Source organism: Paracoccus xiamenensis (assembly GCF_011308835.1).
In the GTDB taxonomy this organism is placed as follows: Bacteria; Pseudomonadota; Alphaproteobacteria; order Rhodobacterales; family Rhodobacteraceae; genus Paracoccus; species Paracoccus xiamenensis.
Genome location: NZ_JAAOHY010000001.1, coordinates 1294791 through 1391989, shown reverse-complemented (window position 1 = coordinate 1391989; position 97199 = coordinate 1294791). Strand labels below are relative to the sequence as shown.

Genomic DNA, 97199 nt, shown 5'->3' with positions numbered 1-97199 from the left:
GCGCAAACTCGATGGCCAGAACCGTCTGCCGGAGATCATCCAGGGGGTTGAGTTCCGCGACGGCCTCCGCCAACTTCAAGTCGCCGCCTGATCAAGCGTCACCAACTTTCGCCCATATCTCCACTCGAGCCTCGACGGGCTCACCCCGCGGGAGTATCACAAACGGTCAAAAGAGGACCAAAACATGAACAGAGCTTACTTATAAACGCGGACTCCAAGGGGAGCAGGTCAACACCTAAACTCGTCAAAGCACAATCGGCTAGACCACGGTATCGATATGGCAGTTGACCTGAGCCCCGTTTCTTCCTCCGTTTTGAAGTAGAGTCCACTTCAACCAGGAGACGGACAATGAATCGATCAAGGTTCACGGAAGAGCAGATCATAGGGATGCTGAAGGAGCAGGAGGCCGGCAGGGCGACGGCCGATGTCTGCCGCAAGCACGGTGTCAGCACGGCGACGTTCTACAAATACAAGGCTCGGTTCGGCGGGCTTGAGGTGTCTGATGCTCGACGTCTCAGAGCGCTCGAGGACGAGAATTCCAAGCTGAAGAAGCTGCTGGCCGAAGCCATGCTGGACAACGCGATCCTGAAGGATGTCGCATCGCGAAAGTGGTAACGCCCGGCGTGAAGCGGGAAGCGGTGGCACATGTCGTGGCGGTCCACGGGGTGAGCCAGCGACGGGCGTGCCAGGCGCTGGCGGTGGACCGGTCGAGGGTGCGCTATCGCAGCGTGCGGCCGGACGACGCCGAAGCGAGGGCTGCGATGAAGGCCATCGCGTCCGAGCGGCGGCGGTTCGGCTATCGCCGCATCCACGTAATGCTGGAGCGGCAGGGGATCATGATGAACCTGAAGAAGCTCAGGCGGCTCTATCGCGAGGAGAAGCTCCAGGTGCGCCGCCGGGGCGGCCGGAAGCGGGCCCTGGGAACGCGCAGGCCGATGCTGGTGCCGGATGCGCCCAACCGGCGCTGGAGCCTGGACTTCGTCAGCGACGCGCTCACGGATGGCCGGCGTTTCCGGGTTCTCGCCGTGGTCGACGACTACAGCCGGGAGTGCCTGGCGCTGGTGGCGGACACGTCGCTCTCAGGCCTTCGTGTCGTGCGCGAGCTCGATGCGCTGATCGCTCGACGCGGCCGACCGGCGATGGTGGTCTCGGACTACGGGACGGAACTGACCTCGATGGCAGTCCTGAACTGGTGCCAGCGCACGGGTATCGACTGGCATTACATCGCTCCCGGCAAGCCTATGCAGAATGGCTTCGTCGAGAGCTTCAACGGACGCTTCCGGGACGAGTTTCTCAACGAGACGCTGTTCTCCTCGCTGGCCGATGCCCGAGAACAGATCCAGGCATGGCGGCACGACTACAATCACCACCGACCTCACTCGGGCCTGGGGAACATCCCGCCCGTCGAGTTCGCGGCGCAGAAGGGGCTCGCAATGCGCGCCGCGTAGCCTCAGAAATCAACCTGCGGACTCTCCGGAAATCCGGAGGAGAGTCGGGTCTCAGATCAATGACGGTGAAGGTTGCCTCGGCCTCGGAGCGGGTCTGCGTGCGTTCGGAGTCCTGTGTGAAGATCTCATCCCAGTAGGGCGTCAGGAAGACGCGGGCGTTGTAGCGGGCTGCCTTGGCTGCCGCAGTGACGTGGGGCGGCGCGGGGAGGCCGCAGAGCTTAAGGTGGCCCAGAGTGTCGGGAATGCCGCGGTCGAAGATGACGGGGCCTGAGAGTGCCTGAGCGTCCTCGTAGGCGCGGAGGTCGCGCTCGAGCATGCGTTCGGCATAGGCCATGCGGTCCGCCCAAGGGAGGGCGTCTCCGCCGCTGGCCAGCTCCTCGCGAATGATCGCGCGGCCGGATTCGGGAATGTTATGAAAGCCACGGCGGGCAAGCTCGGTGATCAGGCTGGTTTTGCCCGCACCGGGACCGCCCGTCACGACGAAGAAATGGTCGCTCATGGGCCATCCTCGGATTTGACAGGGGAAAGCGCTGCGAAGCGATCGACACGCTAGGAGCGGCGATCAAGGCAGCATGGATTTTCGTAGGGAAAGCAGCACCGGTCTGCGCGGCAGAGGCAAATTCTCTGACGATAAAGGCAGAACTATCTGGTGCTCTTCACTGATTTTATTGGTGGAGCCAAGGGGAGTCGAACCCCTGACCTCTTGAATGCCATTCAAGCGCTCTACCAACTGAGCTATGGCCCCACCGGAGGTCTGACAGAGCGTGTTGCGCCGCTGCCGTGGGGGGTCGTATAGGGGCAGCCGCCGGGGCCTGCAAGCGGAAAGTTTCACTTTTCTCGATCTTTCTGGGCGACGAAAAAAGCGGGACCGATAGATCCCGCTTTTTTCGTTTTTTCCCAGAGCCTTAGGCTACTTGTCGCGGCCTAAAATGCGATCGAGGCTGATCGGGCCGGGGCCGGCGAACACGATGTACAGGAAGATGAAGCAGTACAGAATCGCCGCATCTCCGCCGTTCAGTGCCGGAACCCAATGCTGTGGCGCATGTGCCAGCCAATAGGCGCAGGCCATCAGCCCAGACAGAAGGAACGCGACGGGGCGCGAAAACAGGCCGACGATCAGCAGCGCGCCGCCCACAAGCTCCAGCATGCCGGCGATCCAGAACCGCGACATAACCTCGGGGAAGGCGCGATCGCTGGCCGGAAAGCCCAGGATCTTCTGCGTGCCATGTGCGAAAAAAACCAGCGCCGAGACGATACGCAGGACGCTGCGCATCTCGGGGGCGAAGGCATTAAGTTTCTGATAGTTCAAGGTAGTCTCCCTGTTCCGAAGCGTGTCGGAACAGGGTTAGGTATAGCTGGTTGCGATTGCAATCAGTCTTCGTCGTCGCCGGCAACGTCTGCGATATCGTCCAGCGACACGTCGCCGTCGTCATCGTCGTCTTCCAGCAGGTCGTCGTCCAGATCGCCGCTGTCATCGTCGTCCAGATCGTCATCGATCAGATCATCGTCCTGATCGTCATCTTTCGAGGCGGTCTTTTCCGAGACCAGCGAACGGCCGCGACCCTGGGTCAGACTTTCAATCGTAAACTCCGACCCGCAGGCGGGGCAGGTCATCGGGTCATTTTGCAGGTCGTAGAAACGGGTCCCGCAATGCGGGCAAAGGCGCTTCGTGCCCCATTCCTCTTTGGGCATGGTAATCTCCTTACGCAGCGGATAGGTGAATCCCGGACGCCCTGCCACAAGCCCAAGTGGCTGTAAAGGCCTATCCCGACAGCAATGCACGAACAGTTTCAGATCGACAATATCCCGGTAACGGTGCGGCGCAATGCGCGAGCGCGTCGAATGACGCTGCGCGTGGCCCGCGCGGGCGGTGCGGTTGTGCTGACGCTGCCGATGCGCGCGACGCTTCAGGCGGGCCGCGAATTCGCCGCCTCGAAGGCGGATTGGCTGCGGCGTACGGTCTCGGCCATGCCCGAACCGAAGCTGGTGGTCGAAGGTGCGCGCCTGCCTATCGCTGGGCAAGAGGTGCTGTTGCGCGCCATGCCGCTGAAATCGGTGCGGCTGGAAGACGGCGTGCTTTATGTGCCGTCGCGGGGTGCTGTCGCGGTGACAGTTCAGGCCTGGCTGAAGCATCGCGCCCATATCGCCCTGCGCGAGGCGGTCGACCGCTTCGCCACCCGACTGGGCCGGCAACCAAGCGCGCTGAGCCTGCGTGACACCCGCTCGCGTTGGGGCAGCTGCACCCATGATGGCCGGCTGATGTTTTCCTGGCGTCTGGCCATGGCCCCGCCCAAGGTGCTGGAATATGTCGCCGCCCATGAGGTCGCGCATCTGGCCCATATGGATCATTCCGAACGCTTCTGGGCGCAGGTCGAGGTGCTGATGCCGGGCCATGCGCCCTATCGCAACTGGCTGCGGACGCATGGCGCGGACCTGCAGGCCTGGCGCTTCAAATCCGCATCGGCTCCGGTCGGGTCTTGACGATCTCGGCGCTTGTGATCACAAAGTCGGCATGAGTGCCGCTCGCCCCTCTGACCCCGCCGCGCATGAGCGTCTTTACCGCAATTTGCGCGGGCGCATTCTGGTCGGCGAACTGCCGCCCGGCCAGCCGCTGACGCTGCGCGGGATCGCTGCCGAATACAATGTCTCGATGACCCCTGCGCGCGAGGCTGTGCGCCGCCTGGCGGCCGAGGGGGCGTTGACGCTGTCGACTTCGGGGCGGGTGACGACGCCCGAACTTTCAGTCGAGCGGATCGAGGAACTTGCCGCCCTGCGGGCGCTGATCGAACCCGAACTGGCCTCGCGTGCGCTGCCGCGCGCCCATTTCGCGCTGATCGACCGGCTGAGCGCGATCAATGGCGGCATTGCCGATGCGGTGATGCGCCATGACGCGGTCGGCTATATCCGCAGCAACCTGGAATTTCACCGAACGCTGTATCTGCGCGCGCAGGCCCCGGCGATGCTGGCGATTCTGGAAACGGTCTGGCTGCAACTGGGGCCGACGATGCGCGCATTATACGGTCGCGTGCAGCGCAACGAACCCCCGCGCCATCACCGGCTGATCATTGCCGCGCTGAAGGCCGGGGACGAACCCGGCCTGCGGCTGGCGGTGCGCGCCGATGTGACGCATGGCCTGCGCCACCTTGCGGCAGAGGCCACGCCCCGTTGACCTTCGGGGTCGGGCGGGGCTATCGCAGAACTGAACAAGCGGAAGATGAAGATGAACCTCTTTGCCGATATCCACGGCGTCGTGCTGGACGCACTGAATGCGATGGTCGATGCGGGCGAACTGCCGGCCGGGCTGGACCTGAAAAACGTCACGGTCGAGCCGCCACGCGACGCGGCCCATGGCGACATGGCGACCAATGCCGCGATGGTGCTGGCCAAGCCTGCGGCCATGAAGCCGCGCGACATCGCAGAAAAGCTGGCGGCCAGACTGACCGCGGACAGCCGCATCCGCAGCGCCGAGGTGGCGGGACCGGGCTTCATCAACCTGCGGCTTGACCCCGTGGTCTGGCAGGGCGTGGTGCTGGCGGCGCTGAACACGCCTGACGCTTACGGCCGCTCGACGCTGGGGCAGGGGACCAAGGTCAACGTCGAATTCGTCAGCGCCAACCCGACCGGTCCGATGCATGTGGGCCACACCCGCGGTGCGGTCTTCGGTGATGCGCTGTCCAGCCTGCTGGCCTTTGCCGGCTATGACGTGACGCGCGAATATTACATCAATGACGGCGGCGCACAGGTCGATGTGCTGGCGCGCTCGGCCTATGAGCGTTACCGCGAGGCCAACGGCCTGGAGCCGGAAATCCGGGAGGGGCTGTACCCCGGCGATTACCTGATCCCGGTCGGCGAGGCGCTGAAAGAAAAATACGGCGACAGCCTGATCGACAAGCCAGAGGAAGACTGGCTGGAGGAGATCCGCGAATTCGCCACCGATGCCATGCTGGCGATGATCCGCGATGATCTGGCGCTGTTGAATGTGACGATGGATGTCTATTCGTCCGAAAAGGCGCTGTACGGCTCGGGCCGGATCGAGGCGGCGATTGACCGGCTGCGCTCGGCCGGGCTGATCTATGAAGGCACGCTGGAGCCGCCCAAGGGCAAGCTGCCCGACGATTGGGAAGCGCGTGAACAGACGCTGTTCCGGTCGACGTCCTACGGTGACGATCAGGACCGTGCGGTGCAGAAATCTGATGGTTCATGGACCTATTTCGCGCCCGACATTGCCTATCACTGGGACAAGATCGACCGTGGTTTCGACCAGCTGATCGACATTTTCGGGGCCGACCATGGCGGTTACGTCAAGCGGATGAACGCCGCCGTGGGCGCGCTGTCCAACGGTCGGGTGCCGCTGGATGTAAAGCTGATCCAGCTAGTCAAGCTGTTCAAGAATGGCGAGCCCTTCAAGATGTCCAAGCGGGCAGGGACGTTTGTCACCCTGCGCGATGTGGTGGAACAGGCGGGCCGCGATGTGACCCGCTTCCACATGCTGACGCGCAAGAACGACGCGCCGCTGGATTTCGACTTTGACAAGGTGCTGGAACAGTCCAAGGACAACCCGGTCTGGTATGTGCAATATGCCAGCGCGCGGGTGAACTCTGTCATGAAGAAGGCCGCCGAAATGGGCGTCGATACCTCGGACGCGGCACTGGCGCAGGCGGATCTGTCGCGGCTGAGCCACCCGGCCGAGGTCGAGCTGATCCAGAAGCTGTCCGAATATCCGCGACTGATCGAAGCTGCGGCCACCGCACACGAGCCGCACCGGGTGGCTTTCTACCTGTACGATCTGGCCGGCGCGCTGCATTCGCTGTGGAACCGCGGCAATGACGACCTGTCGCTGCGCTTCATTCAGGACGGTGATGCAAAGGCCACAGCGGCAAAAATCGCGCTATTGCGTGCCGTTGGCGTTGTCATTTCGTCTGGGCTTGCTATTCTTGGGGTGACTCCGGCCAAGGAAATGCGCTGACATAAGGTGCCCTGGCCGGTATCGGGCAGTAATCAACAGCCGGTCAACCGGCAGGCAGGCATCGTATGGCAGTCACCGATTTCGGCGCGCGCCGATTCGCGGATTCCGAGCCCCGCAGGGCCCGGAACTATCCCTATCAGCATCACGCGCAGGACGATTATGACGAGGAATATGGCTGGTACGACGACGGCCAGGCCGATCTGATGGACCAGCCCGAGGGGCTGAGCGCGCGGCTGGGCCGGCTGACCCATTATCTGGGTGCCGTGCTTTCGGTCATGCTGCTGATCGGGCTGGTGGTCTGGGGCTACAAGCTGGTGGCGCGCGACGTGTCGGGCGTGCCGGTGATCCGGGCCACGATGGGCGAATCGCGCACCGCGCCCGAAGAACCGGGCGGTGAGCTGGCCCGGAACGGCGGCCTGACCGTGAACGAGGTCGCCGCCGGCGTCGCCATGCCACCCAATGCCGAAATCGCCATCGCCCCCGCGCCGACCGGCCTGTCCGATGACGACGTCGCCATGGGCGAGTTGGCCGACAGCGCGGCGCTCAGCGCCGCTGCCGATGCCGTCATGCCGGCCGCCGCAATTGACCCGGTGGTTGCCCTGACCGATGCCGAGACCGCAGCCGGCATCAGCGCCGAGGAGCCGACCGATCTGGCCGCCATGGGCATCGTCAGCGCCGAAGACCTGACCGCGACCACCGCCGAAGAACCCTTGGCCGCGACGCCGACCGCGGCGATTGCCGCCTCCCGTCCGGCGCCGCGCCCGGCCAGCATCGCTGCACGCCGTCAGGCCGCTGCGGCTGAAACGCCGGCCGCGCGTCCCGCGATCGAGGAAGCCGTCGCTCAGGCCGTGGCCGAGGAAGCCCCGGCACCTGCACCGGTCAACGTCGCCTCGGGCGCGCCGGTCGTGCAGCTTGGCGCCTTCGATTCCGATTCCATCGCCAACAGCGAATGGGGCCGGATCTCTGGCCGGTTCTCGTCGCTGTTCTCGGGCAAGTCGCAGGTGGTGCAGACGACCAACAAGAACGGCCGCACCTTCTATCGCCTGCGGGTTGCCGGTTTCGACTCGCGGGATGATGCGCGCCGCTTCTGCGCCGCGCTGCTGGCCGAAGGCGCCGACTGTATCGCGACCCAGCAATGACCGCTGCGATCTTCGGCCTTCTGGGCCCCGAACTGACCCCGGCCGAGCGGGATTTCTTTCGCGCGGCCGACCCTTGGGGCTTTATCCTTTTTGCCCGCAATGTCGAAAGCCCTGACCAGCTGCGCCGGCTGACGGGCGATCTACGCGAGGCGGTTGGGCGCGATGCCATCATTACCATCGACCAGGAAGGCGGGCGGGTGCAGCGGATGCGCGCGCCGCATTGGGCCGAATGGCAGCCGCCGCTGGAAGATGCCGAACGCGGGGCAGAGGCCATGCGCCTGCGTTACCGCCTGATCGGGCAGGAATTGCGGGCCGTGGGCTTGGTCAGCAATTGCGCGCCGACGCTGGATATCGCCAACGACCAGACGCATCCCTTCCTGCAGAACCGCTGCCTTGGCCGCAATGTGAACGACATTGCCGCGCGCGGCCGTGCCGTGGCCGAGGGCCTGCTGGAAGCCGGCGTGGTCCCGATCATGAAGCATATGCCGGGCCATGGCCGCGCCATCGCCGACAGCCACCATGAGACTCCAGTCGTGACCACGCCGCATGCGGAACTGTCGCAGACCGATTTCGCCGCCTTCCGGGCGCTGAACGACCTGCCCATGGGGATGAGCGCACATATCCGTTTCGCCGATCTGGACGAGGCGCCGGCAACGTCCTCGGCCCGGATGATCGGCATCATTCGCGACGAGATCGGATTTGACGGATTGCTGATGACCGACGACATCTCGATGAACGGGCTGCAAGGCACCATCGGCGAACGCAGCGCGGCCTCGATTGCGGCGGGGGTCGACCTGGTCCTGCACTGCCATGGCCACATGTCCGAGATGGAGGAGGTCGTCGCCAATGCCGGCGCCATGACGCCCGACGCCCGCCGCCGCGCCGACCGCGCGCTAAGCTTCCGGCGCGGTCCCGACAGCGTCGCCGCGGCCGAGCTTCTGGCCCAGTACCGTGCGCTTGGCGGCAAGGTTGACTGGGCGCAAGCTTGACAGCAGGGCCGCACGCGCGGATTCTGCGCGCCTGAACCTTTGAGGCCCGTTTGCCCGACAACGTCACCCCCCTGCGCCCCAAGCGCCCGGAGCAACTGCCGCTGGACATCGCCCGCGCGGTCGATGCCCAGTCGGTCGAACAGCGCCGCGCCGACGAAGCGCTGATCGTCGATGTGGACGGTTACGAAGGCCCGCTTGATCTGCTGCTGACGCTTGCGCGGGTGCAGAAGGTCGACCTGATGCAGGTCTCGATCCTGCAACTGGCCGAACAATATCTGGCCTTCGTCGAACAGGCGCGCGCGCTACGGATCGAACTGGCGGCCGACTATCTGGTCATGGCCGCCTGGCTGGCCTTTCTGAAATCTCGCCTGCTGCTGCCGCCCGACCCCGAGGAAGATGGCCCCTCGGCCGAGGATCTGGCGGCACATCTGGCGTTCCAGCTGGAACGCCTGAACGCGATGCGCGATGTCTCGGCGCGGCTGATGGGGCGCGACCGGCTGGGGCAGTCGCGATTCGTGCGCGGCCAGCCCGAACAGATCGCGCGCAAGCGCAACGTCACCTATGAGGTCGGGCTAATCGACCTGATGCGCGCCTATGCCCGGATCAAGACCCGCGACGAATTCCGCCCCTATGCCTTCGACCGCAAGGATGTATTCACCATGGAGCAGGCGCTGGAACGGCTGCGCCACATGATCGGCTTTGCGGGCGAATGGACCTCGCTTCTCAGCTTCCTGCCCGAAGGCTGGACGGGCGAACAGCGCGGGCGTTCGGCCACGGCGGCGACCTTTGCCGCCTCGTTGGAGCTGGCCAAGCAGGGGCGTCTGGACATCCGTCAGGCTGAAACCTTCGCCCCGATCACCATCCGCCGCAGACCGGAAAAAGAATGAGCGACGATCTGGAATTCCCGCCCCCGCCCCTGGAAGAGCAGGAGCGGATGGTCGAAGCGATGCTGTTCGCCTCGGCGCAGCCGGTCACACTGCGCGATCTGGCGGACCGCCTGCCGCAGGGTGCCGATGCGGCCGAGGCCGTCGCCCGCCTGCGCCGCCGCTACGAAGGCCGCGGGATCGAACTGGCCCGCGTGGGTGAGGCCTTTGCCTTCCGCACCGCGCCCGATCTGTCTTTTCTGATGCAGACTGAAACGCTGGAAACCCGACGCCTGTCGCGCGCCGCGACCGAGACGCTGGCCATCATCGCCTATCACCAGCCCGTCACCCGCACCGAGATCGAGGAGATTCGCGGTGTCGCCACCTCGCGCGGGACGCTGGACCAGCTGATTGAACTGGCCTGGGTGCGGATCGGCCGACGGCGGATGACGCCAGGGCGGCCAGTCACCTTTGTCGTGACGGAGGCGTTTCTGGATCATTTCGGGCTGGAAACCGCCCGCGACCTGCCCGGACTGGCGGAATTGCGCGCGGCAGGGCTGCTGGACAGTCGCCCGCCGGGCGATCTGGCCGTGCCTATTGTCCGCGCGGCTGATGATGACGATATTGGGGATGAAAGCCGTCCGGGTGACCTGTTCGGCGAGGAGGAAGACTGATGGCCGGTAACCAGTTCATCAACATTTTCGCGCGTGAGGTCATGCGCAACATGACCCGTCTGGCAATGGCGTTCGGCATCAAGAAGGGCATTGACGTGCTGGCCACGCGCGGCAAGGACCCGGCCCGCATGACGCCCGAGGAACGCGCCGCGGCCGCGAAAACCCAGCGCAGCGCCCGCGAGGCGGTCAAGCGCGCCCGTCAGGCCGCCCGCATTACCCGCAGAATTCGCTGAACTGCTTGGCCAGCTTCAGCCCCTGGCCTTGATAGTTCGACGCGATGTCCTGCCCGTACAGCCGGGCCGGGCGCTGCGCCATTTTCTCATAGACTAGCCGGCCGACGACCTGCCCGTGCTCCAACGCGAAGGGGGCCTCGTGGCAGCGCACCTCCAGCACGCCGCGCGCACCGGTGCCAAGGGCTCCGATGCCGAAGCCGGGATCGAAGAAACCCGCGTAATGGACGCGGAACTCGCCCACCATGGCCAGATAGGGCGCCATTTCGGCGGCGAAATCGGGCGGGATCGCAACCGATTCGCGGCTGACGAGGATATAGAAGGCACCGGGGTCCAGGATCAGCCGCCCATCCGTGCTGTGCAGCGTGTCCCAGAACTCGCGGGGGTCGTAAGCGCCGATCCGGTCAAGGTCGATGACCCCGCTATGCGGCTTGGCGCGGTAACCGACCAGATCGCCCGCCTCGGGGCGCAGATCGACGGAAAAGCCAAGGCCCTGATCGATCAGCGCCGGCCCGCCAACCAGCGGCGTGGCGTCGTGCAGCGCGCGCAGGGCCGCGTCGTCCAGAACCGCCTGACCACGCCGCAGTCGCAACTGGTTCAGCCGCATTCCGGGACGAACCAGCACTGAAAAACTGCGCGGGCAGATCTCGGCGTACAGAGGGCCATCATAGCCGTCGGGCAGGCGGTCGAATTCAGTACCGTCATCGGTAATCAGCCGCGTCAGTAGATCCAGCCGTCCGGTCGAGCTTTTCGCGTTCGCAACTGCGGTGATCCCAGCGGGCAGGGCAAGCCGTTCCATCAGCGGCACCAGATAGACGCAGCCCTTTTCCAGCACCGCACCTTGCGAAAGGTCCATCCGGTGCATCTCGAAGTCGGGCAGGCGGTCTTCGATCCGGTGTCCCTTGCCGGGCAGGAAGGATGCCCGCAGCCGCCAGGCTTGCGTGCCCAGACGCAGGTCAAGACTGGCCGGCTGGATCTGCGCGTCGGTGATCGCTTGGGTCGCGGAAATCGCGCCTGAATCGATCAGCTGGCGCAACTCACTGTCAGGAAGAACACCGCTCATTCAGACCCCCCGGATATGCGAACACCCACCCCGGAAAGGAGTGGGTGTTTCGGTCATGGTCGGGCCGGAGAGATTCGAACTCTCGGCCTTCCGCCCCCCAGACGGACGCGCTAACCAGGCTGCGCCACGGCCCGACGAGAGCCGTATAGGGCGAAGCAGAGGGGGGACACAAGGGCCTGAACAAGAAAAAAATGATCCGCGCCAGATCAGGTCGAAATTGCCTGCCGGGCCTCGCGCAGATCGGCCAGAATGGCAGCGGCCCCGGCCAGCGTCGCAGGTTCCGGCGGCAGATCACGCAGGGCGGCATTCAGGTTTTGTAGACGAATCAGCCAATTCGCTGCAGGGGTGGGTTTGGCTTGTTCCGGCGTCGATGCGGGCGGCGCATCCAGATGCGCGAAAAGCGGCAGCGTACCGCGGTCCGCCGGCTGCTTGCGCCGACGCGGCCGGTCTGCGGGTTCGGCACTAGCGGGGGCTTCTGCGGCGACACTTTCGATCTCGGCAGGCTCATCGCCGAACAGCTGCGACAGCCGCGCCGCGCCGCGCATGCGAAGTGCCGCGCCGCGATCTGCAGCCATCAACTTTTTTGCGCCCCTGATCGAGACGCCGTCCTCGCGCAGAACCTCGCACAGGCCGGCTGCCAGCTTCACGTCATCTGGCCGGTAATAGCGCCGCCCGTCGCGGCGCTTGACCGGCGAGAACAGGGGGAATTGCGCTTCCCAATAGCGCAGCACATGCGGCGCGACCCCGACCAGTTGCGATACCTCGCCGATGGAGCGGAATGCGTCGACGGCCTTTTTCATGTCAGGACTTGTTACCGTCCGCGACACGATCCTTCATCAGGTGCGAAGGCCGAAAGCTGAGCACGCGTCGCGGCGTGATCGGCACTTCCTCACCGGTTTTGGGATTTCGGCCAATCCGTTCGTTCTTGTCGCGGACCGAGAAGGTGCCGAAGGACGAGATCTTGACTTGCTCGCCCCGAACCAGCGCGTCGGAAATATGGGTCAATACGCTTTCGACAAGCTGGCCTGATTCGTGTCGGGACAGGCCCACCTCGCGGAATACGGCCTCGGCCAAATCCATGCGCGTCAGGGTTTTTTCGCTCATCTGTTAACCTCGTGCGAATGGCGATCAGGATGCTGTGTTCAGATTGCCGAGTCAACCAGCCAGCCGCCAATCTGTTCCCGGAAATTTTCGAAAAAGCCTTGTTTTTCAGGGGGCGTCAAAACCGTTTGGTGCAGATTTGACGGCCTTGCGCGATGTAATCGCCTTTCGGTTGACCTGTTTTGTGAACCTGCCGTTTTCCGCGGGCTGGTGCTGCGGCTATCAGGGTTTTTCCCTTTGCGGGCGCGGCGCGGGCAGGCTAGACGGCGCTGGCAGGAAAGGAAGCCCCATGACCAACCGCGCCCCCATGCCGCCCGAGATCGCCCGCCGCCGCACCTTCGCCATCATCAGCCACCCTGATGCCGGCAAGACGACATTGACGGAAAAATTCCTGCTGTTCGGCGGCGCGATCCAGATGGCCGGCCAGGTCCGTGCAAAGGGTGAGGCACGGCGCACCCGGTCGGACTTCATGAAGATGGAACAGGATCGCGGCATCTCGGTCAGTGCCTCGGCAATGTCTTTTGAATACAATGACTTTCGGTTCAATCTTGTCGACACGCCCGGCCATAGCGACTTTTCCGAGGACACCTATCGCACCCTGACGGCGGTGGATGCGGCAATCATGGTCATCGACGGTGCAAAGGGTGTAGAAAGCCAGACGCGGAAGCTGTTCGAGGTCTGCCGCCTGCGTGACCTGCCGATCCTGACCTTCTGTAACAAGATGGACCGCGAAAGCCGCGACACGTTCGAGATCATCGACGAAATTCAGGAAAATCTGGCCATTGACGTGGCCCCTGCAAGCTGGCCCATCGGTGTGGGTCGCGATTTCATCGGCGCATATGACCTGCTGAATGACCGGCTGGAAATCATGGATCGGGCCGACCGCAACAAGGTCGCGGAAACGGTGAAGATCTCGGGTGTCGACGATCCGAAACTGGCCGAGCACATCCCCGCAGATCAGTTGAGCAAGTTGCGTGAAGAAATTGAAATGGCACGCGAATTGCTTCCGACCTTTGATCGGAAATCGTTCCTTGAAGGGCATATGACGCCGATCTGGTTCGGCAGCGCGATCAACAGTTTTGGCGTGCGCGAGTTGATGGACGGTATCGGCAATTATGGTCCAGAGCCGCAGCCGCAAAATTCGGCAGACCGTGAAATTGACCCGGAAGAAAAGCCGGTTACCGGCTTTGTCTTCAAGGTTCAGGCGAACATGGACCCCAAGCACCGCGACCGTGTGGCCTTCGTGCGGCTGGCCTCGGGGCATTTCGAACGCGGCATGAAGCTGCTGCATGTGCGGTCAAAAAAGCCGATGGCCATCAGCAACCCCGTCCTGTTTCTGGCCGCCGACCGCGAACTGGCAGAGGAAGCCTGGGCCGGCGATATCATCGGCATTCCGAACCACGGCCAGCTGCGCATCGGCGATGCTCTGACCGAAGGCGAGGCGCTTCGCTTTACCGGCATCCCCTCGTTCGCGCCGGAATTGCTGCAATCGGTGCGCGCCACCGACCCGATGAAGGCCAAGCATTTGGAAAAGGCCCTGATGCAATTCGCCGAGGAAGGCGCCGCGAAGGTCTTCAAACCCGCCATCGGCTCGGGCTTCATCGTCGGCGTTGTCGGAGCCCTGCAATTCGAGGTGCTGGCCAGCCGGATCGAGCTGGAATACGGCATTCCCGTCCGGTTCGAGGGCTCGCAGTTTACCAGCGCACGCTGGTTGTCGGGGCCGAAGGACAAGGTCGAGGCCTTTGCCAATACCAACAAGCAGCACATGGCGACGGACCATGATGGCGATCTGGTCTATTTGACCCGCCTGCAATGGGACATCGACCGGGTAACGCGCGATCAGCCCGAATTGAAGCTGACAGCCACCAAGGAAATGATGGTCTGAGTGTCAGCTTGAAGCGCAGGCCACCGCGTCCCATGTATCAAAAGGGCGCGGCAATGCGTTCATGTAAAGGAGATCAGGCGGGAATGCGGACTGCGGCGATGTTGCTTGGGGTGATCGGCGGGCTTTTCGCCATGATGATCGGCTTTTTCAGCTATGGCTATACCGAGCTTGCCAGCAGCCACGCCGCCTTTGCCGATACTTTTGGGGCGGTCGACAACGCCCAGCTGATCCGCACCGCCAGCTTCCTCGCGCCCCTTCTGGCCATCGCAGGCGGCGCCATGGCGATTTCGCGGGCGTTGTGGGGCGGTGTTCTGCTGCTGATCGCGGCCGGGTTAATCTATTACGCTTTTGGCTTCGGCGTCTTCACGATGTTCCCAATCGGCTTTTGCGCCACCGCTGGCGGTCTCGCAATTGCCGCAGGCAAGCCGGATGAACCGAGGGCGCATTTCTGAGGCTTCGGCCGAATTCGCCTGAACGATCGCAGCGTGGCACGCATCTTTTCATAGCTACACAGCGTTAACCGCCTGAAACATAACAAGGCGGCTGGCATGGCGGACAAGGACAGCATCACCGGACAAGCGGCAGAGACGGACCCGGACGCCGCGATCATCGACGGCGACGCGGGCGAGGCCGTCATTGACCGCAGGCGTCGCGAGAGGGCGAAGATGCGCGCCTCCATGCGCGCCGCCTCAATCCTGACGCCCGGCTTTCTGTTCATGAATGGGCTGTCGGCGGTGATCGCCAGTTACGGCCTTCTGGCCGACAGTCCCGCCGTAGTGATCGGCGCGATGATCGTCGCAATGCTGCTTGGGCCGATCATGGGGGTGGCGCTTGGGCTTTCGTCCGGTGCACGCGATGTTTTCATCCGCGCGATCATATCGCTGACAAGCGGGATTGCTGTGGTCTATGCCGTTGCCGCCTTCATCGGCTGGTTGCATGGCGAGGCGCCGCTGACGGAAGAGATCCTGTCGCGGACCTCGCCCACCATTTACGACCTGATGATCGCGCTTGCGGGGGGGGCGGCGGGCGCCTATGCCACCGTCGCGCGGCGGATGAGCGCGGGTTTCGTCGGCGTGGCCATCGCGACGGCGCTTGTGCCGCCGCTGGCCGCCTCCGGGATTCTGCTGACGCGGGGCGCGTATAATGATGCGCTCGGCGCGGGGATGTTGGCGCTGACCAATATCGCGGCGATCCAGTTTTCGGCGGCTGTGGTGCTGTGGCTGCACGGCTTTGCCCGTGACGATGACGGCGATTTGACGACGGTATGGGAATTCATCCGCCGCCACACCGTCAGTGCCGCAGTGATCCTCGCGCTTGGTATATGGTCAGCGGCCAATCTGGAACGCACCTCATCCGCGCAACGGTTTGAGGCACAGTCGATCGAGGCGCTTGAGGCCTATCTGCTGCGTCTGGACGGCGCGAGCCTTGCCGGGGTCAAGATCGCAGAACGTGGCGGGACGCTGGTCAGCGCGGTGATGCAAGGCCCGGTCGCGCCGAGCGTTGAGGATCTGCGCCAGATGGAAGCCGCCTTGCCCGACACACCCGCAGGCGCGCGGCCCTCGCTGCGTGTGGCATTCGTTCCGGTGCGTATTCTGACGCCTGAGGGCGAGACCTATGAACAGGTCACGCCGCTGTCAGAGGATGCGGTCGAGACTTCGCAATAGCCCATGAAAAAAGGGCGGGATCAACCCGCCCTTCATTCGATTGCTCGCCGGTCAGGCCAGCATCCCCATCGGATTTTCCAGATGGGCGACGATTTTTTCCAGCAGCTGCGCGCCAAGCGCGCCGTCGATGACCCGGTGGTCCACCGACAGCGTCATCGACATGACGTTGCGGATGACAACCTCGCCATTCTCGACGACGGGCGTCTGGATGCCCGAACCGACGGCGAGGATCGCGCCGTGGGGCGGGTTGATGACGGCGTCGAAGTTCTCGATCCCGAACATCCCGAGGTTCGAAATCGCGAAGCTGCCGCCCTGATATTCATGCGGGGCAAGCTTCTTCGTCTTCGCGCGGCCCGCCAGATCCTTCATCTCGGCCGACAGGGTCGACAGGGTTTTCTGATGCGCGTCCTTCAGAACCGGGGTGAACAGCCCGCCTTCGATGGCGACGGCCACCGCCACATCCGAAGGCTTCAGCTTCAGGATGCGGTCGCCGGCCCAGACGGCGTTTGCGTCCGGCACCTCTTGCAGCGCCAAAGCACAGGCCTTGATGATGAAGTCGTTGACCGACAGCTTCACGCCGCGCCCTTCAAGCTGCTTGTTCAGCGTGGCGCGGAACTTCATCAGCTCGTCCAGCTTGGCCGACCGACGCAGATAGAAATGCGGGATGGTCTGCTTGGCCTCGCCCAGGCGTGCGGCGATGGTGCGGCGCATGCTGTCGAGCGCGACTTCTTCCGTCTCGCGGTCGGCATACATCTTGAGGATGGTTTCCGCCGAAGGACCGGCAGGTGCGGCCGCGGCAGCAGGTGCAGCAGCTTTCGGCGCATCGCCCGCGGCGGCAGCGGCTGGTTTCGCACCGGGCTTGGCGTCTTCCACATCGGCCTTCACGATCCGGCCATGCGGGCCCGATCCTTTCAGCGATGCCAGATCCAGCCCCTTTTCCGCCGCGATCCGGCGGGCGAGGGGGGATGCGAACACGCGGCTGCCATCGCCCGATTTCGGGGCGGGTGCAGCTTTCGCAGGGGCCGCGTCCTTGCCGGCATCGGCTTTCGGCGCTTCGGCCTTGGCGTCGTCCTTGGGTGCCTCGGCCTTGGCCGCGCCACCACCCGATGATGCGCCGATATCGTCGGCGCTTTCGCCTTCTTCCAGCAGCACGGCGATGGGCGTGTTGACCTTCACCCCCTGCGCGCCTTCCTCGATCAGGATCTTGCCGATGGTGCCTTCATCTACGGCTTCGAATTCCATCGTCGCCTTGTCCGTCTCGATCTCGGCGATGATGTCGCCTGACGAAACGGTATCGCCTTCCTTCACCAGCCACTTGGCCAGCGTGCCTTCCTCCATCGTCGGAGAAAGCGCGGGCATCAGGATTTCCGTGGGCATCTCGCTTGCTCCTTACTTGTAGGTGACTTTCTTGACCGCCTCGATCACCTCGGCGGCAGAGGTCAGCGCGTGCTTTTCAAGGTTGGCGGCATAGGGCATGGGCACATCCTTGCCGGTGCAGTTGATGACCGGCGCGTCCAGATAGTCGAATGCGTTTTCCATCACATAGGCCGAGATGTGATTGCCGATGGAACCCACCGGGAAGCCTTCCTCGACCGTGACCAGACGGTTGGTCTTCTGCACCGATTCGATGATCGAATCGTAATCCAGCGGACGCAGGGTGCGCAGGTCGATGACTTCGGCGTCGATCCCTTCCTCGGCCAGCTTGTCGGCGGCTTCAAGCGCGTGGGACATGCCGATGCCGAAGCTGACGATGGTCACGTCCTTGCCCTGCCGCGCGATCCGGGCCTTGCCGAAGGGGATGGTGAAGTCTTCGACATCCGGGACCTCGAAGCTGCGGCCGTAAAGAACCTCGTTTTCCAGGAAGATAACCGGGTTCGGATCGCGGATCGCGGTCTTCATCAGGCCTTTCGCGTCAGCTGCCGAGTAGGGCATCACCACCTTCAGGCCGGGGATGGCAGAATACCATGCCGCGTAATCCTGGCTGTGCTGCGCGCCCACGCGGGCGGCGGCACCGTTCGGGCCGCGGAAAACCATTGGCGCACCCATCTGGCCGCCCGACATATACAGCGTCTTGGCGGCAGAGTTGATGATGTGGTCGATGGCCTGCATGGCGAAGTTGAAGGTCATGAACTCGACGATGGGACGCAGGCCGCCAAAGGCCGCACCCGTGCCGATCCCGGCAAAGCCGATTTCCGAAATCGGGGTGTCGACCACCCGCTTCGGTCCGTATTTGTCCAGCAAGCCCTGGCTGATCTTGTAGGCGCCCTGATACTCGCCCACTTCCTCGCCCATCAGGAAGACGGTGTCATCGCGGGCCATTTCTTCGTCCATGGCTTCGCGCAGCGCTTCGCGCACGGTCATGGTCTTCATCTTGGTGCCTTCCGGCCAGTCGGGAGAGCGGTCGGGCTGTGGCGTTTTCACATTGGCAACGGCAGAGGTGGTTTCGCCGACCTCGTCCTTGGAATTCTCGCCTTTGCCCTTCTGGGCAGGCGGTTCATCCGACGACGCGGCCGGGGCTGCGGATGAGGTGCCGATGTCATCGGCGCTTTCGCCTTCTTCGATCATCACCGCGATGGGGGTGTTGACCTTCACGCCTTGCGTGCCTTCCGCGATCAGGATCTTGCCGAGGATGCCTTCATCCACGGCTTCGAACTCCATCGTCGCCTTGTCGGTTTCGATCTCGGCGATGATGTCACCGGCAGACACGGTGTCGCCTTCTTTCTTCAGCCATTTGGCCAGCGTCCCTTCCTCCATCGTCGGGGACAGGGCGGGCATCAGGATTTCGGTTGCCATATCTTGTCCCTCCCTCAGGCGTTCTGGGTTGCCGGATCGTCGGCGTAGATGTCGGTCCAAAGCTCATCCAGCGACGGCTCGGGGCTTTCTTTCGAGAATTCTGCGGCCTGGTTCACGATCTCCTTGATCTCCTTGTCGATCGCTTTCAGGTCGTCTTCCGAGGCGTGCTTGCCCTGCAGCAGCAGCTCGCGCACGCTTTCGATGGCGTCGCGTTCGTCGCGCATCTTCTGCACTTCTTCGCGGGTGCGGTATTTCGCCGGGTCCGACATCGAGTGGCCGCGATAACGGTAGGTCATCACTTCCAGAATATAGGGGCCCTTGCCCGCGCGGCAGTGCGCCACGGCCTTTTCGCCGGCGGCCTTCACGGCCAGCACGTCCATGCCGTCGACCTGTTCACCGGGAATGCCGAAGGCTTCGCCGCGACCGAAGAAGGTCGTCGACTTTGTCGAGCGCTTGACCGACATGCCCATCGCATATTGGTTGTTTTCAATGACAAAAACGACCGGAAGATCCCAAAGCTCGGCCATGTTGTAGGTTTCATAGACCTGGCCCTGGTTGGCCGCACCGTCGCCGAAATAGGTGAAGGTCACGCGGCCATTTTCCAGATACTTGTCGGCAAAGGCCAGCCCGGCACCCAGCGGCACCTGCGCCGCGACGATCCCGTGACCGCCATAGAAATGCTTCTCCTTGGAGAACATGTGCATCGAGCCGCCTTTCCCCTTGGAATAGCCGCCCTCGCGCCCGGTCAGTTCGGCCATCACGCCGCCCGGATCCATGCCGCAGGCCAGCATATGCCCGTGGTCGCGATAAGAGGTGATGCGCTTGTCGCCTTCTTCGGCGGCCGCTTCCAGGCCGACAACCACGGCTTCCTGACCGATATACAGGTGGCAGAAGCCCCCGATCAGGCCCATGCCATAAAGCTGGCCGGCCTTTTCCTCGAATCGCCGGATCAGCAGCATGTCGCGGTAGAATTTAAGCAGTTCGTCCTTAGAGACGTTCGGCGCGGCGCGTTTTTCTGCCGCGTCTTTGCTGGCAGCGGGTTTCCTGGCCATGCGGGCTCCTCCTGCGAAATAACGGGATAGTTCAGCGTTAAACTATCCGTAGCGCATCGCGAAAGGGGCTGCAATCGGCGAAAGTTGCCTAGCGGATGATGACCTCGTCGGGGCGCATCAGGCCCAGAACTTCGCGCGCGCGTTCGTCCAGAAGGTCGAGGTCAAGATAGTCGTCGGACAGCCGGTGCGTCAGGTTCTTCATCCGGTCAACCTCGGCCTGCAGCGTGTCGCGATCTGCGCGCAGCTGTTCGGTTTCAGCCTGCAGCTGGATGCGCCGCATCAGGCCGGATGGCCCCTGGACCGCGGCAAAGGCGAAATACAGGCTGGCCAGCACGGCCAGCAAGACAATGATGATCGCCGAAAGCGACAGGCGCTGTGACATGGGCTGCCCCGGTTGCGGTCTTCTGAGGACCATTTGCGCCATATTTGCACGATTGGCGGCGCGGGGAAAGCGGCCCCGAAGGCTGTTGGCGGGGGCTGCATCGGCGGGAAATTGCTCAATTTGTTGCTTCAGCGTGGCGCGCACGTCAAGATTGTTGCGGTGTGGCCCCGGCTTTGCTTCCATATCTAAGCTAGATGATGGGAGTGGGGGCCCATGGACATCCATATCGCTGCTGCCGCGCTGATGCGGCCCGATGGCGCAACATTGCTGGTGCGCAAACGTGGCACGCATGCCTTCATGCAGCCCGGCGGCAAGATTGATGCGGGCGAGGCGCCACTGGTGGCACTGTATCGCGAACTGGACGAGGAGCTGGGCCTGCGTCCGGGCGACAAGGGTGCTGTCTATATCGGCCGCTTCGAATCGCCCGCCGCGCATGAGGAAGGTGCCCGTGTCATCGCCGAGCTTTATCGCCTCGATACCGATGCCGAAGTCTGCGCGCAGGCCGAGATCGAGGAAGCCCGCTGGATCCTGCCGGATGAGCGCGATGGCTTCATCTTCGCCCCGCTGACGCGCGATCATGTCCTGCCCGCAATCTGGGGTGCCGAGACGGTCGAGGTCTGAGCGGCGCATGATCCCGACTTGACCGTGCCGCCTGACTGCAATTCTTTCCGCGCGCCTTTGCGGGCTGCTGTCCTTGTCACCTGCCGCGCGGTCGGCAGTTAAATGAAAATCGGGCGGCATTCGTAACGTGAATGTCACGAAAACATGCTTTCATGTATCTGGCCGGAAACTTTCGGCGGCGGATGGCGCATTAACATCTGAAAGCTTGATCCAAGCTCCCGCCGATGGGACAATTCCGGTATTGATAGACGCGTTGGAGACACTGCCATGTCTACGAAACGGCCCGCGATTGCGGGTGATCATCTGTTTTCCCAAAGCGGCGAATTCGATGGCCTGATCGGCGGGGACGTGACCGTCGCCAAAGGGGTCGAGCTGGTGCTGAACGGTCTGGTCAATGGTGACTTGCGCATCGAATCCGGTGCCATCGTCCGCTTGGGGGCGATGGTTGGCGGGCGTGTTTACAACAATGGCGGCACGCTGCTTGCGGCATAAGATAAATCCTTGGCCGCCGGTTGCGGCGGCCATCACTGGCTGATCGGCTCGTCAGGCGAGGCGTCGCGGCCTGCACGCGCAGCCATGCCGATCATCGGATCGACCTGCCGCGCCCTAGTTGTTCACCAGCAACAGATCGGCCAGAACCAGCCCCATGACCCGGGCGGAATCCAGCATGTCATCCACGCCGACCCATTCGTCGGGCTGATGGGCCATTTCCAGCACGCCGGGGCCGTAGGCGATGCAGTTTTTCAGCTTGCCGATCCGGTCGATATGCTTCTGGTCGTAAGTGCCGGGGCTGACGACATAACCGGCCTGCAAGCCCAGCACGCGTTCGATCGCGGCGGCAGTGGTGCGCACGACGGGAGCGTCGCGGTCGGTCATTGAGGGCACCACCTCGAACAGGTCTCGGATCTGGTAACGGAAGGTCGGGCGACGGGCGCGGACGCGTTCCATCAGGGCAGTGATCTCTGCCTTGACCTGATCGAGGTCTTCTTCGATCAGAAAGCGGCGGTCGATGGTGATGCGGCAGCTGTCGGCGACGCAAGGGGCGGGCAGGCCGGTGAATTCGGCGCCCAGATCCGGCGCGCCGCCATGGATCGCGTTGATGTTCAGCGTCGAGGACCGCGCGCCTTCAGGGATCACCGGCATCTCCGTCCGCTTGCCGGCGAGCAGGGGATAAAGCGTGGCCTCCATCTCCTCCAGCACGGCGCCCATGTGCCGGATGGCGCTGTCGCCAAGGAAAGGCATCGAGCCGTGGGCGATGCGGCCTTGGGTCTCGATCTCGGCCCACCAGACGCCGCGATGGCCAAGGCAGATGCGATCCTTGTGCAGGGGTTCGGGGATGATGACGTGGTCGACATGGGCAAATGCACCCTGTTCGGCCAGGAATGCCACGCCGCCATAACCGCCCGATTCCTCATCCGCGGTGGCTGAAATCTCGACCCGGCCAGCATGATCGGGGAAGCTGTCGACAAAGGCCTCTGCCGCGATGATGGATGCCGCAAGCCCGCCTTTCATGTCGCAGGCTCCGCGGCCATAGATGCGGTCTTCCTCGGCCACATATTCGCCCCCGAAGGGGTCGCGGGTCCAGCCCCGCCCGACCTCGACCACATCGTGATGGCTGTTGAAATGCACGCAGTCACCGGGACGCCCGCCCTGCCGGTGGGCCACGATGTTCCAACGCGGATAAGCGGTGCTGTCGCCGGGCGCACCGGTGGCGCGTACCAGTTCGCAGCTGAAGCCCTTGGGTGCCAGCCGCGCCTCCAGATATTCGCAGATGTCGCGGTAATACTGGCCCGGCGGGTTCAGGGTCGGGATACGGATCAGATCCTGCGTCAGGCGGATCAGGTCATCGCGGCGGGACAGAATGGCTTGGTTCAGGGCATCCATGCGGTCCAGATTGACCTGCGAAAATCGCCCTGTCCAGCCACCTGAATTCGAGGAACAGGGCTTGTGCTTGGGGCGTTAGCGCATAGAGTCCTTTGGAATTTCAGTATCAGGGGGTAGATGGATGGCATCGCTCGACCAGCAAATGACCGACACGCAGAAGCAGATCGTTTTGACCCAGCAAAAGATGGCGGAAGTGACCAGCAAGCTGGATCAGGCGACCGCGCGCGCCGGCGTCGAACAGCCCTCGATCGACATCGCCAACGCGACGCTGGCGGATGTGAACGCCCATACCGAGGTGATGAACGCCAATATCGCCGAGCTGATCATGGGGCTGGACGATGTGACCGCCGGCTTCTCGAAGGATTTCGAGGAGATGCGGTCCAAGACCGGCTGGGAAAAATTCGTCGGCATCTTCGCCGGCGGCAAGTCCGAGGCGATGCGGCAGGAACGCCTGCGCACGGCGTCCATCGACGACAAGCTGCAGGATCTAATTTCCAAATCCGATGTGATTACCCGGCTGTTGCAGGACCAGTTGACCCAGCTGAACGAACAGAAGGCCAAGGTCGAGGCGAACCTGACCGGGACGCTGGACGAGCGCGAAGCGACCGTTGACACCCTGGAATCGCTGCGCGAGCGCATCAAGGCCATGGACCCGCAACTGATCGAGTTGGAAAACAAGGTTGCCACCACCACCGATCCCAGCGACCGCACCCGGCTGGAAACGGAACTGGCAAACGCCAACAAGGAACATAACGCGCTGGTTCAGGACGAACAGGTTGCGCTGGCGAAATCGCAGACGCTGGAACGCTATATCGAGGCCGGCAAGACCTGGGTCGATTCACTGCAGAACCAGGCCGCGACCCAGATGGTGCTGATCAACAAGTTGCAGACGGACACCAAGCAGCGCGTGGTTCTGTATGATGCGCTGACCAAATCGCTGAAAACTGCCCAGCAGCAGGACGTGGCCCACCGCATCAACGAAATCGGGGTGAAGACCGACCAGCAGGCGCAGGCGCAGATGGCCGCCATCGGAACCGCGACCAATGACCGCATGGCCGACATGCTGGAAGCCCACGGCGACCACATGGTCTTCGCCCGCAAGGTGCTGGAGGAAAAGGCCAAGGCGGATGAACGCTTTGCCCGCCGCTTCAGCGAGATCGTCGAGAAGCACGACAAGAACCTGTATGGCGGCTGAGCCGAAGGGAACGCTTCGGCGTTCCCGGCGAGATCTGGGGACGTGACCTTAAGCAGGCTCCAAGGCCGTCTGGTGATGAGTTGGGCGATGCCTGGCGGTTCGCGGATGTCGATCAAGATGAGAGGTGATAGGCGGTAGACTCATGGCTGAAACAGGCACACTGGACGCGGATCACCGGCAACTTGACGACGATCTGATAGCACGGCGCTATTTTCGAAAGCTGCGGCTGATCTATGCGACGCTGCCCTCGGCGCTGGCGGAGACGGTGCGTGACCGCCTGTTCACCCAGACCGAAACCGAGGTGATCCAGTCCTATCTGCATGCGATGCTGGAATCGGTGCAGGCGCTGTCGATGAAATATCTGGTCTCGGGCCGGGTCGATGGGCCGTTGCGGAAGTTCCTGACCATCGACATTCACGAATCGGGCTATCCGGTCTGGTCCGAGATCGCGCAGATGGCCGCGGACGCGGCGCAGGCCTCGGCCGAGCTTGGGCGTACGCCAGACGCCGATCAGATCAAGGATGACATGATCCGCCAGATCGTCGGCGACCTGACCATTCCGACGCGGCTGCAATATGCGCTGTCCCAACGCTTCTATTACGAGGCATTGGCCAAGGGCGGACTGTTCTGGCCACAGATGCATCCGCAGGCCTATTGGTTGTCGGATGCCGGCAATCGCCGCCGCTGGCTGATCCATTGGGCGGTCTATGACAGCCAGCTGAATGTGCCGGTGCTGTATCTGATGGATTGCGATGACAGCGGGCGGCGCCCGCTGGTCGAAGACAGCAAGCGCTGGCCCGAGGTGCGTGCGCATCTGCTGGCCCAGTCGGTGACTGGCCTGCAACTGCTGACCATCGCGCAGGGCTTTGACCGCGATTTCAGCAATCTGCACCCGCACCGTCTGCGCCGGATCCTGCTGGGGCCGATCTATTCGCAGCAATTTACCACCCAGGAAGGTCCGATCCGCGAGGTGCTGGAAAACGCTCGCGCGCCCTCGGGCGAGGACTGGGCCATGGCGCTGACCATCGAGGATTTGCAGGCCGAACGCGCGATCATGGAATCCACGGGTTTCTTCGGGGTGACGGAACGCCAGATATTCAAGCTGGATCCGCTGGATGCGGGCGGAGTGGGGCAGGGTGCCTCGGGCGTTGAACGCGCGCTGATCCTGCCCGCGCGCCCCTATCAGGCGCTGGCGGAACTGGACCCGGCGGGCTTCCGGCGGATGCGCAAATACGTGCCGCTGCCGGGTGGCGGCGCGCGGGGCTATCGCTGAATGTCGGGCCAAGCGCAGATCCTGTGGCGCAGGCTGGATCTGCCCGGCCATGACGCCTGCCGGATCTGGCAGGATGGCGATTTGCGGCTGTTGGAGGGTGTTGCTGTCTGGCAAGACCCGCAGGGGCCTGCGCATCTGGCCTATCATGTCGCGGCAGACAGTGACTGGATCACCCGCTCCGTGCGGCTGCAGGGGCGCGTCGGGGCCCGCGACCTGACCATGTCGATTCATCGCAACGAAAGCGGCGAGTGGCGGCTGAATGGCGAGGCGCTGCCCGATTTCACCGGCTTGCAGGACATTGACCTCGGCTTCACGCCCGCAACCAACACCCTGCCGATCCGCCGTCTGCGCCAGACGCGGCAGGACGAGGCTTCGATTGCGGCAGTCTGGCTTGATACCTCGGACTGGGCGTTGAAACGCCTGCCGCAGACCTATCGCCGCACGGATGCGGGCTGGCACTACGCCTCGCCCGGATTTGCAGCGGATCTGACCGTCGATGCCGACGGCTTTGTCACCCATTATCCGGACCTGTGGACTAAAGAGGACTGAATGGACGTTCGCAACGAAATGGAATTGCCCGAGGCCGAGATTCGCGCCCATTACCCGCAGGCCTTGTCGCTGCTGAACGGCTTTGACCACGCGCCGCGTCTGGGCAAGGCGGCGGCACCAGCCGCGCAGCCCGAACGCTCGCCCGGTATTCCGCGTACGACACGCTTCCGGTCCACCACGCCCGGACTGGCTGGGCGTTCGGTCGCCACGGCGCGTCCCGAAGGCACCCAGCTGATTGACCGCATCGAAGGGGTGGGGGGCGACGACCTGGCCTCTCCCGCCGCTGCAACGGTGGCGCGTGCGCTGCGCCGGGCGTTGGCGATTTCGCTGGCGGTGGTGGATGAGGTCGCGGCGCGTTCCGGCGCGGCGGAACTGAAGCGCGCCAATCTGGAAGGCCGTCTTCCCGCCGAAAAGCGGGGCGAATTCGGCGAATTGCTGGCAGCGGAATCGCTGGCGGCGCTGTCGGTCTTTGCCAACGCGACCGCCTTTCTGCTGGCCGAACATGCCGGCCCCGAAACGGTAGAAGGCATCACGGCGGATGAGCTGCTGACCGACAACCCCCTGACCGCCCTGCAAGGCGCACTGTGGGAGTTGGATCAGAACCTGTCGCGCACTGCCCATGACGACAAGACCCTGATCGCCACCGTCATCGCGTATGCCGAGGCGCTGTCGGCCGCCGTTCAGGCTCGCGCCGAAAGCACGCCCCGCACCGGCGCCTTCACCGGCGCAAGCTGGCGTGTTGCGGCGGATGATTTCCCCATCGCAGGCTATGCCCCCGCCACCAAGGCGCGCGGCAAGCCCGTGCAACTGGCCTTCAAAAAGCCCGAGGAGGTCGTCGGCAACGCCATCGCCAAACACCAGATGATGCGGCTGGCGCGGATGCTGGTTGCTTACGATTTCGACAAGCGGATGAACCCCTTCGTCGAACTCGGCGGGTTCATCTATACCTTCCTTGGCGACGGCAAGCCCGGCACCGGCAAGACGACGCTGATCCAGATGATGGCCGGTCTGCTGAACGATTACTGCACCGTCGCGGGCTATCCCTTCCGCTATGCGAACCTGTCCATCGACAATGTCGACAGCTATCAGGGCAAGTCGGGCCAGAACGCCCGCGCCTTTATCAATAATGTCATCGACCCCGGCGTGATCGGTTTTGGCACCATTGACGATATCGACCAGATCGCCGGCAAGCGCGGCGACAAGCAGTCCTCATCCGGCCAGCAGGAGATCACCGCCGTGCTGATGGAGGCGTTTGCCGGTGCCAGCACCATCGTGCGCGGCAATGCGACCTTCGGGATGTTTTCGAACTATGCCGAATCCATCGACGACGCGCTGCGACAGCGGGCCGGCGCGCGCTTCCTGATCGACGGGCCGAAGACGCAGGCCGATTATATCGACATCCTGTCCCTGCTTCTGGGCAAGCGCCACGACATCCCCGTGGGCGAGCATGAACTGATGAAAGCGCAGGCCATCAAGACCGCCGTGGCCGACAGCCTTGAAAAGCACAATCAGCCGCAGGAGGCCGGGCTTGCAAAGGTCTGGTCCGAGGTCACCGCCCAGACCGGCCCGCTGGATACGCTTGCCGAGTTCGGCACCTATCTGCACGCAATTTCGGTGGCGGATGAACGCTTCACCGGCCGCGCCATCAAGAACATCACCGACGCGATCAAGGCGCGCAGCATGGATTTCGACATGCCCGACGAATGGTTCACCTCGCCCGAGCCGTTCATGCACCAGCCCTATGCCCGCAAGCTGGAAATGATCGAGGCCCTGCGCCAGCCCATCACCCGCGAGATGATCGCGCAGGAAATCAACCGCTACGCCGACAGCGAATGGCGCTATGCCGATAGCAGCGACGAGACAGCGATTGAGGAGGCGGTTCGCGGGATGGAGCGCATGGCCGAGGCGCAGAAGCGGTTCAAGGAGGGGTGATGTGAAAGAGATCGAGTGGTCAATTTTCATTCCCGTTGCCGTCGCATGCATTGCAGCTGGAGCTGCTCTGTGGGGGGCTTGGACAGCCAACCAAGCGCACGCTGCCAACCGAAGATTAGCGCAGGAAATGAAGATCGCTGAGTTTCGACAGGCGTGGCTTGATCGACTCAGGACAAGATTGGCCGACTTTCTGGCTCTGATGACTATTTTATATCAGGATACTGATGCACCGACGGATGAGCAAAAACGTCAGCGTGCCCAACAGCTGTCACTATGTTTGCATGAGATCATGATGATGTTGAATATGGACGACCCAAATTCAGTAGATCTCCTTCGCGAAATACGATCATTTAGGAGGGAACTTCTCGACGGCAGCGACGAAGCAAGTTCAGCAAAAATCGTGGAGCTATCACAGGCAATTCTCAACCGCGGCTGGGACCGGATCAAAGAAGACATCCGAACGAAAGGTGGGGGATCGCGATGAAACGCCTCATCGAAAAAGGCCTGATGTTCGGCAACATGATCCGGGTGGACAGCCCGGCATGGGTGGCGCGCTATAATCGGGCGTTGAAGCTGATTACCGGCAAGGAAACGCAGCTGCCGGAATTTCATATCGACCTTGCGGGATACTCGCCCGAGGTGGGGGACGAGATCGGCGATCTCGATTACCTCAACCCCGAAGGCGCGCATCGGCAGTTCATCCTGCTGACTACGGAACAGAAGACCGCGCCGCTGCTGAATGCGGATCTCTCGGTCCTGCGGGATCTGTTGCAGAAGTTCATTCAGGATAACGAAAACCAGCTGTTCAGCCTGACCGCCCGCGACGCCGTGGTGGGCGAGATGGACGATATGGTCTGGCAGGTGAAGACGCCCGCCGATCTGTTGCAGATCAATCGCATCCGCATCAGCGCCGACACCACCGGCAACCATGTCGCCGGCGCCGACAAGCTGACCGCGCTGATCCAGCGTTTCCGGGCAGAGCCGGGGGGCTGGTATGACGATGTGCTGATCGCGCGGATGATCGAACAGGCCAAGGAAACCGGCGACGTGATCCGCAACCCGGTCCATCTGGAGGTCGGCGAATACGAGGTGCCGGATTTCTGGACCTCGCTTTTCGGCGGTGTCTATGTTTTCCGGTCCCCGCGCGAAAAGGCGATGATCTTCACCGATCCTTCGGCCTTCACCGACCCGCAATTCGACACCGAACTGCCGGGCGTGAAGGTGATCGCGCTTCAGGACACCAATGCGGTGGCGATGTGGCTGGCGCGCAATGCGCTTGCCGAACCGATCATCACCGCCAAGGGTGCGGACGGCGCGGCGATCCTGCGCCAGAAGATCGATTTCGTGCTGGTCGATGCGGCGGTCAAGCTGGGGATCGATACCGGCGACGGCACGCGCTCGGCCCTGCGCCGGGCGGCGGCGCGGATGGGCTCGGGGCTGCCGGGTGAGATCCGCGGGCTGTCGGCGCTGCTGCGCTATGCCGAGGAAGGCGGGGACTGGCCGGTGATCGACAGCGCCGATCCGGCCTATTTCTATGCCATCCGCGCCAGTGCCGGGCCGACCCGCGATCTGGTCAACCAGATGCTGACGGAACTGGCCCCGCATGACGTGCGTGCGTTGTTCATCATGCACAAGCCCCTGTTCTACAAGCGCTACCAGACCTGGGACGAGGCGAAAAAGGAATATGTCGCGAACCAGCTGGCCCGCGAATACCAGATCGACAAGCAGGGCACCCGCGAGGCGCTTTTCGGACCAGAGCCGGGCATGGCAGAGCCGGTCGCCTCTGCCATGCCGGCCAGCGGTCCATGGGGGCCGGTGAAGGCGGCATCCGGCACGCGTCTGACCGAACAGGGCGGTGGCGGCTGGCGCAGCGGCGCGGAGGGATTGCGCTGGAACGCGGATGCCGTGCAGCCATCCAAACCCGCGCTACGCGGCCCATGGGGGAAGTAATTCATGGCGATTATCCGGCTAGCCGTCATCCTGTTCGTGATCGAAGCGATCTTCTATGCCCTGCTGACGGTCTATCTGCGCTCCACCAAGGCGGAAGCGCTGGAAAAGGAATGGGACCGCCGCCATCCCGACCGCGCCGGCGATAGCGAGGAACGAAGGGCCTTCGTGCGGCGTTCGATGGTAGGGTTTCAGAAGACGCTGAAAGCGCGGCTGCTTGCGCTTGTTTTCGTGATCCCGACGATCGTCATCGCGGTGATCGCGTGGTACGTGAACGTGCAATAAGGAGGCGTCGCCCATAATGCATTACATCAAGGTTACACTGGGCGTTCTGCTGGGCGTCACCGTTTTTTTGTTTCTGGATTACGCACTGCCCAGCAAGAACACGGTGCGCATCACCAACACCTATAACCGGCTGACCGATGTCGGGGCCAACGCGATCTTCTATGCCTCGGCCGACACCGGCACAGTTGAAAATGCCGCCGGTCAGCGCGACATCCGCTTTATCGAAACGGTGCGTCCGAACGGCAAGGTCTTCGTCTATCGCAATGAGGATACCGGTTGGATCTGGCCGCCCTATTTCAAGTATGACAGTTCGAACCTGCATGCCGAGGCGACGAATTTCCGTTCCGACTCGGCCAATCCGCAATGGGTCAGTGTCACCGCCTATGGCTGGCGTATCCCGTTCTTCTCGGTCTATCCGAACGCGATTTCGATCAAGCAGGTCGCCGGCCCGAATGAATCGCCGCTGAACTGGCCCGCGATGCTGATCCTGGTCGTGCTGGGCGCGTTCCTGGCGCTGATCTGGCGGATGTGGAACCAGTTCCGCGAACGCACCATTGATCCGGCAGCCAAGCGCGTCGGTGCCGCCGTCGACAATGTCGATGCCCGCGCCGATGCCGCGATGGACCGCGTTTCGACCGAATTCAACGAGGCGCGCGAAGGCTTTACCGGCTGGCTGGATACCTGGAAGGGCAAGCCGCGCGATCCGAAGTAGAGCGATCCCGCCTCTTACTGCCCTGCCATCACCGAAGTTGAGGCATGTCAGTCACTTGATGCGATGATTGTCATCTAATCAGAATCAATCGAGGAAAACGTATCATGCTTTTCAACAAGGCAGCTGGGCCGGTTGCTGCTGCACTTCTTGGCGGAATGTCGCTTCCCGCCTCGGGTCAAGAGTTCGAACAACTGACGGATCAGTATATGACGGCCTGCCTGTCATTCGTACTGAAGGGTGATCAAAGCCAGTTGCAGGACGAATTTACCATTCCCGAAGACGTTCAGCGTGTGATTGACGCGTATGGGAGCATACCCGGCCTGGCGATGCACAAGATAACATACCTCCATCCGACGCATAATCTGAGCGTACTTGCTGACGCGGGGGGGCATGCAAATTGGGAATGCACGGTGGGGGCGTATCTCGATGATGCAATGATCGCGATGTTTGGCGAAAAACATCGCGCACAGGTCCTCGGTGACAGGTTGCCAACGCCCTCGGCAGCAATGGCCGATGCTGCGCAGAACTGGATCGACGAACATGCCGCGGCTTATGACTTTGAACCCTGGCCCGAGGCGATTGCGCTTGGTCGTATGGGGGCGCATGTTAGCAACACTCTTTCCGTGCATCGCAGATGTGTCGATGAGCTTGCGACCGCCCTCGTTGTTAAGGAAGGGCGCTCGCCGTTGGATGAGCTCGCGACCGACCTCCCGGTTAAGGAAGGGCGCTCGCCTGTGGATGTCGAGACCCGCTTCTGGAACGTGGCGCTAATGACCTATCGTTTTGACGCAGACGAGGAGCAGGCGGAATTTGCCGCGCTTATCTGTGATCCTGGCACCTCCTAAACTGCGCCCCCTGGAGACCTCAAATTTTTGAACGTCGCCCGTTACCCACAGGCCAGTGCGCAAGGTGGTGAAGGTGGTATAGCGACGCCGCTTGTCGCGTGCTAAATCGCCCGCTACCGTGACCGTCTAAATCGACGCGAGAACAGTATGTCCCATACGAAACCCAATCCCGGCACCGATCTGACGCCGGAATGGTTCGATCAGATCCGCATCAACACCCCGGCGGTCGAACGCCGGGCGGCGACGCTGCCGGTGCGGCGCAGTTTGAAGAAGGAATGGCAGGCAGCCTGGATCCTGAATGCGATCCGCTGCATCGACCTGACCACATTGGCGGGCGACGATACCGAGGACCGCGTGGCGCGCCTGTGCGCCAAGGCGATGCAACCGATCGCGCCGGACCAGCTGGCCGCGATGGGGGTGGACAGCCTGACCACGGGCGCTGTCTGCGTCTACCCGACGATGGTGGGCGCGGCCAAGCGCGCGCTTGGGAATTCGGGGGTGCCGGTCGCTAGCGTGGCGACGGGTTTCCCGGCCGGGCTGATGCCGCTTGATCTGCGGCTTGCGGAAATCCGCTATGCCATCGACCAGGGCGCGGACGAAATCGACATCGTCATCACCCGCGCCCATGTCCTGCAAGGCAACTGGACCGCGCTATATGACGAGATGCGCGCCATGCGCGAGGCCTGCGGGCCTGCCCGGATGAAAGCGATCCTTGCGACCGGTGACCTGAAATCGCTGGAAAATGTCGCCAAGGCCAGCCATGTCGCCATGCAGGCGGGCAGCGACTACATCAAGACCTCGACTGGCAAGGAAGGCGTCAATGCCACGCTGCCGGTGTCGCTGGTGATGTGCAGGGCGATCCGTGATTATCAGGACCAGACCGGCTTCAAGGTCGGCTTCAAGCCTGCGGGCGGCCTCAAGACCTCGAAGGACGCGATTGCCTGGCAGGTTCTGATGAAGGAAGAACTCGGCGACGATTGGACGCGCCCGGAGCTGTTCCGCATCGGCGCAAGCTCGCTTCTGGGCGATCTGGAACGCCAGATCAGCCATTACGTGACCGGCCGCTATGCCGCGTCGCACCGCCTGACCATGGCCTGAGGGATAACATGCCGACTGTGAGCGAGATCATGCAAACGATGGAATATGGCCCCTCGGTCGAGGACAGCAGCGCCGTGCGCGACTGGCTCAAGGCTCACCCGAAATTCGGCCATTTCATCAATGGCAGCTTTACCAAGCCGGGCGACGGCTTCGATACGACCGATCCGGCGACCGGGACCGTGCTGGCCCAGATCAGCCAGGGCACGGCGGAAGACGTGGATACCGCCGTCAAGGCCGCGCGCCGCGCGCAGCCGAAATGGGCCGGCCTGCCGGGGCACGAACGCGCGAAATATCTTTATGCAATCGCACGCACGATTCAAAAGCGTGAACGCTTCCTGTCGGTGCTGGAAAGCATGGATAACGGCAAGCCGATCCGCGAAAGCCGCGATGCCGACATCCCGCTGGTGGTGCGCCACTTCTATCATCACGCAGGCTGGGCCGAGCTGATGGCCGATGAATTCCCCGACCACTCAGCCATCGGCGTGGCGGGCCAGATCATCCCGTGGAACTTCCCGCTGCTGATGCTGGCATGGAAGATCGCGCCGGCGATTGCGGCGGGCAATACGGTGGTGCTGAAACCTGCCGAATATACCTCGCTGACGGCGCTTGCCTTTGCCGAGATCTGTCAGGAGGTCGGGCTGCCCAAGGGCGTCGTCAATATCGTCACCGGCGATGGAGAGACCGGGGCGGCGATTGTGGCGTCCGAGGTGGACAAGATCGCCTTCACCGGCTCGACCGAGGTGGGGCGTGCGATCCGTGCCGCGACTGCTGGGACGGGCAAGCGTCTGACGCTGGAACTGGGCGGCAAGTCGCCCTTCATCGTGATGGAGGATGCCGATCTGGACGCAGCCGTCGAAGGCGTCGTGGATTCCATCTGGTTCAATCAGGGCCAGGTCTGCTGTGCGGGTTCGCGCATTCTGGTGGCCGAAGCCGTGGCAGAGCGGTTCGAGACCTTGTTGCAACGCCGTCTGGCGACGCTGCGCGTTGGCCCTCCGCTGGACAAATCCACCGATGTCGGCGCGATTGTCCACCCGGTGCAGAAGAACCGCATTCTGGGCCTGACCGCGCAGGCCATTGCAGCCGGTGCCGATCTGATCGGCGGTGCGCCGGGCGATGCCTGCTTCATCGCGCCCGGCTATCTGCGTCAGGTCTCGCCCGCCAACCCGGCATGGAGCGAAGAGATCTTTGGCCCCATCGCCACCCTGACCACCTTCCGCACCGCGGATGAGGCGATCAGTCTGGCCAACAACACGCGCTACGGTCTGGCCGCGCAGATCTGGTCCGAAAGCGCCACGGTCGCGACCGACCTGGCGGCCTCGGTCAAGGCGGGGGTGGTCTGGATCAACGGCGCGAACATGTTCGACGCCGCCGCCCCATTCGGCGGCATGCGCGAATCCGGTTACGGTCGCGAAGGCGGGCGGGTTGGCCTGCTGGACTATCTCAGCGGTCCCAAGATTGCCGAGGCGAAGGAAAAGGCCGCTCCCGCGCCCAAGGCGGTGCTGGATGGCGCTAGTGCGGCGGGCGGCATCGACCGCACCGAAAAGCTGTATATCGGTGGTGCGCAGAAGCGGCCCGATGGTGGGGCCAGCTATCGCGCGGCATCCGGCGATCTGGTGCCGCTTGGCAATCGCAAGGACATCCGCAATGCAGTCGAGGCAGCGAAGAAGGCCACCAAATGGGCGGCGATGGGCGGCCATGCCCGTGCGCAGGTGCTGTATTTCATTGCTGAAAACCTGTCCCAGCGCCGCGATGATCTGGCGAAGAAACATGGCGCAAAACCCGTGGATGCGGCGATTCAGCGGCTGTTCTTCTATGCCGCATGGGCCGACAAATATGACGGGATGAACGTCCAGACCAAGCCGAACTATCTGGTCAACGTGATCCCGGAATCTTTTGGGACCATTGGCATCGTTTGCCCGAACGACGCGCCCCTGCTGGGGTTCATCAGCCTCGTCGCGCCCGCCATTGCCATGGGCAACAGCGTCGTGGTGATCCCGGCGCAGGATGATCCGGTCGCGGCTTTCGATCTGGCGCAGGTCTTCGATACCTCGGACCTGCCGGGCGGCGTGGTCAATATCGTGTCGGGTCCGAAAGACGAACTGGCGCAGGTACTGGCCCAGCATGACGATGTGGCCGCGCTGTGGTTCTGCGGCGCGGAAGGTGCGGCGGCGGTCGAGAAGGCTTCGACCGGCAACCTGAAGCCGGTCTGGTCTTTCGCCAATCGCGATTGGTCGAAGCCCGTCGGGCAGGGGCGCGCCTATCTGGATCACGCGGTCCAGTGGAAGACCGTCTGGCTGCCCTATGGCGCGCTGCCAGCGGGGACGGGCAGCATCGTTTACTGATAGGGGGCGGTGGCGGTTACTCCGCCGCCGCCTTTTTCATCGGAGGGATGATGTTGCCCTCTGCATCCACCTCATCTGTGATGACGGTGAAATTCACCAAACGGTGCTGGCCAAAGCTGGAAATCAACGCCACGTCGGTCGCATCGCGCCCGTATCCAACCGGCAGCCGTCCGATCCGGCGGATATTGTTGCGCGGATCGAAATCCCACCACCGACCAGACAGATAAACCTGCACCGAGGCCGCGAAGTCCATTGGATCCGGCGGCGCCGGGATGCCGAAATCGCCCAGATATCCGTTGACATAGCGCGCCGGGATATTCATCGCGCGGCAGAAGGCGATGGCCAGATGGGCGAAATCGCGGCAAACGCCCTTGCCCTGTTCGAACGCGTCCTTGGCCGTGCGGGTCGCGTCGGCATCCTGATAGTTGAATTTGATGTGGTCATGGGTCCAGTCCATGATCGCCTGTACCCGGTCCCAACCCGGCGGGATCTGTCCGAACAAATCCCATGCCGGCTGCATCAGCAGATCGGAATCGCAGTAGCGTGATGGCAGCAGGAAGTGCAGCACATCATCGGGCAACGCCTGAATGGGCATTTCCTGCGCGTCAGGGAAATCCGGCTCTGGCAGGCCGCTATCGGTGATCAGCGCCGTCTTCTGCATGCGGAACAGACCGCCGGGCGCGGACAGTCTTCGACAGTGATTCCCGAACTCGTCTACAAAGGTCGAATAGGGCACGCCGGGGTTCGTGGAAAACTCCTCGATCCCCAGCAGGTCAAGCTGCCGTTCGGGCCTGACCGACATCTGCAACAGCATCGAGATCGGTGCGTCGCTTTCGATGGTGATGTCAAAACCGTAGCGGATGTACATCATGTGATGGTCAGATCCAGTGTGATCTCTGTGTTCAGCAGCTTGGAGATCGGGCAATTGTCCTTGGCACCCTGCGCTGCCTGTTCGATGGCCGCCCGGTCGCCATTGCCCGACACGGTCGAGGTCAGAGCCGCCTTCTTCACCGCAAACCCTTCGCCCTCCTTGTCCAGCGACACGGCCGAGGTCGTTTCGATCGTCACATCAGTCACGCCCGCATCGCCAAGCGCCTTGGACAGCGCCATCGAAAAGCAGGATGCGTGCGCCGCGCCGATCAGTTCTTCGGGGTTGGTGCCGGGCTGATCTTCGAAGCGGGTGGCAAAGCCGTAGGGCTGTGCCGACAGCGCGCCCGATTGGGTCGAAACCTCGCCCTTTCCGGTCTTCAGATCACCTTGCCATTTAGCAGAACCAGTCTTGGTAATCATGTTGTCCTCCTGTATCTGCCAGATAAACGCGCCCGAGGGGTGCGGGTTCACCGACTTGCGAAATGATGGACGCGGTAGACATGGTTTTGCCGATATACGAGCTTGCGGCGATTGGCGCGGCGATTTGCTGGGCGCTGACCGGGCTGATGGTCGCCCCGCCGTTGCAGCGTCTGGGCACCTTCGCCTTCAATTGTTATCGGCAGGTCTTCACGACGCTGGTGCTGGTGCTGATCGTCTGGCTGGGCGGCATGTGGCATGGCGTGACCGTGGCGCATGTCTGGCCGCTGATTCTGTCGGGTATCGTCGGGATATTCGTGGGTGACACGCTGCTGTTTGGCAGTGTCAGCCGGTTGGGGCCGCGCCGTGCCGGGGCACTGTTCGCGCTGAATGCGCCGATTGCGGCTATTCTGGGCTGGGCGGTGTTGGGCGAAAGCCTCAGCGCTGCGGCATGGATGGGGGTGTTCCTGTGCGCGTCGGGGGTCGGTCTGGCCGTGCTGGGGCGGCCCGGCCGCAGCGGCAGCCACAGTTTCGAGGCCGTGCGCGGCTCTGTCAGTATCGGTATCCTGCTGGGGCTGATCGCGGCATTGGCGCAGGCCGCCGGTTCGCTGATCGCGCGCCCGGTGATGGAACAGGGCGTCGATCCCTTCGCGGCCAGCCTGATCCGGGTGGCGACGGCGGCCGTCTGCCTGTCGGTGCTGGTGGCGCTGCCGATCCGCCAGGTCAAACCGCAGGGCAAGCTTGATCTGCGGCTGTTCGCGCTGCTGGCCGGGTCGGGGATACTGGCCATGGCGATCGGCATGTCGCTGCTGCTGTTTGCCTTGCAGGGCGGCAAGGTCGGGATCGTGTCGACGCTGTCGGCGCTGTCGCCCGTGTTCATCCTGCCGGGGCTGTGGATCGTTACCGGCGCGCGGCCAAGCGCCACAAGCTGGCTGGGTGCGGCGATTGCCGTGGCCGGCATGGCGTTGATCTTCCTGCGCTGACGACCGCAAACGGTGCTTGGGGCGGTGATTTCACGGATCCGGTGAACCGGCGATGGCCGGGTCGCGTTGGGGCCGATGCAATTGCCGTGAAAGGAAACAGCATGGACCGTACCGGCCTGACCTCGACCACACTGGCCGCAGCGCTGACGGCTGTCGCGGGGATGGGAATCGCCCAGACTGCAAGTGATGCACCAGCCGAAGCCCCGGCCGCGCCGATGCAGATGCAGGGGGAACCGGAAGGTGCCACGCCCTCGACCGTCGCCTATGTCGAGGCGATGAATGCCATGCACCACGATATGGCGATCCCCTATTCGGGCGATGCTGATATCGACTTCATCCGCGGCATGATCCCGCATCATCAGGGCGCGGTGGCCATGGCGCGGATCGCGCTGGAACAGGGCGACGATCCCGAGGTGAAGAAGCTGGCCGAGGAAGTCATTGCCGCGCAAGAGGCAGAGATTGCCTTCATGCAGGGCTGGCTGGAGAAGAACGATCCCGAATACAAGCCGACCCCGCGCGAAGGCATGGACGCGCCCGAAGGCGCCGTCCCCGCCGAGGGCGAGGCCGACCCTCATGCCGGGCACTAATCTGCGCGCGTGAAAACTGGCTTTGCGCGGGGGCCTCAGCCCTGGGCGCAAAGCCTTTCCCATTCCGCCATGGCATAGCGGTCGGTCATGCCGGCGACATAATCCAGCACGATCCGCGCGCGTTCGGTTTCCGAGGCCGCGAACGCGCCGGGACGCCAATGTTCGGGCAACATTTCCGGGTTCGACATGAACAGCGGAAACAGATCATTCAGCATCCCCGTGACCAGCTTGCGTTCATCCACGACGGAGGGCGCGCGATACATGCGGGTGAACAGGAAGGACTTGATCGCCTTCAGGTTCTGATACAGCGGCTTGGAGAAGCGAATGATCGGCCCCTCCATCGCGCGGATCTCGTCCACGGATTTGGGTTGCAGCGCGGTCAGGCGGTTCTGCGCCACGGCGATGACGTCTTCGACCATGACGCCGAAGACGCGGCGCAGCGCTTCGTGCCGGCGGCGGTCGGGGTCAAGGCCGGGATGTTTTTCGTCGACCTCGGCGAAGGCGGGGCCGACGACGGGCAGTTCGGCCAGATCGGCCTCGGTGAACAGATCGGCGCGCAGCCCGTCATGCAGGTCATGGTGGTTATAGGCGATGTCATCGGCCACTGCCGCGACCTGCGCCTCGGCGCTGGCATTGGTCTGCAGCTCCAGATCCCACTGGGCGTTGACCTCGGCCAATGCGTAGGGGTAGGGCGCCTCGACCGGGCCGTTATGCTTGGCGATGCCCTCTAACGCTTCCCATGTCAGGTTCAGCCCGTCGAAGCCCGCGTAATGGCGTTCCAGCCGGGTGACGATCCGCAACGCCTGCGCGTTATGGTCAAAGCCGCCATAGGGGGCCATCAGAAGCGCCAGCGCGTCCTCGCCCGTATGGCCAAAGGGCGGATGGCCAAGATCGTGGGCCAGGGCGACGGTCTCGGCCAGATCGGTGTTCAGGCCAAGCGTACCAGCGATGGTGCGGGCGACCTGGGCCACCTCGATCGTGTGGGTCAGGCGGGTGCGGAAATAATCGCCGCGATAGGCGTCGCCTTCCTGTTCGACGAAAACCTGGGTCTTGTGCTTCAAGCGGCGAAAGGCCGAGGAATGGATGATCCGGTCACGGTCGCGCTGCCATGGCGAGCGAAAGCTGGACAGGCTTTCGGGATACAGCCTTCCGCGGCTGTCTTGGGGCTGGCAGGCATAGGGCGCGGTCATGCGGGTTCCTTGCAGGGTGTCGGTCGCGACCCTATATTCGCCGAAGGACAAGCGAAACGGGAACGCCCCATGAACCTCCCCCCCATGGTGACCGAACGCGCCTTTGCGCGGCTGGCCGAAATCAATGACGGCGCCGATGCCCCGCAGGCTTTGCGGGTCGCGGTCGAAGGCGGCGGCTGTTCCGGCTTTCAATACGACATCCGCATGGATGCGCCCGCCGATGACGACCTGATCCTTGAAGGTCAGGGCCAGCGGGTGTTGGTCGATCCGATCTCACTGCCGTTTCTGGCCGGGGCCACGATCGACTTCGCGGATGAACTGATCGGCGCCCGCTTTACCATCGAAAATCCCAATGCCGCGTCTTCCTGCGGCTGCGGGACCTCCTTCTCGATCTAGTCGCAGATCACCGAGCGCAGGCGCAACCGCCGGTCAGGATAGCTGAGCGGCGGCTGGTGAATATTCGGCCGTGACGGTTCGGCATAGCGTGGCCGGGGTTGTGTTTGCGCGGGCGGTGGCTCTGGCGGGCGCAGGGGCTGCAGCTTGCGCGGATGCGGGGATTGCGGGGCGCGCAGTTCCAGCTGCTTCGGCTCGCGCGGTTGCTGCGATTGCGTTTCGCGCGGTTCAAGCGGCTGAGGTTCGCGTGGCTGGCGGCCGACCGGGTCGTCTTCATCGAAAACGCCCCTGTGCCAGCTGGGCAGACGGCAGATCGCCTGTGGGGCGGCTTGGATGTTGCTGTCATCCAGCCTGAGGATATGGCCGTTCAGCCGGGAACTTCCGGCGGCAAAGCGCAGCGGTTCGGGCAGTTCCTGCCATTCGGTCTTAGGACCGAACAGCGCCTCGTCACCCTGCCAGTCCGTGCCCGAAGCCAGCCGGATCCGCCATTCGCCCGGTGGTACCAGCAGCCGAAAGAACGCGCCGCCTTGAACGTAACCCGCCATGATCGCGTCGCCGCCATCCGCGGGGTGCAGAAACACCACGTGATCCTGCCCGGGCGGGGCTTGCACTTGCAGCGGCAGGGTCGCCGGCAGGTCGGTCCGCTTCCACATCAGCCCGACGCGCGGCGGTTCCTCGGCCGCAGCCGGGGCCGCGGTCAGAAGCAGCGCAAGAAGTATGACTGCGTGGCGCATGAAACCCCTTCCTCGCAACACAGTAACGAGCGCAGGAGGGGCTGTCGCCGCAAATTGCCGTTATCCCGACCATCTCGATTTGAGACGCAGCCATTCGCGCAGGATCGGATCAGTTGCTGGTCTTGGCGATCATTGCCCAAATTGCCCCCTTTATCGTGATGGGCAAGCGCCTGCTGCGATGCCCTTGCCTTGCCAAACTGACCCGTCCAGCACATGATGCGGCCATGAAAATCGCAAGCTTTAACATCAATGGCGTCAAGGCTCGGATCGAGGCGCTGCAAGCATGGTTGCAGGAGGCCCAGCCCGATCTGGCCGTGCTGCAGGAAATCAAAACCGTGGACGAGGGCTTTCCCGTCCAGCTGATCGAGGATCTCGGCTATAATGTCGAAACCCACGGCCAGAAGGGGTTCAACGGCGTGGCCATCCTGTCGAAACTGCCGCTGGAGGACGTGACGCGCGGCCTTCCCGGCGACGACGAGGACGAACAGGCCCGCTATATCGAGGCGACCGTGGTGGGGGACCGCGCCGTCCGTATCGCCGGGCTGTACCTGCCCAATGGCAACCCGGCACCGGGGCCCAAATACGACTATAAGCTCGCCTGGATGGAACGCCTGCGGATCCGTGCAGCCGAATTGCTGGCCAGCGAAATGCCGGTGGTCATGCTGGGGGATTATAACATCATCCCCGAACCGCGCGATGCGGCCAGCCCCGGCCAATGGGTCGATGACGCGCTGTTCCTGCCAGCCAGCCGGGCAGCGTTTCGCCGCATTGCAGCGCAGGGCTGGACCGATGCCCTGCGCGATTCGGATCCGTTCGGCCAACGCGGGCCCTTCACTTTCTGGGACTATCAGGCTGGTGCCTGGCAGCGCGACAACGGGATCCGCATTGATCACCTGATGTTATCCCCTCAGGCTGCTGATCTTGTTTGCGAAACCGGTGTGGATCGCGAGGCACGCGCCGGCGAAAAGCCTTCGGATCACGTGCCGGTCTGGGTGGAGCTGGCGGCATAGGGCTGGCCTATGGCGGCGCCGTCTGTGTCATCACGCGTTTACAAGTCTTTTGCGATGGGTAATGTTCTTCGCAGCTGCAGAAACTTTGGGGGACGCCATGCGCGACATCCGCAAGATCCTGATCGCCAATCGTGGTGAAATCGCAATCCGCGTCATGCGTGCTGCCAACGAACTCGGCAAGAAGACCGTTGCCGTCTATGCCGAAGAAGACAAGCTGGGCCTGCATCGTTTCAAGGCGGATGAGGCCTACCGGATCGGCGAAGGCCTCGGGCCCGTGGCCGCCTATCTCTCCATCCCCGAAATTATCCGTGTGGCCAAGGAGTCGGGCGCCGACGCGATCCATCCAGGCTATGGTCTGCTGTCGGAAAACCCGGAACTGGTCGACGCCTGCGCGCGCGAAGGCATCATCTTCATCGGTCCCAAGGCCGAAACCATGCGGGCACTTGGCGACAAGGCCAGTGCGCGGCGCGTTGCCATCGAGGCCGGCGTCCCCGTCATTCCCGCGACCGAGGTTCTGGGCGACGATTTCGACGCCATCCGCGCCGAGGCCGCCGAGATCGGCTATCCCCTGATGCTGAAAGCCAGCTGGGGCGGCGGCGGGCGCGGGATGCGCCCGATCAACAGCCCGGACGAGCTGGCCGAAAAGGTCCGCGAAGGCCGGCGCGAGGCCGAGGCCGCTTTCGGCAATGGCGAGGGCTATCTGGAAAAGATGATCCTGCGCGCCCGCCATGTCGAGGTGCAGCTGCTGGGTGACCTGCACGGCGATCTCTATCACCTGTATGAACGCGACTGCACCGTGCAGCGCCGCAACCAGAAGGTCGTCGAACGTGCGCCCGCGCCTTACCTTGATGACGAACAGCGCAACGAGGTCTGCGAACTGGCGCTGAAGATCGGCCGCGCTGTCGGCTATCAGAACGCCGGCACGGTCGAGTTCCTGATGGATATGGACAGCGGCAATTTCTACTTCATCGAGGTGAATCCGCGCATTCAGGTCGAACATACCGTCACCGAGGAAGTGACCGGCATCGACATCGTGCAGGCCCAGATCCGCATCGCCGAAGGCGCGACGCTGGCCGAGGCCACCGGCACCCCCGACCAGGCCCATGTCACGCTGTCCGGCCATGCCGTTCAGTGCCGGGTCACGACCGAAGACCCGCAGAACAACTTCATCCCCGATTACGGCCGCATCACCGCCTATCGCAGCGCGACGGGCATGGGGATCCGCCTGGACGGCGGCACCGCCTATTCCGGCGGGGTCATCACGCGCTATTACGATTCGCTGTTGGTGAAGGTGACCGCCTGGGCGCAGACGCCTGAACAGGCGATCCGGCGGATGGACCGGGCCCTGCGCGAATTCCGCGTGCGCGGCGTCAGCACCAATATCGATTTCGTCATCAACCTGCTGAAGCACCCGACCTTCCTCGACAACACCTATACGACGAAGTTCATCGACACGACGCCGGACCTGTTCGAGTTCCGCGCGCGTCAGGACCGGGCGACGAAGATCCTGACCTATCTGGCTGATATCTCCGTCAACGGGCATCCTGAAACCGCCGGCCGCGCCGCCCCCCCGGCGGAAGCGCGCCCGCCGGTCGCGCCGCAAGCGCACGTATCGCCGCCGCCCGCCGGAACCCGCCAGCTGCTGGAGGAAAAAGGCGCGCAGGCGGTGGCCGATTGGGTCGGCGCGCAGCAGCGGCTGCTGCTGACCGATACGGCGATGCGCGACGGCCATCAGTCGCTGCTGGCGACGCGGATGCGGTCCATCGACATGATCCGCGTGGCGCCGGCCTATGCCGCCAACCTGCCGCAACTGTTCAGCGTCGAATGCTGGGGTGGCGCGACCTTTGACGTGGCCTATCGCTTCTTGCAGGAATGCCCGTGGCAGCGGCTGCGTAACATCCGCGAGGCGATGCCGAACCTGCTGACGCAGATGCTGCTGCGCGCCTCGAACGGGGTGGGTTATACCAACTATCCCGACAACGTGGTGCAGGCCTTTGTGAAGCAGGCGGCAGAAACCGGCATCGACGTCTTCCGCGTCTTTGACAGCCTGAACTGGGTCGAGAATATGCGCGTCGCCATGGACGCGGTGGTCGACAGCGGCAAGATCTGCGAGGCGGCGATCTGCTATACCGGCGATATCCTCGATCCGGATCGTGCGAAGTATGACCTGCAATACTATGTTTCTATGGGGAAAGATCTGCGGGATGCGGGCGCGCATATCATCGGGCTGAAGGATATGGCGGGTCTGCTGAAACCTGCTGCCGCCAGCGTGCTGGTCAAGGCGCTGAAGGACGAGGTCGGGCTGCCGATCCATTTCCACACGCATGACACGTCCGGCATGGGCGGCGCGACCTATCTGGCGGCCGCTGCAGCCGGCGTCGACATTGTCGATGGCGCGATGGATGCGCTGTCGGGCAATACCTCGCAGCCGACGCTGGGCTCGATCGTCGAGGCGCTGGCGCGGACCGACCGCGACACCGGCCTGGATGTTGGCGCGATCCGCGAGATTTCCAATTATTGGGAGCAGGTCCGCGAAGACTACGCGGCCTTCGAATCCGGGCTTCAGGCACCGGCTTCCGAGGTCTATCTGCACGAAATGCCGGGCGGACAGTTCACCAACCTCAAGGCGCAAGCGCGCAGCCTCGGGCTGGAGGATCGCTGGCACGAGGTGGCGCAGGCTTATGCCGACGCCAACCAGATGTTCGGCGATATCGTAAAGGTCACGCCGTCCTCCAAGGTCGTGGGCGACATGGCGCTGATGATGGTCAGCCAAGGGCTGACCCGCGCACAGGTCGAGGACCCGGCCGTCGAGGTTGCCTTCCCCGACAGCGTCGTCGACATGATGCGCGGCAATCTGGGGCAGCCCCCCGGCGGCTGGCCGGAGGCCCTGCAAAAGAAGGTGCTGAAGGGAGAGGCCGCGATGCTGACCCGTCCCGGTGCCACGATGGCGCCGGTCGATCTTGAGGCGACGCGCGCCGATCTGTCGAAGCAGCTGGATGGCAAATCGGTCGATGACGAGGATCTGAATGGGTATCTGATGTATCCGAAGGTCTTCCTGGATTACATGGGACGGCACAGGATCTACGGTCCGGTGCGAACGCTGCCGACGCGGAACTTCTTTTATGGGATGCAGGCCGGCGACCAGATCAGCGTCGAGATCGACCCCGGAAAGACATTGGAAATCCGCCTGCAGGCACTGGGCGAGACCGATGAAAAGGGCGAGGTGAAGGCCTTTTTCGAGCTGAACGGCCAACCGCGCAATATCCGGGTGCCAAACCGTGCGGAGGGTGCGCAGGCGATGGCGCGTCCGAAGGCCGACCCTGCGAATGCGAGCCATGTCGGCGCACCGATGCCGGGCGTGGTGGCCACGGTGGCTGCCCAGCAGGGGCAGAAGGTCAATCCGGGCGATTTGCTGCTGACGATCGAGGCGATGAAGATGGAAACCGCAATTCACGCTGACCGCGAAGGCGTCGTGAAGGCGGTTCATGTCGCGCCGGGGCAGCAGATCGACGCCAAGGATCTGCTGATCGAGCTGGAATGAAGGCGGGCAGGGGCGCTGCCCCTCTTGGCCTTGCGGCCAATTCACCCCGGGATACTGGGGCCAGAATGAAAAAAGGCGTCGCGAGAGCGGCGCCTTTCTTTTGCTGTCAGGGGGCTTACTCGGCTTCGTCGGCCGGCTTGGCGTTCAGCAGGCCATAGTTCTGCGCGCCGATGGTGTCGTAAAGCTCGATCTGGGTTTCGAGGAAATCGATATGGCCTTCCTCGTCCGAGATCAGGTCTTCGAACAGCATCTTGCTGACATAGTCGCCGACTTTTTCACAATGGTCGCGCGCCTCGATGTAAAGCGTGCGGGCGTCATGTTCGCCGGCGAGGTCGGATTCCAGCGTTTCCTTGATATCCTGCCCGATCCGCAGCGGGTCGAGCTTTTGCAGGTTCGGGTGGCCTTCAAGGAAGATGATCCGCTGGATCAGCCGGTCGGCGTGGTTCATTTCCTCGATCGATTCGGCGCGGGACTTGTCGGCGATGCGACCGTAGCCCCAGTCTTCCTGCAAACGATAATGCAGCCAGTATTGGCTGACTGCGGTCAGTTCTGAACGTAATGCTGCGTTGAGGTATTCAATGACCTTCGCGTCGCCCTTCATTCTTCTTCCTTTCCTGTCTCCCTATGCCTTGTTGCGCAGCCCGGTCAGGATCGGCGGCAATTTCTGCCCGTCGCTGACCGCAAAGCCGTCGGCGGCCCGCATTTCAGAGACGAACAGCTTCATGCAGCCGCCACAATCGGCGCGCTTGCCCAGAGCATGGTAAACCTTGCCCGGCGTGACAATGGTATCAGGGTCCGAGGCGCGCATCCAGCCAACAGCGGCACGAATGTCGCGATCAGTGATTTGATTGCAGTGGCAGACGATCATGGCTGCTGCATCCTCGGGGACAGGAAGTGTTTTAGTAGGGCATTCCTGTTTCATCAGATCGCGACGGGGTAGTCAAACTTTTTCTGTCGGATTTGAGGTTTTCACGGGGATTTGACGGGTTCACGGCAGGATCATGCGCAGACGGGCGCGCCGGGTGGTGCCGGCGGCGTCGGTGACCGACAGTTCGGACATGCCGGGGCTGCTGGTCAGCCGCGTCACTGGGTCGCGGGTGGCGATCACCGCCGGGGCGCCGTTCAGCAACCAGGTATAAGGCGGCACGCCGCCGCGCAGCCGTACGGGGATGGTGGAGCCGGCGAGTTCCAGTTCGGCACCGTCGGGGGGGAAGACGATGACCAGCGGATCCTCGGGCGCGGTGATGGGGGCTCCGGGTCGCGCGGGGGCAGGGCTGGCGCTGCCCTTCGGGGTAAATCGGCGCAGTGGTGGCGGCAACTGCGGGTTGGCGGCGATCACGGTTTCGGGCGGTGGCGGGGGCAGCGGTCGGTCACGAGGTCCGAGCGCGTCGAACAGGTCGAACAGCAAGGGGGCGGCGACCTGGCCGCCGAATGCACCCGGTACCGGCGTGCCGTCTGGTCTGCCCAGCCAGACGCCGGCCACGAATTGCCCGTCGAAGCCCACCGACAACGCGTCGCGATGGCCATAGCTGGTGCCGGTCTTATAGGCGATACGGCCGGGACTGCGCCCCTCGGGCGCAGGGATCTGCGCCAAGATGTCTGCCACCTGCCAGGCGGAGGCTGCGCTGATCAGGCGGGCGGGCTGCGGGGGCTGCACCTGCAGTGGCGTGTCGTGCAGCAGCACCGCGCGGCCGCCTTGCGCCAGCGCCGCATAGCCTGCGACCAGATCGTGCAAGGACACGCCCGCCCCGCCCAGCACCACTGCGAGGCCGGGCGTCGCGCCCTGGGCTTCGACGCGCATTCCGGCCCGGCGCAGCCCGGCCATGACGCGGGCCGGGCCAAGTGCCTCGGCCACGCGGACGACGGGGACGTTCAGCGATTGGCGCAGCGCCTCTCGGATGGTGACGGTGCCGCGGAACCGGCGGTCGAAGTTTTCCGGCTGCCAGCGACCGAAGACGGCGGGGCGGTCCTCGATCAGGGTGTCGGGATGGATCAGCCCGTCATCGAAGCCCAATGCATAGACGAAGGGTTTCAGCGTCGACCCGGGCGAGCGCAGCGCGCGGGTCATGTCGACGAAGCCGGCCCGCGGAGTGGCGCCGAAATCAGCCGTCCCGACCGAGGCGAGGATTTCGCCGGTGGTATGGTCTGCCAGCAGGGCGGCGGTCGAGACGCGTTCGGACTGGCCGGCGGTGGCGCGGGCGACCAGTGTTTCGGCGGCGCGTTGCAGATGTGGGTCGATGGTGGTTTCGATCCGGGCCGCACCGGGATGTTCCCGCCGCAGCCGTTCGGCCAGCAGGGCCGCATGGGCCGGGAAAGCGCGGCGTGCGGTGGGCAGCGGCGTGGCGCGGGCCAGATCGGCGGCCTGAGCGTCAAGGATGCCCACCGCCTGCGCACGGTCGATGACGCGGTCGCGGGCGACGCGGGCGGCTTCGCGCCGGGCCGGGATGTCCGGGCGGCGCAGCTCGGGCGCCTGAGGCAGGGCCACCAGCAGCGCCGATTCCGCCGGGGTCAGGCGGGTCGGTTCCTTGCCGAACCACATCAGCGCAGCCGCCCGCACCCCTTCGGTGTTGCCGCCGTAAGGGGCCAGACGCAGATACAGCGTCATGATCCCGTCCTTGCCGATGCGCCGTTCCAGCGCCATGGCCAGCCGGGCCTGGCGCAGCTTGGCGCCCCAGTCGGCGGTGGGCCCGCGTTCCAAAAGCCGCGCCGTTTGCATCGACAGGGTCGAGGCCCCCGACACGATCCGCCGGTTCCAGACTGCCTGAGCGGCGGCGCGGATCACGGCGCGGCGGTCCACCCCGTCGTGATCGGAAAATCGGCGGTCCTCCCAAGCGACCAGCATCTGCAGAAAGCGCGGATCGACGCCATCGGCAGGCGGCGAAAGACGCCATAACCCGTCGCCCACCTGAAAGGCACGCAGCAGGCTGCCATCGCGGGCCAGAACCTCGGTTCCGGTCGGCACCGCCAAAGGCGGCAACGGTGTCGCGTCCAGCCAGAGCCCAAAGGCGTCGCGGCCCAGATCCGCCGCGGCCGCCAGCAGGCCAAGTGCCGCGGCAAGCGCGATCAGCCGGCGGCCTGCCTTGCGGGCAGGATCAGGGCGCGACGATGACGACACCGCTCTCGGTCCAGCCGCGCCGTTCGGCACGGTAGAAGTCGGCGACCGAAGCTGCCGGGTGGTGGAAGCTGCCCGGCGTCACCGCCCGCAACCGGTAAGCCAGTTGCAGCGTGCCCTCGCCGCCGAATTCGACCGAGGCCGCGAAGCGGTCGCTGCGGAACTCGGTCATTTCGGTCTGGGTGTCGCCTTGCAGCCAGTCGAGGCCCGACAGTTCGCCCGCAGCGATCAGGTTCGGGTTGTCGATCTCGAACCCCGCGGGCAGCGGATCGGTGATGATCAGGCGGCCATCCTGCCCCTCGTTGAAGGCCGTCACCTCCAGCACTGCGACCATGCGCTGCCCTTGCGCGACCAGCGACGGATCGACCGGTTGGCCTTCCGGCGTGAAATAGCGCCGGGTGATCTGATAGGCGGTGCCGCCGGCCGCGACGGGATCAGTCGGGATGGCCGTGACGGACAGAGTGACATCGACAGGACTGCCGCTGGAATTTCCAAGCGGCTGCGCGATGGGCGTGGCGGCGTCGCCCAGATCGGCGACCGGTCCGGGCAGCGGCGCGCCGCCCAAGGTCACGCCTTGAGCCGGATCGCTGCCCGATACCAGCGCCTGACCGGCCATGACCGTCCACAGCGCTTCCTGAGTGGACAGGCCATAGCTGCGGCTGGCGATGTCGCGGGCGATGGCGGCGGCGAGGGTGTCGCGGTCGACCCGCTGCGATCCGGCCTCGGCCGCCAGCGCCAGCACGGCGGCGCGGTCGCGCAAGGAGGTGCCGAAGTCGCGGCGGAGGCCCTGCGGATCGGCCTGGGCGACAATCAGCGTGACAGCGCGGCCGAACATGCGGTCGGCGCGGGGCTGATCACCCAGGAAGGCAAGGGCGGCACCCAGCTGCGCCGCCGCCATCGGGGTGGCAAAGCTTTCGCTGCCCATATCGGCGTAATAGCGCAGGTCGCTGACCACCGCCGAACGTTCGCGCGCCAGCACATAGGCCGAATAGGCCATGGCCGCGGCCTCATCCGCCGAGGCGTATTGCGGATCCGACGACGCGTTGAGGTAGTTTTGCAGGCTGGTCAGCGCGCGGCGGAAATTCGTCTCTGGCACCGCATGGCCGGACTGGCGCGCCCGCGACAGGAAGTCGGTGACATAGGCGTTCAGCCAGGGCTCGGCGCCCTGCGCGCTCCACAATCCGAAACCGCCTTCGGGGGTCTGGCGGGTCAGGATCTGGGTGATCGCGGACTCGATGGTGCGGGGCGGATCGCCGGGCAAAGTCGGTGCGTCCTCGGGCATCAGCCCGGCGGCGTAAAGCTGCGGCATGGCGGCCGAGGTGATCTGTTCGGTGCAGCCATAGTCGAAATCGCGCAGCAGCGTCAGCGCGGCGGGAATATCCAGCAGCGCATAGGCGCCCACCGACATTGTCAGCCGCCCCGACCCCGGCGCGAAGGCGCCAAGGGCAGCAAGATCCGGCGTGACCGAGGCACCCGGTTCCAGCGTCATCCGCAGCGCGCGGGTGACCGGCTGATCCAGCCGCAGCACCGGGATTTGCAGATCCTTTGTGACCGTGCGGCCATCGGGCAGGGTGGCCGCGACCCGCAGCCCCGCCGCGCCTTCGGTCTGGGGCGCAGTCACCAGCAGCGTCAGCGGCTTGCGCTCTCCCTCGGCCAGCGGAACCGAGGCGGGCAGGTCCGCCGTGGCCAGCGTCACCGTACCACCTTCGGGCGCCACGCTGAGGCCGACATCTCCGGCGGGGCCGGAGACATGGGTCAGCGCGATTTCCGCCCGCGCCTGATCGCCGGGCGCGAGGAAGGGCGGCGCGGTGACGGTCATCACCACCGGGTCGCGCACAAGCATGGTCATATCGGCCTGACCGACCCCGGTTTTCGACCAGGCAAGCGCGATCAGCCGCACCTCGCCGTTGAAATCGGGCAGCGGCACGGCGACCGTGGCGGTCCCATCCGCCCCCAGCGTGACCGGACCCGAGAACCAGGCCATCAGCTTTTCGGTCGGCGGTGGCGCGGTCGTGCCAGGCCCCGAAGCATCCCCGCCCGAGCGGATCGCCCCGTCGGCTGCGCCCGAGGCGAGGATCAGCCGTCCATACAAATCGCGCAGCCCAACGCCCAGCCGACGCTGGCCGAAATAATGGTCGCTGGCTGAAGGTGGCTCATAGCCGGTCAGGTTCAGGATGCCCTGATCGACGGCCCAGATGGTGGCGTGAACCGTCTCGCCCGGCTCGGCCCCCGCAACGCGCAAGGTAACCTGCGCGTCCTGTCGGGGATCGGTTTCGGCCGGGGCTTCAAGCGAGGCTTGCAGCAGTTTGGCGCCGGGATCGACGGCGGCGGGTACAAGGCCAAGGCCGCGCACCGGCGCATGGCCGGCGTCGGTGCCTACCGGGCGGATGGCGCTGACCGCGACATAGACGCCGGCACCCCAGTCGTCGGTGACCGGCAGCTCGACGCTATTGGTGCCCGCCGAGGTGGCAACGGTTTCCAGCGCGATCAGCCGGTTCGATATGACCGAAATCAGCGCCGCGCCATCGGCGGGTGCCTCAAAGGTGACGGTTGCGGTCTCGCCAGGACGATAGGCGGGCTTATCCAGCGTGACGCGCAGCCGGTCGGGCGTGTCTTGCGAGGCCGAAACTGCGCCCCAGCCGGCATCGAACAGGACCGAGCTTTCGGAACCGTCGGCGCCCCTCAGCACCAGCTCGAACTCGCCCCAGGTGACCGGGACCGACAGCGTGGTGGGCTGGCCTGCGGCAAGCTCGATGCTGCCGGAGCCGGCGCTGCTGCGGTTTGTCACCGGTTCCCACTGCCAGTCGCCGTCGATGGCATACCACTGATAATCGGTGTCGATCTTGTTCAGTTCCCAGGTGAAGCTGCCCGCCTGCGGGGTCAGGTCGGGGCCAAGGGCGACGATCTGGAAAGGGGCGTCGCTGCCTTCGGGTACGGTGCCGCCATCGAATCCTGGCCGGATGCCAAGCGCCAGCTTTGCGGGCAGGACCAGCGCATCGTCGCGACGCTCGACCGGGCGACCTGCGCCTTCCAGCACGTTCAGCCGCAATTCGGCAGTCCATGGTCGGGTGGCGGTGGCCATCGTGGCGGGCAGGTCGACATTGGCGGTGAAATTGCCGTCCGCGTCGGTGCGCCCGGCCAGCATCTCGGCGCTTTGCGACTGGGTGTCGTCATGGCGGCCGAACTGATAGCCGTCCCAGCCCGGCAGGCTGCGCGCCGGGCTGAGGATCATCTGGCCCTCGACCGGCAGATCGGCCGCCGGCGCACCGAACAGCCAGCGGGCGGCGATCTCGGTCGTTACCCGGCCCGAGGGGGGCAGGGGCGCGTCGCCCAGTTCCAGCGCAAAGTCGATACGCTCGGGCAGGAAATCCTCGACCAGCATCCGGGCAGAGGCGAGCGCAGGGCCGTCCTCCTCGACCCGCAGGTCAATGCGCCAGGCGCCGCGGGTGGCGGTGGCGGGGATGGCGAAGTCCAGCACATAGCCGCCATCGCCGGCGGGCGCGGGCATGACACGGGAAAACTCTGCGCCGTCGGGGCGAATGATGCGGGCCTGCATCGGCAGCCCGTCAATGGCACCGGCAAGCCCGTCGCGGGCCAGAATGGTGGCATGTGCCGTTTCGCCGGCCCGGTAAGCACCGCGATCAAGTGCCATGAAGACATCGACCGGCGGGGCGGGCGGGTTGCCCTCGACCCCGCGATCCGAAAGGTCAAATTCCGGGTCGGTCAGCGACAGGAAGCTGAGATCGGCGACGTCCTCGCCCTCCATCCGGGTGGCTGTCACCAGCGCAGGCGCTGCGGCATCGCGTCCGCGCGTCAGCCCGGCATCGAAACGCGCGATGCCCTGATCGTCGGTCAGCGCCGTGCCCAGCACCGCGTTCCCGCGCGAAATCAGCGCCACCTCGATCCCCGGACGTGCGCCGGCATCGGACAGGCCGCGCACGGCGACCGTCAGCCCGTCCGTGCCCGAAAAGCTGGACAGGCCCAGATCCGAGACCATGAACCATTGCGTTGCCGCCGGGCTGACATCCGGATCGGCATTCGGGACCGCGGCGCTGAGCGCATAGATGCCGGGCAGCAGCGGGCCTGCCTGATCGCGCAGGTCCAGCCGGGTCGCGACCTCGGCATTCACCGGATGATCGCCGCCGCCTGCAGGCGGGGCGATGGTGGCAAAACCGGTCCAGACCGCTTCGCCCAGCTGGCCGGTAAAGCTGCTTTGCCGCCAGCCATCCAGCGGCATTCCGAACATGTCGTCACGCAGCGCGCCAACCAGATTGCGGTCGGACATGCGGTAAAGGGTCAGCGCCACCTCGGCGGTGTTGACCGTCGACATGGTCAGCCCCAGATCGCCCGAGGCCGGCAGCACATAGGCCCGGCCGGGAAAGCGCACGAGAGGGCTGCGGTCGGGGATATAGGCCGTGGTCGCCACGTCGCGACGCAGCTTTTCGCCCGTAGCAGAAGGCAGGCCCGCGCGCATGGTCACGGTAATGTCCTGACCGCGCGCCATGCCGGTAATGCACAGGTCCGAGCCCTGCGTCTCGATCCCCAGCGCCGGGTCGGGCAGGCCGACGAAGGGGCGCAGGTCGACGTTGCGGGCCACGTTTTCGGAAAAGAAGATGCAAAGCCGCGGCTCGGGTCCGTCGCTGGCAACCATGTGATCCGAGACGCGGAAGCCATAGCGGCCTTCGAATTCGTCAATGATCGCGGCGATGGCGGGGGCATCCTCGGGTCCGGCGCGCAGCGCCTGCAGGCCGTTGCGGCCCCGGCCGAGCTCCTCTGCCGCTTGCGCCCACAGCGCCAGATTGCCGGCCCCGTTGCCGGGATCGCGCAGCCAGGCATTGGTGGCGGCATCCAGCGCGGCCTGCCGCAGGGCGCTAGAGTTGTTGGCGTCCTTGGCGGCGGCAGTCATCAGTGCCGAAAGGGTCGCCCAATCGGCGGCAAGATCGGTCAGCGCCGTGACTGCGCCCTGCGCACGCAACGCGCCCTGCGGGTCAGCGCCGCGCCAGGCGTCGACCGAGCTGCGCAGATCCTCGACCGGCATGCCATAGCCCGGATAGGTCTGTCCCAGTTCCGTGGCTTGCGACAGTGCCCGGTTGCGGTCGCCTTCGTACAGCCAGTCCTTCGCGGCCTCGGCACGGTCGCGGGCGCGGGCGGCGGTGATCGGGTCGGTGCGAATCACCTCGCCCGACAGCGCGCCGCCGAAGGGGATGGGATCGCCCGGGTTTGCCTTGGGGAAGCAGGCCCTGCTGGCGGCGTTGTAGGTCAGCGCCGTGCAGGATTCGTTGGTCAGACAGGCCTGGACGCAAGCGGATTGATTGATGTTGAAGATCGGCCCCAGATCGCCACCGGGCAGGTCAAACCCGTCTTGCAAGGGAAGCCGCGCCTGCGGGGTGACAGTTTGCGCGCCGGCCATCGTGGCCAGCCCCATCAACATCGTGGCGATTGCCGCCGAAACCACGTTGCGCATCGCGCCCCCCTTTAACAGACAGGCCAACCCTGCCAGAGCCCCGCCCGTTCGGCAACGGCGAACCACAGGGCCGGAGATGGGTTGACCCGCGCGCCCTGCTGTCCAAAACATGATTCAAAGCAAAGGAGATGCCGATGAGAACCCGCGCCGCAGTCGCCCTTGAAGCCGGAAAGCCGCTGGAAGTGATGGAGGTCAACCTGGACGGCCCGAAAGCCGGCGAGGTTCTGGTCGAGATCAAGGCCACCGGCATCTGCCACACCGACGAATTCACCCTGTCGGGTGCCGACCCCGAAGGTCTGTTCCCCGCGATCCTTGGCCACGAAGGCGCAGGCGTGGTGCTGGAAGTGGGCGAGGGCGTGACGACGCTGAAGCCGGGCGATCACGTCATCCCGCTGTATACGCCGGAATGTCGGCAATGCGCGTCCTGCCTGTCGGGCAAGACGAACCTCTGCACGGCGATCCGGGCCACGCAGGGGCAGGGGCTGATGCCCGACGGCACGACGCGGTTCAGCATGCTGGATGGCACGCCGATCCACCACTACATGGGCTGCTCGACCTTCGCGAACCATACGGTGCTGCCGGAAATCGCGCTGGCGAAGGTGCGCGAGGACGCGCCTTTCGACAAGATCTGTTACATCGGCTGCGGGGTGACGACGGGCATTGGTGCCGTCATCAACACCGCCAAGGTCGAGATTGGCGCAAAGGCGGTGGTTTTTGGCCTTGGCGGGATCGGGCTGAACGTCATTCAGGGCCTGCGGCTGGCCGGTGCCGACATGATCATCGGGGTCGATCTTAACGACGACAAGAAACCGATGGCCGAACATTTCGGCATGACCCATTTCATCAATCCGAAGAATGTCGACAATGTCGTGCAGGAGATCGTCAACCTGACGAAAACCCCCTTCGACCAGATCGGCGGGGCCGATTACAGCTTTGACTGTACCGGCAATGTGAAGGTGATGCGCGACGCGCTGGAATGCACGCATCGCGGCTGGGGCGTTTCGGTCGTGATCGGGGTTGCGCCTGCGGGGGCCGAAATCAGCACCCGGCCTTTCCAGCTTGTGACCGGAAGGATCTGGAAAGGAACGGCTTTTGGCGGTGCTCGCGGCCGGACGGATGTGCCGAAGATCGTCGATTGGTACATGGACGGCAAGATCGAGATCGACCCGATGATTACCCATACGCTCAGCCTCGACGACATCAACAAGGGCTTTGATCTGATGCATTCGGGCGAATCCATTCGCTCGGTCGTGGTGTATTGATGACAGTCGAGTTGCGTCCCGCGACGGCTGACGATCAGGGTGCCATCTGGGCCATCCTTGAACCCGTTTACCGCGCGGGCGAGACCTATTGCATCGACCGCGACATCAGCCGCGAGGATGCGCTGGCGGATTGGTTTGCGTCGCCCTTCACCGTGTTCGTGGCCGAACGCGACGGCGTGGTGCTCGGCACCAGCCATGTGGGGCGAAACCGTCCCGGCGGGGCGTCGCATGTGGCCAATGCCAGTTTTGCGACGGCAACGGCAGCGCGCGGGCAAGGCGTTGCGGCGGCGCTGGTCGCCCATGCGAAGGACTGGGCGCGCGGGCAGGGCTTTCGCGCCATGCAGTTCAACTTCGTCGTCGCCAGCAATGACGATGCCGTGCATTCCTGGAAGAAAGCGGGCTTTGATGTCGTTGGTCGCCTGCCGGGGGCATTTCTGCATCCCAGCCTTGGCTATGTCGATGCGCTGGTGATGTATCACGACCTGACCGAAGGGGCTGCCGATGCCGCTTGAAACCGTTTCCGAAAACCGCAGCTTCGGCGGCACGCAAGGCGTGTACCGCCACGCGTCAGAAGCCACGGGCACCGACATGACTTTCGCGGTCTATCTGCCGCCCGCAGCCAAAGCCGGGCCGGTGCCGGTCCTGTGGTACCTGTCGGGGCTGACCTGCACCCATGAAAACGCCATGACCAAGGCCGGCGCGCAAGAACACGCCGCGCGCGAAGGGATGGCGCTGATCTTCCCGGACACCTCGCCGCGGGGCGATGGAGTCGCGGATGATGACGCCTATGATCTGGGGCAGGGCGCGGGCTTTTATGTCGATGCGACGCAAAAGCCTTGGGCGCCGCATTTTCGCATGTGGGACTATGTCACCCGCGATCTGCCTCGCGTGGTCTTCGACGCCTTCCCGTTGCGGCGCGATGCGCAGGGCATCACCGGGCATTCGATGGGCGGTCATGGCGCGCTGACCATGGCGATGACCATGCCCGACACCTATCGCAGCGTGTCGGCCTTTGCGCCCATCGCCAACCCGACCGAGTCGGAATGGGGCCGCAAACAGTTGACCGCCTATCTGGGCGAGGACCGGACGAAATGGGCCGCCCATGATACGACGCTGCTGATGGCGGAGCGCGGCTTTCCGGGCGATATCCTGATAGACCAGGGCAGCAGTGACCAGTTCTATGACCTGCTGCGCCCGCAGGCGCTTGCGGATGCGATGGCGGCGCGGCGTCAGGCTTCGGTGATGCGACTGCAGGACGGCTATGACCACAGCTATTTCTTCGTGCAGAGTTTCATGGGCGATCACATCCGCTGGCATGCCGAGCGGCTGCGGGGCAACTAAGGCGGAATTGCGAAAATACGCCTTGTATGCAGCCCGGCCTTCGGGCCATGGTTCCGCGTGACCTGAAGGCCGGGCGCAGATCCCGGCCGCTTGAACGGATCAAGGGAGGAAGACATGACCATCACCCGCATCAGCTTTGCCGCACTTGCTGCCTCGGCGATCATGGCGATCTCGGCACAGGCCGAAACGCTGCGCCTGTCGCACAATGTCGGCGACACCACCACATGGCAGCAGGGTGCCGAAAAGTTCGGCGAGCTTCTGTCGGAAAAGACCGAAGGCGCCTATGACGTCCGCGTCTTCCCGAACGCGCAGCTGTCGGGCGGCGACCAGATGAAGCAGGCCGAGATGGTCGGGCGTGGCGCGCTGGATCTGGTCGTGACCTCGGCCATCAACGTAACGCCGCTGGTGCCGGAAATGGCCGTTTTCTCATTGCCTTACATGTATGAAAACTATGCGCAGGTCGATGCGACAACGCAGGGCGATGCGGTCAAGCCGCTGGAAGCGATCCTTGATGAAAAGGGCATCAAGGTGCTGGCCTGGGGCGAGAACGGCTTTCGCGAGCTGACCAATAACAAGCAGGCGGTCAAATCCCCCGACGATATGAAGGGCCTGAATGTCCGCGTGGCCGGGCCGATGTATATCGACGTGATGAATGCGCTTGGCGCAAACCCGCAGCAGATGCAGTGGTCGGAAACCCTGACAGCGTTGCAGCAGGGCGTGGTCGACGGACAGGAAAACCCGATCGGCGCGGTCATCATCCCGCAGCAGGTCTATGAGATGCAGAAATACATCACGACCTGGCACTATTCCTATGACCCGCTGTTCCTGGGGATTTCCAAGGCCAAGTGGGAAGGTCTGGACGCCGACACCCAGGCCAAGTTTCAGGAAGCCGCGACCGAAGCCATGGCCTTCCAGCGCCAGATCAGCCGCGAAGGCACCGACAAGGGCGTGGCCTTCCTGAAAGAGCAGGGGATGGAGGTTCACGAGCCCTCGCCCGAAGAACTCGCGGCCTTCCGCGAGGCGACCAAGCCCGCATTTGATACCTGGGCCGAAAAGGTCGGCCCCGATCTGGTGAAATCCTTCCAGGACGCGGTGGCTTCCGCACAGTGACCGGCAAGGCGGGCCTTCGGGTCCGCCATCACGGGGGGACGCCATGCGCTTCATCTTCGACGAGGCCGAAAAGATCATCTGCGCGGTGATCTTTCTGGGCATGACAGCAATCGGGTTCGCGAATGTCTGCGTGCGTTACCTGACCAATCTCTCGCTGGCCTCGACCGAGGAATTGCTGACAAACGGCTTTCTGCTGTTGACCGTCTTTGGCGCCGCCATCGCCGCGCGCCGGGGCGAACATCTGGCGGTCACGCTGCTGGTCGACAAGCTGCCGCACAGGCTGCGCCGCGCGGTCTTTCTGCTGGCGGTGACGCTGTCGGTTCTGCTGCTGGCGATGTCGGCGTGGTTTTCGTGGCAGGCGCTGGTGAACCTGTGGAACAACGGCATGAAGTCCTATGCCCTGCAAATCCCGGCCTGGTATTATCAGGCCGCCGTGCCCTTCGGTTTCGCGCTGATCATTCTGCGCTATCTGCAACATGCTCGCGACGTGCTGATGGGCCGCGCCCGGACCGAGGTCCCCGATGTCTGAGCTGATCGCGATCCCCGCCGGGACCCAGATGGTCATCGCCTTCTTCTTGCTGATGGCCATCGGCGTGCCGGTGGCGTTTTCGCTGGGGCTGTCGGCGCTGTACGCGATGTGGGTGATCGGCTTTGGTTTCGATCTGGCGGGTGACCTGATCGCCGCCGGTATCGCCAAATACTCGCTGCTGGCCATCCCGTTCTTCATCCTCGCCGGGTCACTGATGGGGTCGCTTGGCATAGCTGAACGCATGATCCGTTTTTTCCGGGTGCTGATCGGCAATCTGCCGGGTGGGATGGGTGTCGTCGGCACCGTCGTCTGCCTGTTCTGGGGTGCGGTTTCCGGGTCAGGCCCCGCATCGGTCGCGGCCATCGGCCCGATGCTGATCCGCGCGATGGAGGAAGACGGGTACAGCCGCGCTTTCGCCGCCGGACTGGTCGCGACGGGTGCGGCCTTTTCCATCGTCATCCCGCCCTCGATCGGGCTGGTGATCTATGGCGTGATCGCGGAAACCTCGATCTCGCAGCTTTTCATTGCCGCCGTCATCCCCGGCATGTTCATGGGGCTGATGATGCTGGCCGTATTGCCTTTTGCGAAACGCGGGCAGGGGCGCGCGGCGCTGGATCGGCTTAGCCCCGACCCGTATGTGGGCCTGCCTTACGGCGCGCGGCTGTGGCAATCCTTCCGGGACAGCTTTTGGGGGCTGATGACGCCGGTCGTCATCCTTGGCGGCATCTATTCCGGCGTTTTCACACCCACCGAGGCGGCACTTGTGGCCACCGTCTATGCGCTTGCCGTCGGCGGGCTGATCTATCGCACGCTGACCGTCCGGGGCCTGTATGATTCACTGGCCGATGCCGCCGCGTCATCTGCGGTGGTGATGCTGGTTGTGGCCTATGCCAGCCTGTTCGGCTGGGTCGTCACGGTCGAGGATCTGGTCGGCAGCTATTCAACCGCGCTGCTTGGCATTTCTGACAATCAGACGGTAATCCTGATCGTCATCATGGTGATCCTGCTGATCGCGGGGATGTTCATGGATGCGGTCACAGTCATGTTCATCTCGCTGCCGATCTTCATGCCGGTGGTCCACGAAATGGGCTGGTCGCCGGTCTGGTTCGGCGTGCTGCTGATGGTCAATCTGGCCATCGGGCTGATTACCCCGCCCGTGGGCATCAACCTGTATGTCGCCGCCAACGTGACGCGCCTGTCGATCGAGAACGTGGCGAAAGGCGCGCTGCCCTTTCTGCTGGCCAGCCTTGTCGGGCTGGCCGTCGTTGCGGGCTTTCCTGAAATGTCGCTATGGCTGGTGCGGTTTCTGGCCGGGTAAGACTGGGAACCGGAAACCGGACCTGCATCACAGGCCGGTCTGGCAGCTTCCTTCTTCCGGCAGCTCCTGCCCGCCTTCCTCGGGCGGAAAGCGGCGGATGAAGCCCTGTTCCGCCGCCAGCTGCAGCGTCGCCGGATCAAGGCAGAACATCCTTTCATAGATCGGCTGCAAGCCTGCTTCGCCATCCGCCGCATAGGCGCGCTGGATCAGCTTAGCGATCTGGCGCCGCTCGTTGCCCATCCGGGGCGTCCGGACTGTGCCGTCAATACGTTCGACATGTTTTTTGCGCCAACTGTCCAGAATGCGGCAATCGTAATGGCGCAGCCAAAGCCCCGGCAGCCTGGCCGGTGCGAAGGGGGTGCGGCCGGCATGATTGTGCAGCGGCATTTCCGCCAGCGGGGGGGTGCCCCGGACGCGGGTGAACGATTTGCCATGCGTGTGTCCCCAATAGCCGGCAGTGCTTAGACCGGCCAGATCGCCCAGCTTTTCGGTCCAGAACGTACCGCGCGCTGCGGCGTCGCGTTCCTGGACTTTGAACCACGGGGTGGAAACGATGTCATCTTCACTTTCCGGGGCGGCAGTATAGACAGCCTCGACCGGCGGGACCGAGACCGACAGCACATGTTCGGGCACCGCGTCCAGCAATTTGCTGACCTGCTGCTCGCTCCACAGGTGTTCGTCGACATCACAGCTGAATATCCAATCCGCACCCGAGCGGGCGCGGGCCAGCGTTGCGTTGTGTTTCTGGCGCCGCTCCAGCCCGTCCGGCCTGGCACCGGCCCAATAATCTGCATCGCAGACGGTGATTTCGATCCGTTCGTCATCGAAAAGGTGAACATGGTCAGGATCATCGTAATGGATGAATATCCGCGACGCCCCCATCCGCTTGTAGCGGCTGATGAACAGTCCGATTGCCTCGCGGGTATCCTTGGCGGTTACCACCACATCCCAGGTCATGTTGGCTGTCCCTTTCCAGTCATTGTCTGCGATCCCGGCGTGCCTTCCATCTGCACGTCGACCGCTGATCTGTGCCGCGAATCCATTTGGGGATCAACCGCATATACGGTCCACGTAGGCAGGTGCAGCGAAGGCCAAGCGTGTTGACCGAATCGCGCCGCCCATCTACTCGCTTGGAGCTGTTCAGGATGACGTTCTCGGAGGGACAGGGATGAAGCAGCAACTGATCGGAACCGGCAATATTGCAGGTGTTGGCGCGACCATTACCCGCCGCGCGGCGCTTGCAGCGGCCGCAGCGTTTGCCCTGACGACCCCTGCATTCGCGCAGGAATGGCCGACCGGGCCGGTCCATGTCTACGTCGGCTTCCCCGCCGGCTCCTCGCCCGATCTGCTGGCGCGGATCATCACCGAGCCGCTGGCCGAAAAGCTGGGTCAGCCGGTCGTCGTGGAAAACAAGCCCGGTGCGGGCGGGGTGATCGGGGTGCAGCAGATGTTGGCCGCGGCCGATGACGGGCACAGCTTCGGCACCACCATTAACGGGCCGCTGACGACTGCCGGGCGGATGATGCCGGATTTGGGCTATGATGTGGCCACGGACATCCAGCCGGTGGCGCTGATCGCCACCTCGCCCTTGGTGCTGGCGGTGTCGGGCACATCCGAAGTCGCTGATCTGGCCAGCTTCATCGACCTTGCGAAGGCCGAACCCGGTGCACTGGCCTATGGTTCGGTCGGGCAGGGGTCGGGCGCGCATCTGACGGCCGAGCTGTTCAACAACGCCGCCGGGATCGAGATGCTGCACGTCCCCTTCACCGCCTATGCCGAGGTCACGACCTCGATCATCGGGGGTGAGATCGATGCAGGCTTCATGGCTCCGTCTGCCGCGCTGCCGCATGTCGCGGGCGGCAAGATGAAGATGCTGGGTGTGACCTCGGCCGAGCCCTTCGCGCAGATCCCCGACGTGCCGGTGATCGCCGGAAACGCGGGCCTTCCCGCCGACTTCAAGGCCGAGCTGTGGAACGCCTTCATCGCCCCCGCTGGCACCGATCCCGCCATTGTCGAACGCCTGAATACCGAAGTGAACGCCATTCTGTCTGATGCCGAGGTGCAAAAGAAGCTGCTGGATATGGGCTGGCAGGCAGCGGGCGGTTCGGCCGAGGATCTGGCGGCGCGCATCACCGAGGACACCGAAATGTGGGGCGCGGTGATCGACAAGGTCGGTGCTGCGCAGTAAATCGCCCGCATGAACCGGGACTGGGCGGATATCTGGGGCGGGCTTGCGCTCGGCCTGCTGGGCGCGGGCGTCGCGATTTATGCCGGGCTGCGGCTGGATTTCGGCAGCCTTCGCGCCATGGGGCCAGGGTTCTTTCCGACCGTGTTAGGCGTGGCCTTGGCTGTGCTGGGTGCGGCGGTCGCGCTGCCCGCGTGGAACCGCGCCGCCGAAAGCCCGAAGATTGCATGGGGTGACGCGAGCGCCGTCATCGGTGCCATCCTGATTTTCGGGTTTGGCATGAACCGCCTTGGCATCCTGCTGGCCTGTTTCGCAGCCGTCCTGATCGCCAGCCTGCCCGCCCCGCATGACGGCTGGCGCTGGCGCATCCTGCTGGCGGCCAGCGTCACCCTGTTGTGCTGGGCTGTCTTTATCCTTGGCCTGCGCATGTCCATCCCCGTCTTCCCGAAGCTGCCATGACCGCATGGGAAGGCCTTGCCCACGGTTTCGGCGTGGCGCTGCAGGCGGATGTGCTGATCTATTGCCTGCTTGGCGTAACGCTTGGCACCTTCATCGGCGTCCTGCCGGGGATCGGGGCGATGGCGGCGATCTCGCTGCTGCTGCCGATCACCTTTTACATCAGCCCCGAGGCCGCGCTGGTGATGCTGGCGGGCGTCTATTACGGCGCGCAATATGGCGGCGCGGTGGCGTCCATCCTGCTGCGTCTGCCCGGCACGCCGCAATCGGCGGTCACGACGCTGGACGGCTACCCCATGGCGCGGCAGGGCCGGGCAGGGGTGGCACTGTTCGTGTCGATGGTGTCGTCCTTTGCGGGTTCGATGCTGGGGATCGTGGTGCTGGTGGTGCTGGCGGGGTGGCTGTCGCAGGTGGCCACCGCCTTCCGCGCCGCCGATTACGCGGCGATGATGGTGCTGGGGCTGGTCGCCGCCTCGACCATTGGTTCGGACCGCCCGGCCAAGGCCTTCGCCATGGTCACGCTGGGGCTGATCCTCGGCTGCGTGGGCACGGATGTGAATTCCGGCGCGCAGCGCTTTACCTTCGGCCAGTCCGAGCTGATGGACGGCATCAATCTAGTCGCGCTCGCCATGGGCCTGTTCGGCGTGGCCGAGGTGATCGGCAATATCCGCAATGCCGAACGCCATGCCGCGCCCGAGCGCGTGACCTTCCGCCAGATGATGCCCACCCGCGACGACCTGCGCCGCATGCCCGGCGCGACACTGCGCGGCACCGGGCTGGGCAGCTTTTTCGGGGCGCTTCCCGGCACCGGCTCGACCCTGTCATCCTTCCTGTCCTACGCGCTTGAACGCCGCATCGCCCGCCATCCCGAACGCTTCGGCAACGGCGCCGTCGAAGGCGTCGCCGGGCCCGAGGCCGCGAATAACGCCGCCGCCATAACCGCCTTCGTGCCGACGCTGACGCTGGGCATTCCCGGCGATCCGATCATGGCGCTGATGCTGGGCGCGCTGGTGATCCACGGCATCCAGCCCGGCCCGGAAATGCTGACCGCACGCCCGGATATGTTCTGGGGGCTGGTCGTCAGCTTTGGCATTGGCAACCTGTTGCTGCTGATCCTGAACCTGCCGCTGATCGGGATCTGGGTGTCCATGCTGCGCATCCCCTTCCGCTTTCTATATCCGGCGATCCTGATTTTTGTCTGCCTCGGCGTCTATTCGGTGCGGGGTTCGGCTTTTGACATCGCCACCGTCGCGGTGGTGGGCGTCGTCGGATACCTGCTGGCGCTAGCCCGCTTCAGCCCGGCGCTGCTGCTGCTGGGTTTTGTCCTTGGCCCGCTGATCGAGACGAACCTGCGCCGCGCCATGCTGATTTCGCGCGGCGATCCGATGGTATTTCTGGAACGTCCCATCGCCTGCGGCTTCGTCATCGCCAGCGCCGCCCTGATCCTTCTGTCCATCTGGAGAAGGCGTATCGCCGCCGATAGTCACTGAAACGGTGCTTGACCGAATCGAAACGCTTACTTATCAAATTTGGAACGGTCCAAATTGTGATCCGAGGGGGATATTGCGATGAAATGGGGATTGATCGGGGCAAGTGCGATTGCGAGCGGCCGAATGATCGGCGCGTTCCGCGGCAACGGGGATGAGGTTGTGGCCGTCCAAAGCTCCGGTCAGGCGCATGCCGATAAATTCGCGTCGGAAAACGACATTGCGTTCGCCACGACCACGATTGACGAGTTGCTGGCCCAGCCGGATCTGGACGCGGTCTATATCTCCTCGACCAACGAAAAGCATTTTCCGCAGGCCATGGCGGCCATCGCGGCGGGCAAGCATGTGCTGTGCGAAAAGCCGCTGGCGATGAATGTCGCCGATGCCGTGGCCATGGTCCGCGCGGCCGAGGAAGCTGGCGTCACCTTCGCCACCAACCACCATCTGCGCAATGCCGCCAGCCACCGCGCGATCCACGACTTGCTGAAAGACGGCGCGATTGGCGAGGTCCTCAGCGCGCGGGTCTTCCATGCGGTGAACCTGCCGCAGGCCTTGCAGGGCTGGCGAGTCGATAATGCAGGCGCGGGTGGAGGCGTCATTCTGGATATCGTTGTCCATGACGCCGACACGATCCGCTTCCATCTGGACGAAAACCCGGTCGAGGTCGTGGCCATGACCACCGGCCAGCATATGGGGCAGGGAGTCGAGGACAGCGTGATGTCGATCTGGTCCATGCCCTCGGGCGTGCAGGTGCAGACGCATGAAAGCTTTACCCACGCCCATGCCGGCACCGGGATCGAATTTCACGGCACAACCGGGTCGATCTTCGCGCGCGATGTGATGAGCCAACGGCCCATCGGTGAAATCTCGATCCGTCGCGGGCTGGACTACACCCCCGTCACGTTTGAGGCCGAGGATCTTTACGCCCGCTCTGTCCGGCTGTTCGGTCAGGCGGCGGCGGGGCAGGGTCGTCCTGCGGCTGATGGGCGCGATGGCGTGGCCTCGCTGGCGGTGGCCGATGCGGTTGCGCGCGCGGCGGCAAGCGGGCAGCGCACGGCGGTGGATTACGGGGGACTGCTGTAATGTCCAAGGTTGTGACGGCGGCCGAGGCTGCCTCGCGCATTGCGGACGGGGCTGTCGTCTCGGTTTCCTCATCCTCGGGGTTGGGTTGCCCGGATGCGGTGCTGCGCGCCATCGGCGCGCGCTTCGATGCCGAAGGCCATCCCCGCAAACTGACCACGCTGCATCCCATCGCGGCGGGTGATATGTATGGCATCAAGGGCATCGACCACATCGCCAAGGACGGGCTGCTGACGCGCATTCTGGCCGGGTCCTACCCGTCCGGGCCGTCCTCGCTTGAAATGCCGGAAATCTGGAAGATGGTCGTCGAAAACCGGGTCGCGGCCTATAACGTGCCTTCGGGGATCATGTTCGACATGAACCGCGACGCGGGCGCGCGCCGTCCGGGCGTGCTGACGCAGGTGGGGCTGGACACCTTTGCCGACCCGATCCGCGAAGGCTGCGCCATGAACGAGCGCGCCGCCGAACACCCCATCGTCCACCGCACCGAATTCGCGGGCGAGACGTGGCTGCATTTCCCGAACATCATCCCCAATGTCGCCATCATCCGTGCCACCACGGCGGATGAACATGGTAACCTGACCTATGAACATGAAGGTGCCTATCTTGGCGGCATGGAGCAGGCAATCACCGCCAAGAACCATGGCGGGCTGGTCATCGCTCAGGTCAAGCGCGTCACCGCGCGCGGATCCTTGCGCCCCCATGACGTGCATGTGCCCGGCCATCTGGTCGATCTGATCGTGGTGGATCCCGATCAGCGCCAGACCACGGAAACCGACTATGACCCGGCGATTTCGGGCCAGATCATGCGGCCGTGGGACAGTTTTTCGCTGGCCGAGTACGGCGTTGAAAAAGTCATCGCGCGCCGCGCCGCGATGGAGCTGAAGCGCGGCCAGACCGCCAATCTGGGTTTTGGGATTTCGGCGATGGTCCCCCGCATCCTGCTGGAGGCCGGCCACCCCGAGGCCGTCACATGGGCCATTGAACAGGGCGCGGTGGGTGGCATGCCGCTGACCGGCTTTGCCTTTGGCTGCGCGTCGAACGCCGACGCCTATATGCCCTCGCCGCAGCAGTTCACTTATTTTCAGGGCGGTGGATTTGATCTGTCCTTCCTGTCCTTTCTGGAGGTTGATGTGCAGGGCAACGTTAACGTCTCAAAACTTGGCAAAAAACCTTATCTGACAGCAGGTTGCGGCGGGTTCGTCGACATTACCGCCAACGCGCCCGAGATCGTCTTTTCCGGCTTTTTCGAAGCCGGGGCCGATCTGGACCTGACCGAGGACGGCTTGCGCGTCCGCAAGCCCGGCAAGTTCACCAAGATGGTCGAGGCGGTGGAACACGTCACCTTCTCTGGCCAGCGGGCGCTGAGCCGGGGCCAGAAGGTGCTGTATGTCACCGAACGCTGCGTGATGCGGCTGACCGACAAGGGGCTGATTGCGACAGAAATCATGCCGGGGATCGAGGCGGAACGCGACATCGTGCAAGCCTCGCAGGGCCGGGTGCAGGTGGCCGAAAGCGCTGCGACCATGCCCAAGGCGCTGTTGTCGCAGGGCGCGATGGGGCTGGAGCTATGAGTGCCTCGCTGGATCTGACCATTGACGGCGGCATCGCCAAGCTGCTGCTGAACAACCCGGCGCGGCTGAACGCGTTTACACCGGAAATGTTGGCCCAGCTGGAACGCCATTGCGCGACGCTGGACAACGATCCTGCCGTCCGTTGCGTGATCCTGACGGGAGAGGGCGGGCGTGCTTTCTGCGCAGGGGCAGACATCAAAGCCTGGGCGCCGCTGTCGCCCTTCGATTTCTCGCGTCATTGGGTGCGCGACGGGCATCGGATTTTCGACCGGTTGGCGCGGCTGTCGAAGCCCACAATCGCGGTGATCCATGCGCATGCTTTCGGCGGGGGGCTGGAACTGGCCGCCTGTTGCGACATTCGCGTCATGGCACCCGACGCGACGCTGGCGCTGCCGGAAACTCAGGTTGGTATCGTGCCGGGCTGGTCGGGGACGCAGCGCCTTGCCCGGCTGATCCCGGAACCGATGCTGAAGGAAATGGCCCTTTTCGGCCGCCGGATCAGCGCCGAACGCGCGCTGTCCTGCGGTTTCGTAGCGGAACTTGCCGAAATGCCCTTCGCCGCAGCGCTGGAAATTGCTGAAAAGCTGCTGACCACCTCGCCCCGTGCAACGGAAGTGGCAAAATACATGATCCACGCTGCCGTGGGCGAGGATCGCGACGCCATGATCGAGGCGCTCGGGTCGGGCATGATCGCCGCCAGCGCCGACAAGGCCGAGGGCGTCGCCGCCTTCACTGAAAAACGCAAACCCGTCTTTCCGGGGAAATGACATGACTGAAATGACCGTAATCGGCGCCAGTGGCGCAACCCTTCCCGAAGCCTTTACCGGGCGTCACCTGATCAATGGCGAATGGCAGGACAGCGAGGGCGGCGCGACATTCGAACGCCTGTCGCCCGCGCATGGCGTCGTCGTCAGCCGGTCCGCAAAGGGTGGCGAGGTCGAGGTGCTGGCCGCCATCGCCGCCGCCCGCAAGACCTTTGATGAAGGCTCGTGGCGTATGTCCTCGGGCAAGGATCGCGCGGCGATCCTGAACCGGGTGGCCGATCTGATCGACCGCGAACGCGAACGTATCGCCGTGATCGAGGTGCTGGAATCCGGCAAACCCATCGCACAGGCGCGGGCAGAGATCGAAGGCGCCGCCGATCTGTGGCGCTATGCCGCCGCACTGGCGCGCACGGTGCACGGTGAAAGCCATAACAGCCTTGGCCCCGATATGCTGGGCGTGGTGCTGAAGGAACCGATCGGCGTTGCGTCGATCATCACGCCCTGGAATTTCCCCTTCCTGATCGTCAGCCAGAAACTGCCCTTCGCACTCGCGGCGGGCTGCACGGCAGTGGTGAAGCCATCCGAGATGACGCCCTCGACCACGGTGATCCTTGGCGAGTTGCTGATCGAGGCCGGGCTGCCTGCCGGTGTCGTCAACATTATTCTGGGCTACGGGGATCCGGTGGGGGCGATCATGTCGTCCGATCCTCGGGTCGATATGGTCAGCTTCACCGGCTCGACCGGGGTGGGCAAGCGGATCGTCGAAGCGGCGGCGGGGACGCTGAAAAAGGTCTCGCTCGAACTCGGCGGTAAAAACCCGCAGGTGATTTTCCCCGACGCAGATCTGGACGCGGCGGCGGACGCAATCGCCTTCGGGGTCTATTTCAATGCGGGCGAATGCTGCAATTCCGGCAGCCGTATCATCGTTCATAAGGACGTTGCGGACGAGTTGCTGGCGAAGGTGACGGCCTTGTCCGCGAAAGTGCCATTCGGCGACCCGCTGGATGAACGCACGCAAGTCGGCGCGATCATTTCCGACGCGCATCGCCAGAAGATCGACGGCTATGTCCGCGAGGCTGAAAAGGCCGGGGCCAAGGTGTTGATCGGCGGCTCCGATCTGGCGGTGCCGGGCATGGGCGGGCAGTTCTATGGCCCGACCGTCATCGCCGGCGTCACCCCCGACATGGCCATCGCGCGAGAGGAAGTCTTCGGCCCCGTCCTGTCGGTCCTGACCTTCACCGACGCGGACGAGGCGATCACCCTTGCCAACAACGCCGCATACGGCCTGTCGGCAGGGGTCTGGAGCACGGATATCCACACCTGCCTGAACTTCGCCCGCAAGGTGCAGGCAGGCACCGTCTGGACCAATACCTGGATGGACGGCTTCGCCGAAATGCCCTTTGGCGGCGTCAAGGAAAGCGGTCAGGGGCGCGAGCTTGGGCGCTATGGGCTGGAGGAATATCTGGAAGTGAAAACAGTGCAATTGCGGGTCGCACCCGGACGGGCAAACTGGGTGCGTGACAGCTAACGGGCAAGCTGTTAGCGATAAAGGCATAACGCAATAGGGGAGGAAACCATGCGTTTGAAACTGAAACTGGCAACCACTGCGGCAATGGCGCTGGGTCTGACGGCAAGCGTCGCCATGGCCGAGGACGTCGAAGTCCTGCACTGGTGGACCGCCGGCGGCGAGGCTGCGGCGTTGAACGTGTTGAAGGAGGATCTGGCCGGCAAGGATATCGGCTGGAACGACATGCCCGTCGCAGGTGGCGGTGGCGAGGCCGCGATGACCGCGCTGCGCGCCCGCGTCACCTCGGGCAACCCGCCGACCGCCGTGCAGATGCTGGGCTTCGACATTCTCGACTGGGTCGAGCAGGGCGATGTTCTGGCCGACCTGAACGAGGCCGCGACGGCCGAGAACTGGGACGCCGTCATCCCCGCCGCCATCCAGAAATTCTCCAAGCCGAATGGCAACTGGATTGCCGCGCCGGTGAACGTCCACTCGACCAACTGGGTCTGGGCCAACAAGGCCGTTCTGGACGAGCTGGGGATTGCCCAGCCGACCAATTGGGACGAATTCATCGCCGCCCTTCAGACGGTGAAGGATGCGGGCAAGGTGGCACTCGCCCATGGCGGTCAGCCCTGGCAGGAAGCGACCATCTTCGACAGCGCCGTGCTGGCGTCCGGGGGGCCGGAATTCTATCAGAAGTCGATGATCGATCTCGACCCCGAGGCGCTGAACTCGCCCGAAATGGTCGCGGCTTTCGACAAGATGGGCCAGCTGCGCGGCTTTGTTGACGACAACTTCTCGGGTCGCGACTGGAACCTGGCCTCGGCCATGGTCATCAATGGCGAGGCCGCCTTCCAGATCATGGGTGACTGGGCCAAGGGCGAATTCCTGCGCGCCGAAAAGGTGCCGGGCACCGATTTCCTGTGCTTCCGTGTGCCGGGGACGGAAGGTGTGGTGACCTTCAACAGCGACCAGTTCGTCATGTTCAAGCAGGACAGCCCCGAAGCGCAGGCCGCCCAGATCGAAATGGCCAAGGCCGCTGAATCGCCCGCCTTCCAGGCGGCGTTCAACCAGGTCAAGGGCTCAGTCCCGGCGCGGACCGACGTGTCGGACGAAGGCTTCGACGATTGCGCCAAGCAGGGCATGAAAGACCTTGCCGCCGCAGCCGAAGGCGGCACGCTGCTGGGGTCGATGGGCCACGGCCACGCCAACCCTGCGGCGGTGAAAAACGCGATGTATGACGTCATCACCGCGCATTTCAACGGCGAATATGACAGCGCAACGGCCGCCGAAGAACTGGCCAACGCCGTCGAAGGCGCGATGTAATCGCCTTTCGCGATGGCGGCCCGACGGGTGCCGCCATCGCCCCACGCAGGCTGGTCCCGCGTCACCGAAATCGAGGGGGAGGAGTTTTCATGGCCGGGTCCACCCGCGCGCCACAGGACATGCGCACCACATTGCAGAACTGGCTGCCGAAGCTGGTTCTTTCGCCCTCGCTGGCGGCGATGCTGGTCTTTGTCTATGGCTTTATCGTCTATACGATCTATCTGTCCTTCACGGACAGCAAGATGCTGCCCAGCTATGATCTGGTCGGCTTTGAAAACTATGCCCGCCTGTTTGGCCTTTCGGCATGGACCACGGCGCTGATCAACCTCGCCATCTTCGCGTCGCTTTACATCGTCATCTGCATCGCCATCGGGCTGCTGCTGGCGATCTTCCTTGACCAGAAGATCCGGGGCGAAGGGATGCTGCGCCCGATATATCTGTACCCCATGGCGCTGTCCTTCATCGTGACGGGGACCGCGTGGAAATGGCTGCTGGACCCCGGCATCGGGCTGGAAAACACCATGCATCTGTGGGGTTGGGAAAGCTTCAAGTTCGGCTGGATCAAGGACCGTGACTACGCGATCTACACGCTGGTGATCGCCGCCGTCTGGCAGTCTTCGGGCTTCGTCATGGCGATGTTTCTGGCGGGCCTGCGCGGCATTGACAACGAGATGCTCAAGGCCGCCCAGATCGACGGCGCGTCGAACTGGAACCTGTATCGCCGCATCGTCATCCCGCTGCTCAGGCCCGCCTTCCTGTCGGCCTTCGTGATCCTCGCGCACCTCGCGATCAAGTCCTATGACCTTGTGATCGCGTTGACAGGCGGCGGGCCGGGCCGGGCGACCGAGTTACCCGCGACCTTCATGTATTCCTACACCTTCACCCGTAACCAGATGGGCGTCGGTGCGGCATCCGCGGTCATCATGCTGATGGGCATCGCCGCGATCATGGTGCCCTACGTCTATGCCGAGTTGAAGGAGCAGAAGTGATGTCAGGGGGCGCTCAGGACCAGGCCGTCCGCACAGGCCGCATCACCCGCACCTTCATCTATGTGGTGCTGATCTTCTTCGCTTTGTTCTATCTGCTGCCGTTTTTCATCATGCTGATTAACTCGATCAAGCCGCTGCCCGAGATCACCGGCGGCAACATGATGTCGCTGCCGAACGAACCCACCGTTGAGCCGTGGATTTCCGCCTGGGGCAGCGCGCAGATCGGGGTCGAGGCGACGGGGCTGAAGCCCTATTTCATGAACTCGATCCTGATGGTGGTGCCGGCCGTCGCGATTTCCACCATCCTCGGGGCGATGAATGGCTATATCTTGACCAAGTGGAAATTCCGCGGATCGGATATCCTGTTCGGGCTGATGCTGTTTTCCTGCTTCATCCCTTTCCAGATCGTGTTGATCCCAATGGCGCGGGTGCTGGGAACGATCGGGCTGGCGGGAACGACCTCGGGGCTGATCCTTGTCCATGTGGTTTACGGGATCGGCTTCTCGACCCTCTACTTCCGCAACTATTACGCAGCCTTCCCGACCGAACTGGTGCGGGCGGCGATGATGGACGGGGCCGGGTTCTTCCGCATCTTCTGGCGCATCATGCTGCCGGTGTCCGGGCCCATCGCGGTCGTCTGCATCATCTGGCAGTTCACCAATATCTGGAACGACTTCCTGTTCGGCGCATCATTCGCCGATCTCGATTCCATGCCGATGACGGTGGCGCTGAACAACCTCGTGAACAGCTCGACCGGCGTCAAAGCCTATAACGTCGACTTCGCCGGCGCGATCCTGGCGGCGCTTCCAACGCTGCTCGTCTATATCGTCGCCGGTCGCTACTTCGTGCGCGGCCTCATGGCTGGCTCAGTAAAAGGATAACGCGATGCCGTTTCTTGACATCGACAACGTCACCAAATCCTACGGCGCCGTCGAGGTGCTGCACCGCGTCGACATCGGCGTCGAGGAGGGCGAGTTTCTGGTTCTCGTCGGCCCGTCCGGCTGCGGGAAATCCACCCTGCTGAACATGATCGCGGGGCTGGAAAACATCACCAGCGGCACGATCTCGATCAAGGACCGGGTGGTCAACGATGTGCACCCGTCCAAGCGCAACATCGCCATGGTGTTCCAAAGCTATGCGCTTTACCCGAACATGACCGTGGGCCAGAACATCACCTTCGGGATGGAGATGCACAAGATCCCCAAGCCCGAGCGCGAGAAGAAACTGGCCGAGGTGGCGAAGCTTCTGCAGATCGAACAGCTACTGGCCCGCAAGCCCGGCCAGCTGTCGGGCGGTCAGCGTCAGCGCGTCGCCATGGGCCGGGCGCTGACCCGCGACCCGGATGTGTTCCTGTTCGATGAACCTTTGTCGAACCTTGACGCCAAGCTGCGCGTGGACATGCGGACCGAGATCAAGAAGCTGCATCAGCGCCTGAAAAGCACCATCGTCTACGTCACCCACGACCAGATCGAGGCGCTGACCCTGTCCACCCGCATCGCGGTGATGAACAAGGGCTACGTCCAGCAGCTCGGCACCCCGAAAGAGGTCTATGACACGCCGGCCAATATGTTCGTCGCCAGCTTCATGGGCAGCCCGTCGATGAACCTGATCCCCGCGACATTGCGGGACGTGAACGGCGTCGTTGCGGCGGAACTGACGGGTGCCGAGGGCCAGCAGATCATGCTGAACCTGACGCAGAACGGCCCGAACCTGCGCAGCTATCTGGGCAAGCAAGTGATCCTTGGCATCCGCCCCGAGGCGATCACCGATGCCGATGGCGTCGACCGCAATGCGAAGAACACACAGGCCCTGCGCAATATGGTGCACGTGACCGAGCCTGCCGGGTCCGACACCTTTGTCGAGACCTCGCTGTCGGGCAAGGCCTGCATCGCGCGAATGCGTGCCGATGTGGATGTCCATGCCGGACAGCCCTTCGATTTCGTGGTGAACATGGACAAGGCCGTGGTCTTCGATCCAGCGACCGAAGACCGGATCGTGGATTGATGGACGCGGATCTTATCATCATCGGATCGGGCATGGGGGGCGCGACACTTGCCGCCGCGCTTGCCCCATCCGGCAAACGCATCCTGATCGTCGAAACCGGCGAGCGGATGCAGGACAGCCCCGACGCCGTGGACGGTTACGCGATTCACGGGCGGGGCGTGTTCCGGCCCAAGGAAACCTGGCTTGACGGGCAGGGGCAGCCATTCAGCCCCGGCAACTTCTACTACGTCGGCGGCAATTCGAAATTCTATGGTGCGGTGCTGCTGCGCTATCGCGAAAGCGATTTCAGCCCGATCCGCCACATGGGCGGCACCACGCCGGGCTGGCCGATCCCCTATGCCGAGTTGGAACCGTGGTATCAGGCTGCCGAAGAAATGTATCAGGTCCGCGGCCAGCTTGGCGACGACCCGAGCGAGCCTGCGCATTCAGGCACCTATCCTTTCCCACCCGTCCCCGACGAACCAGAGGTTGCCGATCTGCGCCGCCGCTTGAAGGGAATTGGCCTCAACCCCTCATACCTGCCGCTGGGGGTGGATCTCGACCGCTGGTTGGAACGTGCCAAAATCGGTTGGGACGGTTATCCGAATACGGTCGGCGGCAAGATGGATGCGGAGACAATCGGCATTGCCGAGGCGCTGCGGCATTCGAATGTGACCTTGCTGACCGGGACGCAGGCCATACGGCTGGAATGCGGGACGGATGGGCGGATCGTGGCGGTTCATGTCGTCGGTCCTGAAGGCGAGCAGCGGCTGGAGGCACCGCTGTTTGCGCTGGCGACGGGGGCGGTGAACTCTGCCGCGCTGCTGTTGCGCTCCGCGGATGAGGCGCATCCGAACGGGCTGGCAAATGGCTCCGACCAGTTGGGCCGGAATTTCATGAACCACAATTGCTCGGCGGTGCTGGCGATCCATCCGTTCCGGCGGAACGGGACCGTTTACCAGAAGACGCTGATGGTGAATGATTTTTACGAAACCGGCGGACCGGATGGCGAACCGCTCGGCAATATCCAGATGCTGGGCCGGGTGACGGGCCCGATCCTGAAGGCAGGCTCGGGCCTGCCGCTGCCGGTCGCGAATGCGATTTCATCGCGCGCGCTGGATCTTTACGCCATGTCCGAAGACTTACCCGACCCCGAAAGCCGCGTCAGCCTGAAGGGCGATCAGATCGTGCTGGACTGGAAGCGCTCGAACTGGGCCGCGCATGAGGCGCTTGTGGCGCGGCTGAAGAAAGAACTGCGCCGCGCGGGCTACCCCATCGTGCTGTCAAAACCCTTCGACCGGCGCACGCCGTCGCATCAGTGCGGAACCGCGAAGATGGGGCACGACCCCGCCGCCAGCGTCACCGACATCCACAACCGCAGCCACGACCATCCCAACCTGTTCATCACCGATGCGAGCGTTCTTCCGACCTCTGCCGCCGTGAACCCGGCGCTGACCATCGCGGCGCTGTCCTTGCGCGCCGCGGACCACATTCGCGGAAAGGACTGGGCATGAGCGTCGCGCTGATCACCGGCGGCCAGCAGGGCATCGGGCTTGGCATCGCGCAGGCGCTGCGGGATGCGGGCTGGCAGTTGGCCATCGCCGCCGAGCAACCGACCGATGCCGTGGCAGACGGCATGGCACAACTCGGAACGGAAGCGCGCTATTACCAGCACGATCTCTCGCAGATCGACGCGGTGCCGACGCTGCTCGATGCCGTCGACGCAGACCTCGGCCCCGTCACGAGCCTGATCTGCAACGCGGGGGTGCCTGCGCGGATCAGGGGCGACATGCTGGAAATGCTGCCCGAAAACTTCGACTGGACCATGAACATCAACCTGCGCGGCAACTTCTTTCTGGCGCAACAGGTCGCGCGGCGGATGCTGGGGCAGGGCGCCGATCCTTATCGCAGCATCATCTTCGTGACCTCGGTCAGCGCCGAGATGGTGTCACCCGAACGCGCGGAATACTGCATGTCGAAGGCCGCAGCATCCATGATGACGAAGCTTTTCGCGGCAAGGCTCGCCGCAGACGGCATCGGCGTCTTCGAACTGCGCCCCGGCATCATCCGCACCCCCATGACCGAAGGCGTTTCCGCCAAATATGACGCGCTGATCGAGGGCGGGCTGGTCCCCGCCGCCCGTTGGGGCGAACCCGCCGACATTGGCCGCGCGGTGCTGCCGCTGGTGTGCGGCGAGATGGCATTCTCGACCGGCAGCGTGATTTCCGTGGATGGCGGTCTGTCCATCCCGCGACTGTGAAGGAGGCCCCGATGGCCGAAGGTTACGATTTCATCATTATCGGTGGCGGCAGTGCGGGCTGCGTGCTGGCCAACCGGCTGAGCGAGAATCCCGAAGCCCGCGTTCTGCTGGTCGAGGCTGGCGGGCGACCTCGCCACCCGTTCTATGCCATGCCTGCGGGCTTTGCGAAAATGACCAAGGGCATCGGCAGTTGGGGGTGGGAAACTGTTCCGCAAAAACACATGCAGGACCGCGTGGTCCGTTTCACGCAGGCCCGTGTCTTGGGCGGTGGGTCCAGCATCAACGCGCAGATCTATACGCGCGGCAATGCGCTGGATTACGACGAATGGCGGCAGATGGGCTGCGATGGCTGGTCCTATGAGGACGTGCTGCCCTATTTCAAGAAGTCCGAGGATAACGACACCCACAACAACCGTTACCACGGGCAGGGCGGGCCGTTGGGCGTGTCAAAACCTGCTGCGCCCCTGCCAATCTGCGATGCGTATTTCAAGGCCGGGCGAGAGCTTGGGATCCCCACCAATCACGACATGACGGGCGAGGATCAGGAGGGGCTGGGCTACTACCAGCTGACGCAAAAACATGCGCGGCGGTCCTCGACTTCCGTGGCGTTTCTGGACCCGGCGCGAAGCCGTCCGAACCTGACGGTGATGTCGGGCGCGCAGGTGCTGGGGATCGTGGTCGAAAACGGTCGGGCCAAGGCTATCCGAGTGGCAGACGGGACCAGCGAAAAGCGGATTGATGCGGATGCAGAGGTGATCCTGTCATCCGGCGCCATCGGCTCGCCGCGTCTGCTGCAGCTGTCGGGGATAGGCCCGGCGGACCATCTGCGCGGCGTCGGCGTCGATGTGGTGCTGGACCAGCCGGGAGTCGGGTCCGACCTTCAGGACCATCTGGACCTGTTCGTCATCGCCGAATGCACCGGCCCGCACACCTATGATCGCTATGCCAAACCGCATTATTCCGTGCTGGCCGGGCTGCAATATCTGCTGACCCGCAAGGGGCCGGTCGCGTCCTCGCTATTTGAAACCGGCGGCTTCTGGTATGCCGACGAAGGCGCGCGGTCCCCGGATATCCAGTTCCATCTGGGCCTCGGTTCCGGGATCGAGGCGGGCGTGGCCGCGATGCCGAATGGCGGCGTCACGCTGAACTCGGCCTATCTGCGACCACGCTCGCGCGGGACGGTGCGGCTGGCCAGCAGCGATCCCAAGGCCGCGCCGCTGATCGACCCGAATTACTGGGCCGATCCGCATGACCGCGAGATGTCGATCAAGGGGCTGAAGCTTGCGCAGGAGATCATGCGGCAGGACGCGTTGAAACCCTATGTACTGCGCGAGGTCCTGCCGGGGCCGGGGGTCCAGACCGAAGACGATTACATCAACTACGCCGTGGCCAATGCCAAGACCGACCACCACCCCGCCGGCACCTGCCGGATGGGAAGCGAAGCGGCGGCGGTGGTGGACACTAGGCTGCGTTTCAACGGGATCGAGGGGCTGCGCATCGTCGATGCCTCGATCATGCCGCGCCTAGTGTCTTCGAATACCAACGCGCCGACCATCATGATCGCCGAAAAGGCCGCCGACATGATCAAGGAGGATGCGAGGTGATCCGCCATATCGTCCTGATCCGCTTTCGTGATGAGGTGCCGGAAGATCGCATCGCCCAGATCTTCGCCGATCTGCACCGCATCCGCGACGTGCTGCCGGGGGTGCTGTCGATCACCGCTGGCCGCAGCGAAAGCCCCGAGCAGATCGAGCGCGGCTTCCTGCACGGGTTTGTCGCCGATTTCACCGACTGGGACGCGCTCGCCGCCTATCAGGACCATCCCGACCACCGCCGCGTCGGTGACGCGCTGATCGCGAATGCGGTGGGCGGGCTGGACGGAATCCTCGTTTTCGATCTTGCTGTGAAGGATTGAGCCATGCTGCACCTGCCCACCTATGACGGCACGCTTGCCCCATTCGCCAGCACGCGAGAGCCGCTGGTGCCCCGCGCGCCTCAGCGCGAATGGACGCGCGTGGCCTTTGCCGCCGCCCATGTCGTCAGCGACCCGCTGGCCGAGCGGAACCCCTTGACGGACCGCCCGGCGGTGGACTGGGAACCGACGCTGAACTTCCGCCGCAGCCTGTGGGATCAGGGACTGGGACTGGCCGAGGCGATGGACACCGCGCAGCGCGGCATGGGTGTTGACTGGGAAACCGCGCGAGAGCTGATTGCGCGGACCATGAAGGAGGCCAGGGCCCATCCGCTGAAACCCCGCGTTGCCTGCGGGGCAGGGACCGATCACAAGGTGCTAGAGGAACTGCCGGATCTGAACAGCATCATCGCCGCCTATGAACACCAGATGGAGGCGATCGAAACGGAACGCGGGCAGTTGATCCTGATGGCCACGCGCGCGCTGCCGGCGATAGGCGCCGCACCGGACGATTACCGCCACGTCTACGATCGTCTGCTGGGCCAAGCGAAGGATCCGGTGGTGCTGCACTGGCTGGGCGACATGTTCGACCCGGCGCTGAAAGGTTACTGGGGTCATACCGATATCGCCGCCGCCTCGGACGCCGTGCTGGACCTGATTGCGGCGCATCGGGACAAGGTTGACGGCATCAAGATCTCGCTGCTGGATCAGGCGCATGAGGAATCTTTCCGTGCCCGGCTGCCGGAGGGGGTGAAGCTGTATACCGGGGATGATTTCAACTATGCCGCGCTGATCGCGGGCGACGGCAAGCACCATTCCCACGCGCTGCTGGGCGCCTTCACCGCCATTGCCCCCGCCGCCGCGCAGGCGCTGGAGGCACTGGCGGACGGCGACCGCGCAACCTATGACGCACTGATGGACCCGACCGTTCCCCTTTCACGCGAGCTTTTCCGCGCGCCAACGCAGTTCTACAAGGCTGGCATCGCCTTTCTGTCATGGCTGAACGGCATGCAGCCTGCCTTCATCATGCCCGCAGGCTTCCAGTCGACGCGCTCGATCACCCATTATGCCGAGGTCTACCGGCTGGCTGCGGATGCTGGCCTTCTGTCCAACCCCGATCTGGCCGAGTCGCGAATGCGCCAGTTGCTTGCCACCTATGGCATCGGGGCATGAAACGGCGGCCGACCATTCTGGACGTGGCCAGGGCTGCGGGGGTATCGAAATCCACCGTCTCGCTGGTGCTGCAAGGCAGTGAACTGGTGCGCGAAGAAACCGCGCTGACGGTGCGCGACGCCATGGCGCGGGTCGGCTATGTCTATAACCGCGCGGCGGCCAATCTGCGGTCGGCGCAGACCGGGCTGATCGGGCTGGTCATCAATGATCTGCGCAACCCGTTCTTTACCGAATTCGCGACCTCGATGCAGATGGCGCTGGCAGAGCAGGGCTATGCCACGGTGATCGGCAATTCGGACGAAGACCCGGACCGGCAGGCGCAACTGGTGCAGTCGATGATCGAACACGGGGTGGCGGGCTTGGTGATTTCGCCCACATTCGGCGATCCCGGTGCGATCATGGACCAGATCGCGGCGGCGCAGATCCCGGCCATGCAGGTGCTGCGCAAGCTTGATGGCAGCGCCGGGCGCATCCCTTTCGCATCGTTTGATTATGCCACCGGGGGCGCGGTCGCGACGCGGCATCTGCTGGATGAGGGGCTGACCCGCATCGCCTTTCTGGGCGGCAGGCCTGAGCGCCAGATCACCGCCGAGCGCGCCTCGGGCTATGTGGCGGAAATGGCGGCGGCGGGGTTGACGCCGCTGGTGCTGTCGGGGGCGATTACCCGGCATGGCGGGCATGAAGCGGCGCTGAACCTGCCCAAGGATATTCAGGCGGTGCTGTGCTTCAACGACCTCGTGGCACTTGGGCTGATGAACGGGCTGGCCCGGCAGGGGCGGCGCGTGGGTCAGGACATTCGCCTTATCGGCTTCGACGATATCGAGGAATGTGCCGAGGTCTGGCCTGCGCTTTCCTCGGTCAGCTGCGATATTGCGCGCTTCGGGCATGATACCGCGGCCCGGCTTCTGGGCTGGTTGAATGGCGGCATTGTGCCGCCCGATGAAACCCGTGCGCCGGTCACGCTGGTCGCGCGCGCATCCTCGCTTGGTGTCCAGAATGGATGACGCCGAATCCATCGCCAATTGTTCGCCGGCGCGCCATCCTCATTCGCCCGGCATAGGTTCAGGCGCACGTGCGCCGCGCAGCGGCCCGGACAGCCGGCGGACGGCCACATAGAAGCTGGGCACCATGAAGATGCCGATGAAGGTCGCGGCGATCATACCGCCCATCACCCCGATCCCGATGGAGTTCTGCGCCGCAGCCCCGGCACCGCGCGCGGTGGCCAGCGGCAGCACGCCCAGAATGAAGGCCAGCGAGGTCATCAGGATCGGGCGCAGGCGCAGGCGCGCGGCCTCGGTCGCGGCGGCGATGGTGCTGCGGCCCTCCAGCTCCAGCACGCGGGCGAATTCGACGATCAGGATGGCGTTCTTGGCGGCCAGCCCGATGGTCGTCAGGATGCCGACCTTGAAATAGACATCATTCGCCTGCCCGAACAGCAGCGCCGCCAGCACCGCGCCAAGGATGCCAACCGGCACCGCCAGCATGACCGAAAACGGCACTGACCAGCTTTCATAGATCGCCGCCAGCGACAGGAACACCACCAGCGCCGACAGCGCGTAAAGCCAGGGTGCCTGATTGCCCGATTGCTGTTCCTGATAGGAAAGCCCGGTCCAGGCGACCCCGAAACCGCCGGGCAGGTCGCTGACCATCTGCGCCATCGCCTCCATCGCCTGACCAGAGCTTGCGCCATCGGCCTCGGATCCGGACATGGAAATCGCGTCCGTCCCGTCAAAGCGTTGCAGGCGCGGGGCCACCGGTTCCCAGCGATACGATGAGAACGCGCTGAACGGGACCATTTCGCCCGATGCGTTGCGGGCGTACCATGCCTCCAGATCCTCGGGCTGCATGCGGAAACCGGCATCGCCCTGCACGATCACCGGGCGCAAGGTGGCCCCCATGGCGAAGTCATTCACCTCGCGCCCCGAGAAGATGACCGACAGCATGCCGTTCACCTCGCTGACATTCAGGCCAAGTGCCTCGGCGCGTTGGGCGTCGATATCCAGATGCAGGGCGGCGTCATCCTCGTCGCCGCGCCCTTCGACATTGGTCACCAGCGTGCTGGTCTCGCCAAGCGTTTCCAGCGAGGCCGAGGCCTCGCGCAGCTTTTCGGTCCCCTGCGCGGTCTGGTCGATCAGGAACATGCTGAAACCGGCCTGATTGCCCAGGCCCTGAATAGGCGGCGGCTGGTTGAAGCTGATGCGTCCGGCGCGGTCTTTGCCGAAGCGGTCATTGGCGCGCTGCGCCACCGCGCGGGCCGAGGATTCTGGCGTATCGCGCAGGTCGAAATCCTTCAGCTTCACGAACAGCATCGCCCGGCTTTGCGCACTGCCCGACCAACCCCAGCCAAGCGCACCGAAGACCGATTCCACGGCCGGCTCCTCGGTCAGCAGATATGCCTCGATCTCCTCGACGACGGCGCGGGTCTGCTGCGCGGTCGAGCCTTCGGACAGCGAAATCTGGGCCATCAGCACGCCCTGATCCTCGGTCGGCAGGAAGGTCGAGTTCATCCGGCTGAACAATTGCCATGCCCCGGCAGAGATCAGTACCAGCACCACCAGCGCCATGAAGGGGCGACGAAGAAGCCGGGTGATGATCGCGGCATAGCCATCGGCCAGACGGTCGAACTGGCGGTTGAACCAGCGTGCGGGGGCAAAGCGCGCGGACCCGTGATGCGGGCGCAGGATGCTGGCGGTCTGGGACGGCGTCAGGATCAGCGCGGCGGCCAGCGACAGGCCCATGGCGGTGATGATGGTTACCGAAAACTGCCGGTAAACAACGCCCGTGGATCCGGCCATGAAGGCCATGGGCAGGAACACCGCCGACAGCACCGCAGCAATCCCGATCAGCGCGCCAGAGATCTGCCGCATTGATTTTTCGGTGGCCGCGACCGGACCCAGCCCGTCCTCGCGCATCACCCGCTCGACGTTTTCCACCACCACGATGGCGTCGTCGACCAGCAGACCGATGGCCAGCACCATCGCGAACATGGTCAGCGTGTTGATGGAGTAGCCGAGTGCCGCAAGCACCGCGAAGGTGCCCAGCAGCACCACCGGCACCACGATCACCGGAATGATTGTTGCGCGCCACGTTTGCAGGAAGATCAGGATGACGGCGACGACCAGAACGATCGCCTCGATCAGGGTATGATAAACCTTCTCGATCGACAGCTCCACGAAGGGCGAAGTGTCATAGGCGACGCGCAGATCGACGCCTTCAGGCAGGGTCCGATTCAGGTTTTCAAGTACCTCGCGCACGCCCTCGGCGGTTTCGACCGCATTGGCACCGGTTTCAAGGTTCACCCCGAACCCGGCCGCATTGAGTCCGTTGAAACGGCTGTCGGAACCATAGCGCTGCTGCCCGATCTCGATCCGGGCAACGTCACCCAGCCAGACATTGCCGCCGTCCTCGTCGGTTTTCAGCAGGATGCGGTTGAACTGTTCCAGATTGGTCAGCTGGCTTTGCGCCGTGATGGTCGAGGTGAATTGCTGCCCCGGAAGCACCGGCTGCGACCCCAGCGAGCCGACCGAGACGGTCGAATTCTGCGCCGCCACCGCCGCCGTGATGTCCGTGGGCAGCAGGTTGTATTGCGCCAGCCGGAACGGATCCAGCCAGATCCGCATGGCATAGCCAGAGCCGAAGACATTGATGCTGCCCACGCCCGGCACCCGCTTGACCGGCCCCTCGACGATTTCTTCCAGCATATTGCCCAGCTCGACCGTGCTGTATCGCCCATTGGTCGACACCAGCGAGCCGACCATCAGGATCGAGGAGGTCGAGCGGGTGACGCTGACCCCGTCATTCTGCACCGGTGTCGGCAGGCGCGATTCGACGCTGCGGACCTTGGATTGCACATCGTTCAGCGCATCCGTCGGTTCGACACTGTCGTCGAAGGTCAGCGTGATCCCCGATCGCCCCTGCGAAGAACTGCTTTCGAAATACAGCAGGCCCTCGATCCCGGTAAGGGCGTCCTCGATGGGGGTGGTGACGGAATTCTGCACTGCCTCGGCGGTGGCGCCGGAATAGCTGGCGCCAATCCGCACCGTGGTTGGCGCGATGTCGGGATATTGCGATACCGGCAGACCCAGCAGGCCGTAGATCCCCGCCAGCATGGTGACAATGGCCAGCACCCAGGCGAAGACGGGGCGATGGATGAAGAACTGGCCCATCTCAGTTGCTGACGGTATTGGCGGGCGCGGCCGCGGCGGCGGTCGAGGTCACGCCGGGTTGCGGGGCGTCCCGCCGGGCAGAGGGCGCTGCGGCGTCTTCCTGTGTTGGTTGGGCTGTGGGTGTGGCATCGCGGACCACGCCTTCGGCGTCGATGGTGACGGGAACGGTGGTGATCTCTGCCCCGTCGCGCAGATTGTCCAGCCCGTCAAGGATCAGCGGGTCGCCTTCGACCAGGCCGTCGGTCACGATCCAGGCGTTGTCATGCGTGCCCTGTTCGGTCAGCCGGACCTGCACGGCGCGGCCATCCTGTGCGACGAAGGCAGTCAGTTGACCGGCGGCCGAACGGCTGGTGGCGCGTTGCGGGACCAGAATGGCGTCGATCTGGCCGATGGTCAGGGTGACGCGGACAAACTGGCCGGGCAGGATCATCCGGTCGGGATTGGGAAATTGCAGCCGGATCGGGATGGTGCCGGTCGTGGCCGACACCGCCGAGCCGGGGCTGAGAACGCGGCCCGGCTGGCCGTAAACCTCGCCGGTTTCCAGCGTCAGCCGGGCATCGATGGGTGCGCCGGGGCGCTGCATGCTGCCGGCATTGATGCTTTGCTGATGGCGCAGGATGCGGGCGCGGGATTCAGACACGTCGACATAGATCGGATCGACCTGCGCCACCTCGGTCAGCTGTTCCGCCTGATTGGCGCTGACAATGTCGCCGACGCTAAAGGGGGTGACGGCGACGATGCCGGGGATCGGGCTGGTGATTTCGGTCCTTTCCAGCGCCAGACGTGCCAGTTGCAGGCGCGATTTCGAGGCCCCCAACGCGGCTTCGGCCTGCGCCAGCGACACCACCGCCGACCGCACATCGGTCAGACTGACCCCCGAACCGCTGAGCTTGCGGTAACGCTCGACCGTGTCGCGCGCCCATTCCAGCGCTGCCTCTGCCGAGGTAACGGCGACCTCTTCGGCCGCGAGTGCCGCTTCCAGGCTTTCGTCTTCCAACCGGAAAAGCACGGTGCCGGCCTCGACCTCGGTGCCGGGCTGGTAAGGGATCTCGGTGATCTCGCCGCCGACCTTGGGACGGATGGCGGCCAGCTGATAGGCCACGGCGCGGCCCGGCAGTTCCACCGTCACCGGCACGTCGCTGCGGGTGACGGGCATGACGCCAACCTCGGTCGGACCTTGCGGGCCGCGCATTTGCTGCGCCTGTGCGGGGCCAGCCGCCAGCAATGCCGCGACAGCCCCGGCCAAGGCGGCCAGGCGGAAGGTGTGCTTTGGTCGGGGTCGGCTCATTGGCTTGCGAACATGGCTCATTGGCATGCAGACAATGTCGCTGGCCCGGCGCGTCTGGGCAAGTCGCAAACCCGTGACCACCGTGAAATTCGTGAAGCAGAGGCCCGGACCTGTCTAATGTGCGGCTTCGGTGCCACCGGTCTGGCTGATCGCACCGGCGATGCGCTCGGCCAGCCGAAGGGCAGAAGTGGCGCGGATATTTTCGGCCAGCATGTGGCTGGCGGAACGGGACAGGACCGGGAATATGCAGAAGCTCATCACTCCCTGCGGCGACGACCTCAAGGGCGGCGGCGGAGGAGAGGAACTGGCGGCGAGAAAAGTCGATGGGTCGCGTGAGGCTACCTGATTTCGTTTGCTTGGCCTTCAAGTTCCGATCCGGGGCGGGCCAAGTCAAAGCCGCAAGTGGCGACCGGCCAGACCGACATTCCAGCGGGAAACCGCCCTTCTCGGCCCTTTGTCCCGGTCTGACGCAGCGGCCCGCTGGTGCGGTGGGCGGATGCGCGACTACAGTTGCATTCCGACCAGCCATTCGGGGAAAGCCATGTCATTCACCGTCAACGGGGCCCTGCACGACCCCGAGCTTGATCCCGATATGCCGCTTCTGTGGGTGCTACGCGAGGTGCTGGACTTGCCGGGCACCAAATATGGCTGCGGCATTGGTGCCTGCGGCGCCTGCACCGTGCATCTGAATGGCGAGGCGGTGCGATCCTGTCAGGTTCTCGCTGGCGATCTGGACGGGGCAGAGATCACCACAATTGAGGGGTTGGGCACGCCCGACGCCCCCCATCCTGTGCAAGCCGCCTGGATAGAGGCGCAGGTGGCGCAATGCGGTTATTGCCAGTCGGGCCAGATCATGCAGGCCGCTGCACTGCTGGCCACGACACCCGCGCCGACGGATGCGGAAATCGACGATGCCATGTCGGGCAATCTGTGCCGCTGCGGCACCTATCCGCGCATCCGTGCCGCGATCCGCCGCGCTGCCACCGTGGCGGAGGGCTAAGCCATGTCGCTGCGCAAATTCACCCGCCGCGCTTTCATGGTCGGCTCTGCGGTCATCGCCGGTGGCGTGGCCTTTGGCGTCTATGCAGCCCGCCGCGACCCGGACAACCCGCTGGAAAGCGACCTGCCGGAAGGCGGCGTGACCTTCAACCCATGGGTGCTGATCGACGCGCAGAAGGTGACACTGATCGTGCCGCATGCCGATAAGGGGCAGGGGGTGATGTCGGTGCAGTCTGCCCTGCTGGCCGAGGAGATGGACCTCGACTGGGGCGGGTTCGAGGTCAGCTTTGGCACCCCGGCAAAGGCTTATTGGAACACCGCGCTTGGTGACGATTCCGTGCCCTTCCGCGCAAGCGACGACAGCACGCTGGCAGAACTCGCGCGGGGCGGTGCAGATATCGCCTTCAAGTTGTTGGGGATGCAGGTCACGGGGGGCTCGACCACGGTGCCCGACAGCTTCGTCAAACTGCGCGAGGCCGGGGCCATGGCGCGCGAGACGCTGAAGGCGGCGGCCGCGCTGCGCAGCGGGGTCGCGGTTGCCGATCTGCGCAGCGAAGGTGGTGCGGTGATCCTGCCCGATGGCAGCCGCATCGCCTATACCGCACTTGCCGCCGAGGCCGCCGCCATCGACCCGGTGGCCGCTCCGGCGCTGCGCCCACCTGCCGAATGGCGGTTGCTGGGCAAGCCCATGCAGCGGCTGGACATGGTCGCGAAGTCCACCGGCACCGCGCGCTATGGCATCGACCTGGCGATCGAGGGGATGGTTCATGCCGCCATCCGGCTTAGCCCCCATCGCGGTGCGGTGCAGTCCTTTGACGACAGCGCCGCCCGGGCATTGCCCTATGTCCGCGATGTGTTGCAGATCCCCGGCGGCCTTGCCGTCATCGCCGATAACAGCTGGCACGCCATGCAGGGGGCCGAGGCGCTGGATATCGACTGGGCGCCTGCCGCCTATCCGCCCGAACAGGCCGAACATTGGCAGCGCCTTTCCGACAGCTTCACCGAGGACGCGCTCGACCGGACCTGGCGCGACGATGGCGATGTGCAGGCGGCGCTGCCCGCCGATGCGCTGAGTGCTGAATACCGTTCGCCCTATGTTGCCCATGCCGCGCTGGAGCCGCTTTCGGCCATTGTCCGCGTCGACGATACCGGGGTCGAGATCTGGTCAGGCCACCAGATGCCGCGCGAGGTGCAGAAGGCCGCCGCCCGCGTTACCGGGATCGAGCTGGACCGGGTGCGTTTCCATAACCACCTGATCGGCGGCAGCTTCGGGCATCGGCTTGAGCCCGACTTCATCGCCCATGCAAGCGCCATCGCCAACCAGTTGCGCGGCACGCCGGTCAAGATGACCTTTCGGCGCGAGGAGGATTTCGCCACCGATTTCCCCCGCCATATCGCCATGGGACGCGGGCGCGGTGCGATGCAGGGCGGGCAGGTGGTGGCGCTGGATCTGCAGATCGCCGCGCCCTCGGTCACGCGCTCGCAGATGGAGCGGCTGGGCATTCCGGGCCTTGGCCCCGACATCCAGATCCCCGCCGGGGCGTGGAACGCGCCCTATGCCATCCCTGATTTCCGCGTCCGCGCTTATGCCGTCGAGGGGCTTGCCCCTGTATCAAGCTGGCGCGCGGTGGGGGCGAACGGCGCGGGCTTTATTCTGGAAGGCTTTCTGGACGAATTGATCCTGCATGCCGGGGCTGATCCGCTGGGCGAACGGATCCCGCTCGCCTCGGACCCGGTGGCGCGCGGCGTGCTGGAGGCGGTGGGCGAGATGTCGGGCTGGGGCACCGCGTTGCCCGAGGGGCGCGGGCGCGGGCGCGGGCGCGGCGTGGCCATGGTCCAAAGCTTCTGCGTACCGGTGGCCGAGGTGGTCGAGGTGACCGCGACCGACAGCGGCATCCGTATCGACAAGGTTTTCGTCGCCTGCGATGTCGGGCCGGTGCTGGACCCGGTGAATTTCGAAAACCTGGTGCAGGGGGGCGTGGTCTTCGGCCTCGGCGCGGCGATGAATTGCGAAATCACCTATGCCGGCGGCGCGGCTGAACAGACGAATTTCGACAGCCATGAAGGGATGCGGCTGTATCAATGTCCGGACATTCAGGTCCGCTCGTTGGGGCAGGCCGCGAAGATCCGCGGCATCGGCGAGCCGCCGGTGCCACCGACCGCGCCCGCATTGGCCAATGCGATCTTTGCCGCGACCGGCCAGCGGATCCGCGAATTGCCGCTGCATAACCACATTGATTTCGCCTGAGGAAAGGCCCAGCATCGCCGCCGGCCCGACCGATTACAGCCGGATATGGCCGACCTGCTTCTGCGCCGCCTCGTCCAACGCCTCGGGGTATCCGGCATCGGCATAGCGGATGACCCCCAGCGAGGTATCGTTTGTCAGGGCCCGGTCCAGCCGGGTATCGGCGGCCTCGGTGCCATCGGCGACCACCGTGACGCCGGCCGAGGTCATGTAACCGGCATAGCCGCCGCCGCCCGAATGCACCGCCACCAGATCCGCGCCGGACGCGCACAGCGTCATCGCGTCCAGCAGCGGCCAGTCGGCGATGGCGTCCGATCCGTCGCGCATGTTCTCGGTCATGATATTCGGATGGGCCATGGCACCTGCATCCAGATGATCGCGAGAGAAAGCGACCGGCCCGGAAAGGGTACCATCCGCCACCATCTTGTTGACGGCCCGCGCCAGTGCCGTCCGCTCACCATGTCCCAGCCAGGCGATGCGTGCCGGCAGGCCTTCGAAGGGGACATTCTCGCGGGCGAGGCGGATCCAGTTGGTGACAATCTTGTTGTCGGGGAACATCTGCAAAACGAGATCGTCGATCTTGGCGATGTCTTCGGCCTCGCCCGACAGCGCCATCCAGCGGAATGGGCCGATGGCTCGGGCGAATAGCGGGCGAAGGTAAGCCTCGGTAAAGATCGGAATGTCGAATGCGTTTTCGATGCCGCCCTGTTTCGCTTGCGTGCGGATCAGGTTGCCGTTGTCGAAAACCTCGGCCCCCTCGGCCTGAAATTCCAGCATTGCCGCGACATGGCGCGCGATGGATTTGCGGCCTTCCTCGATCAGTTCATCCGGGTTCTGATCGCGCAGGCGGCGAACACGCTCCAGATCGTAACCCGCTGGCACATAACCATAAACCAGATCATGGGCCGAGGTTTGATCGGTCACGATATCGGGCACGATTCCCCGCGCGGCGATTTCGGGATAGATCTCCGCCGCATTGCCGATCAGCGCGATAGAGGTCGCCCGGCCTTCCGCCTTTGCATCGTCGATCATCTTCAAGGCCGTATCCAGATCGGGGGCGATTTCATCGAGGAATCCGATTTCCTTGCGCATTTCGGCGCGCTTGGGGTCGATGTCGATGCAAAGGATCGCCGCGCCCGCCATGCGCCCCGCCAAGGGCTGCGCGCCGCCCATGCCACCGAGGCCCGCGGTCAGGATGAAACGCCCCTTCAGACTGCCATTGAAGCGCCGTTCCGCGATGCGCATGAAGATCTCATAGGTGCCCTGAATGACGCCCTGTGACCCTATATATTGCCACGCCCCGGCGGTCAGCCCGCCCCAGCAGATCAGCCCCTTGCGTTCCAGATCATAGAACACCTCGGCTTTGGCCCATTGTCCGACGATATTGCAGTTGGCCATGATGACCATCGGCGCGGTGGCGGATGTTTTCAGCAGGCCGACGGGCTTGCCCGACTGGATAATCAGGGTCTGATCCTCGTCCATCTCGGTCAGGGTGCGGACGATGGCATCATGCGCGGGCCAGTTCCGCGCCGCCTTGCCGAGTGCCGCATAGACGATCAGCTTCTCCGGCGCCTCGCCCACGGCAAGGACATTTTCCATCAGTCGCAGCAAGCCTTCGGCGCGCCATGACTTTGCCCGCTTGTCCGGGCCGCTTGGGATGGGGAAGTCGGGGTGGCGGGGGTTTGGTTTAGGCATCGGTGCCATCCAAGGCGTAGCGGGCCAGTTCGATCCCCATGGCGCGTTCGCAGACGGGATAGACAGAGGGGTCTAGGACGCTGGAACTCAGCGGGATCACCGATTTCGGGACATGCAGGATATGCACCTTCATGCCGACCTCGAGTTCGCCCACCGATAGGGGCAGGGCGTCTTCTGACAGCGTTGTGATCACATCGGGGAAGCTGGCGACGCGATTGCCGCCGGCATCGTCGATGGCCATGTATTCGTTCATCACATGCAGCGTCAGGGCCTTTTCGCCGCGACCCACGGTCACGGTGCCCACATCGAACGCCTCGGGCGTATAGACCACATTCTTCGCGGTGATTTCCCCGTTGGCGAGGACGGTCCCCCGCGTCTTGTCGACAATCGCGTCGATCACGGCGGAGGGGCCTTTCGGCTCCGCGGCAAGGATCGCATGGCCCAGATCCAGCGCCATCGAAATCCCGCCAAGTGCCGCATGTCTCGCGACATAGGACACGCGCAGCGGGTTCCGCGCCGATGCGATGAAGCCGCCCGACATATCGGATGCCGTGCGTAGGATAGGTGACACCTTGGCAGTCGCACCCCGCACGACCAACTCGATATAACGGTTCTGTTCGCGGTTTCCGCCGACAGCCGTCTGGATCATCTGTTCAGGGCTGCCCGCCATGCCGATCGACCCCATGTCACCGGTCGGATGGGCACGAATGTCGCCAACCGCATCGACGACCTTGCAGCCCAGAATGGCCGAGGGCAGCCAGCCGTTCAGGGTCGAGGATTTGCCGTTCTGCCCGATCATCAGCCCGGCGACGGGCCGGCCAAGCGCGTCGTTCAGCATCTGCACGGCCTTGATGTAATCGACGCCGCGCATTTCCCACGGCGTCGTGGATGCAGGTGCGCCGATGGCGGCGGCGGTGGCGATGAGATCGTCCTCGTTCAGCTCGTCCACGCTGACCAGTTCGGGCGCGCCCGCCTTGACGGCGGCATAGCCCAGCATTCGGCCATGATCGGCCCAGCCTCCGCCACCGGCAGCATAGACGGAACCACCACGAACGGCGGGCTCCACGTCTTTTTCGGTCAGGACACGACGCATCTTAGTCTCCTTCTTGATCTATTGCGATCACGGCCTCGGCCATGACTTCCGCGCCAAGCGCGATATCGGCGATTTCGCTGTATTCCTCGGGGCAATGGGATCGGCCGTCCTTGCTGGGGACGAAGATCATCGCAGTCGGGGCAAGACGCGCCATGAATGCGGCGTCATGGCCTGCGCCGGATACCATGCGGCGATGGCTGGCCCCGACTTTCGTGGCAGCGGTTTCCAACGCGCTAATGGCGTCCATGTGCATGGGTGTAGGCTGGTTGTCGGAAAGCAAGCGCATGTCCGCGCTGATCTTCGCTGGCAGCTTGGTCAGCCGCTGTTCAATCCACCCCAGAAATTCCTGCATCTGGTCGCGGTTATCGGAACGCGCGTCGATCAGCATCCGCACCTGGCCCGGCACGACATTGGCCGCTCCCGGTTCAACCGAGAACTCGCCAACGGTGGCGGTGAAGTGGTCGGGGCCATGGGCGCGGCGTATCGCCTCGGCATCAATGTCGGTGACAAGGGCGGCGGCGGCCACAAGTGCGTCCGCCCGCGTGCCCATGGGCGTCGTGCCGGCGTGGTCGGGCTGGCCCGTCAGCACGATCTCGATCCGGGTGATCCCCGCGATGGCGCTGACGATGCCCAGATCGGTGCCCTCGGCTTCCAGCACGCGGCCCTGTTCGATATGGAGTTCCAGAAAGGCGCGGATGTTGGTGGCAGGCGTCTGCCAGTCCGGGTTGCCGCCAACGTCGCGGATCGCCTGATCCAGACTGCGGCCCTCATGCGTCAGCGCCAGCCAGTCCTGCGGCAGCATCCCCGCCATTCCGCGAGAGCCGATGCAGGAGACGCCGAAAACCGAAACCTCCTCGGCCAGAAAGTCCACCACGTCGAGGTTGTGCCGCAGCTTGATGCCGCGTTCGTCCAGCATCCGCGCGACCTCTAGAGCCACGATTACGCCAGCGACGCCGTCGAAGCGGCCGCCATCAGGCACGGTGTCAGAGTGGCTGCCCAGCATGATGGTGCCGCGCTTTGGGTCGCCGCCGGGTCGCCGTCCCAGCAGGTTGCCGCCCGCATCACTCGAAACGATCAGTCCCGCCTCGACAAACCGCGAGGCCAGCCATTCGCGCCCCTCATCGAAGCGTGGCGAGAAGGCGCGGCGCGTCCACGGGCGGCCCGGATCGGTGATCCTCGCCATCGCGTCCAGATCGGCAGCGATGCGGTCGGCATTGACGCGCAGGTTACGCATGAAGCGGCTTTCTGAGGCCAAGCGGGCGGGGCGGGCGGATGAACTGGCCATTGCCGGGTTGTGCCAGCACATCAGTGCCGTCGAAGACCTGCTGTCCGCGCAGCCATGTGCCTGCGACCGACCATGGCAGCTCAATCCCGTCATAGGGCGACCATCCGGCGATGGAATGGCGGCTGGCCTTCGCGTCATAGACCTGCGCGACGGGTTCCAGCACCGTCAGGTCGGCATCGCGGCCCACTGCAATGCCGCCCTTGCGGTCGTCGATGCGGAAATGCCGCGCCGGGTTTTCGGCCATCAGCCTTGCGGCCCAAGTCAGCGGGATGCCGCGTTCCAGCGCGCCTTTCACGAACAGCGGCACCATGACCTCCAACCCCGGCACGCCGGATGCGTTTTTCAGCATGTCGGGATTGGTCTTGCGATCCTCGGACCAGCTGACGTGATCGGTCGAGACCATGCTGACATTGCCCGCCGCCACATGACGCCAAAGGCTTTCGACTTCTGCGCGGGGACGGATCGGCGGGTTGATCTTGGCCTTGCCGCCAAGGCGGGCGACGTCGTTTTCCTCGTCCAGCGTCAGATAGTGAATGCAGCACTCGATACTCGTCAGATCGCCGCCGTCGCGGTATTGGCGCGCGATCTCATAGCCGCGACCAAGCGAGCAATGGACGACATGCGCCGGGCAGCCGGTCGCATGACCGGTTTCATAGATTTGCTGCAGCGCCAGAATCTCTGTCATCGGCGGGCGGGACAGCCCATGCGCGCGCCAATCGGTGATCTGCATCGCCTCGACCTGCGCAATCGCCTCGCGCACGAAAGCGTCGTCTTCGTTGTGGACGCCCGCAGCCAATCCGGTCTTCGCGACCTCGGCAAAGCAGGCCATCAGCAGCGCGGGCGGGATGCGGGGAAATCGTTTTGGATCAGTTCCGAAGGTCGAGAACTTGAAGCCGCAGACCCCGGCATCGGCCTGCTCGGCGATCCGCGCAGGGCCTTCTGTCGGGTCGATGGTGCCATAGAGTGCCACGTCCACGCGTGCCTCTGCCTCGGCGGTGGCCACCTTGCGGGCGACGGCGGCGGCGGAACAGATCAGATCGCCTTCATCATAGGGCATGTCGACGATGGTGGTCACGCCACCGGCGGCCGCGGCGGCAGTAGAGGCAGCAAAGCCCTCGACCCCTTTCTGCGACAGGGAATGGACTTGCGCGTCCACCGCGCCGGGCAGGATCATTGCCTGCCCCAGCCGGTGGCTTTCGCGCCCATCCGGCGGGGCGCCTTCGCCGATCAGCGCCACGCGCCCCTCGCGGACCGCGACGAAGCCGCAGGGGATCTCTCGGTCGGTCAGGATCACCCGCCCGGAAAGCACCAGATCAAAATCGGACATTCGATCCCCCGTTCGCCACTTGCACCACAGATACCGCAAAAGGGCGGCGCGGCAAGGCGGGGGTTGCGCAAGCTGCGAAAGGGGCATTGCAAATCCCTCTGCGAAAGTGACCAATTGACCCAGGGGAATTTGCCGAGTGCAGAAGGAGGACAGGACATGCCCGCAGATGACATCGCCAATGACCGCCGTCAGGAAGCGCTGGATTACCACGAATTCCCGAGGCCCGGTAAGCTGGAAATCCGCGCGACTAAACCGATGGATACCGGGCGCGACCTGTCGAACGCATATTCGCCGGGGGTCGCCGAGGCCTGTCTGGATATTGAGAAAAATCCTCTGGACGCAATGCGCTATACGGCGAAATCGAACCTCGTCGCGGTGATTTCCAACGGCACTGCGGTGCTGGGCCTGGGCAATATCGGCGCGCAGGCCTCCAAGCCGGTGATGGAGGGCAAGGCGGTCCTGTTCAAGAAATTCGCCGGCGTCGACTGCTTTGACATCGAGGTGAACGAGACCGATCCTGAAAAGCTGGCCGAGATCGTCTGCAAGCTGGAGCCGACCTTTGGCGCGGTGAACCTGGAAGACATCAAGGCGCCCGAGTGCTTTCTGGTCGAAAGGCTCTGCAAGGAGCGGATGAATATCCCCGTTTTCCATGATGACCAGCACGGCACGGCCATCGTGGCGGCGGCGGCGGCCACCAATGCGGTGCGCCTGTCGGGGAAGAAGTTCGAGGATATTCAAGTGGTTGCGCTTGGGGCAGGGGCTGCCGGCATCGCTTGCCTGAAGATGCTGATGGTGATGGGGGTCAAGAAGGATCACATCACCATGTTGGACAGCAAGGGCGTCGTGCATACGCAGCGCAATGACCTGAACCCCGAAAAGCAGGAATTCGCCCGCGACACCGAAAAACGCAGCACGCTGGAGGCGATGGAGGGCGCTGACCTGTTCCTTGGCGTCTCTGGTCCCGGCCTGTTGACCGCCGAGATGGTCAAGAAGATGGCGCCAAAGCCGATCATCTTCGCGCTGGCGAACCCGACGCCGGAAATCATGCCCGAAGAAGCCCGCACCGCCGCGCCCGACGCGCTGATCGCCACCGGGCGCAGCGATTATCCCAATCAGGTCAATAACGTCCTGTGCTTTCCCTTCATCTTCCGCGGGGCGCTGGATACCGGGGCCACGCAGATCAATGACGCGATGAAGGTCGCCTGCGTCGAGGCGATTGCGGCACTGGCGCGTGAAACCGCCTCGGCCGAGGTCGGGCAGGCCTATCGCGGCGAAAGGCTGACCTTCGGGCCGGAATACCTGATTCCGAAACCTTTCGATCCGCGCCTGCTGCCGACCATCGCCCCCGCCGTGGCCAAGGCCGCGATGGAAACCGGCGTGGCCACGCGCCAGCTGGATCTGGACGATTACAAGCGCCGGCTTCAGGGCCGCGTCTATCGCACCTATAACATCATGCGCGACGTGTTCGAGGCCGACAAGGTCGCCAACCGCCGCATCGTCTTTGCCGAGGGCGAAGACGAACGCGTGCTGCACGCCGCCCGCCAGCTGATCGAGGAAGGCCACGATACCCCCATCCTGATCGGCCGTCCCGAGGTGATCGAGGCGCGTCTGGAACGCGACGGCATCCGCATGGATCTGTCGACGATCGAGATCATCAACCCCGAAAGCGACGCCCGCTATCGCGACTATTGGACCGCTTACCACACGCTGATGCGCCGCCACGGCGTCACGCCGGACCTGGCCCGCGCGATCCTGCGCACCAATACCTCGGTGATCGCGGCGATGATGGTTCATCTGGGCGATGCCGATGCGATGATTTGCGGTACCTTCGGCGAGTATCGCTGGCATCTGAAATATGTGACCGAGATCCTCGCCGATGCGAAAACCCACCCCATCGGGGCATTGTCGCTGATCATTCTGGAGCGGGGGCCGCTATTCGTTGCCGACAGTCAGGTGAACCTGCACCCGACGCCGCAGCAGATCGCCGATACGGTAATCGGGGCGGCGCGACATATGCGCCGCTTTGGCGTCCAGCCCCGGATCGCGCTGTGTTCCAGTTCGCAGTTCGGCAATATGGACACCGAATCGGGGCGTAACATGCGCGCTGCGATGGCGCTGCTGGACGAAATGTACCTCGATTTCGAATATGAGGGCGAAATGCCCGCCGATGTCGCGCTTGACCCCGAACTGCGCGAGCGCCTGTTCCCCGACGGTCGGCTGACCGGCCCCGCGAACGGGCTGATCTATCCCAATGCCGAGGTCGCCGGGGCCGCGCGCAACATGCTGCGTTCCGTCGCCGGCGGGCTGGAGGTCGGGCCGATCCTGATGGGCATGGGCAATCGCGCCCATATCGTCACCCCGGGCATTACCGTGCGCGGGCTGATGAATATCGCGGCGCTCGCTGGAAGCAACGTCTCCAGCTATAGCTAAGGCGCATTTGCGCAACCGGCGGGAGAGCTGCCGGTTGCGCCTGCTGTCCGGCGATCTTTCGGCTTCATTTGAAGCTTCTTGGGGAAAATCGGCCTTAACCGTCCGTGGTCAACTCGGCTAGCCTGCATGGAATACGATAAGCGCCGCAGGGAGACGCCGCATGACCGATTTCGCCATCATCTGGGACTGGCTGGGCTTTGCCGTCCGCTGGGTGCATGTCATCACCGCCATCGCCTGGATCGGGTCGAGCTTCTATTTCGTGGCGCTCGACCTGGGGCTGCGCAAGGCACCGCATCTGCCGCCCGGCGCCCATGGCGAGGAATGGCAGGTGCATGGCGGCGGCTTCTATCACATCCAGAAATACCTGGTCGCGCCGGAAAACATGCCCGAGCACCTGATCTGGTTCAAATGGGAAAGCTATTCGACCTGGTTGTCGGGCGCGGCGCTGTTGATGATCGTCTACTGGGTCGGGGGCGAGCTGTTCCTGATCGACCCGGCCAAGGCCGATCTGGCGCTGTGGCAGGGCATCCTGATCTCGGCCGGTTCGCTGTCGATCGGTTGGCTGGTCTATGACCGCCTGTGCAAATCGCCGCTGGGAGAGCATCCGACGGTGCTGATGCTGCTGCTGTTCGCGCTGCTGGTCGCCATGGGCTATGCCTATAACCAGATCTTCACCGGCCGAGCGGTGCTGCTGCACCTTGGCGCTTTTACCGCCACAATCATGACGGCGAATGTGTTCTTCATCATCATGCCGAACCAGCGGATCGTTGTGAAAGACCTGCAAGAGGGCCGCAAGCCCGATCCGAAATACGGCAAGATTGCCAAGCTGCGTTCGACCCATAACAACTATCTGACGCTGCCGGTCGTCTTCCTGATGCTGTCGAACCACTACCCGCTGGCCTTCGCGACCGAATACAACTGGCTGATCGCGGCGCTGATCTTCCTGATGGGCGTGACCATCCGGCACTTCTTCAACACCATGCATGCGGGTGGGGGCATGAAATGGTGGGCATGGGCCGCAACCGCGATGCTGTTCGTGGGTGTCATGTGGCTGTCGACCGCGCCGCTGTTCCAGTCCAGCTATGAGGAATCCGAGGCCCGCACCCTGACCCCGGCGCAGCAGAAATTCGCCGATGCAGCGCGCTTTGACGAGGTGATGAGCATCGTCCCAGGCCGGTGCGCCATGTGCCACGCGCGCGAGCCGGGATATGATGGCATCCACATCGCCCCCAAGGGGCTGCTGCTGGAAACGCCTGATGATGTGATCCGCGCCGCGCGCCAGATCTACACGCAGGCCGGGCTGACGCATGCCATGCCACCAGCGAATGTCAGCTTCATGGAAGAGCCCGAGCGTCAGGCCATTGTCGACTGGTATCGCGCCGCCACGGGGAAGCAGCCGCGCCAGCTTGCTGGAAATTGACGCGCGTTAACAACCGGTGGTTGCAAGCAGGCCCCGCAAGCGGGGCCTGCCGCATTTCGCCCTATGACGGAATTGCAACAGCACGGGGGGAATACGCAGCCACGGCGTGCGCAGATTGTTGACTGAAAGCATCGGAAGTCAGCATCACGAGTCAATCACTCAGATATTAACGAGAGTAAACGATGCGCTTTTCACCAACCCGCGTCACCATCCTTGCCGGCGTCAGCAGCATCGCGCTCGTCTCGGCAGGTATGGCGCAGGACGCCGCCCCCGACGCCCAATCATCCGAAAACCCGGTTTTCGTTCTGGGCACCATCTACCTCAGCGCTGATGATGTCGACGGTTACGTCGCCAGCGGCGCACAGGTGTCGAAATCGCAGACGCCGATCGCCGAACAGCAGCAGGCGGTTTCGGTCGTGACTCAGCAGCAGATGCAGGATCAGGGTGCGCAGAACCTCGGTCAGGCGCTCGGCTATACCGCCGGCACCGTGGCAGAGCCGTTTGGCAACGATCCCCGCTTTAACGAGCCCTTCATGCGCGGCTTCCCCTCGGCGGATGCGCAATATGTCAACGGGCTGCGTCAAAGCCGCTATTTCGGCGCGACTTCCTATGAGCTTTACGGCATGCAGCAGGTCGAGGTTCTGCGCGGGCCGTCCTCGGGGCTTTATGGCGCGGGCCAGCCGATGGGCGTCATCAATCAGGTGCAGAAACGCGCCCAATCCGAAGATTTCGGCGAGGTCGGTCTGGGCTATGACAGCAATAACAGCCTGCAGGCCTTCTTCGACGTGAACCGTTCGGCCTCTGACACTCTGTCATTCCGCCTGACCGGGATCGGCCGCGACCAGAAGAACCAGATCGAGGACGTGACCAACGAAAGCGGCTATCTGGCCGGCGCCGTCCGCTGGACGCCCGACGCGATGACGACCATCGATTTCCTGGCATCGTACCGCAAGGACAAGCCGATCACGCCGACCGGGGTGCCCTATGCACTGACCGAGGCCGAGGATGGCGACGATCTGCGTGACCTGTATACAGGGCAGGAAAACTGGGATTCCAGCGACCGCAAGATGTGGAATGTCGGCATCGAGATCAGCCGGGAATTCGACAATGGTTGGACGCTGAGCCAGGGCTTCCGTTACGAGAAGCTCGACTGGAATTACCGCAACACCTATGTCGGCACCTATGCCACGGTGAACCCGGACGGAACTTTCCTGCGCGGTTCGGGAGAATACAGCGAAAACAGCGAAAGCCTCAGCCTCGACACCCGGTTGAACGGCGAGGTGGTGACCGGTGCGGTGACGCATGCGCTGCTGTTCGGCGTCGATGTGCGCAAATACGATGCCGAGGAGACCAGCCAGATCCAGGCCGATACCAATATCTTCGACTGGACCAATCCGGGCGCCTATATCGCGCCGCCGACCCTGACCGTGGCCACCCAGTCGGGCGACATGACGCTGAAGCAATACGGCATCTATGCGCAGGACGAGATGACATTCGGCAACTGGCGCGGGACTGTTGGCGTCCGCTGGGACAAGGCCAAGCAGACCGGCACCCAATACGACATGCCCGCCGCCTATGACGAGACAGAGCTGACCGGCCATGCCGGGATCTCCTATGTCTTCGATAATGGCGTGATGCCCTATCTGCGCTTCGCGACCTCGTTCGACCCCGAAGGCGGGCTGAACGAGAACATGGAGCCGCTGCGCCCGACCAAGGGCTATCAGTGGGAAGCGGGGGTGAAATACCAGCCGACCGCGTTTGA

Annotated in this window: 84 protein-coding genes, 2 tRNA genes and 1 pseudogene (1 of these 87 only partly in view); 58 read left to right on the top strand and 29 right to left on the bottom strand. The window is 64.1% G+C overall.

Annotation, left to right across the window (positions count from 1 at the left end; genetic code table 11):
* Positions 1-348 precede the first annotated feature (348 nt).
* A protein-coding gene (locus tag G7044_RS06790; protein WP_235931155.1) for an IS3 family transposase occupies positions 349-1448 on the top strand; the annotation gives its coding sequence in 2 pieces (ribosomal slippage) (positions 349-607 and positions 607-1448; 1101 coding nt in all).
* Positions 1449-1518: 70 nt separating this feature from the next.
* On the opposite strand, the pseudogene G7044_RS06785 reads toward G7044_RS06790, so the two are convergent.
* The 4 genes and pseudogenes from G7044_RS06785 to G7044_RS06770 all read right to left on the bottom strand — a co-directional run.
* A pseudogene (locus G7044_RS06785) lies at positions 1519-1947 on the bottom strand (AAA family ATPase); the annotation flags it as partial.
* Positions 1948-2117: 170 nt separating this feature from the next.
* Positions 2118-2193 (bottom strand) — tRNA-Ala (locus G7044_RS06780).
* A gap of 165 nt (positions 2194-2358) precedes the next feature.
* Entirely contained in the window at positions 2359-2757 is a 399-nt protein-coding gene (locus G7044_RS06775; protein ID WP_407947383.1) for a DoxX family protein, read from the bottom strand.
* Between the two features lie 62 nt (positions 2758-2819).
* Positions 2820-3140, bottom strand: a complete 321-nt coding sequence (locus G7044_RS06770) for a TIGR02300 family protein (protein WP_166327191.1) — start codon at positions 3138-3140, stop codon at positions 2820-2822.
* Between the two features lie 84 nt (positions 3141-3224).
* Here G7044_RS06770 and G7044_RS06765 point away from each other — a divergent pair, with 84 nt between their 5' ends.
* From G7044_RS06765 to G7044_RS06730, 8 genes are all read left to right on the top strand, one after another.
* Positions 3225-3929 carry a M48 family metallopeptidase gene (locus G7044_RS06765; RefSeq protein ID WP_166327189.1) on the top strand — a complete coding sequence of 235 codons (705 nt, stop codon included), beginning with the start codon at positions 3225-3227 and terminating at the stop codon, positions 3927-3929.
* A gap of 31 nt (positions 3930-3960) precedes the next feature.
* A complete protein-coding gene (locus G7044_RS06760; protein WP_166327187.1) occupies positions 3961-4617 on the top strand; it encodes a GntR family transcriptional regulator in 657 nt (218 codons plus the stop codon).
* Between the two features lie 51 nt (positions 4618-4668).
* Entirely contained in the window at positions 4669-6414 is a 1746-nt protein-coding gene (argS, locus tag G7044_RS06755) for an arginine--tRNA ligase (protein ID WP_166327185.1), read from the top strand.
* Between the two features lie 65 nt (positions 6415-6479).
* The gene (locus tag G7044_RS06750) at positions 6480-7553 is read left to right on the top strand and encodes an SPOR domain-containing protein (RefSeq protein ID WP_166327183.1); all 1074 of its coding nucleotides are present in this window, start codon (positions 6480-6482) and stop codon (positions 7551-7553) included.
* Entirely contained in the window at positions 7550-8542 is a 993-nt protein-coding gene (locus G7044_RS06745; RefSeq protein WP_166327181.1) for a glycoside hydrolase family 3 protein, read from the top strand. The genes G7044_RS06750 and G7044_RS06745 overlap by 4 nt, the downstream gene beginning before the upstream one ends.
* A 95-nt stretch (positions 8543-8637) precedes the next feature.
* Positions 8638-9429, top strand: coding sequence for a segregation and condensation protein A (locus G7044_RS06740; RefSeq protein ID WP_166327461.1), 792 nt, complete (start codon positions 8638-8640; stop codon positions 9427-9429).
* Positions 9426-10079 carry an SMC-Scp complex subunit ScpB gene (gene scpB, locus G7044_RS06735; protein ID WP_166327179.1) on the top strand — a complete coding sequence of 218 codons (654 nt, stop codon included), beginning with the start codon at positions 9426-9428 and terminating at the stop codon, positions 10077-10079. The genes G7044_RS06740 and scpB overlap by 4 nt, the downstream gene beginning before the upstream one ends.
* Positions 10079-10312 carry a hypothetical protein gene (locus tag G7044_RS06730; RefSeq protein WP_235931154.1) on the top strand — a complete coding sequence of 78 codons (234 nt, stop codon included), beginning with the start codon at positions 10079-10081 and terminating at the stop codon, positions 10310-10312. Before scpB ends, G7044_RS06730 begins: the two co-directional genes overlap by 1 nt.
* Here G7044_RS06730 and G7044_RS06725 read toward each other — a convergent pair.
* From G7044_RS06725 to ihfA, 4 genes are all read right to left on the bottom strand, one after another.
* Positions 10293-11372, bottom strand: a complete 1080-nt coding sequence (locus G7044_RS06725) for a 2'-deoxycytidine 5'-triphosphate deaminase (RefSeq protein ID WP_166327177.1) — start codon at positions 11370-11372, stop codon at positions 10293-10295. The two genes, G7044_RS06730 and G7044_RS06725, sit on opposite strands and share 20 nt — an antisense overlap.
* A gap of 56 nt (positions 11373-11428) precedes the next feature.
* A tRNA-Pro gene (locus G7044_RS06720) sits at positions 11429-11506 on the bottom strand.
* Between the two features lie 72 nt (positions 11507-11578).
* Positions 11579-12172: a MerR family transcriptional regulator gene (locus G7044_RS06715; RefSeq protein ID WP_166327175.1), complete on the bottom strand. Its 594-nt coding sequence runs from the start codon at positions 12170-12172 to the stop codon at positions 11579-11581.
* A gap of 1 nt (position 12173) precedes the next feature.
* Complete coding sequence (gene ihfA / locus G7044_RS06710; RefSeq protein WP_166327173.1) at positions 12174-12476, bottom strand: integration host factor subunit alpha; 303 nt, start codon at positions 12474-12476, stop codon at positions 12174-12176.
* Between the two features lie 286 nt (positions 12477-12762).
* Between ihfA and G7044_RS06705 the strand changes: the two genes are divergently transcribed.
* From G7044_RS06705 to G7044_RS06695, 3 genes are all read left to right on the top strand, one after another.
* Positions 12763-14358 (top strand): peptide chain release factor 3, encoded by a 1596-nt coding sequence (locus tag G7044_RS06705; RefSeq protein WP_166327171.1) that lies wholly within the window; start codon positions 12763-12765, stop codon positions 14356-14358.
* Positions 14359-14441: 83 nt separating this feature from the next.
* Positions 14442-14810 (top strand): hypothetical protein, encoded by a 369-nt coding sequence (locus tag G7044_RS06700; protein ID WP_166327169.1) that lies wholly within the window; start codon positions 14442-14444, stop codon positions 14808-14810.
* Positions 14811-14906: 96 nt separating this feature from the next.
* Positions 14907-16022 (top strand): TIGR00341 family protein, encoded by a 1116-nt coding sequence (locus G7044_RS06695; protein ID WP_166327167.1) that lies wholly within the window; start codon positions 14907-14909, stop codon positions 16020-16022.
* 51 nt (positions 16023-16073) lie between these two features.
* Here G7044_RS06695 and G7044_RS06690 read toward each other — a convergent pair whose 3' ends face one another.
* The 4 genes from G7044_RS06690 to G7044_RS06675 all read right to left on the bottom strand — a co-directional run bounded on the left by G7044_RS06690 (position 16074) and on the right by G7044_RS06675 (position 20249).
* Positions 16074-17399, bottom strand: coding sequence for a pyruvate dehydrogenase complex dihydrolipoamide acetyltransferase (locus tag G7044_RS06690; protein ID WP_166327165.1), 1326 nt, complete (start codon positions 17397-17399; stop codon positions 16074-16076).
* Positions 17400-17411: 12 nt separating this feature from the next.
* Complete coding sequence (locus G7044_RS06685; protein ID WP_166327163.1) at positions 17412-18815, bottom strand: pyruvate dehydrogenase complex E1 component subunit beta; 1404 nt, start codon at positions 18813-18815, stop codon at positions 17412-17414.
* Between the two features lie 14 nt (positions 18816-18829).
* On the bottom strand, positions 18830-19867 hold the full coding sequence (gene pdhA, locus G7044_RS06680) for a pyruvate dehydrogenase (acetyl-transferring) E1 component subunit alpha (protein WP_166327161.1): 1038 nt from the start codon (positions 19865-19867) through the stop codon (positions 18830-18832).
* An 88-nt stretch (positions 19868-19955) separates the two neighbouring features.
* Positions 19956-20249, bottom strand: a complete 294-nt coding sequence (locus tag G7044_RS06675; protein ID WP_166327159.1) for an FtsB family cell division protein — start codon at positions 20247-20249, stop codon at positions 19956-19958.
* A 213-nt stretch (positions 20250-20462) separates the two neighbouring features.
* Between G7044_RS06675 and G7044_RS06670 the strand changes: the two genes are divergently transcribed.
* Positions 20463-20870 carry an NUDIX hydrolase gene (locus G7044_RS06670; protein ID WP_166327157.1) on the top strand — a complete coding sequence of 136 codons (408 nt, stop codon included), beginning with the start codon at positions 20463-20465 and terminating at the stop codon, positions 20868-20870.
* A gap of 267 nt (positions 20871-21137) precedes the next feature.
* Positions 21138-21362, top strand: a complete 225-nt coding sequence (locus G7044_RS06665; RefSeq protein ID WP_207630173.1) for a hypothetical protein — start codon at positions 21138-21140, stop codon at positions 21360-21362.
* A 114-nt stretch (positions 21363-21476) separates the two neighbouring features.
* Here G7044_RS06665 and G7044_RS06660 read toward each other — a convergent pair whose 3' ends face one another.
* The gene (locus G7044_RS06660; protein WP_166327155.1) at positions 21477-22754 is read right to left on the bottom strand and encodes an acetylornithine deacetylase/succinyl-diaminopimelate desuccinylase family protein; all 1278 of its coding nucleotides are present in this window, start codon (positions 22752-22754) and stop codon (positions 21477-21479) included.
* A gap of 121 nt (positions 22755-22875) precedes the next feature.
* Between G7044_RS06660 and G7044_RS06655 the strand changes: the two genes are divergently transcribed.
* The 11 genes from G7044_RS06655 to G7044_RS06605 all read left to right on the top strand — a co-directional run bounded on the left by G7044_RS06655 (position 22876) and on the right by G7044_RS06605 (position 34932).
* The gene (locus G7044_RS06655) at positions 22876-23949 is read left to right on the top strand and encodes a hypothetical protein (protein WP_166327153.1); all 1074 of its coding nucleotides are present in this window, start codon (positions 22876-22878) and stop codon (positions 23947-23949) included.
* A gap of 142 nt (positions 23950-24091) precedes the next feature.
* A complete protein-coding gene (locus G7044_RS06650) occupies positions 24092-25222 on the top strand; it encodes a hypothetical protein (RefSeq protein WP_166327151.1) in 1131 nt (376 codons plus the stop codon).
* Positions 25223-25771 carry a putative glycolipid-binding domain-containing protein gene (locus G7044_RS06645; protein WP_166327149.1) on the top strand — a complete coding sequence of 183 codons (549 nt, stop codon included), beginning with the start codon at positions 25223-25225 and terminating at the stop codon, positions 25769-25771.
* Positions 25772-27703: an AAA family ATPase gene (locus tag G7044_RS06640; protein ID WP_166327147.1), complete on the top strand. Its 1932-nt coding sequence runs from the start codon at positions 25772-25774 to the stop codon at positions 27701-27703.
* Position 27704: 1 nt separating this feature from the next.
* Entirely contained in the window at positions 27705-28187 is a 483-nt protein-coding gene (locus tag G7044_RS06635) for a hypothetical protein (RefSeq protein WP_166327145.1), read from the top strand.
* On the top strand, positions 28184-29653 hold the full coding sequence (locus G7044_RS06630) for a DUF6638 family protein (protein ID WP_207630172.1): 1470 nt from the start codon (positions 28184-28186) through the stop codon (positions 29651-29653). The genes G7044_RS06635 and G7044_RS06630 overlap by 4 nt, the downstream gene beginning before the upstream one ends.
* A 3-nt stretch (positions 29654-29656) precedes the next feature.
* A complete protein-coding gene (locus G7044_RS06625; RefSeq protein ID WP_166327143.1) occupies positions 29657-29935 on the top strand; it encodes a hypothetical protein in 279 nt (92 codons plus the stop codon).
* A 16-nt stretch (positions 29936-29951) separates the two neighbouring features.
* Positions 29952-30647 carry a DUF1523 family protein gene (locus G7044_RS06620; RefSeq protein ID WP_166327141.1) on the top strand — a complete coding sequence of 232 codons (696 nt, stop codon included), beginning with the start codon at positions 29952-29954 and terminating at the stop codon, positions 30645-30647.
* A gap of 104 nt (positions 30648-30751) precedes the next feature.
* The gene (locus tag G7044_RS06615) at positions 30752-31492 is read left to right on the top strand and encodes a hypothetical protein (protein ID WP_166327139.1); all 741 of its coding nucleotides are present in this window, start codon (positions 30752-30754) and stop codon (positions 31490-31492) included.
* 147 nt (positions 31493-31639) lie between these two features.
* Positions 31640-32590 (top strand): deoxyribose-phosphate aldolase, encoded by a 951-nt coding sequence (gene deoC / locus G7044_RS06610; protein WP_166327137.1) that lies wholly within the window; start codon positions 31640-31642, stop codon positions 32588-32590.
* Between the two features lie 8 nt (positions 32591-32598).
* Positions 32599-34932, top strand: coding sequence for an aldehyde dehydrogenase family protein (locus tag G7044_RS06605; RefSeq protein WP_166327135.1), 2334 nt, complete (start codon positions 32599-32601; stop codon positions 34930-34932).
* Positions 34933-34948: 16 nt separating this feature from the next.
* Here the strand turns inward: G7044_RS06605 and G7044_RS06600 are convergent, their stop codons facing one another.
* Together G7044_RS06600 and G7044_RS06595 are read right to left on the bottom strand one after the other, a co-directional pair.
* Positions 34949-35803: a transglutaminase-like domain-containing protein gene (locus G7044_RS06600; RefSeq protein ID WP_328803819.1), complete on the bottom strand. Its 855-nt coding sequence runs from the start codon at positions 35801-35803 to the stop codon at positions 34949-34951.
* The gene (locus G7044_RS06595) at positions 35800-36222 is read right to left on the bottom strand and encodes an OsmC family protein (protein ID WP_166327133.1); all 423 of its coding nucleotides are present in this window, start codon (positions 36220-36222) and stop codon (positions 35800-35802) included. Before G7044_RS06595 ends, G7044_RS06600 begins: the two co-directional genes overlap by 4 nt.
* A gap of 80 nt (positions 36223-36302) precedes the next feature.
* On the opposite strand from G7044_RS06595, the gene G7044_RS06590 reads away from it, so the two are divergent.
* Both G7044_RS06590 and copM read left to right on the top strand, forming a co-directional pair.
* Entirely contained in the window at positions 36303-37202 is a 900-nt protein-coding gene (locus G7044_RS06590; RefSeq protein ID WP_235931153.1) for a DMT family transporter, read from the top strand.
* 101 nt (positions 37203-37303) lie between these two features.
* A complete protein-coding gene (gene copM, locus G7044_RS17970; RefSeq protein ID WP_166327131.1) occupies positions 37304-37789 on the top strand; it encodes a CopM family metallochaperone in 486 nt (161 codons plus the stop codon).
* A 35-nt stretch (positions 37790-37824) separates the two neighbouring features.
* Here copM and G7044_RS06580 read toward each other — a convergent pair whose 3' ends face one another.
* Positions 37825-38979 (bottom strand): deoxyguanosinetriphosphate triphosphohydrolase, encoded by a 1155-nt coding sequence (locus G7044_RS06580; protein ID WP_166327129.1) that lies wholly within the window; start codon positions 38977-38979, stop codon positions 37825-37827.
* A gap of 69 nt (positions 38980-39048) precedes the next feature.
* Here G7044_RS06580 and G7044_RS06575 point away from each other — a divergent pair, with 69 nt between their 5' ends.
* Complete coding sequence (locus G7044_RS06575; protein WP_166327127.1) at positions 39049-39375, top strand: HesB/IscA family protein; 327 nt, start codon at positions 39049-39051, stop codon at positions 39373-39375.
* Here G7044_RS06575 and G7044_RS06570 read toward each other — a convergent pair.
* Complete coding sequence (locus G7044_RS06570) at positions 39372-40106, bottom strand: hypothetical protein (RefSeq protein WP_166327125.1); 735 nt, start codon at positions 40104-40106, stop codon at positions 39372-39374. The two genes, G7044_RS06575 and G7044_RS06570, sit on opposite strands and share 4 nt — an antisense overlap.
* A gap of 224 nt (positions 40107-40330) precedes the next feature.
* Between G7044_RS06570 and xth the strand changes: the two genes are divergently transcribed.
* Together xth and pyc are read left to right on the top strand one after the other, a co-directional pair.
* Positions 40331-41116 carry an exodeoxyribonuclease III gene (xth, locus tag G7044_RS06565; RefSeq protein WP_166327123.1) on the top strand — a complete coding sequence of 262 codons (786 nt, stop codon included), beginning with the start codon at positions 40331-40333 and terminating at the stop codon, positions 41114-41116.
* Between the two features lie 97 nt (positions 41117-41213).
* Positions 41214-44657 (top strand): pyruvate carboxylase, encoded by a 3444-nt coding sequence (gene pyc / locus G7044_RS06560; RefSeq protein WP_166327121.1) that lies wholly within the window; start codon positions 41214-41216, stop codon positions 44655-44657.
* 115 nt (positions 44658-44772) lie between these two features.
* Here the strand turns inward: pyc and bfr are convergent, their stop codons facing one another.
* The 4 genes from bfr to G7044_RS06540 form a co-directional block, all read right to left on the bottom strand.
* A complete protein-coding gene (gene bfr / locus G7044_RS06555; RefSeq protein ID WP_166327120.1) occupies positions 44773-45258 on the bottom strand; it encodes a bacterioferritin in 486 nt (161 codons plus the stop codon).
* A 21-nt stretch (positions 45259-45279) separates the two neighbouring features.
* The gene (locus G7044_RS06550; RefSeq protein WP_166327118.1) at positions 45280-45525 is read right to left on the bottom strand and encodes a (2Fe-2S)-binding protein; all 246 of its coding nucleotides are present in this window, start codon (positions 45523-45525) and stop codon (positions 45280-45282) included.
* Positions 45526-45645: 120 nt separating this feature from the next.
* On the bottom strand, positions 45646-47772 hold the full coding sequence (gene pbpC / locus G7044_RS06545; RefSeq protein WP_328803818.1) for a penicillin-binding protein 1C: 2127 nt from the start codon (positions 47770-47772) through the stop codon (positions 45646-45648).
* Positions 47750-53233: an alpha-2-macroglobulin family protein gene (locus G7044_RS06540; RefSeq protein WP_166327116.1), complete on the bottom strand. Its 5484-nt coding sequence runs from the start codon at positions 53231-53233 to the stop codon at positions 47750-47752. The genes pbpC and G7044_RS06540 overlap by 23 nt, the downstream gene beginning before the upstream one ends.
* Positions 53234-53367: 134 nt before the next feature.
* Between G7044_RS06540 and G7044_RS06535 the strand changes: the two genes are divergently transcribed.
* From G7044_RS06535 to G7044_RS06510, 6 genes are all read left to right on the top strand, one after another.
* Entirely contained in the window at positions 53368-54495 is a 1128-nt protein-coding gene (locus G7044_RS06535; RefSeq protein WP_166327114.1) for an S-(hydroxymethyl)glutathione dehydrogenase/class III alcohol dehydrogenase, read from the top strand.
* On the top strand, positions 54495-55007 hold the full coding sequence (locus G7044_RS06530; RefSeq protein ID WP_166327112.1) for a GNAT family N-acetyltransferase: 513 nt from the start codon (positions 54495-54497) through the stop codon (positions 55005-55007). The genes G7044_RS06535 and G7044_RS06530 overlap by 1 nt, the downstream gene beginning before the upstream one ends.
* On the top strand, positions 54997-55836 hold the full coding sequence (gene fghA / locus G7044_RS06525; protein WP_407947382.1) for an S-formylglutathione hydrolase: 840 nt from the start codon (positions 54997-54999) through the stop codon (positions 55834-55836). The genes G7044_RS06530 and fghA overlap by 11 nt, the downstream gene beginning before the upstream one ends.
* A gap of 114 nt (positions 55837-55950) precedes the next feature.
* A complete protein-coding gene (locus G7044_RS06520) occupies positions 55951-56946 on the top strand; it encodes a DctP family TRAP transporter solute-binding subunit (RefSeq protein ID WP_166327110.1) in 996 nt (331 codons plus the stop codon).
* A gap of 43 nt (positions 56947-56989) precedes the next feature.
* Positions 56990-57475, top strand: coding sequence for a TRAP transporter small permease (locus G7044_RS06515; protein WP_166327108.1), 486 nt, complete (start codon positions 56990-56992; stop codon positions 57473-57475).
* Complete coding sequence (locus G7044_RS06510) at positions 57468-58793, top strand: TRAP transporter large permease (protein ID WP_166327106.1); 1326 nt, start codon at positions 57468-57470, stop codon at positions 58791-58793. The genes G7044_RS06515 and G7044_RS06510 overlap by 8 nt, the downstream gene beginning before the upstream one ends.
* A gap of 27 nt (positions 58794-58820) precedes the next feature.
* Here G7044_RS06510 and G7044_RS06505 read toward each other — a convergent pair whose 3' ends face one another.
* A complete protein-coding gene (locus G7044_RS06505; RefSeq protein ID WP_166327104.1) occupies positions 58821-59750 on the bottom strand; it encodes a glycosyltransferase family 2 protein in 930 nt (309 codons plus the stop codon).
* Between the two features lie 211 nt (positions 59751-59961).
* Here G7044_RS06505 and G7044_RS06500 point away from each other — a divergent pair, with 211 nt between their 5' ends.
* The 17 genes from G7044_RS06500 to G7044_RS06420 all read left to right on the top strand — a co-directional run bounded on the left by G7044_RS06500 (position 59962) and on the right by G7044_RS06420 (position 78493).
* Entirely contained in the window at positions 59962-60981 is a 1020-nt protein-coding gene (locus G7044_RS06500; RefSeq protein ID WP_166327102.1) for a Bug family tripartite tricarboxylate transporter substrate binding protein, read from the top strand.
* Positions 60982-60990: 9 nt separating this feature from the next.
* The gene (locus G7044_RS06495; protein WP_166327100.1) at positions 60991-61437 is read left to right on the top strand and encodes a tripartite tricarboxylate transporter TctB family protein; all 447 of its coding nucleotides are present in this window, start codon (positions 60991-60993) and stop codon (positions 61435-61437) included.
* Positions 61434-62924, top strand: coding sequence for a tripartite tricarboxylate transporter permease (locus G7044_RS06490; protein WP_166327098.1), 1491 nt, complete (start codon positions 61434-61436; stop codon positions 62922-62924). The genes G7044_RS06495 and G7044_RS06490 overlap by 4 nt, the downstream gene beginning before the upstream one ends.
* Before the next feature lie 78 nt (positions 62925-63002).
* Positions 63003-64004 carry a Gfo/Idh/MocA family protein gene (locus G7044_RS06485; RefSeq protein WP_166327096.1) on the top strand — a complete coding sequence of 334 codons (1002 nt, stop codon included), beginning with the start codon at positions 63003-63005 and terminating at the stop codon, positions 64002-64004.
* Positions 64004-65575, top strand: coding sequence for an acyl CoA:acetate/3-ketoacid CoA transferase (locus G7044_RS06480; protein WP_166327094.1), 1572 nt, complete (start codon positions 64004-64006; stop codon positions 65573-65575). Before G7044_RS06485 ends, G7044_RS06480 begins: the two co-directional genes overlap by 1 nt.
* Positions 65572-66342 carry an enoyl-CoA hydratase/isomerase family protein gene (locus G7044_RS06475; RefSeq protein WP_166327092.1) on the top strand — a complete coding sequence of 257 codons (771 nt, stop codon included), beginning with the start codon at positions 65572-65574 and terminating at the stop codon, positions 66340-66342. The genes G7044_RS06480 and G7044_RS06475 overlap by 4 nt, the downstream gene beginning before the upstream one ends.
* Before the next feature lies 1 nt (position 66343).
* On the top strand, positions 66344-67867 hold the full coding sequence (locus tag G7044_RS06470; RefSeq protein WP_166327090.1) for an aldehyde dehydrogenase family protein: 1524 nt from the start codon (positions 66344-66346) through the stop codon (positions 67865-67867).
* Positions 67868-67915: 48 nt separating this feature from the next.
* Positions 67916-69172 carry an ABC transporter substrate-binding protein gene (locus tag G7044_RS06465; protein WP_166327088.1) on the top strand — a complete coding sequence of 419 codons (1257 nt, stop codon included), beginning with the start codon at positions 67916-67918 and terminating at the stop codon, positions 69170-69172.
* A gap of 89 nt (positions 69173-69261) precedes the next feature.
* The gene (locus G7044_RS06460) at positions 69262-70161 is read left to right on the top strand and encodes a carbohydrate ABC transporter permease (RefSeq protein ID WP_166327086.1); all 900 of its coding nucleotides are present in this window, start codon (positions 69262-69264) and stop codon (positions 70159-70161) included.
* A complete protein-coding gene (locus G7044_RS06455; RefSeq protein WP_166327084.1) occupies positions 70161-71042 on the top strand; it encodes a carbohydrate ABC transporter permease in 882 nt (293 codons plus the stop codon). Before G7044_RS06460 ends, G7044_RS06455 begins: the two co-directional genes overlap by 1 nt.
* Before the next feature lie 4 nt (positions 71043-71046).
* Positions 71047-72165, top strand: a complete 1119-nt coding sequence (locus G7044_RS06450; protein ID WP_166327082.1) for an ABC transporter ATP-binding protein — start codon at positions 71047-71049, stop codon at positions 72163-72165.
* The gene (locus G7044_RS06445) at positions 72165-73658 is read left to right on the top strand and encodes a GMC oxidoreductase (protein ID WP_166327080.1); all 1494 of its coding nucleotides are present in this window, start codon (positions 72165-72167) and stop codon (positions 73656-73658) included. The genes G7044_RS06450 and G7044_RS06445 overlap by 1 nt, the downstream gene beginning before the upstream one ends.
* Complete coding sequence (locus G7044_RS06440) at positions 73655-74404, top strand: 3-ketoacyl-ACP reductase (RefSeq protein ID WP_166327078.1); 750 nt, start codon at positions 73655-73657, stop codon at positions 74402-74404. The genes G7044_RS06445 and G7044_RS06440 overlap by 4 nt, the downstream gene beginning before the upstream one ends.
* Positions 74405-74415: 11 nt before the next feature.
* Positions 74416-76008 carry a GMC family oxidoreductase gene (locus G7044_RS06435; protein WP_166327076.1) on the top strand — a complete coding sequence of 531 codons (1593 nt, stop codon included), beginning with the start codon at positions 74416-74418 and terminating at the stop codon, positions 76006-76008.
* Entirely contained in the window at positions 76005-76319 is a 315-nt protein-coding gene (locus G7044_RS06430) for a Dabb family protein (protein ID WP_166327074.1), read from the top strand. Before G7044_RS06435 ends, G7044_RS06430 begins: the two co-directional genes overlap by 4 nt.
* Positions 76320-76322: 3 nt before the next feature.
* Entirely contained in the window at positions 76323-77489 is a 1167-nt protein-coding gene (locus G7044_RS06425; protein WP_166327072.1) for a dihydrodipicolinate synthase family protein, read from the top strand.
* Positions 77486-78493 (top strand): LacI family DNA-binding transcriptional regulator, encoded by a 1008-nt coding sequence (locus G7044_RS06420; protein ID WP_166327070.1) that lies wholly within the window; start codon positions 77486-77488, stop codon positions 78491-78493. The genes G7044_RS06425 and G7044_RS06420 overlap by 4 nt, the downstream gene beginning before the upstream one ends.
* Before the next feature lie 39 nt (positions 78494-78532).
* Here the strand turns inward: G7044_RS06420 and G7044_RS06415 are convergent, their stop codons facing one another.
* The 3 genes from G7044_RS06415 to G7044_RS06405 form a co-directional block, all read right to left on the bottom strand.
* Complete coding sequence (locus tag G7044_RS06415; protein WP_166327068.1) at positions 78533-81655, bottom strand: multidrug efflux RND transporter permease subunit; 3123 nt, start codon at positions 81653-81655, stop codon at positions 78533-78535.
* Position 81656: 1 nt separating this feature from the next.
* Positions 81657-82943: an efflux RND transporter periplasmic adaptor subunit gene (locus G7044_RS06410; RefSeq protein WP_166327066.1), complete on the bottom strand. Its 1287-nt coding sequence runs from the start codon at positions 82941-82943 to the stop codon at positions 81657-81659.
* 114 nt (positions 82944-83057) lie between these two features.
* Complete coding sequence (locus G7044_RS06405; protein ID WP_166327064.1) at positions 83058-83201, bottom strand: hypothetical protein; 144 nt, start codon at positions 83199-83201, stop codon at positions 83058-83060.
* 283 nt (positions 83202-83484) lie between these two features.
* Between G7044_RS06405 and G7044_RS06400 the strand changes: the two genes are divergently transcribed.
* On the top strand, positions 83485-83943 hold the full coding sequence (locus G7044_RS06400; protein WP_166327062.1) for a (2Fe-2S)-binding protein: 459 nt from the start codon (positions 83485-83487) through the stop codon (positions 83941-83943).
* 3 nt (positions 83944-83946) lie between these two features.
* Positions 83947-86190: a xanthine dehydrogenase family protein molybdopterin-binding subunit gene (locus tag G7044_RS06395; protein ID WP_166327059.1), complete on the top strand. Its 2244-nt coding sequence runs from the start codon at positions 83947-83949 to the stop codon at positions 86188-86190.
* Between the two features lie 33 nt (positions 86191-86223).
* Here G7044_RS06395 and G7044_RS06390 read toward each other — a convergent pair whose 3' ends face one another.
* The 4 genes from G7044_RS06390 to G7044_RS06375 are packed head-to-tail and all read right to left on the bottom strand — an operon-like array spanning position 86224 to position 91587.
* On the bottom strand, positions 86224-87882 hold the full coding sequence (locus tag G7044_RS06390) for a urocanate hydratase (protein WP_166327057.1): 1659 nt from the start codon (positions 87880-87882) through the stop codon (positions 86224-86226).
* Positions 87875-88975 carry a DUF917 domain-containing protein gene (locus G7044_RS06385; RefSeq protein ID WP_166327055.1) on the bottom strand — a complete coding sequence of 367 codons (1101 nt, stop codon included), beginning with the start codon at positions 88973-88975 and terminating at the stop codon, positions 87875-87877. The genes G7044_RS06390 and G7044_RS06385 overlap by 8 nt, the downstream gene beginning before the upstream one ends.
* Before the next feature lies 1 nt (position 88976).
* On the bottom strand, positions 88977-90209 hold the full coding sequence (locus G7044_RS06380; RefSeq protein ID WP_166327053.1) for a Zn-dependent hydrolase: 1233 nt from the start codon (positions 90207-90209) through the stop codon (positions 88977-88979).
* Positions 90202-91587, bottom strand: coding sequence for a dihydroorotase (locus G7044_RS06375; protein ID WP_166327051.1), 1386 nt, complete (start codon positions 91585-91587; stop codon positions 90202-90204). The genes G7044_RS06380 and G7044_RS06375 overlap by 8 nt, the downstream gene beginning before the upstream one ends.
* A gap of 156 nt (positions 91588-91743) precedes the next feature.
* On the opposite strand from G7044_RS06375, the gene G7044_RS06370 reads away from it, so the two are divergent.
* From G7044_RS06370 to G7044_RS06360, 3 genes are all read left to right on the top strand, one after another.
* Positions 91744-94017 (top strand): NADP-dependent malic enzyme, encoded by a 2274-nt coding sequence (locus G7044_RS06370; RefSeq protein ID WP_166327049.1) that lies wholly within the window; start codon positions 91744-91746, stop codon positions 94015-94017.
* 160 nt (positions 94018-94177) lie between these two features.
* Positions 94178-95437, top strand: coding sequence for a urate hydroxylase PuuD (locus G7044_RS06365; protein ID WP_166327047.1), 1260 nt, complete (start codon positions 94178-94180; stop codon positions 95435-95437).
* A gap of 182 nt (positions 95438-95619) precedes the next feature.
* Positions 95620-97199 carry the 5' portion of a TonB-dependent siderophore receptor gene (locus G7044_RS06360; RefSeq protein WP_166327045.1) on the top strand. The gene runs 520 nt beyond the window's last position, so the window shows 1580 of its 2100 coding nt (coding positions 1-1580); it begins with the start codon at positions 95620-95622; the stop codon falls past the right edge of the window.

Bases quoted from the DNA above. Each gene is read 5' to 3' on its own strand.
- G7044_RS06605 (WP_166327135.1), top strand. From the start codon at position 32,599: ATGCCGACTGTGAGCGAGATCATGCAAACGATGGAATATGGCCCCTCG.
- G7044_RS06535 (WP_166327114.1), top strand. From the start codon at position 53,368: ATGAGAACCCGCGCCGCAGTCGCCCTTGAAGCCGGAAAGCCGCTGGAA.
- G7044_RS06655 (WP_166327153.1), top strand. From the start codon at position 22,876: ATGGCATCGCTCGACCAGCAAATGACCGACACGCAGAAGCAGATCGTT.
- G7044_RS06670 (WP_166327157.1), top strand. From the start codon at position 20,463: ATGGACATCCATATCGCTGCTGCCGCGCTGATGCGGCCCGATGGCGCA.
- G7044_RS06460 (WP_166327086.1), top strand. From the start codon at position 69,262: ATGGCCGGGTCCACCCGCGCGCCACAGGACATGCGCACCACATTGCAG.
- G7044_RS06485 (WP_166327096.1), top strand. From the start codon at position 63,003: ATGAAATGGGGATTGATCGGGGCAAGTGCGATTGCGAGCGGCCGAATG.
- G7044_RS06620 (WP_166327141.1), top strand. From the start codon at position 29,952: ATGCATTACATCAAGGTTACACTGGGCGTTCTGCTGGGCGTCACCGTT.
- G7044_RS06750 (WP_166327183.1), top strand. From the start codon at position 6,480: ATGGCAGTCACCGATTTCGGCGCGCGCCGATTCGCGGATTCCGAGCCC.
- G7044_RS06410 (WP_166327066.1), bottom strand. From the start codon at position 82,943: ATGAGCCGACCCCGACCAAAGCACACCTTCCGCCTGGCCGCCTTGGCC.
- G7044_RS06390 (WP_166327057.1), bottom strand. From the start codon at position 87,882: ATGCCTAAACCAAACCCCCGCCACCCCGACTTCCCCATCCCAAGCGGC.
- G7044_RS06690 (WP_166327165.1), bottom strand. From the start codon at position 17,399: ATGCCCACGGAAATCCTGATGCCCGCGCTTTCTCCGACGATGGAGGAA.
- G7044_RS06705 (WP_166327171.1), top strand. From the start codon at position 12,763: ATGACCAACCGCGCCCCCATGCCGCCCGAGATCGCCCGCCGCCGCACC.
- G7044_RS06600 (WP_328803819.1), bottom strand. From the start codon at position 35,803: ATGATGTACATCCGCTACGGTTTTGACATCACCATCGAAAGCGACGCA.
- pyc (WP_166327121.1), top strand. From the start codon at position 41,214: ATGCGCGACATCCGCAAGATCCTGATCGCCAATCGTGGTGAAATCGCA.
- G7044_RS06425 (WP_166327072.1), top strand. From the start codon at position 76,323: ATGCTGCACCTGCCCACCTATGACGGCACGCTTGCCCCATTCGCCAGC.
- G7044_RS06615 (WP_166327139.1), top strand. From the start codon at position 30,752: ATGCTTTTCAACAAGGCAGCTGGGCCGGTTGCTGCTGCACTTCTTGGC.
- G7044_RS06540 (WP_166327116.1), bottom strand. From the start codon at position 53,233: ATGCGCAACGTGGTTTCGGCGGCAATCGCCACGATGTTGATGGGGCTG.
- G7044_RS06595 (WP_166327133.1), bottom strand. From the start codon at position 36,222: ATGATTACCAAGACTGGTTCTGCTAAATGGCAAGGTGATCTGAAGACC.
- G7044_RS06440 (WP_166327078.1), top strand. From the start codon at position 73,655: ATGAGCGTCGCGCTGATCACCGGCGGCCAGCAGGGCATCGGGCTTGGC.
- G7044_RS06695 (WP_166327167.1), top strand. From the start codon at position 14,907: ATGGCGGACAAGGACAGCATCACCGGACAAGCGGCAGAGACGGACCCG.
- bfr (WP_166327120.1), bottom strand. From the start codon at position 45,258: ATGAAGGGCGACGCGAAGGTCATTGAATACCTCAACGCAGCATTACGT.
- G7044_RS06490 (WP_166327098.1), top strand. From the start codon at position 61,434: ATGACCGCATGGGAAGGCCTTGCCCACGGTTTCGGCGTGGCGCTGCAG.
- G7044_RS06470 (WP_166327090.1), top strand. From the start codon at position 66,344: ATGACTGAAATGACCGTAATCGGCGCCAGTGGCGCAACCCTTCCCGAA.
- copM (WP_166327131.1), top strand. From the start codon at position 37,304: ATGGACCGTACCGGCCTGACCTCGACCACACTGGCCGCAGCGCTGACG.
- G7044_RS06475 (WP_166327092.1), top strand. From the start codon at position 65,572: ATGAGTGCCTCGCTGGATCTGACCATTGACGGCGGCATCGCCAAGCTG.
- G7044_RS06375 (WP_166327051.1), bottom strand. From the start codon at position 91,587: ATGTCCGATTTTGATCTGGTGCTTTCCGGGCGGGTGATCCTGACCGAC.
- G7044_RS06715 (WP_166327175.1), bottom strand. From the start codon at position 12,172: ATGAAAAAGGCCGTCGACGCATTCCGCTCCATCGGCGAGGTATCGCAA.
- G7044_RS06395 (WP_166327059.1), top strand. From the start codon at position 83,947: ATGTCGCTGCGCAAATTCACCCGCCGCGCTTTCATGGTCGGCTCTGCG.
- G7044_RS06570 (WP_166327125.1), bottom strand. From the start codon at position 40,106: ATGCGCCACGCAGTCATACTTCTTGCGCTGCTTCTGACCGCGGCCCCG.
- G7044_RS06365 (WP_166327047.1), top strand. From the start codon at position 94,178: ATGACCGATTTCGCCATCATCTGGGACTGGCTGGGCTTTGCCGTCCGC.
- G7044_RS06760 (WP_166327187.1), top strand. From the start codon at position 3,961: ATGAGTGCCGCTCGCCCCTCTGACCCCGCCGCGCATGAGCGTCTTTAC.
- G7044_RS06495 (WP_166327100.1), top strand. From the start codon at position 60,991: ATGAACCGGGACTGGGCGGATATCTGGGGCGGGCTTGCGCTCGGCCTG.
- G7044_RS06700 (WP_166327169.1), top strand. From the start codon at position 14,442: ATGCGGACTGCGGCGATGTTGCTTGGGGTGATCGGCGGGCTTTTCGCC.
- fghA (WP_407947382.1), top strand. From the start codon at position 54,997: ATGCCGCTTGAAACCGTTTCCGAAAACCGCAGCTTCGGCGGCACGCAA.
- G7044_RS06675 (WP_166327159.1), bottom strand. From the start codon at position 20,249: ATGTCACAGCGCCTGTCGCTTTCGGCGATCATCATTGTCTTGCTGGCC.
- G7044_RS06590 (WP_235931153.1), top strand. From the start codon at position 36,303: ATGGTTTTGCCGATATACGAGCTTGCGGCGATTGGCGCGGCGATTTGC.
- G7044_RS06550 (WP_166327118.1), bottom strand. From the start codon at position 45,525: ATGATCGTCTGCCACTGCAATCAAATCACTGATCGCGACATTCGTGCC.
- scpB (WP_166327179.1), top strand. From the start codon at position 9,426: ATGAGCGACGATCTGGAATTCCCGCCCCCGCCCCTGGAAGAGCAGGAG.
- G7044_RS06645 (WP_166327149.1), top strand. From the start codon at position 25,223: ATGTCGGGCCAAGCGCAGATCCTGTGGCGCAGGCTGGATCTGCCCGGC.
- G7044_RS06505 (WP_166327104.1), bottom strand. From the start codon at position 59,750: ATGACCTGGGATGTGGTGGTAACCGCCAAGGATACCCGCGAGGCAATC.
- G7044_RS06520 (WP_166327110.1), top strand. From the start codon at position 55,951: ATGACCATCACCCGCATCAGCTTTGCCGCACTTGCTGCCTCGGCGATC.
- G7044_RS06765 (WP_166327189.1), top strand. From the start codon at position 3,225: ATGCACGAACAGTTTCAGATCGACAATATCCCGGTAACGGTGCGGCGC.
- G7044_RS06770 (WP_166327191.1), bottom strand. From the start codon at position 3,140: ATGCCCAAAGAGGAATGGGGCACGAAGCGCCTTTGCCCGCATTGCGGG.
- G7044_RS06575 (WP_166327127.1), top strand. From the start codon at position 39,049: ATGAACCTCCCCCCCATGGTGACCGAACGCGCCTTTGCGCGGCTGGCC.
- G7044_RS06665 (WP_207630173.1), top strand. From the start codon at position 21,138: ATGTCTACGAAACGGCCCGCGATTGCGGGTGATCATCTGTTTTCCCAA.
- G7044_RS06380 (WP_166327053.1), bottom strand. From the start codon at position 90,209: ATGCGTAACCTGCGCGTCAATGCCGACCGCATCGCTGCCGATCTGGAC.
- G7044_RS06580 (WP_166327129.1), bottom strand. From the start codon at position 38,979: ATGACCGCGCCCTATGCCTGCCAGCCCCAAGACAGCCGCGGAAGGCTG.
- G7044_RS06660 (WP_166327155.1), bottom strand. From the start codon at position 22,754: ATGGATGCCCTGAACCAAGCCATTCTGTCCCGCCGCGATGACCTGATC.
- G7044_RS06455 (WP_166327084.1), top strand. From the start codon at position 70,161: ATGTCAGGGGGCGCTCAGGACCAGGCCGTCCGCACAGGCCGCATCACC.
- G7044_RS06530 (WP_166327112.1), top strand. From the start codon at position 54,495: ATGACAGTCGAGTTGCGTCCCGCGACGGCTGACGATCAGGGTGCCATC.
- G7044_RS06480 (WP_166327094.1), top strand. From the start codon at position 64,004: ATGTCCAAGGTTGTGACGGCGGCCGAGGCTGCCTCGCGCATTGCGGAC.
- G7044_RS06650 (WP_166327151.1), top strand. From the start codon at position 24,092: ATGGCTGAAACAGGCACACTGGACGCGGATCACCGGCAACTTGACGAC.
- G7044_RS06465 (WP_166327088.1), top strand. From the start codon at position 67,916: ATGCGTTTGAAACTGAAACTGGCAACCACTGCGGCAATGGCGCTGGGT.
- argS (WP_166327185.1), top strand. From the start codon at position 4,669: ATGAACCTCTTTGCCGATATCCACGGCGTCGTGCTGGACGCACTGAAT.
- ihfA (WP_166327173.1), bottom strand. From the start codon at position 12,476: ATGAGCGAAAAAACCCTGACGCGCATGGATTTGGCCGAGGCCGTATTC.
- G7044_RS06385 (WP_166327055.1), bottom strand. From the start codon at position 88,975: ATGCGTCGTGTCCTGACCGAAAAAGACGTGGAGCCCGCCGTTCGTGGT.
- G7044_RS06400 (WP_166327062.1), top strand. From the start codon at position 83,485: ATGTCATTCACCGTCAACGGGGCCCTGCACGACCCCGAGCTTGATCCC.
- pdhA (WP_166327161.1), bottom strand. From the start codon at position 19,867: ATGGCCAGGAAACCCGCTGCCAGCAAAGACGCGGCAGAAAAACGCGCC.
- G7044_RS06370 (WP_166327049.1), top strand. From the start codon at position 91,744: ATGCCCGCAGATGACATCGCCAATGACCGCCGTCAGGAAGCGCTGGAT.
- G7044_RS06445 (WP_166327080.1), top strand. From the start codon at position 72,165: ATGGACGCGGATCTTATCATCATCGGATCGGGCATGGGGGGCGCGACA.
- G7044_RS06405 (WP_166327064.1), bottom strand. From the start codon at position 83,201: ATGAGCTTCTGCATATTCCCGGTCCTGTCCCGTTCCGCCAGCCACATG.
- G7044_RS06510 (WP_166327106.1), top strand. From the start codon at position 57,468: ATGTCTGAGCTGATCGCGATCCCCGCCGGGACCCAGATGGTCATCGCC.
- G7044_RS06630 (WP_207630172.1), top strand. From the start codon at position 28,184: ATGAAACGCCTCATCGAAAAAGGCCTGATGTTCGGCAACATGATCCGG.
- G7044_RS06450 (WP_166327082.1), top strand. From the start codon at position 71,047: ATGCCGTTTCTTGACATCGACAACGTCACCAAATCCTACGGCGCCGTC.
- G7044_RS06745 (WP_166327181.1), top strand. From the start codon at position 7,550: ATGACCGCTGCGATCTTCGGCCTTCTGGGCCCCGAACTGACCCCGGCC.
- G7044_RS06730 (WP_235931154.1), top strand. From the start codon at position 10,079: ATGGCCGGTAACCAGTTCATCAACATTTTCGCGCGTGAGGTCATGCGC.
- G7044_RS06500 (WP_166327102.1), top strand. From the start codon at position 59,962: ATGAAGCAGCAACTGATCGGAACCGGCAATATTGCAGGTGTTGGCGCG.
- deoC (WP_166327137.1), top strand. From the start codon at position 31,640: ATGTCCCATACGAAACCCAATCCCGGCACCGATCTGACGCCGGAATGG.
- G7044_RS06725 (WP_166327177.1), bottom strand. From the start codon at position 11,372: ATGAGCGGTGTTCTTCCTGACAGTGAGTTGCGCCAGCTGATCGATTCA.
- G7044_RS06625 (WP_166327143.1), top strand. From the start codon at position 29,657: ATGGCGATTATCCGGCTAGCCGTCATCCTGTTCGTGATCGAAGCGATC.
- G7044_RS06515 (WP_166327108.1), top strand. From the start codon at position 56,990: ATGCGCTTCATCTTCGACGAGGCCGAAAAGATCATCTGCGCGGTGATC.
- G7044_RS06435 (WP_166327076.1), top strand. From the start codon at position 74,416: ATGGCCGAAGGTTACGATTTCATCATTATCGGTGGCGGCAGTGCGGGC.
- G7044_RS06415 (WP_166327068.1), bottom strand. From the start codon at position 81,655: ATGGGCCAGTTCTTCATCCATCGCCCCGTCTTCGCCTGGGTGCTGGCC.
- G7044_RS06640 (WP_166327147.1), top strand. From the start codon at position 25,772: ATGGACGTTCGCAACGAAATGGAATTGCCCGAGGCCGAGATTCGCGCC.
- G7044_RS06420 (WP_166327070.1), top strand. From the start codon at position 77,486: ATGAAACGGCGGCCGACCATTCTGGACGTGGCCAGGGCTGCGGGGGTA.
- G7044_RS06685 (WP_166327163.1), bottom strand. From the start codon at position 18,815: ATGGCAACCGAAATCCTGATGCCCGCCCTGTCCCCGACGATGGAGGAA.
- xth (WP_166327123.1), top strand. From the start codon at position 40,331: ATGAAAATCGCAAGCTTTAACATCAATGGCGTCAAGGCTCGGATCGAG.